Source organism: Hyphomonas sp. (assembly GCF_016125515.1).
Lineage (GTDB): Bacteria > Pseudomonadota > Alphaproteobacteria > Caulobacterales > Hyphomonadaceae > Hyphomonas.
This window is the reverse complement of the sequence record NZ_WGLO01000009.1, coordinates 1-108406: the sequence shown is the minus strand read 5'-3', so window position 1 is coordinate 108406 and position 108406 is coordinate 1. Positions and strand designations below refer to the sequence as shown.

The 108406-nt window shown below is 65.6% G+C and carries 120 protein-coding genes and 1 tRNA gene (1 of these 121 cut by a window edge); 48 read left to right on the top strand and 73 right to left on the bottom strand.

Going from position 1 to position 108406, the window contains the following annotated elements; translation table 11 throughout:
- Window positions 1-628, bottom strand: the 5' portion of a protein-coding gene (gene gloB, locus GC148_RS08625; RefSeq protein ID WP_291070269.1) for a hydroxyacylglutathione hydrolase. Its footprint begins 143 nt before the window's first position; 628 of the gene's 771 nt are visible here — the first part of the coding sequence; it begins with the start codon at window positions 626-628; the stop codon falls past the left edge of the window.
- 43 nt (window positions 629-671) lie between these two features.
- Between gloB and GC148_RS08620 the strand changes: the two genes are divergently transcribed.
- Window positions 672-1415 (top strand): methyltransferase domain-containing protein, encoded by a 744-nt coding sequence (locus GC148_RS08620; protein ID WP_291070268.1) that lies wholly within the window; start codon window positions 672-674, stop codon window positions 1413-1415.
- A 61-nt stretch (window positions 1416-1476) separates the two neighbouring features.
- A complete protein-coding gene (locus GC148_RS08615) occupies window positions 1477-1821 on the top strand; it encodes a P-II family nitrogen regulator (protein ID WP_291070267.1) in 345 nt (114 codons plus the stop codon).
- A 28-nt stretch (window positions 1822-1849) separates the two neighbouring features.
- Here GC148_RS08615 and GC148_RS08610 read toward each other — a convergent pair whose 3' ends face one another.
- Genes GC148_RS08610 through GC148_RS08595 form a run of 4 tightly spaced genes read right to left on the bottom strand, consistent with a single transcriptional unit; the run spans window position 1850 to window position 6558 of the window.
- Window positions 1850-2968 (bottom strand): M23 family metallopeptidase, encoded by a 1119-nt coding sequence (locus GC148_RS08610; RefSeq protein WP_291070266.1) that lies wholly within the window; start codon window positions 2966-2968, stop codon window positions 1850-1852.
- On the bottom strand, window positions 2968-3609 hold the full coding sequence (locus GC148_RS08605; protein WP_291070265.1) for a hypothetical protein: 642 nt from the start codon (window positions 3607-3609) through the stop codon (window positions 2968-2970). Before GC148_RS08605 ends, GC148_RS08610 begins: the two co-directional genes overlap by 1 nt.
- Complete coding sequence (locus tag GC148_RS08600) at window positions 3606-4244, bottom strand: hypothetical protein (RefSeq protein ID WP_291070264.1); 639 nt, start codon at window positions 4242-4244, stop codon at window positions 3606-3608. Before GC148_RS08600 ends, GC148_RS08605 begins: the two co-directional genes overlap by 4 nt.
- 1 nt (window position 4245) lies before the next feature.
- Complete coding sequence (locus GC148_RS08595) at window positions 4246-6558, bottom strand: S8 family peptidase (protein ID WP_291070263.1); 2313 nt, start codon at window positions 6556-6558, stop codon at window positions 4246-4248.
- 139 nt (window positions 6559-6697) lie between these two features.
- Between GC148_RS08595 and GC148_RS08590 the strand changes: the two genes are divergently transcribed.
- Together GC148_RS08590 and GC148_RS08585 are read left to right on the top strand one after the other, a co-directional pair.
- Window positions 6698-7480, top strand: coding sequence for an enoyl-CoA hydratase-related protein (locus GC148_RS08590; RefSeq protein ID WP_291070262.1), 783 nt, complete (start codon window positions 6698-6700; stop codon window positions 7478-7480).
- The gene (locus GC148_RS08585) at window positions 7477-8730 is read left to right on the top strand and encodes an acetyl-CoA hydrolase/transferase C-terminal domain-containing protein (RefSeq protein ID WP_291070261.1); all 1254 of its coding nucleotides are present in this window, start codon (window positions 7477-7479) and stop codon (window positions 8728-8730) included. Before GC148_RS08590 ends, GC148_RS08585 begins: the two co-directional genes overlap by 4 nt.
- Here GC148_RS08585 and GC148_RS08580 read toward each other — a convergent pair.
- The 3 genes from GC148_RS08580 to GC148_RS08570 all read right to left on the bottom strand — a co-directional run bounded on the left by GC148_RS08580 (window position 8727) and on the right by GC148_RS08570 (window position 12515).
- A complete protein-coding gene (locus GC148_RS08580) occupies window positions 8727-9812 on the bottom strand; it encodes a serine hydrolase domain-containing protein (RefSeq protein ID WP_291070260.1) in 1086 nt (361 codons plus the stop codon). The two genes, GC148_RS08585 and GC148_RS08580, sit on opposite strands and share 4 nt — an antisense overlap.
- Before the next feature lie 36 nt (window positions 9813-9848).
- Entirely contained in the window at window positions 9849-10670 is an 822-nt protein-coding gene (locus tag GC148_RS08575) for a TIGR00282 family metallophosphoesterase (RefSeq protein WP_291070259.1), read from the bottom strand.
- Window positions 10671-10760: 90 nt separating this feature from the next.
- On the bottom strand, window positions 10761-12515 hold the full coding sequence (locus GC148_RS08570) for a hypothetical protein (protein WP_291070258.1): 1755 nt from the start codon (window positions 12513-12515) through the stop codon (window positions 10761-10763).
- A 76-nt stretch (window positions 12516-12591) separates the two neighbouring features.
- On the opposite strand from GC148_RS08570, the gene GC148_RS08565 reads away from it, so the two are divergent.
- Window positions 12592-13287 (top strand): SprT family zinc-dependent metalloprotease, encoded by a 696-nt coding sequence (locus GC148_RS08565; protein WP_291070257.1) that lies wholly within the window; start codon window positions 12592-12594, stop codon window positions 13285-13287.
- A 110-nt stretch (window positions 13288-13397) separates the two neighbouring features.
- On the opposite strand, the gene GC148_RS08560 is transcribed toward GC148_RS08565, so the two are convergent.
- Both GC148_RS08560 and GC148_RS08555 read right to left on the bottom strand, forming a co-directional pair.
- A complete protein-coding gene (locus GC148_RS08560; protein ID WP_291070256.1) occupies window positions 13398-13934 on the bottom strand; it encodes a hypothetical protein in 537 nt (178 codons plus the stop codon).
- A gap of 72 nt (window positions 13935-14006) precedes the next feature.
- Window positions 14007-14864 (bottom strand): motility-associated protein, encoded by an 858-nt coding sequence (locus GC148_RS08555; RefSeq protein WP_291070255.1) that lies wholly within the window; start codon window positions 14862-14864, stop codon window positions 14007-14009.
- A gap of 121 nt (window positions 14865-14985) precedes the next feature.
- On the opposite strand from GC148_RS08555, the gene GC148_RS08550 reads away from it, so the two are divergent.
- Complete coding sequence (locus GC148_RS08550) at window positions 14986-16260, top strand: MFS transporter (RefSeq protein WP_291070254.1); 1275 nt, start codon at window positions 14986-14988, stop codon at window positions 16258-16260.
- Window positions 16261-16302: 42 nt separating this feature from the next.
- On the opposite strand, the gene GC148_RS08545 is transcribed toward GC148_RS08550, so the two are convergent.
- Together GC148_RS08545 and GC148_RS08540 are read right to left on the bottom strand one after the other, a co-directional pair.
- Window positions 16303-17073, bottom strand: coding sequence for a hypothetical protein (locus tag GC148_RS08545; RefSeq protein ID WP_291070253.1), 771 nt, complete (start codon window positions 17071-17073; stop codon window positions 16303-16305).
- A 150-nt stretch (window positions 17074-17223) separates the two neighbouring features.
- Window positions 17224-18387, bottom strand: coding sequence for a lytic murein transglycosylase (locus tag GC148_RS08540; protein WP_291070252.1), 1164 nt, complete (start codon window positions 18385-18387; stop codon window positions 17224-17226).
- A gap of 285 nt (window positions 18388-18672) precedes the next feature.
- Here GC148_RS08540 and ykgO point away from each other — a divergent pair, with 285 nt between their 5' ends.
- Genes ykgO through GC148_RS08500 form a run of 8 tightly spaced genes read left to right on the top strand, consistent with a single transcriptional unit; the run spans window position 18673 to window position 23228 of the window.
- Entirely contained in the window at window positions 18673-18798 is a 126-nt protein-coding gene (ykgO, locus tag GC148_RS08535; RefSeq protein WP_011648318.1) for a type B 50S ribosomal protein L36, read from the top strand.
- Between the two features lie 31 nt (window positions 18799-18829).
- Window positions 18830-19438, top strand: coding sequence for an HAD family phosphatase (locus GC148_RS08530; protein ID WP_291070251.1), 609 nt, complete (start codon window positions 18830-18832; stop codon window positions 19436-19438).
- A 52-nt stretch (window positions 19439-19490) separates the two neighbouring features.
- On the top strand, window positions 19491-20024 hold the full coding sequence (locus GC148_RS08525) for a tetratricopeptide repeat protein (protein WP_291070250.1): 534 nt from the start codon (window positions 19491-19493) through the stop codon (window positions 20022-20024).
- 5 nt (window positions 20025-20029) lie between these two features.
- On the top strand, window positions 20030-20971 hold the full coding sequence (locus tag GC148_RS08520; RefSeq protein ID WP_291070249.1) for an alpha/beta hydrolase: 942 nt from the start codon (window positions 20030-20032) through the stop codon (window positions 20969-20971).
- Between the two features lie 40 nt (window positions 20972-21011).
- Entirely contained in the window at window positions 21012-21275 is a 264-nt protein-coding gene (locus tag GC148_RS08515) for a DUF2312 domain-containing protein (protein ID WP_291070248.1), read from the top strand.
- A 7-nt stretch (window positions 21276-21282) separates the two neighbouring features.
- Window positions 21283-21819, top strand: a complete 537-nt coding sequence (locus GC148_RS08510; protein ID WP_291070247.1) for a DUF4269 domain-containing protein — start codon at window positions 21283-21285, stop codon at window positions 21817-21819.
- Window positions 21820-21828: 9 nt separating this feature from the next.
- Window positions 21829-22320 carry a hypothetical protein gene (locus GC148_RS08505; protein ID WP_291070246.1) on the top strand — a complete coding sequence of 164 codons (492 nt, stop codon included), beginning with the start codon at window positions 21829-21831 and terminating at the stop codon, window positions 22318-22320.
- 26 nt (window positions 22321-22346) lie between these two features.
- The gene (locus tag GC148_RS08500) at window positions 22347-23228 is read left to right on the top strand and encodes an SDR family NAD(P)-dependent oxidoreductase (RefSeq protein ID WP_291070245.1); all 882 of its coding nucleotides are present in this window, start codon (window positions 22347-22349) and stop codon (window positions 23226-23228) included.
- Here GC148_RS08500 and GC148_RS08495 read toward each other — a convergent pair whose 3' ends face one another.
- Window positions 23229-24854, bottom strand: a complete 1626-nt coding sequence (locus tag GC148_RS08495) for a DUF389 domain-containing protein (protein WP_291070244.1) — start codon at window positions 24852-24854, stop codon at window positions 23229-23231. It lies immediately after the preceding gene.
- Window positions 24855-25159: 305 nt separating this feature from the next.
- Between GC148_RS08495 and GC148_RS08490 the strand changes: the two genes are divergently transcribed.
- A complete protein-coding gene (locus GC148_RS08490) occupies window positions 25160-26041 on the top strand; it encodes an SDR family NAD(P)-dependent oxidoreductase (RefSeq protein ID WP_291070243.1) in 882 nt (293 codons plus the stop codon).
- On the opposite strand, the gene GC148_RS08485 is transcribed toward GC148_RS08490, so the two are convergent.
- Window positions 26032-26313 carry a hypothetical protein gene (locus GC148_RS08485; protein WP_291070242.1) on the bottom strand — a complete coding sequence of 94 codons (282 nt, stop codon included), beginning with the start codon at window positions 26311-26313 and terminating at the stop codon, window positions 26032-26034. The two genes, GC148_RS08490 and GC148_RS08485, sit on opposite strands and share 10 nt — an antisense overlap.
- Before the next feature lie 19 nt (window positions 26314-26332).
- On the opposite strand from GC148_RS08485, the gene GC148_RS08480 reads away from it, so the two are divergent.
- Both GC148_RS08480 and GC148_RS08475 read left to right on the top strand, forming a co-directional pair.
- Window positions 26333-27271, top strand: coding sequence for a DMT family transporter (locus GC148_RS08480; RefSeq protein ID WP_291070241.1), 939 nt, complete (start codon window positions 26333-26335; stop codon window positions 27269-27271).
- 101 nt (window positions 27272-27372) lie between these two features.
- Window positions 27373-28398, top strand: a complete 1026-nt coding sequence (locus GC148_RS08475; protein ID WP_291070240.1) for an aldehyde reductase — start codon at window positions 27373-27375, stop codon at window positions 28396-28398.
- Window positions 28399-28411: 13 nt separating this feature from the next.
- On the opposite strand, the gene GC148_RS08470 is transcribed toward GC148_RS08475, so the two are convergent.
- Window positions 28412-28630 (bottom strand): DUF1674 domain-containing protein, encoded by a 219-nt coding sequence (locus GC148_RS08470; RefSeq protein ID WP_291070239.1) that lies wholly within the window; start codon window positions 28628-28630, stop codon window positions 28412-28414.
- Between the two features lie 107 nt (window positions 28631-28737).
- Here GC148_RS08470 and htpX point away from each other — a divergent pair, with 107 nt between their 5' ends.
- From htpX to purH, 6 genes are all read left to right on the top strand, one after another.
- A complete protein-coding gene (htpX, locus tag GC148_RS08465; RefSeq protein ID WP_291070238.1) occupies window positions 28738-29652 on the top strand; it encodes a zinc metalloprotease HtpX in 915 nt (304 codons plus the stop codon).
- Window positions 29653-29683: 31 nt separating this feature from the next.
- Window positions 29684-30958, top strand: a complete 1275-nt coding sequence (locus GC148_RS08460) for a transcription antitermination factor NusB (RefSeq protein ID WP_291070237.1) — start codon at window positions 29684-29686, stop codon at window positions 30956-30958.
- 103 nt (window positions 30959-31061) lie between these two features.
- A complete protein-coding gene (locus GC148_RS08455) occupies window positions 31062-31568 on the top strand; it encodes a glycine zipper 2TM domain-containing protein (RefSeq protein ID WP_291070236.1) in 507 nt (168 codons plus the stop codon).
- Window positions 31569-31623: 55 nt separating this feature from the next.
- Window positions 31624-32292, top strand: a complete 669-nt coding sequence (rpe, locus tag GC148_RS08450) for a ribulose-phosphate 3-epimerase (protein ID WP_291070235.1) — start codon at window positions 31624-31626, stop codon at window positions 32290-32292.
- Window positions 32293-32319: 27 nt separating this feature from the next.
- On the top strand, window positions 32320-34038 hold the full coding sequence (locus GC148_RS08445) for a heparinase II/III family protein (RefSeq protein WP_291070234.1): 1719 nt from the start codon (window positions 32320-32322) through the stop codon (window positions 34036-34038).
- A 72-nt stretch (window positions 34039-34110) separates the two neighbouring features.
- On the top strand, window positions 34111-35694 hold the full coding sequence (purH, locus tag GC148_RS08440) for a bifunctional phosphoribosylaminoimidazolecarboxamide formyltransferase/IMP cyclohydrolase (RefSeq protein WP_291070233.1): 1584 nt from the start codon (window positions 34111-34113) through the stop codon (window positions 35692-35694).
- A gap of 191 nt (window positions 35695-35885) precedes the next feature.
- Here purH and GC148_RS08435 read toward each other — a convergent pair whose 3' ends face one another.
- The 13 genes from GC148_RS08435 to GC148_RS08375 all read right to left on the bottom strand — a co-directional run bounded on the left by GC148_RS08435 (window position 35886) and on the right by GC148_RS08375 (window position 47944).
- Window positions 35886-36254 carry a hypothetical protein gene (locus tag GC148_RS08435; RefSeq protein WP_291070232.1) on the bottom strand — a complete coding sequence of 123 codons (369 nt, stop codon included), beginning with the start codon at window positions 36252-36254 and terminating at the stop codon, window positions 35886-35888.
- 7 nt (window positions 36255-36261) lie between these two features.
- Window positions 36262-36861, bottom strand: a complete 600-nt coding sequence (locus GC148_RS08430) for a hypothetical protein (protein ID WP_291070231.1) — start codon at window positions 36859-36861, stop codon at window positions 36262-36264.
- 52 nt (window positions 36862-36913) lie between these two features.
- A complete protein-coding gene (gene ftsH / locus GC148_RS08425) occupies window positions 36914-38821 on the bottom strand; it encodes an ATP-dependent zinc metalloprotease FtsH (protein ID WP_291070230.1) in 1908 nt (635 codons plus the stop codon).
- The gene (tilS, locus tag GC148_RS08420) at window positions 38818-39969 is read right to left on the bottom strand and encodes a tRNA lysidine(34) synthetase TilS (protein ID WP_291070229.1); all 1152 of its coding nucleotides are present in this window, start codon (window positions 39967-39969) and stop codon (window positions 38818-38820) included. Before tilS ends, ftsH begins: the two co-directional genes overlap by 4 nt.
- Window positions 39957-40904, bottom strand: coding sequence for a tol-pal system protein YbgF (gene ybgF / locus GC148_RS08415; protein ID WP_291070228.1), 948 nt, complete (start codon window positions 40902-40904; stop codon window positions 39957-39959). Before ybgF ends, tilS begins: the two co-directional genes overlap by 13 nt.
- Window positions 40905-41018: 114 nt before the next feature.
- A complete protein-coding gene (gene pal, locus GC148_RS08410; protein ID WP_291070227.1) occupies window positions 41019-41561 on the bottom strand; it encodes a peptidoglycan-associated lipoprotein Pal in 543 nt (180 codons plus the stop codon).
- A gap of 210 nt (window positions 41562-41771) precedes the next feature.
- On the bottom strand, window positions 41772-43139 hold the full coding sequence (gene tolB / locus GC148_RS08405) for a Tol-Pal system beta propeller repeat protein TolB (RefSeq protein WP_291070226.1): 1368 nt from the start codon (window positions 43137-43139) through the stop codon (window positions 41772-41774).
- A 34-nt stretch (window positions 43140-43173) separates the two neighbouring features.
- The gene (locus tag GC148_RS08400) at window positions 43174-44085 is read right to left on the bottom strand and encodes a hypothetical protein (RefSeq protein ID WP_291070225.1); all 912 of its coding nucleotides are present in this window, start codon (window positions 44083-44085) and stop codon (window positions 43174-43176) included.
- Between the two features lie 24 nt (window positions 44086-44109).
- The gene (locus tag GC148_RS08395; protein ID WP_291070224.1) at window positions 44110-44547 is read right to left on the bottom strand and encodes an ExbD/TolR family protein; all 438 of its coding nucleotides are present in this window, start codon (window positions 44545-44547) and stop codon (window positions 44110-44112) included.
- A gap of 6 nt (window positions 44548-44553) precedes the next feature.
- Complete coding sequence (locus GC148_RS08390) at window positions 44554-45267, bottom strand: MotA/TolQ/ExbB proton channel family protein (RefSeq protein WP_291070223.1); 714 nt, start codon at window positions 45265-45267, stop codon at window positions 44554-44556.
- A gap of 308 nt (window positions 45268-45575) precedes the next feature.
- The gene (locus tag GC148_RS08385) at window positions 45576-46130 is read right to left on the bottom strand and encodes a PadR family transcriptional regulator (RefSeq protein WP_291070222.1); all 555 of its coding nucleotides are present in this window, start codon (window positions 46128-46130) and stop codon (window positions 45576-45578) included.
- Between the two features lie 216 nt (window positions 46131-46346).
- Entirely contained in the window at window positions 46347-46799 is a 453-nt protein-coding gene (locus tag GC148_RS08380; RefSeq protein ID WP_291070221.1) for a YbgC/FadM family acyl-CoA thioesterase, read from the bottom strand.
- Entirely contained in the window at window positions 46796-47944 is a 1149-nt protein-coding gene (locus GC148_RS08375) for a DUF3137 domain-containing protein (RefSeq protein WP_291070220.1), read from the bottom strand. The genes GC148_RS08380 and GC148_RS08375 overlap by 4 nt, the downstream gene beginning before the upstream one ends.
- A gap of 82 nt (window positions 47945-48026) precedes the next feature.
- Here GC148_RS08375 and GC148_RS08370 point away from each other — a divergent pair, with 82 nt between their 5' ends.
- Window positions 48027-48374 carry a DUF983 domain-containing protein gene (locus GC148_RS08370; protein ID WP_291070219.1) on the top strand — a complete coding sequence of 116 codons (348 nt, stop codon included), beginning with the start codon at window positions 48027-48029 and terminating at the stop codon, window positions 48372-48374.
- A gap of 56 nt (window positions 48375-48430) precedes the next feature.
- On the opposite strand, the gene ruvB is transcribed toward GC148_RS08370, so the two are convergent.
- The 8 genes from ruvB to GC148_RS08330 all read right to left on the bottom strand — a co-directional run bounded on the left by ruvB (window position 48431) and on the right by GC148_RS08330 (window position 54674).
- On the bottom strand, window positions 48431-49462 hold the full coding sequence (gene ruvB / locus GC148_RS08365; RefSeq protein ID WP_291070218.1) for a Holliday junction branch migration DNA helicase RuvB: 1032 nt from the start codon (window positions 49460-49462) through the stop codon (window positions 48431-48433).
- A complete protein-coding gene (gene ruvA / locus GC148_RS08360; RefSeq protein ID WP_291070217.1) occupies window positions 49459-50082 on the bottom strand; it encodes a Holliday junction branch migration protein RuvA in 624 nt (207 codons plus the stop codon). The genes ruvB and ruvA overlap by 4 nt, the downstream gene beginning before the upstream one ends.
- A complete protein-coding gene (ruvC, locus tag GC148_RS08355) occupies window positions 50079-50585 on the bottom strand; it encodes a crossover junction endodeoxyribonuclease RuvC (RefSeq protein WP_291070216.1) in 507 nt (168 codons plus the stop codon). The genes ruvA and ruvC overlap by 4 nt, the downstream gene beginning before the upstream one ends.
- 45 nt (window positions 50586-50630) lie before the next feature.
- The gene (locus GC148_RS08350; RefSeq protein WP_291070215.1) at window positions 50631-51269 is read right to left on the bottom strand and encodes a heme-binding protein; all 639 of its coding nucleotides are present in this window, start codon (window positions 51267-51269) and stop codon (window positions 50631-50633) included.
- A gap of 113 nt (window positions 51270-51382) precedes the next feature.
- Window positions 51383-51955 carry a fasciclin domain-containing protein gene (locus GC148_RS08345; protein WP_291070214.1) on the bottom strand — a complete coding sequence of 191 codons (573 nt, stop codon included), beginning with the start codon at window positions 51953-51955 and terminating at the stop codon, window positions 51383-51385.
- Between the two features lie 181 nt (window positions 51956-52136).
- Window positions 52137-52997 carry a hypothetical protein gene (locus tag GC148_RS08340; RefSeq protein ID WP_291070213.1) on the bottom strand — a complete coding sequence of 287 codons (861 nt, stop codon included), beginning with the start codon at window positions 52995-52997 and terminating at the stop codon, window positions 52137-52139.
- Window positions 52998-53009: 12 nt separating this feature from the next.
- Window positions 53010-54035, bottom strand: a complete 1026-nt coding sequence (locus tag GC148_RS08335; protein ID WP_291070371.1) for an aromatic ring-hydroxylating dioxygenase subunit alpha — start codon at window positions 54033-54035, stop codon at window positions 53010-53012.
- Window positions 54036-54116: 81 nt separating this feature from the next.
- Window positions 54117-54674, bottom strand: coding sequence for a protease inhibitor I42 family protein (locus tag GC148_RS08330; RefSeq protein ID WP_291070212.1), 558 nt, complete (start codon window positions 54672-54674; stop codon window positions 54117-54119).
- A gap of 117 nt (window positions 54675-54791) precedes the next feature.
- Between GC148_RS08330 and lepA the strand changes: the two genes are divergently transcribed.
- Complete coding sequence (lepA, locus tag GC148_RS08325; RefSeq protein ID WP_291070211.1) at window positions 54792-56597, top strand: translation elongation factor 4; 1806 nt, start codon at window positions 54792-54794, stop codon at window positions 56595-56597.
- Between the two features lie 290 nt (window positions 56598-56887).
- Here lepA and GC148_RS08320 read toward each other — a convergent pair whose 3' ends face one another.
- The 3 genes from GC148_RS08320 to GC148_RS08310 form a co-directional block, all read right to left on the bottom strand.
- Window positions 56888-57313, bottom strand: a complete 426-nt coding sequence (locus GC148_RS08320; RefSeq protein ID WP_291070210.1) for an MAPEG family protein — start codon at window positions 57311-57313, stop codon at window positions 56888-56890.
- A 64-nt stretch (window positions 57314-57377) separates the two neighbouring features.
- Window positions 57378-57962, bottom strand: a complete 585-nt coding sequence (locus GC148_RS08315) for a hypothetical protein (protein WP_291070209.1) — start codon at window positions 57960-57962, stop codon at window positions 57378-57380.
- Window positions 57959-58477, bottom strand: coding sequence for a sigma-70 family RNA polymerase sigma factor (locus GC148_RS08310; RefSeq protein WP_291070208.1), 519 nt, complete (start codon window positions 58475-58477; stop codon window positions 57959-57961). Before GC148_RS08310 ends, GC148_RS08315 begins: the two co-directional genes overlap by 4 nt.
- An 84-nt stretch (window positions 58478-58561) precedes the next feature.
- Between GC148_RS08310 and tsaD the strand changes: the two genes are divergently transcribed.
- Window positions 58562-59662: a tRNA (adenosine(37)-N6)-threonylcarbamoyltransferase complex transferase subunit TsaD gene (gene tsaD / locus GC148_RS08305; protein WP_366063456.1), complete on the top strand. Its 1101-nt coding sequence runs from the start codon at window positions 58562-58564 to the stop codon at window positions 59660-59662.
- A gap of 354 nt (window positions 59663-60016) precedes the next feature.
- Here tsaD and GC148_RS08300 read toward each other — a convergent pair whose 3' ends face one another.
- Window positions 60017-60712: a TetR/AcrR family transcriptional regulator gene (locus GC148_RS08300; protein WP_291070206.1), complete on the bottom strand. Its 696-nt coding sequence runs from the start codon at window positions 60710-60712 to the stop codon at window positions 60017-60019.
- Window positions 60713-60859: 147 nt separating this feature from the next.
- On the opposite strand from GC148_RS08300, the gene GC148_RS08295 reads away from it, so the two are divergent.
- Entirely contained in the window at window positions 60860-61156 is a 297-nt protein-coding gene (locus tag GC148_RS08295) for a YciI family protein (protein WP_291070205.1), read from the top strand.
- Window positions 61153-61827, top strand: a complete 675-nt coding sequence (locus tag GC148_RS08290; RefSeq protein ID WP_291070204.1) for a glutathione S-transferase — start codon at window positions 61153-61155, stop codon at window positions 61825-61827. Before GC148_RS08295 ends, GC148_RS08290 begins: the two co-directional genes overlap by 4 nt.
- Here the strand turns inward: GC148_RS08290 and GC148_RS08285 are convergent.
- The 7 genes from GC148_RS08285 to GC148_RS08255 form a co-directional block, all read right to left on the bottom strand.
- On the bottom strand, window positions 61817-62626 hold the full coding sequence (locus tag GC148_RS08285; RefSeq protein WP_291070203.1) for a sulfotransferase family protein: 810 nt from the start codon (window positions 62624-62626) through the stop codon (window positions 61817-61819). The genes GC148_RS08290 and GC148_RS08285 overlap by 11 nt on opposite strands.
- A gap of 36 nt (window positions 62627-62662) precedes the next feature.
- Window positions 62663-63202 carry a hypothetical protein gene (locus GC148_RS08280; RefSeq protein ID WP_291070202.1) on the bottom strand — a complete coding sequence of 180 codons (540 nt, stop codon included), beginning with the start codon at window positions 63200-63202 and terminating at the stop codon, window positions 62663-62665.
- 71 nt (window positions 63203-63273) lie between these two features.
- Window positions 63274-64194, bottom strand: coding sequence for a DUF2167 domain-containing protein (locus GC148_RS08275; protein WP_291070201.1), 921 nt, complete (start codon window positions 64192-64194; stop codon window positions 63274-63276).
- 122 nt (window positions 64195-64316) lie between these two features.
- A complete protein-coding gene (locus GC148_RS08270) occupies window positions 64317-66473 on the bottom strand; it encodes a PQQ-dependent dehydrogenase, methanol/ethanol family (RefSeq protein ID WP_291070200.1) in 2157 nt (718 codons plus the stop codon).
- Window positions 66474-66579: 106 nt separating this feature from the next.
- Window positions 66580-67461 carry an orotidine-5'-phosphate decarboxylase gene (gene pyrF, locus GC148_RS08265; RefSeq protein WP_291070199.1) on the bottom strand — a complete coding sequence of 294 codons (882 nt, stop codon included), beginning with the start codon at window positions 67459-67461 and terminating at the stop codon, window positions 66580-66582.
- On the bottom strand, window positions 67458-68285 hold the full coding sequence (locus GC148_RS08260; RefSeq protein ID WP_291070198.1) for a serine protease: 828 nt from the start codon (window positions 68283-68285) through the stop codon (window positions 67458-67460). The genes pyrF and GC148_RS08260 overlap by 4 nt, the downstream gene beginning before the upstream one ends.
- Window positions 68286-68292: 7 nt before the next feature.
- Entirely contained in the window at window positions 68293-68730 is a 438-nt protein-coding gene (locus GC148_RS08255) for a DUF350 domain-containing protein (RefSeq protein WP_291070197.1), read from the bottom strand.
- A gap of 106 nt (window positions 68731-68836) precedes the next feature.
- Between GC148_RS08255 and GC148_RS08250 the strand changes: the two genes are divergently transcribed.
- Window positions 68837-69619, top strand: a complete 783-nt coding sequence (locus GC148_RS08250) for a 3-hydroxybutyrate dehydrogenase (RefSeq protein WP_291070196.1) — start codon at window positions 68837-68839, stop codon at window positions 69617-69619.
- Between the two features lie 12 nt (window positions 69620-69631).
- Here GC148_RS08250 and msrB read toward each other — a convergent pair whose 3' ends face one another.
- From msrB to GC148_RS08235, 3 genes are all read right to left on the bottom strand, one after another.
- The gene (msrB, locus tag GC148_RS08245) at window positions 69632-70141 is read right to left on the bottom strand and encodes a peptide-methionine (R)-S-oxide reductase MsrB (protein ID WP_291070195.1); all 510 of its coding nucleotides are present in this window, start codon (window positions 70139-70141) and stop codon (window positions 69632-69634) included.
- A 66-nt stretch (window positions 70142-70207) separates the two neighbouring features.
- Window positions 70208-70519 (bottom strand): transcriptional regulator, encoded by a 312-nt coding sequence (locus GC148_RS08240; RefSeq protein ID WP_291070194.1) that lies wholly within the window; start codon window positions 70517-70519, stop codon window positions 70208-70210.
- Between the two features lie 10 nt (window positions 70520-70529).
- Window positions 70530-71153, bottom strand: a complete 624-nt coding sequence (locus GC148_RS08235) for a hypothetical protein (protein WP_291070193.1) — start codon at window positions 71151-71153, stop codon at window positions 70530-70532.
- A 151-nt stretch (window positions 71154-71304) separates the two neighbouring features.
- On the opposite strand from GC148_RS08235, the gene GC148_RS08230 reads away from it, so the two are divergent.
- The 7 genes from GC148_RS08230 to GC148_RS08200 all read left to right on the top strand — a co-directional run bounded on the left by GC148_RS08230 (window position 71305) and on the right by GC148_RS08200 (window position 78617).
- On the top strand, window positions 71305-72567 hold the full coding sequence (locus tag GC148_RS08230) for a cytochrome P450 (RefSeq protein WP_291070192.1): 1263 nt from the start codon (window positions 71305-71307) through the stop codon (window positions 72565-72567).
- 61 nt (window positions 72568-72628) lie between these two features.
- On the top strand, window positions 72629-73675 hold the full coding sequence (locus GC148_RS08225; protein ID WP_291070191.1) for a 3-oxoacyl-[acyl-carrier-protein] synthase III C-terminal domain-containing protein: 1047 nt from the start codon (window positions 72629-72631) through the stop codon (window positions 73673-73675).
- A 3-nt stretch (window positions 73676-73678) separates the two neighbouring features.
- Window positions 73679-74650 carry an NAD(P)-dependent oxidoreductase gene (locus tag GC148_RS08220; protein WP_291070190.1) on the top strand — a complete coding sequence of 324 codons (972 nt, stop codon included), beginning with the start codon at window positions 73679-73681 and terminating at the stop codon, window positions 74648-74650.
- On the top strand, window positions 74647-75426 hold the full coding sequence (locus GC148_RS08215; protein WP_291070189.1) for an MBL fold metallo-hydrolase: 780 nt from the start codon (window positions 74647-74649) through the stop codon (window positions 75424-75426). The genes GC148_RS08220 and GC148_RS08215 overlap by 4 nt, the downstream gene beginning before the upstream one ends.
- Entirely contained in the window at window positions 75423-76676 is a 1254-nt protein-coding gene (locus GC148_RS08210) for a F390 synthetase-related protein (RefSeq protein WP_291070188.1), read from the top strand. The genes GC148_RS08215 and GC148_RS08210 overlap by 4 nt, the downstream gene beginning before the upstream one ends.
- Window positions 76673-77527 (top strand): hypothetical protein, encoded by an 855-nt coding sequence (locus tag GC148_RS08205; protein ID WP_291070187.1) that lies wholly within the window; start codon window positions 76673-76675, stop codon window positions 77525-77527. The genes GC148_RS08210 and GC148_RS08205 overlap by 4 nt, the downstream gene beginning before the upstream one ends.
- Before the next feature lie 4 nt (window positions 77528-77531).
- Window positions 77532-78617: a DUF3419 family protein gene (locus tag GC148_RS08200; protein ID WP_291070186.1), complete on the top strand. Its 1086-nt coding sequence runs from the start codon at window positions 77532-77534 to the stop codon at window positions 78615-78617.
- A 6-nt stretch (window positions 78618-78623) separates the two neighbouring features.
- On the opposite strand, the gene GC148_RS08195 is transcribed toward GC148_RS08200, so the two are convergent.
- Window positions 78624-78700: transfer RNA gene (locus GC148_RS08195), tRNA-Arg, on the bottom strand.
- A 71-nt stretch (window positions 78701-78771) separates the two neighbouring features.
- Between GC148_RS08195 and GC148_RS08190 the strand changes: the two genes are divergently transcribed.
- Window positions 78772-79065: a hypothetical protein gene (locus GC148_RS08190; protein ID WP_291070185.1), complete on the top strand. Its 294-nt coding sequence runs from the start codon at window positions 78772-78774 to the stop codon at window positions 79063-79065.
- On the opposite strand, the gene GC148_RS08185 is transcribed toward GC148_RS08190, so the two are convergent.
- A complete protein-coding gene (locus GC148_RS08185; protein ID WP_291070184.1) occupies window positions 79049-79936 on the bottom strand; it encodes an RNA polymerase factor sigma-32 in 888 nt (295 codons plus the stop codon). The genes GC148_RS08190 and GC148_RS08185 overlap by 17 nt on opposite strands.
- Before the next feature lie 186 nt (window positions 79937-80122).
- Here GC148_RS08185 and GC148_RS08180 point away from each other — a divergent pair, with 186 nt between their 5' ends.
- A complete protein-coding gene (locus GC148_RS08180) occupies window positions 80123-80605 on the top strand; it encodes an MmcB family DNA repair protein (RefSeq protein ID WP_291070183.1) in 483 nt (160 codons plus the stop codon).
- Window positions 80602-81039, top strand: a complete 438-nt coding sequence (locus GC148_RS08175) for a hypothetical protein (RefSeq protein ID WP_291070182.1) — start codon at window positions 80602-80604, stop codon at window positions 81037-81039. The genes GC148_RS08180 and GC148_RS08175 overlap by 4 nt, the downstream gene beginning before the upstream one ends.
- Window positions 81040-81046: 7 nt before the next feature.
- Here the strand turns inward: GC148_RS08175 and GC148_RS08170 are convergent, their stop codons facing one another.
- The gene (locus GC148_RS08170; protein ID WP_291070181.1) at window positions 81047-82114 is read right to left on the bottom strand and encodes a citrate synthase/methylcitrate synthase; all 1068 of its coding nucleotides are present in this window, start codon (window positions 82112-82114) and stop codon (window positions 81047-81049) included.
- Window positions 82115-82189: 75 nt separating this feature from the next.
- On the opposite strand from GC148_RS08170, the gene GC148_RS08165 reads away from it, so the two are divergent.
- Entirely contained in the window at window positions 82190-83320 is a 1131-nt protein-coding gene (locus GC148_RS08165; protein WP_291070180.1) for a citrate synthase, read from the top strand.
- Here GC148_RS08165 and tkt read toward each other — a convergent pair.
- Window positions 83317-85371 (bottom strand): transketolase, encoded by a 2055-nt coding sequence (tkt, locus tag GC148_RS08160; RefSeq protein ID WP_291070179.1) that lies wholly within the window; start codon window positions 85369-85371, stop codon window positions 83317-83319. The two genes, GC148_RS08165 and tkt, sit on opposite strands and share 4 nt — an antisense overlap.
- Before the next feature lie 21 nt (window positions 85372-85392).
- Between tkt and GC148_RS08155 the strand changes: the two genes are divergently transcribed.
- The 4 genes from GC148_RS08155 (at window position 85393) to GC148_RS08140 (ending at window position 86851) form a co-directional block, all read left to right on the top strand.
- Window positions 85393-85665, top strand: a complete 273-nt coding sequence (locus tag GC148_RS08155; protein ID WP_291070178.1) for a DUF4164 family protein — start codon at window positions 85393-85395, stop codon at window positions 85663-85665.
- Complete coding sequence (locus GC148_RS08150) at window positions 85666-85974, top strand: cell division protein ZapA (RefSeq protein ID WP_291070177.1); 309 nt, start codon at window positions 85666-85668, stop codon at window positions 85972-85974.
- Between the two features lie 89 nt (window positions 85975-86063).
- On the top strand, window positions 86064-86276 hold the full coding sequence (locus GC148_RS08145) for a twin transmembrane helix small protein (RefSeq protein WP_291070176.1): 213 nt from the start codon (window positions 86064-86066) through the stop codon (window positions 86274-86276).
- Between the two features lie 2 nt (window positions 86277-86278).
- Complete coding sequence (locus GC148_RS08140) at window positions 86279-86851, top strand: cob(I)yrinic acid a,c-diamide adenosyltransferase (RefSeq protein ID WP_291070175.1); 573 nt, start codon at window positions 86279-86281, stop codon at window positions 86849-86851.
- On the opposite strand, the gene GC148_RS08135 is transcribed toward GC148_RS08140, so the two are convergent.
- Window positions 86848-87810: an MBL fold metallo-hydrolase gene (locus GC148_RS08135; RefSeq protein ID WP_291070174.1), complete on the bottom strand. Its 963-nt coding sequence runs from the start codon at window positions 87808-87810 to the stop codon at window positions 86848-86850. The genes GC148_RS08140 and GC148_RS08135 overlap by 4 nt on opposite strands.
- A 78-nt stretch (window positions 87811-87888) precedes the next feature.
- Window positions 87889-88857, bottom strand: coding sequence for an NAD(P)H-binding protein (locus GC148_RS08130; RefSeq protein ID WP_291070173.1), 969 nt, complete (start codon window positions 88855-88857; stop codon window positions 87889-87891).
- A 101-nt stretch (window positions 88858-88958) separates the two neighbouring features.
- Between GC148_RS08130 and GC148_RS08125 the strand changes: the two genes are divergently transcribed.
- Complete coding sequence (locus GC148_RS08125; RefSeq protein WP_291070172.1) at window positions 88959-89846, top strand: LysR family transcriptional regulator; 888 nt, start codon at window positions 88959-88961, stop codon at window positions 89844-89846.
- Here GC148_RS08125 and GC148_RS08120 read toward each other — a convergent pair.
- From GC148_RS08120 to argH, 5 genes are read right to left on the bottom strand one after another with little or no spacing between them, the layout of a single operon-like run.
- Entirely contained in the window at window positions 89843-92560 is a 2718-nt protein-coding gene (locus tag GC148_RS08120) for a DUF4175 family protein (protein ID WP_291070171.1), read from the bottom strand. The two genes, GC148_RS08125 and GC148_RS08120, sit on opposite strands and share 4 nt — an antisense overlap.
- Window positions 92539-93813: a diaminopimelate decarboxylase gene (lysA, locus tag GC148_RS08115; RefSeq protein ID WP_291070170.1), complete on the bottom strand. Its 1275-nt coding sequence runs from the start codon at window positions 93811-93813 to the stop codon at window positions 92539-92541. The genes GC148_RS08120 and lysA overlap by 22 nt, the downstream gene beginning before the upstream one ends.
- 15 nt (window positions 93814-93828) lie before the next feature.
- Window positions 93829-94086 (bottom strand): hypothetical protein, encoded by a 258-nt coding sequence (locus GC148_RS08110; RefSeq protein ID WP_291070169.1) that lies wholly within the window; start codon window positions 94084-94086, stop codon window positions 93829-93831.
- Window positions 94086-94319, bottom strand: coding sequence for a hypothetical protein (locus GC148_RS08105; RefSeq protein WP_291070168.1), 234 nt, complete (start codon window positions 94317-94319; stop codon window positions 94086-94088). Before GC148_RS08105 ends, GC148_RS08110 begins: the two co-directional genes overlap by 1 nt.
- Before the next feature lie 5 nt (window positions 94320-94324).
- Complete coding sequence (gene argH / locus GC148_RS08100) at window positions 94325-95722, bottom strand: argininosuccinate lyase (protein WP_291070167.1); 1398 nt, start codon at window positions 95720-95722, stop codon at window positions 94325-94327.
- A gap of 53 nt (window positions 95723-95775) precedes the next feature.
- Between argH and GC148_RS08095 the strand changes: the two genes are divergently transcribed.
- Window positions 95776-96372, top strand: coding sequence for a TlpA disulfide reductase family protein (locus GC148_RS08095; RefSeq protein ID WP_291070166.1), 597 nt, complete (start codon window positions 95776-95778; stop codon window positions 96370-96372).
- On the opposite strand, the gene GC148_RS08090 is transcribed toward GC148_RS08095, so the two are convergent.
- The 5 genes from GC148_RS08090 to GC148_RS08070 form a co-directional block, all read right to left on the bottom strand.
- Window positions 96349-97119 (bottom strand): hypothetical protein, encoded by a 771-nt coding sequence (locus tag GC148_RS08090; protein ID WP_291070165.1) that lies wholly within the window; start codon window positions 97117-97119, stop codon window positions 96349-96351. The two genes, GC148_RS08095 and GC148_RS08090, sit on opposite strands and share 24 nt — an antisense overlap.
- Before the next feature lie 71 nt (window positions 97120-97190).
- Window positions 97191-97679 (bottom strand): thermonuclease family protein, encoded by a 489-nt coding sequence (locus tag GC148_RS08085; protein ID WP_291070164.1) that lies wholly within the window; start codon window positions 97677-97679, stop codon window positions 97191-97193.
- Between the two features lie 74 nt (window positions 97680-97753).
- Window positions 97754-98632 (bottom strand): 3-hydroxybutyryl-CoA dehydrogenase, encoded by an 879-nt coding sequence (locus GC148_RS08080; RefSeq protein WP_291070163.1) that lies wholly within the window; start codon window positions 98630-98632, stop codon window positions 97754-97756.
- Between the two features lie 149 nt (window positions 98633-98781).
- Window positions 98782-99711: an electron transfer flavoprotein subunit alpha/FixB family protein gene (locus tag GC148_RS08075; RefSeq protein ID WP_291070162.1), complete on the bottom strand. Its 930-nt coding sequence runs from the start codon at window positions 99709-99711 to the stop codon at window positions 98782-98784.
- Entirely contained in the window at window positions 99711-100457 is a 747-nt protein-coding gene (locus GC148_RS08070) for an electron transfer flavoprotein subunit beta/FixA family protein (RefSeq protein ID WP_291070161.1), read from the bottom strand. Before GC148_RS08070 ends, GC148_RS08075 begins: the two co-directional genes overlap by 1 nt.
- Before the next feature lie 297 nt (window positions 100458-100754).
- On the opposite strand from GC148_RS08070, the gene GC148_RS08065 reads away from it, so the two are divergent.
- Window positions 100755-100922 carry a hypothetical protein gene (locus tag GC148_RS08065; RefSeq protein ID WP_291070160.1) on the top strand — a complete coding sequence of 56 codons (168 nt, stop codon included), beginning with the start codon at window positions 100755-100757 and terminating at the stop codon, window positions 100920-100922.
- A gap of 3 nt (window positions 100923-100925) precedes the next feature.
- Here the strand turns inward: GC148_RS08065 and GC148_RS08060 are convergent, their stop codons facing one another.
- Genes GC148_RS08060 through GC148_RS08030 form a run of 7 tightly spaced genes read right to left on the bottom strand, consistent with a single transcriptional unit; the run spans window position 100926 to window position 106546 of the window.
- The gene (locus GC148_RS08060) at window positions 100926-102179 is read right to left on the bottom strand and encodes a folylpolyglutamate synthase/dihydrofolate synthase family protein (protein WP_291070159.1); all 1254 of its coding nucleotides are present in this window, start codon (window positions 102177-102179) and stop codon (window positions 100926-100928) included.
- On the bottom strand, window positions 102176-103156 hold the full coding sequence (locus tag GC148_RS08055; protein ID WP_291070158.1) for an acetyl-CoA carboxylase carboxyltransferase subunit beta: 981 nt from the start codon (window positions 103154-103156) through the stop codon (window positions 102176-102178). Before GC148_RS08055 ends, GC148_RS08060 begins: the two co-directional genes overlap by 4 nt.
- Window positions 103157-103186: 30 nt before the next feature.
- Window positions 103187-104014 (bottom strand): tryptophan synthase subunit alpha, encoded by an 828-nt coding sequence (trpA, locus tag GC148_RS08050; RefSeq protein ID WP_291070157.1) that lies wholly within the window; start codon window positions 104012-104014, stop codon window positions 103187-103189.
- Entirely contained in the window at window positions 104015-104335 is a 321-nt protein-coding gene (cutA, locus tag GC148_RS08045) for a divalent-cation tolerance protein CutA (RefSeq protein ID WP_291070156.1), read from the bottom strand. It lies immediately after the preceding gene.
- Window positions 104332-104706 carry a hypothetical protein gene (locus GC148_RS08040; protein WP_291070155.1) on the bottom strand — a complete coding sequence of 125 codons (375 nt, stop codon included), beginning with the start codon at window positions 104704-104706 and terminating at the stop codon, window positions 104332-104334. Before GC148_RS08040 ends, cutA begins: the two co-directional genes overlap by 4 nt.
- Window positions 104703-105914, bottom strand: coding sequence for a tryptophan synthase subunit beta (trpB, locus tag GC148_RS08035; RefSeq protein ID WP_291070154.1), 1212 nt, complete (start codon window positions 105912-105914; stop codon window positions 104703-104705). The genes GC148_RS08040 and trpB overlap by 4 nt, the downstream gene beginning before the upstream one ends.
- 5 nt (window positions 105915-105919) lie before the next feature.
- On the bottom strand, window positions 105920-106546 hold the full coding sequence (locus GC148_RS08030; protein ID WP_291070153.1) for a phosphoribosylanthranilate isomerase: 627 nt from the start codon (window positions 106544-106546) through the stop codon (window positions 105920-105922).
- Between the two features lie 248 nt (window positions 106547-106794).
- Here GC148_RS08030 and GC148_RS08025 point away from each other — a divergent pair, with 248 nt between their 5' ends.
- Window positions 106795-108069 (top strand): O-antigen ligase family protein, encoded by a 1275-nt coding sequence (locus GC148_RS08025; protein WP_291070152.1) that lies wholly within the window; start codon window positions 106795-106797, stop codon window positions 108067-108069.
- The last annotated feature ends 337 nt before the right edge of the window (window positions 108070-108406 follow it).

Here is a 108406-nt window from a genome sequence, read left to right as displayed (position 1 = left end):
TCGGCAGGTCTTCGGCGCGGCGCTTCTCGATCCACGCGACATATTCCTTCAGCGCCTTGTTCTCCGGCTCGATGCTGACGGCGAACTTCGCGTTCGATGCGGTGTATTCATGCGCGCAATAGAGACGCGTCTCCTTCGGCAGCGCCTTGATACGATTCAGGCTGTTCCACATCATTTCCATCGTGCCTTCGAACACGCGGCCACAGCCGAGCGCGAAGACGGAGTCGCCCACAAAGGCCGCGTGCTGGTGGGGAAAGTGGAATGCCACATGTCCCAGCGTATGGCCGGGCACATCCAGAACATGGGCCTTCGCGCCCCCGAGCTCCAGCGTGTCGCCCTGTTTCACGGCAAGATCGAGACCCGGAATCTTCGCCGCTTCGCCCGCGGGACCGACGATGCGGCAACCCGTCGCTTCCTTGATGCGGAGGTTTCCGCCGGCATGATCGGGATGCCAGTGCGTGTTCCAGATCTCGTTGATCGTCCAGCCGCGCCCGGCGGCCTCGCCCAGATAGCGCTCGGCATCCGGCGTATCGACGGCCACCGTCTGCCCGGATGCCGGCTCGTGAACGAGATATCCGTAATTGTCGTTCAGGCAGGGAAACTGGTGTATGTCGAGGTGGATGTCCATGTACCTGTCTTCCGTGTTGCGGTCCGGGAACCGACTTTAGCCCATGCGTCAGGACGCCGTCACCCTCGAACGTTTCTACGCCTCGGCGCTCGGGCGCGCGGCAAGCCGTGTGCTGGCCGGCAAGATGACTGACCTGTGGGGCGACGCAGCCGGTCTCAGCCTGCTGGGCCTTGGCTATGCCCTGCCGGCGCTGGAAGCCTTCGGCAATGCGCCGAGCCGCATCATTGCCGCCGTGCCGTATGAGCATGGACCCGTCAGCTGGTCTGCTTCGGAGCGCGGGAATGCGGCGGTTGCGGTCGGCGATCCGCGCCTGCCCTTCCCGGACGGCCTGTTCGACCGCGTCATCGTGTTACATGGCCTCGAGGAGACCGGCGACCCGCGCGCCTACCTGCGCGAGATCTGGCGCGTGACGGCGCCCGAAGGCCGGATTGTGCTGGCGGCGGCGAACCGCGCGGGCCTCTGGTCGCGCGCGACCCAGACGCCGTTCGGACAGGGCCGGCCCTGGACCCGCAGCCAGTTGTCGAACCTCCTGTCGGGCGGCCTGTTCCAAGTCACCGCCTCGTCCAGCGCGCTCTACATGCCCCCCGTGGCGCACGGGCTGGTGACCTCCGCCGCCGAAGGCTGGGAGGCGATCGGACGTACATTCACGCCCGGACTCGGCGGTGTGGTGCTGATCGAAGCCGTGAAAAGATTGTACGCGCCGCCGAATGGCGGAGCCGCCGCCCCCGTGACCGAACGTATCCGACTGGCCCGTCCGGCACGCGCCACCCGGCGCGAAGAGCATTGACGCGCCCGATTGTAACATTACCTTCGCACCTGCAGCACACGCCCAACCCGAGGACCGCGCCATGAAAATCATCACCGCCGTATTCAAGCCGAGCCGCCTCGATGCCGTAATCGAAGCGATTTCCGAAGCGGGCGCCACCGGTCTGACGGTCACCGAAGTGCGCGGCTATGGCCGCCAGCAGGGCAAGACGGAAGTCTATCGCGGGGCGGAATACGAGGTCCGCCTCCTTCCGAAAGTGAAGGTCGAACTCGCCTGCGCGGATGATGATGCCGAGCGCATGATCGAAGCGATCACGCAGGCCGCCAATACCGGCACGATCGGCGACGGAAAGATCTTCGTCCACGACCTAGAAAGCATCATCCGCATCCGCACCGGCGAACGCGACGAGCAGGCGATCTCCGGCTGAGCCGGCCGGGCAGCTGCCCGGCCCCATCCTACTCGATGATTTCCATCCCCTCGGGGATGACGAACGCTTCCTCGACCGAGGCGACGCCGACCTGCGACTCCAGCAATTCGCCGGGTCCGTTCTCGCGTCGCTCATAGGCCGCGACCAGCGAGAGGTAGGGCGGCACATGCACCCAGCCATGTTCGGCCGTGTTCTGCAGGATCTCGAAGTGCAGGTGGATGGTCGTCGCCGTTCCGCCGAAATCGTTCGACACATAGCCGAGCAGGTCGCCCGCCTTCACCTGCTGCCCCGCCGTGACGGCCAGCCGGTTCATGTTCATGTGCATGTAATTGTAGATCCGACCATCGCCGCGCAGTTTGACCGTGTACGTACCGATTGACGAGATCACCCCGTCCTCGACCGCAACCACTTCATGCAGGCCGCGTTCGGCTGGCGACTGTCGGCGCAGCTCCTTGCAATCGTCAGCGGTGCCGACGCGGATGTCCTGGCCCTGGTGAATCTTGGCCACCGGGCAGAAGGGCGTCGTACGGTTGGCCGTGCGCGTTTCGCAGAAATTGTCCCGCCAGGCGGCGGCGAAGTTGCGCGCGTCACATTGGTCACCGCCGGCAACACCGCCGCCGAAGCTGAACACCTGGGACTGAAGGACGGTGGGGGCGGATTTGATCGGGAAGACCATATCCGGCGCATGCACGACCTGGTCGCTGAACCCGCCGCCGGATCCGGCCAGCAGCACACCCGGCGCGTAATAGCTGAATACCGGCTCAACCGGGACCGGATCGGTCGCAGGCGTGTCCGGCTCGGTCGTGTCGGGTGTCGTGTCCACCGGCGGCGTCGTATCGACAGGTACTTCGGCGGGCGGCGTGTCCGGATCGGTCGTTGCGTCGACCGGATCGGTGGTCGTTCCATCCGTAGACGGATCCGTTCCGGTATCGGCCGGCGTGTCGTCTTCCGGAGTTTCGACGGGCGTATCCAGTTCGGAATCATCGACATCCGGCGGCGGCGGACCTGGCGCGCCGGGCGGGATCGCCGGGCCGGCATCCGGTGTCTCGGGCGGCGGCCCACCATCGCCGGGGAAGCGTACGAAGTCGCAGGCCGCAAGGGTGGTCAGGAAAAGCGCGGCCGCCGCTGCGGTCAGTACGTGTCGCATCAGCGTGTTCCTGAGATCGCCAGGTCGCGTGCGAAGGCGACCGCTTCATCCTCGGTGATGCATTCAGGCATGCCGTTCACCAGTTCCTTGCACTCGAACTCGACGAGATAGTCCGCCCCGTAGCGCGAGAACGAAACCTGTGCGCCGGTCGTCGTCGGCGCGAAGATGAAATTCTCCGTGCGCGGCGCAACCGTCTGGCCCGGCTCGGTGATCACCACGTTCGTGCCGTTGACGATGATGTCGTAGGCATCGCCCGGGAACCAGGCGTAATAGCCATCATCGGTCGGCTGGAAACGGATCGCAACTTCGCCGGACTGGACCGCGACCGGTCCCGAAGGCAGGAAGACCGGCACGGGCGGTGCCACTTCGCCGGACTGGACCTGGAAGCTGCCCTCAAGATCGTCCGATGTGCGCGCGGCAAGATCTCGTCGCGCGGCCTCCCAGTCGATGGTTGCCCCGGCTGCGGCCGCTTCCGGGCGCACCGGCAGATCGGCGCTGGCGGGCGATACGGTATCTTCGCCTGACACCTCGTCCACGGCTGCAGTCTCGACCGGGTCGCCGGTCTTCTCGAACAGGCGCTCGCAGGCCGTCAGGCTGAGGGCGCCCGCAAGAGCGCCTGATATAATCAGGGAACGGATCATTGAACCGGGTCCTTTCCGGGATGGGCTACGTAATCTGGATCGGCGTAAGCAACGCCTTCGATCTTCAGGAGGCGGTCCTGAACCGCGCGGATGTCTTCCGGGGCGGCCGGCGCGCCTGGCGGCATCATGTAGGCGAGCTTGATCTCGCCGGAATAACTGGCACCGACGAGCGTGAAGTCGGCCAGGGCCGGCACGCGCGCGGTCAGGTCCTGCCAGGCTGTTTGCGCGGCGGCGGGGTCGCGTTTGAAATTGCGCGTGATCGTATCGATCTCGGGCGCGCCCTTCAGGCGCACAATGAACTGCACCTCGGTGCCTTCGGCGCGGGCGGGACGCTCCGACGCGGCAGGCGGATCGCCACCCGCCTGCGCGATCTCGACCACCGGAATCACCGCCTCCATGCCGGACATTCCGCCACCCAGTTCCGGATCCTGAAGGACCGGCCGGTCCGGCGAAGCGGGCGGTGACTGGATGTCGACTGTCAGTACCGGGCCCTGTTCGCTGCTGGCCTTCGCCGCAGGCCGCGCGGGATCGGAATTGATCGCCGCGACGGCCAGCGCCACCGCGCCACCCACGCATCCCAGCCCCAATGCGCCGAGGGGGCCTCCCAGATGCAAGGGCGCGCGGCTTTGACTCATGTCAGCGTCCTCCGCCGCCCGTCTGAAGGGCAGGTATGTTGGAAAGGTTCAAGAGACCGGCCCCGCACGGGCGGGCGCACATGTCGGGATTGTCAGGCAACGGCGTTGTTCCAGGATACTGGCTGCAGAGCCCCGAACATTGCAAGGCCTGCCTCGGATCGAGCGCGGATTGCAGCGTGGCGACCAGCTCGTCCCTGTTGGCTGTGGGCGAGCGTGCCTTGAGCAAGGCGAGCGCAGCCGAGACGTGCGGGGCGGCCATGCTGGTGCCCTGTTCGAAGGCATAGTAGCAGTTCTCCACGCTTTCTCCGGTGACCGGATCGTAGCAATTGGTCGCGGCTTTGGTGGACAGCACGCCGTCCGGCTTGCCGTCGCCATTGTCATCCCGGGTCAAGTCACCGCCGGGGGCCAGCAAGCTCACCTCCGGTCCGTAATTCGAATACGGTGTCAGCTGTCCGCGCGCATCACTCGCCGCCACGGTCACGACCCCCCGGCATCCGGCCGGCGCGTAGAGACTGGTCGACATCCGTGCATTGCCTGCCGCCGACACGACAATCGCGCCATGTTCCGTGGCGGAATCGATGGCGTCCTGCAGCGAGGCTGGGCAAGACCCCAGAAGGCCGATCGACAGGTTGATGACGTCGGCCGGGTTCTCGTTCCAGACTTCCGAATTGTCCGGGCCTTCAGCCGGAATGATGCCGGCGGCCCAGCGGATCGCATCGTTGATGTCCGACAAGCGCCCGCCGCATTTGCCGAGCGCGCGAACCGGGACGATGCGCACATTCCAGGCACCGCCCGCCACGCCGGCCCCATTGTTCGTGCCCGCCGCTCCGACCGTGCCGGCAACGTGAGTGCCATGGAAGCTGTCGGCGGCGTTCGGTTTGGTCGGGTCGCACATGTCGCCGGGATCGTTGGCGTCGCTGTCGCGGCCATCGCCGTCATTGCCCATCCGCGGATCGGAGACCATGTCCCAGCCGGGCATGATGTTCGGCGAACCGGCGATGTCGGGATGGCTCATCTGCAGCCCGGTATCGACCACGGCCACGACCACGCTGCGCGAGCCGGCCGTGCCCTGGCGCTTCCAGAACGTCTCGAACCCAGCCCCGCCGGCCGAGCGACCGTCGGAAGTGCCGCGGTCACGCAGGTCCCATTGCAGGGACCAGAGCGGATCGTTGGGATCGAAGCTGGCGGTCGTTGGCGTCGGCGTAGACGTTCCGCTGCCTGAACCGGTCGTTGCTGTGCCCGTTTCGGTTTTTGGCGGAGTCGTCTTCGGGCGGCGCACGAACTGGTTCTGGAAGATATAGTCCGGCTCGACATATTCGAACTGTCCGGAGGCGCGCAGGTCACGCACCACACAGGCGGTCGCCAGCGCCAGGTCGTCGCCGACCTGTTCGGGCTGCATGCTCTCCGGGCACTCCGCCTGATCGGCGCGCACGAGGAAATCCCCTGCCGCCGTGCCGGCGCCCCGGTACTGGGTCGGGCTCGCGCCATCAGCGCCAATCTGGATCACCATCTGGCCCTCACGCGAGAGCGCCACTTCGCCGCCTATCTTGTACTTCGACATCGTCTCCAGCATGACACCGTTGGCATCGAGCTGCTTTTTCACCGCCACGCGGTCCACGGGCGCCCGGCGCGCGAGCTTGCGGATCTCCGCCTTCTCCTCGACCGGCAGCGCCTTGAACTCTTCAGACGTCATCCGTTTGAGGCGCCGCGACAGAACCGGCTCCTCGGTCACCATCTTGTCAACGTCCTGCGTCGCCTGCGCGACGTCACGCTCGGTCTTCGACACGGCGCGCGGATCGATGGTGATTTTCGGCAGTACCTGTTCGGCGGTTACGACGCCGCCCGCAGGCGCGCGCGATTGGGCCTCCTCCGGCGCGGGCGCCGGCACAGATTCCAGCCCGTCTGTGGCGCCGGACTCCGGGGTTTCCTCGTAATAATATTCTTCCTCGAAGTATTCGAGTTCCTCGGGTGTCAGCTCGGTGTCGGAAACCGCGAGCGACTCCATCTCGGGAATGTCCTTCGGCTTGGCGATGATCGAGCCGATCGCAAACAGGGGCCGTTCCTCGTCGTCGATGGCGAATTCCACCATGACCGTGCCCGCCAGCGCGCGGTCTTCGACCGAGGCGACTTCCAGATTGTGCTGGCTCTCGTCCACCACGGTCTCGCCGCTGATCTGGCCCGCCGAAGTCTCAGCAATCTCCTTCGCGCGGTCGATCCGCTCGCCGATCTGGTCACATCCCGCAAGCAGGACTGTCCCAGCCAGGGCAGACAGGATAATCCGGCGAGCCGGCCGGTCTGTCAGTCGTTTCAACATGTTGGATATCCCCATGCGATTGCCAATGAACGCCCCAGCCCCATAGGTTAACGCTGTGATCAGATTATGACGAGGCGGCGCCCATGTCCAACCCTCTGATACGCCTGTCCGTAAAGGCGATTACCCTCAGGAGCACCGATTGAGCCAGACCATCCGCCTCGAAATCACGCCGCCGCTGGCCGAATTGATCCTGGACCAACCCCAGCGGCGCAATGCCCTGTCCCTCGACATGTGGGCCATGCTGCCGGGCCTGATCGCCGAGGCGAATGCCCATCCGGACGTGAAAGTCATCATTCTGCATGGCGGAGGCGGCGGGGTTTTTGCGGCCGGCGCCGATATTTCCGAGTTCCCGGTCATCTACGGCACCGAAGTCGCCGCCCGCCATTCGGGCGCCACCATCGCCCGCGCGCTGTCTGCGCTCGAAGACAGCCCCAAGCCCGTTATCGCGGCCATCGAGGGCGCCTGCGTCGGCGGCGGAGTCAGCCTTGCGGTCGCCTGTGACCTGCGTATGGCCAATGCGGCCGCCTCGTTCGGAATCACGCCCGCCAAGCTCGGCCTCGTTTATCCACCCGAAGACATGCAGCGCCTCGCCGACCTGGTCGGCGCCGCCACAGCCAAGCGCCTGCTCTATACCGGGCGCATCTTCTCCGCCGCCGACGCCCTCAACATGCGCCTCATCGACGAAGTGGTCGACGCGCCGTCCATCCTGACGGCGGCCCGGGAACTCGCTCGGGAGATCTGTTCGGTCTCGCAATGGTCGGTGCGCGCCACCAAAAAAATGCTGCGCGGTTTCCGCAATGGTGCCGGTGCAGGATCCAACGCCGCCGCGGAACTGTTCCTGGAAGGCTTCGCCAATCCGGACTTTGCCGAGGGCGTCGATGCCTTCCTGTCGAAACGCCGGCCGGACTGGAAGGTGAAATGACGCTCCTCTCCCCGGCCGAAGCGCTGCGCGCCTTCCGCAGCCGCCTGCCCGCACGCGCGCGCCTCTATGCCGGTGGCTGCAGCGGCGAGCCGCTCGGCTTCGTCGAAGCCTTCCGCGCAGAGCCCGAACTCGCCGCCGGCCTCACCTTTGTCGGCCAATGGGTGCCCGGCCTCAACCAGACCGACTGGGCGGGCCTGCATCCCGAAGCGGGAGCCGAGACGACCTTCCTGCCACCGGCCTGGCGCGCCAGCTTCGAAGCCGGCCGCACGCGCATCCTGCCGCTCAGCTATTCGCAGTCCTGGGACTGGCTCGCCCGCACGCCGCTCGACGGCGCGCTGATGCTGGTCTCGCCGCCGGACGAGGACGGCCAGGTCAGCCTAGGCGTCAGCCCGGATTTCGGGCCGCTGATCCTGTCGCGGCGGGACGTGCCTGTCCTTGCGCTGATCAATCCGATGATGCCCGCGCCGCCGCACAGCCCGAAAGCGCCGCTCTCGCGCTTCGCCCTTGTGGCCGAAGAGGCCCGCGCGCTCGTCAGCGTGCCGCCCGCGCCGCTTGCTCCGGCCTTCGCCGACATCGCGCGCCACATTGCGGCGCTCCTGCCGGACGGCGCGGCTTTGCAATTCGGCATCGGCAATGTGCAGCAGGCCATCCTCACCGAGCTTGCCGGACGCAAGGGCCTGTCGATCTATTCCGGCATCGTTTCCGATCCGGTGATCGGCCTGCTCGATGCCGATCCGGATCTTCAGGTGACGACGGGCGTCGCGGTGGGCACGGCAGCCCTCTATGACCGTCTCGCACGGGAACCGCGCGTCCGTTTCCGGCCGGTCAACGAAACCCACGCGCTCGCCCGCCTTGCGGCCCTGCCCCGCTTTGCGGCCATCAACTCCGTTCTTGAAGTGGACCTCCTCGGTCAGGCGAATGCCGAATTCATCCGGGGACGGCAGGTCTCCGGCACCGGCGGTCTCACCGACTTCCTGCGCGGTGCGCGCGCCTCCGAAGGCGGCCTCGGCATCACCGCGCTGGTGTCCACAGCTGCGGGTGGAACGGTCAGCCGTATCGTGCCGCGCTTGTCCGAAGGTGCCGTCACGGTCACCCGCGCCGACATGGACATCGTCATCACCGAACACGGCGCCGCTCGCCTGCGCGGCCTGGACGTCGACGCCCGCGCCGCCGCCCTGATCTCGATTGCCGATCCGGTCCATCGCCCCGCACTGAAGCAAGCATGGGAAGACATGCGCCAAACCCTCTAGTTTTCGGGCAAAGAAAAGTAGAATGCGGCAATTTCGTTCGCCAGCCCAGACACGGATCGGCCGTGAGGTTCCTCATACCCATTGGACAGAACAACGATGCCGAGGCGGTCGTCCGGAAAATAGCTGAAGGCGGTAGCGAACCCGACAGCCGAGCCGCTATGACCGACGCGCCGGTGTTTGTTATAGGGTGTTACACCAAAGCCAAGCGCATATGGCGTGACACCTTCGCGCACAGGATAGGTGATGAAAGCACTGTCCCAACTTTCCGCCGAAAGAAGATCGCGCCGCTCGATGGCGGAGATGTATTTGATCAGATCGCCGGTGGTCGACAGAACGGCGCCCGCACCAGCCTCGACTTCGAGTTCCATCGGCTCAGAATTGAGAAGACCATTTTCGGTCCAAAAGTATCCATCCGCCCGCTGAGGAATGATAGAAACGTAGTCGAGCATGCCGGTATGCGACATGCCCAGCGGCTCGAAAATCTCGGAGGAAAGCACCTCGCCCAGGCGCCGTTCAGTGACCTGTTCGATAACGACGCTGAGAAGCACGAAGTTTGTGTTCGTATATTCGAATCGCTCGCCCGGCTCGAAATTCAGCGGAAGACAGGCAGCCTCTTTTAGTGCGTCGCTGGACTTGTATGCTGCCGTCTGTTCATGGGCACAAGGATTGTCGATGAAGTCCGGAATACCGGAGACGTTCGACAAAAGCTGGCGAAGTGAGATGCCGCGCCAGGCGTCCGGCAAGTCCGCGACATAGGTCGATACTGGCTCATCCAACGCGACTAGGCCCTTTTCCTGTAGGCGCAGCACCGTGATGGCGGTCATCGACTTCGTGATTGAACCAATCGCATAAACCGTATCGTTGGTCGCGGGTGTACCTGTCTCAAGGTTCGCCATACCGTAAGATCGCTGGTCGACGATCACGCCGTTCTTCAACACCGCAAACGACAAGCCCGGAATGTGGCGCTCTGCCATCTGCGAGGTGATCAGGAGATCGGCTGCGTCCAGCGCCCCAGGCTGGGAAACATGCGCGCAAGCCCCCAGCACAACGCCACAGATTGCGAGAACGAGTGGCTTCAACATGGTTCCTCCAACGCCGTCACCTCCATCATCCTCGTATCAGGCAGGCACCTGCGTGCTCAGACGCCCGCCCATACGGATCGGCTCGATGCGGGTTGCAAGGCCGGTGCGGTCGTCGGTCTCGACATAGGTGCCGCAAAGCGTGCCTTCGCCAAGTGCGGGCTGGTAGCGCTCACCGGGCAGCTGCGACTGGAAGCGGTAGAGTGAGCCTTCCTTCTGCATGCCGATAACCGAGTCATAGTCCCCGCACATGCCGGCATCGGTCTGGTAGGCAGTGCCGCCTGTCAGGATCATCGTATCCGCCGTCGGCACATGCGTGTGGCTGCCGACCACAAGGCTTGCGCGGCCATCGCAATGATGTCCCATGGCCATCTTCTCGGACGTCGCCTCGCAATGCATGTCCACAATGATTGCATCGGCCACTGCGCCAAGCGGCATCTGGTCGAGCGCCTGATCCGCCGCTGCGAAGGGGCAGGTCAGCGACTGGCGCATGAACACATTGCCCTGCAGCTGGACGACGCCGATTCGGCGGCCATCGGCCAGTGTGAAAAGCTGGGCCCCCTTCCCCGGCGCGCGGGCATGGGCGGGATAGTTCAACGGGCGCAGCAGGCGCGGCTCGCGCTCGATATAGGTCAGCGCCTCGCGCTGGTCCCAGGCATGGTCGCCCAGCGTCAGGCAATCGGCACCGGCGGCGAAAAACTCCTCCGCAATCTGACTTGTGAGGCCGAATCCGCCCGCCGCGTTCTCGCCGTTGACCACGACGAAATCCAGCCGCAGGCGCGCCTTCAGGCCGGGCAGGTGCGACTGCACCGCGCTGCGGCCGGGCTTGCCAACGACATCTCCGAAAAAGGCGAGTTTCATGACGGAAAGCCTATGCCTGCACATTCATCCAAAGAAAAGGGCGCGGAAGCCGAAGCCGCCGCGCCCTTCAGGATCAACAGGCGCTAGGCCTTACTTGTTGCCAGCCGAGAAGCCGAGCGTCTCCTTGGTCAGCTTCTTCGACGGATCCTCGACGGCATCGACGAAGGTCTGGGCCTTGATCGGCTCCTTCGGCGACAGTGTGATGGTCAGCGTCTTCGGCTCGGTCACGAAGCTGGAAAGCGCGGTGGCAAGTTCGGTGATGACGACCGTGTCGATGCCGGTACCGGCGGCGAACATCGGGGCCATGGCGAACATGCCGGAGAGTTGCGAGCGCACAGCGGCCGGGTCTTCACCCGACTGGGCGGCGTAGGCGTTCAGGGCACGGTCGACCATGCCGTCATCGTCCAGGCCGATTTCCAGCTGGTGGATGACCAGGCTGTCCATCACGGCGTTCAGCATGGCTTCCGGATCGGCATTCTCGTCGAGCGACTGGACCTGGGCGGCGGCGATGGCTTTGGTGCCGGCATATTTGGCCGACAGGTCAAACTTGAAGCCGTCGTTCAGTTTCCAGAAGTTCTTGCCCTTCACGAGGGTCACAACGTCAGCCTCCGGATCATAGAGCGACTCGCCCTGGCCCGAGAAGGTCAGCGTTTCGTAGCCGAGGGTCGACAGGGCGCTGGCGAACTGTTCGCCATCCGGGTTGTCGCGCGCGGCGATGGTCAGCGAGAACGGATCGGTGACGACCTTCGTGGCCCGGCCGAGCTTGTCTCGGCTGACGGACGAAGTCAGCGACGGCATGTCGACGCTGGCGCCGACGATGTCGGCCTTGAACGCCTTGAGGCTCATCGCATCATAGCCGGGGTTGGCAGGGTCAGCCTGGATGGCCGAGGCCAGCGCGCCCGGATCAGCGTCCGGACCCGTGCTGTCTTCGAGCGCCTTGCTGAACAGGCCATAATTGATGCCCTTTACGCCGAAACCTTCGAGCGAAACTTTCACGTCTTCGCCGGTGGCTTCCGTGAAATCGAACTTGAGGTTCGACAGGCCGATCAGGCCGGCCTTCTCGATCTTGAGATCCGAGATGTGCATCGAGTCGACGGTGAAGGTACCGGTGCCGCTGGCATCGGAGACGTCGAAATTCACGCCGCTGACCATCCAGCGGTCAAACGACAGGGCCGAGCCTTCCGGGAAGGGGGCGGGCTCGCCCTTGCCGAGCAGGCTGGCAACCCAGGCGGCCGTTTCCGGCGACGGGTTCACAAGCTCGATCGACGCGATCTTGCCGGTGCTCTGCTCTTCGGAGCCTTCGGCCGGGGTGATCGTGATGTCCGACAGTTTCATCAGCGCGAAATTGGTCTGGCCGTCGAAGACGCCAAGGCCGTCGAATTCGAGCTTCGCCGCCTTGATGACGGGCGGGATCGCCGGCTCCTCGACAGTCTGCATCTGGGATTTGAGGGTCTCGATCGTGTCGCCCGTGCCGTCATCGGCCACGCCGTCGCCGTCCATGTCCATATAGGCCCACATGTCGGCGATCTCTTCATCCGACGGACCGGAAATGGTGGGGCCCGATGTGTCGGCCGGAAGGCTGAGGACCACGTCGTTGAAGACGGCCTTGTCGCCATCGACCTTGCTGCCCGCAAAGGTCAGGCGCCCGGCGCCGGACTCAGCCAGGGAGAGAGAGGCGAGGGCGGCGCCCGCCGTCGCTGGGTCCCCTTTATGGAGTGAGACCTCCGGAAGGTCGCTGGCGCTGAATACAACCGACGCGGGAGTCGCCCCGCCAGCCGCCTTGTCTTTCTGCCCACATCCCGTAAGCAAAGTGAGCGCGACAACGCCCGTGAGCAGATATTTCATATTTGGTCCCTCAGATTGTGTTGGCCGCGTACGACCCGACAGGTGTTTTAACATGCGTTTGAATGATGGCCACACCATGACACTGCGTGCCGCCGGCGGACACCGGATCAAGGTACGGCTCGAGGTGAACGCCAAGGCGCGCCGCCTCATCATTCGTCTCGACGAGCGCCGCCGAGAAGCCGTCGCTGTAGCACCGTCTTCGCGCCAAATCGAGGCCGCAGCCGCATTCGCGGCGGAACGGGTCGACTGGATTTCCACGCGGCTGCAGCATCTGCCGGAGATAACGCGATTCGAGGATGGGGAAATCTTCCAATACAAGGGAGAGGACTGCCAGATCTCCCTGGAAGGCGAAGGCCGGATTGCTCGTCTTTACCCTGGTGAGCCCCGTATTCTCTCGGTTCCCGGCGATCCGGAGACCACACAGGCGCGGGTGGTCCGCTTCCTCAAGAAACAGGCCAAGGCCGACCTGACCCGGGCCGTGACCCGGTACAGCGAGATCCTGAAAGTCGCCCCCAAGGGGATTTCGGTGAAGGATACCCGCTCGCGCTGGGGATCGTGCACGGCAGACGGCCAACTGGCCTTCTCCTGGCGCCTGGTCATGGCGCCGCCGGAGGTTCTTAACTACGTTGCGGCCCATGAATGCGCGCATCTGCGGGAAATGAACCATTCCGCGAGATTCTGGGCCCATGTGGCCAGATGCTGCCCGGATTGGCAGCGCCAGCGCGCCTGGCTACGCCTCCACGGGACCGAGCTCCAGGCCGCCGGCGAATAATCCGTGTCAAGACGATTTTTTTGCGCCAGCCGCAAAAATATTTTTCTCGCGCCCCACGCGAGTTCAAAGTCCGTACCCAGACTTTATCGAGGTGAGTTTTAAATCCAGCCTCAGGACTGTTCGAGCAGCGCAGGGCCGCTGGGTTCATTCATAAGACCGAACCCGATCGTCCGCGAACCGTATTCGCCCTCCCGGTAAGCGTCGATATTCTCCTGAAACCAGCTGAGGATGTACTGGTAGATATGGGCATAGAAGGGCCCGGAATCGGCGTCCTCGATCGGCAGGCGGAAGGTGTATTGGGCGCCGTCCTCGATCCCGACCACGAAATCCTCGCCGGTCTTGCGGCACTCGAACTTCAGACGCAGCCAATCGGCCTGTTTCGACACACGGAACGCCAGGCCGAATGAGACCGGCCCCAGCGGCCGGAAGCCGCGCGGCGGGATCGAAAAGGCGAGGTCGCCGTAGGGGCGCGGCTCGAAGGCGCCGACCGGGGGCACGAGGTGGACACAGATGCCATCCGGCGCCCCGATATAGTCGCACAGGCCGCCGCGCACTTCTTCGGCGAGGCGGCGGATACGGCTGTAATTCTCCTCGACCAGAACCTGATAGGTCTCGACGGTCTGGATCAACTCTTCGAAGCGGGACATCGCATGCGGGCCTTGCTGTTGCGGGACCTCGCAAGGCTAGACCGGATCGGCCGGGCCTTCAAACCGGCGGTGTTAGGCGGCGCGGTGCAGACGCACCGGTGCGGCCGCCGCCGGATCCGGCTGCAGGCGCGGCGGCACAGCAGTGCGGGCGAGTTCGACTGCCAGCGCCGGGGCGACGCCCTCGCCGAAATTGCGGATCACGCTGCGCACCGTATCGAGGAAGCCGGCTTCTTCCTCGACGATTTGTGCATAGCGCGCCGCAATCGGCCCCACGAGCCCATAGGACAGGAACACGCCGAGGAAGGTGCCCAGCAGGGCCGCGCCGATCATCACGCCCAGGATGGCGGGGTCCTGGTCGATGGCGCTCATGGTGCGGATGATACCCAGTACGGCCGCCACGATGCCGAGCGCCGGCAGCGCATCGGCCAGCGTGTTGAGCGCGCCAACCGCTTTGAGGCGCCGGTCGAGCTGCGCATGGATCGCCTGCTCCATCCGCGCATCCGCCCGGGCCGGGTCGGCAAGGTCCAGCGCCATCAGGCGGAAAGCGTCGCAGATCAGTGTGCGGGCAGACGCATCCTCCAGGATGCGCGGTGCGGCCTGGAAGAGTGGCGACTCGTCCGGGTGCTCGATATCGGCCTCGATGGCGACAAAGCCGCCGCGCTTGGCCTTGCGCATCAGGGCGCCGAGCAGCACGAACAGATCGGCATAGTCCGCCTTCTGCCAGCGCGCCCCGCGAAAGGCGCGGCCAAAACCGGCAAAGGCTTCGCGTGCCACATCCGGCGAATTGCCCAGCAGCACGGTGCCGAAGGCCGCCCCGCCGATCAGCGCGAGTTCGAACGGGAGCGCCTCGACGGCCGCCGGCCCGCCGGTGACGACGAGTCCGCCGCCCACCAGAATCAGGACGATCACAAGGCCGGCAATCTGCAGCACGTTCAAAACACTCCCCAAAGACGTCACCGCGCACTAGACCAGACGCATCTTAAGGCGGCGTTTCATCACTGCCTCTACGTCCAGTCTGGACATTTGGCGCGGCTGGCCGGAAGAGACACCCATGGCTGGTGAGACAGAGCGCCTTCCCGATCAACCGAGACCGGACCGGCGGAGCGCATTCATCCTTCTGTTCTTTGCGCTGATGGCGATCGGCGCCGGCAACACGATGCTGCTGGCAGCTGTGTTGCCCCAGCTCACACGCGAAATGGCAATGCCCGACTGGATGGCGGGGGCCGTGTTCTCGCTGTCGGCGCTGCTCTGGTCGATCACTTCGCCCTTCTGGGGCAAGCGTTCCAACATCTGGGGCCGGCGCCGCGTCGCCGCGATCGGCCTCGGCGGGTATGCCCTGTCGATGTTCCTGCTCTGGCTGACCGGCACGTTGGCAATGGCCGGCGTGATGACCAATATCGTTGCAATCTTCATCTGCCTCGCGCTCGCCCGTTCCCTGTTCGGCCTGATCGGTTCGGCGGCGAACCCCGCCGCACAGGCCTATGTCGCGGACCGCACCAGCAAGGCCGAGCGCCAGGGCGAGATCGCCTTCCTCTCCTCCGGCTTTAGCGTGGGCACGGTGATCGGCCCGGCCTTTGCGGCCGCGCTCGCCGCTTCGGCGGGCATCCTCTCCCCTGCCCTGTTCACGGCGGTCCTCGCCGGCATCATGGCGGCGCTGATCTGGTTCCGCCTGCCGGAAACCCGCGCGCCCGTCGCCGACGCGGTGCGCATCCAGGCCGAGTCCGCCGGCAAGGATCTCTGGCGCGCCGAACGGGTGCTGCCCTTCCTCATCTACGCGGTCGCCCTGTCGCTGGTCTCCGGCGTGCTGACGCAGGTGTTCGTCTTCGCGGTGATGGACAAGATGAACGTCTCGGGCCGCGAGGCCGCGGCCTATACCGGCCCGGCCTTCACGGTTGGCGCGGTGGCCGTGCTGCTGGCCCAGCTGGTGCTGATCCCGCGCCTGCACCTGCGCAACAAGACCCTGATGTGGGTCGGCTGCCTACCCCTGCTCGCCGGGGCACTGCTGATGATCATCGCCAACAATTACGCGACGCTTATCCTGTCGCAGTTCATGATCGGCCTTGGCCAGGGCCTTGCGCGGCCGGGCTTCTCCAGCGGCGCCTCGCTCGCCGTGCCGCCGCAATTGCAGGGTAACGTGGCCGGCCTCGTCATCTCGGCCAATGGCATGGGCTATATCGTGACGCCGCTGTTCGGATTGTTCGTGTACGAATATGTCAGCCCCCAGCTGCCTTTCGTGCTCTGTTCGCTGATGCTGCTGGGGATGTTCGTCTATTCCCGCTTCGGCATGAAAGACGGCATCGGCGAAATCCGCGAGGACGAGGATTAGACTGCGCATCAAAGGAAAGGACGGTCTTTTGGCCCGAAGCGCTCAGTCGATCCTGCGCGAAGTCCCGTCTTCAGAAGCGTGCTCCATGCCGAGTTCGGCATCCAAAACGTCATGCAGTGCCGCCAACTGGCGGCTGACCGGGAGAACGGCGCGGTGCGTGTAGACTTGGTACATGTATGCGTTTTCACTGAGCTCGTTCCGGAATGCCGCATCGGCGCGCATCGCCGCTGTATCGCAGTCGGGGTTCAGCCAGATCTCACCTTCGTGGATTCGCGATGCACCGACATGGTGGATGATCAGGCCAGGATAGGCTTTGCCCAGATCACGTCCCGCATCCGACATGACAGCAATCAGGTCGCGGGCGCGTGCGGCGTCCTGGATGTAAGCAAGGACTGCGGCCCGCACGGTCGGGGACGTCAATTGATCCAGGCGGCCTGTCGACAGAAGCTCCGTGACCGTCGGCAGGTCTGCGGGCGGTACCGTTGTATGCGCCGATCCTGCGATCGCGTCGCACTGCGACGGCGAAATCGCCGCGCCTTCCGCCGTTCCTGACAGGAGATCGACCGCATCAAGCAGCTGTCGCGAAAATGTGGTCCGTTCATAATCATACCGCGCACGCACATTTGCCAGCTGCACGACCTCATCATGCAAGCGGACCAGGCACTTCTGCTCGCTCTTTTGGCGTTCCCGTTCCACGGACCAGGCCTGCGCCTGGAAGCCGATGAACACACCCACGACGACAATGACAAAGTCGATGCCGACCGCAGTCCACTCCTGCTTGCGGACATGGTCGATCACTTTGCGCAGCAACATTTGGTAAAGCCCCCGAAGACCGTCGCTGTCGCATTTCGCCACAAGCTCCCCACGCAAGGACGCTAGTCCAAGGGCAAGGGCCTGTAAATTTGAGATTCTCCGGTTGGCGCGAACGACCCATGTCGGCGTTTCCCGCCGCGCGACCTCTCCTTAGTTCACGCCCGTCGAAGCGACGCCCGGCGAAGACTGCAGCAGGGCCAGAACCTCCTTGGTCGGATAACCGTCGGCGATCATGCCTTGCGTCTTCTGGAAGGCCGCAAGCGCGAGCTTGGTGCGGCGCCCGGCAATGCCGTCCACCGAGCCGGCATCGAAGCCGCGATCATTCAGCGCCTGTTGCAGCGCGCGGATCTCGGTGACGGTCAGCGGCACGAGCTCGGTCGGCCAGGGTGTCAGCGGCCCGCGCTTGCCCATGATCGCATCGCCCGACAAGCCAACGGCGAAGGCGTAGGAGTCCGCGCGGTTATAGGTCTTGAAGACGTTGAAGTTCTTGAACAGCAGGTATTTCGGGCCGAGGTGCCCGGCAGGCACCCACAGTTCAGCATACTCGGCGCCGCCGGTTTCGAACGGTCCGCCGATGATCGGCGTCAGGCCCGCGGCCATCCAGGTTTCCATCCGGCGCTCATTGCCGTCGGCCAGGCTGTAATCGAACGTGTCCGGCAGGCGCACCTCGATGCCCCAGGGCTGGCCCATCACATAGCCGGAGCGCGACAGGTAATTGGCGGCCGAGGCCAGCGCGTCGGCCTCGCTTTTCCAGACATCGCGCTTGCCGTCGCCGTCAAAATCGACCGCGTGGGCGATATAGGTCGACGGCATGAACTGGGTGTGGCCCATCGCGCCGGCCCAGCCGGAGCCGAGATCCTCGCGGCGGGCATAGCCCTTCTCCACGATGGTCATCAGGGCGTAGAGTTCGTCCTCGGCAAACTTCTGGCGGCGGCCTTCGACGGCCATGTTGGCCAGCGCATTGGCCGCGTCGTCATTGCCGATGAACCCGCCGAAACTGGTCTCCATGCCCCAGATGGCCAGCAGTACCTTACGGTCCACCCGGTATTTCGCCTCGATGGCATCCAGCGTCGGGTCGAGGGCGGTGAGCTTCGCCTGCCCGTTGGATATGCGGGATGTGCCCATCGGGACCTTGAGGTAATCCCAGATCGGCTTGGCAAATTCGGCCTGTTCGCTGGGCGCGGTCTGCGCCTGCACCTGCGAGCCAAGCCAGAGCGGCAGGGGGTAAATGCCCGATAACAAAGATTTCACGAGCGCCCGGTCGTGGCCGGCGCCCATGGCGCGGTTCGAGAAATCGTCGCGCCAGGCATCCATCTCGGCCAGGCCCGAGCTTTCATATTGGATGGGGCCCGTTTCGGGCGCAGGGGGTTGTTCTATTGGGGGTTTTGGCGAAGGCGTGGCTGGCGGGCCGCTGGCGCAAGAGGCCAGAAGTCCGCAAATGGCGGCCGTTGCCATCCATTTCGAGCGCGCCAATCCGGCGATTATCATGGCGGAGACCCCTTTTTGGGGCTGCAGGCTGCAGCCCTCGTCCTTGACTCGGCTATCCGGATTCATTACGCGCTCCGCTTTCCCAATTCCTAACCGTACCAGGCCAGACCCATGAAAGTCCGTTCGTCCCTCAAATCGCTGAAGTCGCGCCACCGCGACTGCAAGATCGTTCGCCGTAAAGGCCGGGTGTACGTCATCAACAAGACCGACCCCCGCTTCAAAGCAAAGCAAGGCTGAGCCTTTGATGAACAGGCAATAAGGCGCCAGAATGGCAGCCCGTATAGCCCTGTTTGATCTTGGCGGCGTGATCCTCGACTGGTCGCCCGCCCGCCTCTACAGCCGGATGTTCAGCGACGCCGCCGAGTGCGATCGCTTTCTCGCGACCGTCTGCACGATGGATTGGCACAATCACCACGATGCCGGTGTGAGCTTTGCCGACAACGCGGCCCCGCTGATCGCGAAATATCCCCAGTACGAAATCCAGATCCGCGCCTGGAGTGGCCGCTGGATGGAGATGTTCGACGGCTGTATCGACGGCGTTGAGCGCCTGGTCGAGAATCTTGCCGGCAGCGGCCGGCCGATGTTTGCCCTGTCCAACATGCCCGCTGAAGCTTGGCCGCAGGTGCGTGACGCCTTCCCGGTCCTCACCCGCTTCCGGCAGGTGATCGTCTCCGGCGAGGTGAAGCTGGTGAAGCCGGACGCGAAGATCTTTCACTATACCCTCGCCAAGATAGGCGGCCCCTCCCCCGACGAGGTGCTGTTCATCGATGACTCGCCGAAGAACATCGCCACCGCCGATGCACTGGGCTTCCGCACCCACCTGTTCAGGGGCGCGGCCGGACTTGAGCGGGCGCTGATACTAGAAGGTCTGCTGTAGGAACGGCGCCTTCTCATTGCCGCGCCCGGCCTGCCGCGCCATATTGCAGGCGATGCTGAAGCGTTTCTTCCTTGTTGCCCTGATCTGGCTCGCGCCGGCTGCCCATGCCGCGCCGACCGAGGAAATGTTCACCAAACTCAAGGCCGCCACCGAAGAGGCCGAAGCCGCCGACGTGGCCGCCGACATCTGGGCCACCTGGCTGGAATCGGGATCGGCCACGGTGGACCTGCTGATGGAGCGGGCCGTGATGGCGGACGCCGCCGGCGATACGGACACCGCGCGCGAGCTGCTGGACCGGGTCATCCTGCTGAAGCCGGACTATCCTGAAGCCTATCACCGCCGCGCCGGCCTGTTCCTGGAGACCGAGAATTATCCGGAAGCCCTTCGCGATCTCAACGAGACGCTCAAGCTGGAGCCGCGCCATTTCGGGGCCTGGCTCGGCATGGGCATGATGCTGGAAAGCCTCGGCGGCGAGCAGGAAGCGCTCGACAGCTACCGGGAAGCGCTGTCGATCTATCCGCTGATGCCGCAGGCACGCTTTGCCGCGGATCGGCTGGCCAAGAAGGCCGAAGGCCAGGAGCTTTGAAACGCATGATCACGGCAATGGCTGCGACGGTCTCCGCGCTGGGTCTGGGCGCGTGTGTGACGAGTATGGCCTATACCTCCAAGGTCGAGCGCAGCTTCCCGGCCAAAGGCGCAATGGTTCCGGTCGATGGGCGCGACGTGCACGTAATCCGTCAGGGCGAGACCGGCCCGGCGGTGCTGATGATCCACGGCGCCAGCGCCAATGCCCGGGAGTTTACCTGGACCCTGGCGCCGCGCCTCGAGACTGAAATGCGCGTGCTGATGGCCGACCGGCCCGGCCATGGCTATTCCGACCGGTTCGACGGCGCCGAGCAGCTGGGCGCGCAGGCCCGCCAGATGGCCGGCGTGCTGGACGCGCTGGCGCCCGGCGAGAAGGCCGTCATTGTCGGCCACTCCTTCGGCGGCGCGGTCGCGCTGCGCCTCGCCCTCGACCGGCCAGACCTTGTCTCCGGCCTCGTCCTGCTCGCACCAGTCACGAATGACTGGGGCTCCGGCGGCACGGCCTGGTACAACACACTGGCCGCCCCGCCCCTGCTGGGCACCGCGTTCAGCCAGCTGCTGCCCCTAGTCGGACCGTCACAGGTGCGCGGCGGCATCAGCAGCGTATTCGATCCGGCCCCTGCCCCGGACGGCTATTTCGAGAATTCCGCCATCGGCCTCCTGTTCCGCCCGCCGAACTTCCGCGCCAATGCGCGCGACGTGACATCGCTGCGCGAGGAACTGGCCGCGCAATCGGCCCGGTATCCTGATCTCGTCATGCCGATTGTCGTCTTCTCCGGCAGCCAGGACACCGTCATCTCACCGAATCTGCACGTCGGCCAATTGAAGCAACAGGTCACCGTCGATCTCGTGATCCTTCCGCATGAAGGCCACATGCCCCATCACGGCGAAGGCGAAGCGGTCGCGGACGCCATACGGCGTCTGGCGCTCGCCGCCGAGACCCGCTAAGAGGCTCCCCTTCGCCTGAAAATCCCGGAAAGGAACCGCCATGGCCGACAATGCCGAGATCACCAAGATCGACGAAACCACCCGGGAAAAACTCCGCCAGACCGTCGCCAAGATCGAGCGTCTGGAGGAGGAAAAGAAGGAAGTCGCCGAGCAGATCAAGGAAGTATACGGCGAAGCAAAAGCCATCGGCTTCGACACCAAGGCCCTGCGCCAGGTGATCCGCCTGCGGAAGATCGAGCGGGCCGAACGTGAGGAACAGGAAATGATCCTCGAAACCTATCTGATCGCCCTCGGCGAAGCATGATTACGCCATGCGGTCACGCGCGCAGATTGCCCGCCTGATCGACACTTCCGGCCTGATGCAGCGCCTCGCAGCCTTCGACCCGCACTGGGTCGGCTCGACGGCGCTGAACGTACACGACGAAGCACCTGACGTCGACCTGTGCTGCAGTTTCCTGCCCGGCCTCGAGGAGACGCGTGCGGCCGCGCGGGCCGCCGGCGAGAGCCTCGATGGCTTTGCGCTCACCGAGGAAACCTATGGCGGAAAGCCTTCGCGCATCCTCCGCTTCCGGCTGGACGGCCTGAAATTCGAGGCCTGGGGCCGGGCGCCCCCGGTCCTCGAGCACGAGTTCTGGAGATTTACACAGGTCGAGGCCCGGCTGCTGGCCTTGCACGGCGCGCCGCTGCGCCACTTCGTGCGCGCCCGCAAGGCGCTTGGCGCGGATACCGAAGGCGCCTTTGCGGCGGCCTTCGGTGTGCACACGGCCGTCCGCCCGACTTTGCTCGACTGGTTTGCACGCGATGATGCGTCACTCGCCCAATTGCAGTTTTCCGGCGGATCAGCATAGAGTGCCAGCATGCCGAGGGAGGTTGATGAGCGCAAGAAACGCGCCGCGCTGCGAAAGCTGCGCCGGGCCGCTGCGCTTGCCGAACAGGGCCTTGGCCCTCCGCTGACGGATTGGGAAATCGCATTTCTTGAAGAAGTGGAAGCGCGTGTCGAAAAGTTCGGCTCGGCCTTCGCCGATCCGATGAAGGGCGCCGAAGGCGAAGCGCTCTCGGGCCTCCAGCAGCTGAAGCTGAAACAGATCGACAAGAAAGCCCGCGGCAAGGAAACGCGGGGCTTCAAGACGAAGAAGCCGATGGGCCAGAAAAGGCCTGCGCCGCGCCAACCGCGCGAGCATGAAATGGACTCTGCCCCGCCCCCGCAGCCGGCTCCGCCTCCGGTCAAGTCACGCCCGGCCCTTGTCCCGACCAACGGCTCTTCCGGCGCCGGGAATGTCACCGCCCTGCGCCGCGCAAAGCCCAGCCTTACGGTGATCCAGGGCGGCGGAAAGAAAACAGAAAACTGATCGGCCATTTCAGCGTATAAAGACGCATGACCGAGACAAATGCCCCCGCCCTCGCCCGCTCTGTCCTTATCACCGGCGCTTCGACCGGGATCGGACGCGCCGCTGCCCATCATTTCGCCGCGAAAGGCTGGACGGTGTTCGCCGGCGTCCGCTCTGGCCAGGATGCCGCCGCGCTGGTTGATGGCGCATCCGGCGACCTTCGCCCTCTGATCTTTGACGTCACCAAACAGGACCAGGTGGATGCTGCGGTCGCGGCGGTTGGCGCGGCCCTCGGCAAGCGCCGCCTCACTGGCCTCCTCAACAATGCCGGCATTGCCAAGATGGGTCCGCTGGGCCTGCAGCCCCTCAAGGATTTCGAAGCGCATTTCGCCGTCAACGTGTTCGGCATGTTGCGCATGACGCAGGCCGCCCTTCCCCTGCTCGGATCGGACCCCGCACGCGAGGGCGCGCCGGGCCGGATCGTGACCATCACATCCGTCGGCGGACGGATCGCTGCGCCTTTCCTTGGCGCCTACACGGCGACCAAGCACGCCAACGAAGCGATGACCGACACACTGCGCCGGGAGCTCGCCATCTACGGCATAGACGCCATGGCTGTCGGCCCGGGATCCGTGCGCACACCGATCTGGGACAAGGCCGAAGCGGACAATTCGGGCGGCCCCTATGCGAACACGGACTGGGCGGACTCGCTGGAGATTTTTGAAAAGACGATGCTGGGCGGCGGCCGCACCGGACTGCTTCCGGAACAGATTGCCGCCGTGATCGAGCAGGCGCTGACCGATCCCAAGCCCAAGGCGCGCTATGCGCCGGTGCCGGACAAGTTGACGAACTTCACCATCCCAACGCTGCTACCAAAGCGCATCCTCGACCGCATCTTCATCTCGCGGTTCAAGCTGAACCGGCTCTGATCAGCTTTCAGGGCGCACCAGACCGGTCTGGAAGTGCTCAAGGCCCAGACGGCGTTCGTCGGCCGTCTGGCGTGTGCCCCGATAATCAGATGACGCCGTCACGGTGAACCCGGCCGCCTTCAACCGCGCGGCGATCGCTGCGCCGCGCCGCTCGGCCAGCGTGCGATTGAAGCGTTGGTCGCCATTACTGGACGCATGCCCCACGGCCTCTGCTGCGCCGGACTTCCAGCGCTGCAGCGCCCAGATACAATCCGACACAGCGGCCTCGCCTTCCGGTGCGATCTTGTCTGAACCCTCTTCGAAGGCGATGCGCGGCAGGTCGCCCTCCGGCGGCACGACTTCGATCTTCCAGTCGGGGAAATTCGCGGCGAGGGTCGCCTCCATGCTACGATAACCGGAAATTGCGATGCCGGCGCCGGGCGCAGCGATCAGCTTTGCGGTCATCGCCTCGGGGTCGATGTCGGCCGCCGTCACCGGAAACGGAATGGCGCGCCGAAGGTCCGACGCGGTCGCCTGCCTGGCACCGATGGCTTCCAGCTCGTGGATCTTCGCGCGCAGCGGCGCCGCCAGCGAGGCGTCCGCCATGCGCAGATAATCTTCCGCATCCTGACCTTTGTTCTCATCGATCAGCACCTGTGCAAGGCTGACGGAAACTGGCCGGCCGAGATAGTTCGACAGGTCCTTGGACAAGGTTGCTTCGGCATCCGGTACACGCTCATGCGTCAGGATGGTGGCGGCTACGCGGATATCGCCCTTGCGTGGCACCACAATGCCGACATCCGAGATGCGCGCTTCCTGACCTTCGAATGGCACAAGCAGCGTCGACTTCACCGTATTGATCGCCCGCGTCTCGTAGGCGATGTCGCGCAGGGCAAGGCCGAGCGGGATCGACAATGCCACGAACACGCCCACGATCAGCACGGTCTGCCAAGGTTGGTCATGCGTGCCGTGCGCGGTGCCGAAACCATAGATCTTGGACAGCACGGTCACCGACAGGGCGATGGCCAGAAGGTTTGTCATGAACAGAAAGAACGATCCGCCCGCGATCGCCATCGAGCCGACCGCGAGGCCAAAGCCGGTCACGGCGAGCGGCGGCATCAGTGCCGTGGCGATCGCCACGCCGACGATCGTCGCGCCCTGTCGCTGGATCACGGCATAGCCGCCCGCAAGGCCAGAGAAGATCGCCACCAGGAGGTCAAACAGGTTTGGCCGCGTGCGCGCGAGGATTTCCGGCGTCACTTCCGTCAGCGGCGAAAGCTTCACGATCAGGAACGAAATCGTCAGCGCCGCCAGCACGCCGCAGCCCATCGAGATAAACGCGCGGCGCATCGCCGGGATATCCAGGATCGTCAGCGAAAAGCCCATCAGCATGATCGGGCCCATCAGGGGCGAGATCAACATCGCGCCGATCACTACCGCCGGCGAGGACAGAAGCAGGCCGAGGATTGCGATGCCGCAGGACATCACCGCCATGAAGATGTAGCGGCCGGACAATTGCCCATCCGCGCGGACCTGTTCGATTACTTCTTCATGGCTCGTCTTGCGGGCGAGCAGGTACAGGAAAGCTTTGATCCGCTTTCGCGCGGCAGCCGTCCAGTCAGACAGCTTGCGTGTCTCTTCAGTCATGCGAAATCCTCAGGGCCTTCTGGCGCTGGGCCCCTTATACCCCCCCTTCTCTTCCATTTCATTAGCACGGCGCTCCTCAGGCGAATTCCGGCGCCGGCTTCATCGGGGTTTCGCCGCGCCCAGAGCGTCCAGATTGACCTCCAGTGTCGCCTGGAACTGGCGCGCACGAAGCATCTGAACGCTCGCGATCCGCTCCCATTCGTACCACAAGCATCCTGACGCCCCCGTCAACTTCGCTCTTGACGCCCCTCGCGGAAAGGCGGCGCATGTCGACCCGGAGCAAGCCACAAAATCGGGAGGATCAGATGGCAGATCTCAAAGGGAAGGTGGCCGTGATCACCGGCGCCGCAAGCGGCATCGGCCTCGCCGGCGTTGAAGTGTTCATTGCCGCCGGCGCGAAAGTCATCGCCGGAGACATCCAGGACGAAAAGGGCAAGGCGCTGGAAACGCGCTTCGGCCCGGACAAGCTGCGCTATGTCCATTGCGATGTAACCAACATGACCGAACTGGAAGCCATCATGGCCGCCGGCCCGAAATATTTCGGATCGCTCGACATCGTCTGGAACAATGCCGGCCATGGCGGCACGCCCACCACGGTGGAAGAACTGGACCTCGACGGCTACGACCACACGATGAACCTGCTCCTGAAGCAGGTCTTCGCCGGTACGAAGTTCGCCATTCCGCACATGAAGGAAAAAGGCGGCGCGATCATCAACACGTCTTCCATCAGCGCCGTCACGGCCGGCTATGCGCCGATCACCTATTCGGTCGCCAAGAAGGGCGTTGCGCACTTCTCCAAACTCGCCGCGGCCGAACTCTCGAAATACAAGATCCGCGTCAATGCGATCCTGCCGGGTTTCATCGCCACCTCGATCTTCGGCGCCTCGCTGGGACTGCCCCGCGAACAGGCCGACCAGATGGCTGAATTGCTGTCCCAGGCCGGCGGCAAGATGCAGCCCATCGGCCGCGTCGGCAAAGGGGCCGACATCGCTGAAATGGCCGCCTTCCTCGCTTCGGATGCGGCCGGCTTCATCACCGGCGGCGAATTCCTCGTCGATGGCGGCATGATGGTGGGCCCGCGTCACAGCTGGGACGAAACGGCTGCCAGCCCCCTGCTCGATTCGCTGGGCATCACACCCGAACAGGCTGAACAGATGCGCCTCGCGCAGGCCGCCGGTCAGGGCTGATCGGCAGCCCGGCGCGGCACGGCTTCGACCGCGAGCAACAGTTCGCCGAGCGACCCGGCTTCCCGAAACAGGTTGCCGCGGTCATCACTGAGGGCGTAGCCTGCCTCGGTCCGGGTGAGAGGGAAACGCCGCCAGTGCGTCAGTGTACGGAATATCCAGACAATCTCGGGCCGCTCGCCGGCCGCTGCCCATCCGGTCCACATATGGCTCGGCGGCAGGCTGCGCCACAGTCGGTCGATTTCGTCGATGTCATCAGGTGAAAAATCAGGCATGAGCAGCAACCGGCCCCCCTTGGCAGACCCATCAATACGGCGCCGGCCGCTGTCGGGCAATCTTCAGGGCGCGCTGTGGATGATCCTGTCCGGGGTTGGCTACACGCTGCACCTCGCCCTCGCCAAGGAGATCACGGCTGATATCCACCCGGTCTTCCTGGCCTTCTGGCGCAGTTTCCTGGCTTTCCTCTTCGCCGCGCCGCTGATCTGGTTCCTGCATGTCCGCATCCACACCGCCCGGTTCGGCGCTCTGGTCACCCGCAGCCTGATCGGCTCGGCGGGTTTCGTGTTCGGCCTGATCGCCATCTGGCCCAAATTCGGCCTGCCGCTGGCCGAGTTCAACGCCCTCAGTTTCACCCGCCCCCTGTTCGTCACGCTGCTCGCCATGTTCCTGCTGCACGAGAAGGTGGGCGTTCACCGCTCCACCGCGGTGATCGTCGGCTTCATCGGCGTGCTGGTGATGACCCTCCTGCCCGCCCTGATCGGCCAGGAGGGCGGCGCGCACTTCAATGCGGGCAGCGTCTTCGCCATCCTCTCCTCGCTCTGCTTTGCCTTCACCATCGTACTGGTGAAATCGCTGACCGGCGTGCACCAGCCCCTCGCCTTGCTGATCTGGGCAAACCTCCTTTCCTCGATCTTCATCCTGCCCGCCGCCCTCGCGGTCTGGGCCGTGCCCAGCAGCGGGGAATGGATTCAGATCGCCGGCATGGCCTTCTTCGGGGTCGTCGCGCAGTTTTGTTTCATCAAGGGCATGTCGGTCGGCGATGCGTCCTTCCTGTCGCCGATGGACTATCTGCGCCTGCCGATGGGCGCGACGGCTGACTGGTTCATGATCCGCGCCCTGCCCGGCATCTTCGTCTGGGCCGGCGCCGGCATCATCGTCGTCTCGACACTCTACATCACCTGGCGCGAGCACGTCCTGAACCGCGTGAAACCGCCCCAGCCCCCGAAGATCTGATACGGGAAAGGCGTCGCCAGGGGCCAGAACATGGCAGGCCCTTTCCGCTTGTGAACAACAAACAAATCGTTTATTGTTTACGAAACTCGGGGAGGGTTACAATGGCCAAAGTTCTCGTCACCGGCGCGACCGGCTTCATCGCCGGCCATGTCATACATCAGCTGGTGGAGGCCGGCCATGAGGTGACTGGAACGGCGCGTTCCGCCACCAAGGCCAACGCCCTCAACAAGACCTTGAGCGCCTATGCCGGCCACGACATCCGCGTCTCCATCCGCGCGGCGGACCTCTCAAGCGATGCCGGATGGGCCGAAGCCTGCGAGGGCATGGATTTTGTCCAGCACATCGCCTCCCCCATTCCGGCCAACCTGCCGAAGGATCCCGACGATCTGATCGTTCCGGCGCATGACGGCGCCCTGCGCGTCCTGAAGGCCGCGAAAGCTGCCGGCGTGAAGCGCGTCGTGATGACCTCCTCGATGGCCGCCGTCGCTTATGGCTGGGGTGACAAACGCCCCAAACTGCTGACCGAGGAACACTGGTCGGACTCGGGCAACCTCAAGGACAACACCGCCTATACGCGCTCCAAGACCATCGCGGAGCGCGCCGCCTGGGCCTATGTCAACGACGAAGGCAAAGGCCTTGAGCTGGTCACCATCAACCCCGCCGCCGTGCTCGGCCCAGTGATGAGCGGTGACTTCTCCGCCTCGGTCGAGATCCTCACCCAGCTGCTCTCCGGCAAGCTGCCCGGCACACCGCGCGTTGGCTTCGGCATTGTGGATGTCCGCGACGTTGCCTCAGCCCATGTGCTTGCGATGACCAACCCTGCCGCGGCCGGCGAGCGCTTCCTCGTCTGCGACAAGTTCATGTGGTTCTCGCAGGTCGCCGACACGCTGCGCGGCCAGCTGCCGCCCGCCTACGAGAAGAAACTGCCGAAGGGCGAGCTGCCGGGCTGGATGCTGAAACTGATGGCCAACATCAACCCCGCCGTGAAGCAGGTCATCCCGGAACTGAACCGCGAACGCAATGTCTCCAGCGAAAAGGCCAAACGCGTCCTCGGCTGGACCTGTCGCAGCGCCGAAGAAGCCATCATCTCGGGCGCCAAAAGCCTCATCGAACATAAGGCCGTCTAGCTCTTCGCAGCCTCTAAAAGTCGTACGTAATGCCCTTGCGCTCCCAGTCGCCGTAGCGTGTGGGCTCGACGCCCCTCGGGCCGCCTTTTTCGTCTATCGGCAGCGCAAGTTCGGCCCGTTTGCGGGCGTCGGCCTCTTCCAGCGCGCGGCGTGCGGCTTCCGGCAGTGCCGCCCGGCGGGCCGCCTCTTCGGCCGGCAGGCCTGCCGCGTTTGCCGCGTCGTCATCCGCCATTCGAGTCTTCCTGTTCCGTTTACGATTTCCCATATAGTCTGCGCGTAGCAGATTGTCCGCTGCGTCGTGTCGTCATTCCGCACCCAGACCAAGGAGACCGCTCACCCATGGGCACCGCCAAAACGTTCGTCCTTCTCGCCATCCTGACGGCCTTGTTCGTCGGAATAGGCTATCTGATTGGCGGCACGCTCGGCATGACCATCGCGTTTGCCGTCGCCGCGTGCATGAACATCTTCGCCTGGTGGAACTCCGACAAGATCGTGCTGCGCATGCAGGGCGCCCAGGAAGTGCCCGAAGGCACCTCAAACCCCATGCTGCGCGCCTTCCGCCAGGATGTGGCACGCCTCGCCGAGCGCGGCGGCCTGCCGGAGCCGAAGATCTATATCATCGACACGCCCCAGCCGAACGCCTTCGCCACCGGGCGCGATCCCCACCACGCTGCCGTCGTCGCCACCACGGGCCTGCTCAGCCTGCTCACCCGGGAGGAAGTCGCCGGCGTGATGGCGCACGAGCTCGCCCATGTGAAGAACCGCGACACCCTCACCATGACCGTCACCGCCACCCTCGCCGGCGCGATCGGCATGCTGGCAAACTTCGCCCTCTTCTTCGGCCCGCGCGATTCCGAGGGCCGCTCCAATCCCATCGCCGGGCTCGCGATCATGATCCTCGCCCCGCTGGCCGCCGGTCTCGTGCAGATGGCCATCAGCCGCTCACGCGAGTATGAGGCCGACGCGCACGGCGCCGAAATCTGCGGCAACCCGCTCTGGCTCGCCTCGGCGCTGGAGAAGATCGAGCGCGGCGCGCGCGCCCAGATCAATCCGTATGCAGAGCGCACGCCGGCCATGGCCCATATGTATATTTCCAATCCCCTGAACGGCCGGGGCGTCGACAATTTCTTCTCGACCCATCCGTCGACGGCCAACCGGGTCGAAGCCCTGCGCCGTCTTGCCGGCGAAATGGGCGTCACCGAGATGCGCAGCGCCGAACTCACCCCGCGCCGCACGGCTGGCCCATGGGGCTGATCCTGACGCCTGCCCGCATCGGCGCCGGCGCATGAGCGGCGCCGGATCGCGGCTGGCCGCCGCCGAGCTCCTGCATCTGACGATCGACAAGCGCCGCACGCTCGACGAAGCGATGACCCTGTCGGACACCTATAACGAACTGGAAGGCTCCGACCGTGGCTTCGCCCGCGCCATTGCGTCGGCGGGCCTGCGCCATCTCGGCTGGATCGACCGGACCGTGCAGCCGTTCCTGTCCCGCCCGCTTGCCGCCACCGGCGTCGAAATCCGCGCGCTGATCCGCGCCGGCGCCGCGCAGATCTGGTTCCTCGACGTTGCCCCCCACGCCGCCGTCAATGCCACGGTCGATGCCGCCCGCCTGTCGCGCGGCTCGCGCTCCGGCGGAAGCTTTCTCAACGCCGCCCTGCGCCGCGTCTCCGAAGCCGCCCCGCCCGCGACCGTTCTGGCACCCGAATCGATCTGGCCGGACTGGCTCAGCGCCGCCTTCGTCGACAGTCTGGGTACGGACGGCGCCCGCGCACTCGCCGAGGCCCAGCGCCAAGAGCCGGCGCTCCACCTGACCGCCAAAGGCTCACCCGAAGACCTCGCCGCCCTTGTTGCCGGCACCCGCCTGCCCTCCGGATCCGTCGAAGCGCCCGGCGGCGCGGTCGAGGACCTGCCCGGCTATGCCGACGGTCAATGGTGGGTGCAGGACCAGGCCGCCGCCCTTCCCGCGAAACTGCTTGCGGCGGCGCCCGGCGAGGCCGTGCTCGACCTCTGCGCCGCGCCCGGCGGCAAGACACTGCAGCTGGCCGCGACCGGCGCCCTCGTCACGGCGCTCGACCGGTCGGCGCCGCGTCTGGAACGGCTGAAGGAAAACCTCTCCCGCACAGGCCTTTCGGCGGAGGTCATTGTCGCCGATGCCGAAGCCTGGGATCCCGGCCGGACATTCCACAAGATCCTGCTCGACGCCCCCTGCTCAGCCCTCGGTACCCTGCGCCGCCACCCGGAAGGCGCCTGGATCAAGACCGAGGCCGATGTCGCGCGGTTTCCCGGCGTTCAGGCGCGGCTGCTCGCCGCAGCAGCCAACCTCCTCGCGCCCGGCGGCACGCTGGTCTACTGCGTCTGCTCGCCGATCGCGGCCGAAGGGCGCGACGTGGTCAATGCTGCGGTAACCAATGGCAAGCTTGTCAGGCGGCCCGTTCCGCCCGCCGAATGCCCAGGTTTCGAGGATTGCGTCACCCCGGACGGCGACGTGCAGACCCTGCCAGGCCCCTCACGGGATTGTGACGCCTTCTATATCGCCCGATTGGCCGCGTCCGGCGTTTAGCCGTCAAATGAACGCAATTCCCAGCGAGAATTCATGTCCTATTCAGGCGGTTACGGGCTATATGGCCCCATCGCAGGTATGCAATGCGAAAGGAAGACTTCGAATGATGATGCAGCTTTCTGCACACTCGGCCACGCGTAAAGCGATTGCTGGCGCCATGGCTGCCCTGACACTGGCCCTCGCCGGCTGTGCCAACTCCTACGGGACCGGCACCACGAGCTCGCGCTCGGTCGGCCAAGCCTCCACTGTTTACACCGGCGTCGTCACCTCGGCGCGCGAAGTGATCATCAAGCCGGATCGCTCGATCATCGGCGCCGCCACCGGTGCTGTGCTCGGCGGCCTCGCGGGCTCCGAGCTTGGCGGCGGCGACAAGGCCCAGACGGCCGGTGCCATCGGTGGCGCAGTACTCGGCGGCATGGCCGGCAACGAAGCCGGCAAGGCGGTCGGTACCCAGCGCGGCTATGCCTACATCGTTCGCTTCGACAATGGCGAAGTGAAAGAGATCGTCCAGGGCGCCGACATCTACATCCAGCCGGGCACCCCGGTCAGCGCCATCGCCGGCGCGGATGGCTGGAAGCTGATTCCCCGGTACATCCGGGCAAAGGCCTGACAATCGGACAGCCGGCTGCCTTGTGCAGCCGGCTGTTCCCTTTTAGGGATTGAGGATGAGCAAGGTCCTCATTTCCCCTTCGATTCTCTCCGCTGACTTCGCAAAGCTCGGCGAGGAAATCCGCGCCATCGACGCCGCCGGGGCCGACATGATCCACGTCGACGTGATGGACGGGCATTTCGTGCCCAACCTCACCTTCGGCCCGCCGGTGATCGAGAAGCTCCGCCCGCACACGAAAAAGCCGTTCGACGTACACCTGATGATCGCGCCGGTGGATCCCTTCATCGCCGCCTTCGCCAGGGCTGGCGCCGACATCCTCACGGTTCATCCGGAATCCGGCCCGCACCTGCATCGCACCCTCCAGGCCATCCGCGCCGCCGGCATGCGCCCGGGCGTCGCGCTCAATCCGGGCACACCGGCCAGCGTGATCGAACCCGTGATCGACGACATCGACCTCGTGCTGGTCATGTCGGTGAACCCCGGCTTTGGCGGCCAGAGCTTCATCACCAGCCAGCTGCGCAAGGTCGAACAATTGCGCCGCATGATCGACGCTACCGGGCGCGACATCCTCCTCGAAATCGATGGCGGCCTGAATGCCGAGACGACCCCGAAGGCGATCGCCGCCGGGGTGACGGCCGTGGTCGCCGGCTCCGCCGTTTTCCAGGGCGGCCCGTCTGCCTATGCCAGCAACATCGAGGCGCTGCGCCCCAAGGTTCGGGTTTGAGAGCCGCTTAAATTGGACGGCCAGGACTTGTCAGACATCGGCGAAGAGTTTCAGGCAGACCGGACACGGACGAGCAGCGATGACGCTGCCCTCTGGCGCCGCTTCCGCGGTGTCGCCGGGGAAGACGCCAAGGTCTCCACGCTGCAGAAGCTGAAGCTCACCGGATCGGCGCCCACCGCCTACAGCCTGCACCTGAAAAACCTTCTGCCCCCGGACGACCGGCGCGGCGAGGCCTTGCTGCGCGATATCTGGCGTATCGGCCAGCAGCGTATCGTGCTCCAGCCCGGCCAGTCGCCCTGGAGCGTCGAGATGCCCTCGCGCCATTTCGCCGACCGGGTGCACCGGTTCGGCTGGGCCTGCGACCTCGCGCAGGGCGAGGCCGGCAAGGCGCGCCTGATCGCGCTGACCGATGACTGGGTGTCGAAATTCGGCAAGTTCCACGGCTTTGCCTGGCGCCTCGAGCCCACCACCAGCCGCTGCTGGAACTGGCTGCGCTGCGGCCCGGACCTGCTGGAAGCGGGCGACGACGACGTCCGAACTGCACGCCTCGAAAGCCTGTCGCGCCAGCTGCGCTACATCCAGGAAACCCTCGGCGCGGCCAATGATCCGAAATCGCGCTGGCTCGGCGCCGTCGTCCTCGTTGCCGGCTCGCTCTGCCTGCGCGCCGGCTCGGGTCTCGGCGATGCGCTGGACCGGCTCGAAGCCGAATGCACCGCGCAGATCCTGCCCGATGGCGGCCATGTCACGCGCAGCCCCGCCCATGTCCTGACCGCGCTGATCCACCTGCAGACCCTGTCCGACGCCCTGCAGCGCGCCGGCCGCCCGGTGCCGGACTGGATGGACCGCTGGATCCCCCGCATCGGCGCCATGCTCGCCTTCTTCCAGGCCGGCGACGGCGCCCTCAACACGTTCCATGACGGCGACGAGTCGCGCCCCGAAGTAGTGAACGCCGCGCTCGACCGCCTGTCTGCACCGCCGCGCAAGTTCATGTTCGCGCCGAAGTCCGGCTTCCAGAAAGTCGAGAAGGGCGACCTGCGCCTCGTGCTCGATTGCGGCGAGGCCCCGCCCCGCCCCTTCGGCGACCATGCCCGCGCCGGGGCCCTCGGCTTCGAGCTGTCCGACGGCCCCGCCCGCATCGTCACCTCCTGCGGCTACTCGGCCGAAGTGAATGTCGACTGGCAGGCCGCCGTACGCCGCACCTCGGCTCACTCCACCCTCATCCTCGGCGGGCGCGATTCGGGCGTCTTCATCGTCAATGACGAAACCCGACTGCGGGCCCTGATCGGCCCGGAAGGCATCGCCGCCAAACGCCTTGAGGAGGCCGCCGAGATCTGGCTCGACGCCCAGCATGCCGGCTACAAGGCCGCTTACGGCCTGCTCCATCGCCGCCGCATCTTCATCTCCGGCGAGGGCGACCGGCTGACCGGCGAGGACTCCCTCGTCCGCCCCGTCGCCCAGACCCCCGCCGACGACAAGAAGCCGATCCCCTTCGAGATCCGCTTCCACCTCCACCCCACCGTCACCGCCATGATGGGCAAGGATGCCATCCGCCTGATGTGCGACACCGGCCATGTCTGGCGCTTCCGCACCAGCCACGAGGGCGCGCGCCTCGAAAAGACGGTCTACCTCGCCCGCGGCATCGTCGAGCAGCCCGAACAGATCGTGCTCGCCGGCTTTGCTGATCCGAACGGCGATGGCAGCCAGCCCCCCAACTGCATCCGCTGGGCCTTCGTCCGCGAGGCCTGAGCGGCATTCCGGCAGCTTGACCCCCGCGCCTTCCGTGCTAGGCCCCGCGCAAGCCGCCCACGGAGCCCCGCCATGTCCGCCCCCCTCAAGATCCGCCGCGCCCTGATCTCCGTGTCCGACAAGACCGGCCTGATCGACCAGGCCACCCGCCTTCGCAGCCACGGCGCGGACCTCATCTCCACCGGCGGCACCTCCAAGGCCCTCAAGGAGGCCGGCCTCCCGGTCATGGACGTCGCCGAGCTCACCGGCTTCCCGGAAATGATGGACGGCCGCGTTAAGACGCTCCATCCGATGGTGCACGGCGGCCTCCTCTTCCTGCGCGACAATGACCAGCACGTCGCCGACGCGCGCACCCACGGCATCGCTCCGATCGACCTGATCTACGTCAACCTCTACCCCTTCGAGGCCACCGTCGCCTCCGGCGCGGATTTCGAAACCTGTATCGAGAACATCGACATCGGCGGCCCCGCCATGCTGCGCGCCGCCGCCAAGAACTACGCCTTCGTCGCCGTCTGCACCGACACGTCCGATGTAGACGCCGTCCTCGCTGAGCTCGATGCGAACGGCGAAGTCTCCCCCGGCACGCTGCGCCGTCTCGCCGCCAAGACCTACGCGCGCACCGCCGCCTATGACGCCGCCATCTCCGGGTGGTACGCCCGCCAGATCGGCGAGGCCGCACCCGACTGGGCCGCCCTCGGCGGCCGCCTCCAGCAATCGCTCCGCTACGGCGAAAACCCCCACCAGAAGGCCGCCTTCTACGTCACGGGCGAGAAACGCCCGGGCGTCGCCACCGCGCGCCAGCTGCAGGGCAAGGAACTCTCCTACAACAACATCAACGACACCGACGCCGCCTATGAGCTGATCGGCGAGCTGGGCAGCGAAACCCCCGCCGTCGCCATCATCAAGCACGCCAATCCCTGCGGCGTCGCCCTCGGCAGCTCCATCATCGACGCCTACACTAAGGCGCTCGCCTGCGATCCCACCTCCGCCTTTGGCGGAATCGTCGCGCTGAACCGTCCGCTGGACGAGGCGACCGCGAAAGTGATCACCGACATCTTCACTGAAGTTGTCATCGCACCCGGCGCCGACGCCGCCGCTGAGGCGATCTTCGCCAAGAAGAAAAACCTCCGCCTGCTGATCACCGACGGCTTGCCCGACCCTGCCGCCCCCGGCATCTTCGCCAAGACGGTCGCCGGCGGCTTCCTGCTGCAGGACCGCGACGCGGGCCGCATCACCAAGGCAGACCTGAAGGTCGTCACCAAGCGCGCGCCGACCCCGCAGGAACTGGAAGATCTCCTCTTCGCCTGGCGCGTGGCCAAGCACGTCAAGTCGAACACGATTGTCTATGCGAAAGACGGCATCACTGCCGGCATCGGCGCCGGCCAGATGAGCCGCATCGATAGCGCCCGCATCGCCGCCCGCAAGGCCGAAGACGCTGCCGAAACGGCCGGCTGGGCCGAGCCGCGCACCAAGGGCTGCGTCGCGGCCTCAGACGCCTTCTTTCCGTTCCCGGACGGTCTCCTCCAGGCCGCCAGCGCCGGCGCCACCGCCGTCATCCAACCCGGCGGCTCCATCCGCGACGACGAAGTCATCGCCGCCGCCGACGAAGCGGGTCTCGCCATGGTGTTCACGGGGACGCGGCACTTCCGGCATTAAGGCATCTGCACTCCTCATCCACCCGAGGATGGGTGCAGTGGCGCGGCCTGGTCTCTTGGACCATGATCCTGCCCGCGCCTCTCCTTGCAGAGCTCAAGCGCCTTGCCGCGCAGAAGCACGACGGTTTGAAAGGCTTCGTGCTGGCGAACGGTGCGCTGGGGCAATCCTAGGAAGACTGCGAGGCGCAAGCCTCAGGCGAACGCTTCCGTCAGCTTGCGGACAATCTCCTGCCGCACCTTCCAGCTGAGCCAGGCCTTGTCCATGCGCGACAGCCAGTGCGAGTTCACCGCCGATTGCTCGGCGCCGAGCACCCTCGGCTTCGGCAAGACGCGCTGGCCCATCACTTCGGCCACATGGGCCATCTCTTCCGGGCTCGCGAAGTTGAGCTCATGGCCGCGATGTTCCAGCGTCCAGAGTGGATACCCCTTCCCCGCCACCGGCGCCGGAAAGGGCGGCTCGAACTGCGATGCGGTATGGAAGGGCCCGTCCAGCGGCCTGTGCACGAACCGGCTCACCGGCGTGCGCGGCGGCTCAGCCACATGCTCCAGCCGCAGGCGCATCGGCGGGTCAGTTCAGCGGCGGCCAGCCCCAGGGCGCGGGCGGCGGCGCCACGGGTCTGGTTGTGTCAAACTCGACGCGCAGGAAGCGCTCCGGCCGCTTCAGCTCATAGGCAAAAAAATTCGCAGATGGATCAATCTCCACCGCCCAGACATTCGCCTTCGATACCGGGATGCCCTCGGCATCGAACAGCGCCTTGGTTGCCTCGTCCGCCGGGAACTCCTGGCGCAGCGCGTCCGGCGGCGTGACGGCAAAACCGCCATACATCGTCAGCACGTCCGGCTCGCCGTCCTCGTGCCGGTGATCGTGGCGCAGCTCCCACGCCTCGCCCACCTGCATCAATACCCAGGTGCGCGAGCGGTTCTCGCCGACATGGAGGGGAATCTCGACAAGGCCGGGTTCACAGCCGCGCACATGCATCACCAGTCGCTCGGTGCGCCACAGGTCGTCCTGGCTGTCCGTGGTCACGATACGGCCTTCGAAGGCCTGCCCGCACAGGGGTTGCAATGCGGCTTCGAAGGCAGACACAGGCGAGGCGGCCGGCGCGCTCGCGCACGCGGTTACGGCAAGGGCGAAGGCGGGGGCAACAAGGGACAGTCTGAACAACATGAAGCCCAGCCTAGTAGGGCCGGGCTTCAAAGGAAAGGAGGTGGAAACCGGATCAGGCCGGGTTCGGCGAGGGATCGATGCCCGGGCGCTTGCGCTTGCCGATCACCGGCACGGCCGAGGACGGTCCGGAATCATCTTCCGAAGCGTCCGGCCGGGTCGGCGGAACGCCCTTGATGATGTTGGCGATCTCTTCGCCCGAAAGGGTCTCGTATTCGAGCAGCGCGGTCGCCACCGCTTCCCAGTCGGCGCGGGATTCGGTCATGATCCGACGGGCATCTTCCTTGCCCTGTTCGATCAGTTTGCGGACTTCTTCCTCGATCTTGCGCGAGGTGTCTTCCGAGATGTGCGAGGACTGCATCAGCTGCTGGCCGAGGAACACGTCGCCCTGGTCCGAGCCGTAATCGACCGGGCCGATCAGGTCCGAATAGCCCCAGCGGGTGATCATCGCACGGGCGAGGCGGGTCGCCTGCTGGATGTCGCTGGCGGCGCCGGCGGTCACATTGTCGAGGCCAAATTTCAGCTCCTCGGCAACCCGGCCGCCCATGATGATGGCGAGGCGCGAGGTCATCTCGACCTTGGACATCGACAGCTTGTCGTCTTCCGGCAGCTGCATGACCATGCCGAGCGCGCGGCCGCGGGGAATGATCGTTGCCTTGTGCACCGGGTCGGCCGCGGGAACCTTCATCGCCACGATGGCGTGGCCGGCTTCGTGCCAGGCGGTGAGTTCCTTCTCCTTCTCGGACATCACCATCGAGCGGCGCTCGGGGCCCATCAGGACCTTGTCCTTGGCGTCCTCGAACTCGGCCATGGCAACGACACGCTTGCCGCGGCGGGCGGCGAGAAGTGCAGCTTCGTTGACAAGGTTCGCAAGGTCCGCGCCGGAGAAGCCGGGCGTACCGCGCGCAATCGTCTTGGTCTCGACATCCTTGGCCAGCGGCACGTTGCGCATATGGACCTTGAGGATCTTCTCGCGGCCGATGATGTCCGGATTGCCCACCGTGACCTGACGGTCGAAGCGGCCCGGACGCAGGAGTGCGGGATCGAGCACGTCAGGGCGGTTGGTGGCCGCCATGATGATAATGCCTTCATTGGCCTCGAAGCCGTCCATTTCGACGAGCAGCTGGTTGAGCGTCTGTTCGCGTTCGTCATTGCCGCCGCCGAGGCCGGCGCCGCGCGAACGGCCGACCGCGTCGATCTCGTCGATGAAGATGATGCAGGGTGCGGAGCGTTTGGCCTGTTCGAACATGTCGCGCACGCGGCTCGCACCGACGCCGACGAACATTTCGACGAAATCCGAGCCAGAGATGGTGAAGAAGGGCACGCCAGCCTCCCCCGCGACGGCGCGGGCGAGCAGCGTTTTACCGGTGCCGGGCGGGCCGACCAGCAGCGCGCCTTTCGGGATCTTGCCGCCGAGGCGCTGGAACTTGGACGGATCCTGAAGGAACTCGACGATCTCCTGCAGCTCTTCCTTGGCTTCGTCGACGCCGGCGACGTCATCGAAGGTCACGCGGCCATGTTTCTCGGTGAGGAGACGTGCGCGCGACTTGCCGAAGCTCATCGCCCCCCGCGTACCGCCGCCCTGCATCTGGCGCATCATGAAGAACACGAAAGCGACGATCAGCACGATCGGCAACAGCGACAACAGGACCGAAGCCACATTGTTGCGGCCGACATCGGCTTCGACGTTGAAGGGCACGTTGTTGTCGCGCAGCACCTGTTCGGTCGTCATGTCGAGCGCGCGGATCTCGCTCTTCATCTTCTGGCCGTCGGAGGTTGTGACGACCAGCTGCGTGTCGCCGAGCGTGGCGTCGGCAAGCTTGCCTTGTTCGGCAAGGGTGTAGATGTCCGACAGGCGTACCGGCTTGGCACGGTCGATTTCCGGGTTGCCCCCCATCATCACGGCCATTCCGATGACCAGAAGCGCCAAAGCGCCCCAAACGGCAAGGTTACGAACGTTCATGGCAGGTCTCGCGAAAAGGAAACGGGTTCTGGAGAGAAGATAGGCGTCAAACCCTGCAAAAACGACTCCTTTCCTGTAACTCCGGTGAATTCTTGCGGAGAATTGAGGAAAAGCCTTCGAAAACAGTCAATCCGGGCTTCCAGAACTACTGGATCGGGCGTGTTTCCGGGGCTTCCGGGATCGGGTGAAAATGTCACGGCCCCGCGCGACGGGCGCAGCCGGACCCGGCCCAGCGTGGCGCCCCGGAAGCCGGCGGTGTCGAGAAGGCGCGCCGCAAGGCCGGCCAGGCTGGCGGACCTGGGGGGCGTTTCATGACCGCCGGCGCATTGGATCAGCACGCCGAGCCCGCGTGCGGCGCGCTCGGGCGGAAGGCCGTCGAACCGGGCGGCGATGTGCCCGGCGGGCGTGACACGGACCGCGCGGGCAAGCCAGCGGGCAAGCGCGGCATCTTCGAGATGGCGCAACAGCGCGAACTGCTGCTGGCAGGCGAGCACGCGCCGGGTGCGTTCCGGCGCACCGGTGAGCAGCGCGCGCACGCGGACCCGCTCGAAGGCAAGATTGGCGTTGGAGGGATCCTCCGCCCAAACTTCGCCCTGCCCTGTCAGCCACTGGCGCAGGTCCGCACGGAACGCGCCAAGCAGCGGGCGCACGATCCAGGCGCCCTGCCCTTCCGGCCAGACCGGGGACAGGGAAAGCGGCCGCATGCCCGCCAGACCATACCAGCCGGAGCCCTGGCGGGCGCGCATCAGGACGGTTTCAGCCTGGTCGTCAGCGGTGTGTCCGGTGAGGAGCAGCTGGCCGCCGAGGCGGCGCAGGGCCGATGCGAGCAAGGCGTGCCGGGCGCGGCGCGCGGCAGACTGACGGGGCGCAGGGTCGGTCCAAATGAGTGTCGTGTGCGACAGGCCGAGGCGGCGCGACGCGGCGGCTACCTGCCGGGCTTCGGCGGCCGAACCCTCGCGCAGGCGATGGTCGACGGTGAACACGTGGAGGGCGGCGCTGTGATCGGTGGCCCAGCGACGGGCGAGATGCAGCAGCGCGGTGGAATCGCTGCCGCCGGAAACAGCAAGGCCAACCGGCCCCGCGTGCACATCCGCCGGGACCGCATCAAGCGCGGCGGTGAATCGTGAGATCAGACCTAGTTCTTGCACCCGGACCGGGTCCGCTCGACGGCGGCGATATCGCGCACGACCTTGGTCGCATCCGGATAGCGCTTGGGCAGCGTATCGAGCGCGGTGCAGGCTTTCTCGGTTTCACCGAGGAAGCGCATGGCGCGGGCGAGGCGCACGAGGGCATCGGGCGCGCGCACATCGTCCGGGTACGACCGGATCATGGTCGTGTAGGCAGCGCCGCTGTCGGCATAGGCCTGCTGCTGGTGGAGGGCTTCGCCCAGCCAGAAATAGGCTTCGCCGGCTTGCGGGTCCTTGCCGAACTGGTCAATGAAGGCGCGGAAGGCTTCTTCGGCGCCGGCATAGTCGAGGCGTATCAGGCGGGCCTTGGCTTCGGCGAACAGGGCGCCGGCTTCGCCCGGAAGCTGGCTGGCGGGCAGCGTGCCGAGCGATCCTTCGGGCAGCGCGCTGCCGGTGGCGAGCTGGGCGGGGCCGGAACTGTCGATGCCGCGGCCGTTCGACTGGGGCTGGGCCAACGCGAAGCCTTGCGGGGCGCCCGTATCGCCGAGCGCCGAATAGGTCTCGATCGGCTCGGGCTCCGGCTCGATGCCGAGCATCATCTGCATCGCGGCGATGGCGCGGGCCTGCTTGTCGACCTGCTGGCGCAGGGCGGCCGCGTCGCGCGCCAGTGTTTCATTGTCCGTAAGCAGATCGTTGTTGGCATCGCGGGTGCGGCTAAGCTCGAACTCGAGCGCCTCGACGCGACCATTGACGTTGCTGAGCTGGGTTTCAAGACGGTTGACCTGGATCAGGAGATCAGCAGCGGCCTGGCGAGCCTGATCGACCTGGACGGAAAGGTCGCCGGTGGTGACGCCCTTGGTGATCGGCGCCCGGCTGGGCGTCATCACCACCTGGGCGGTGGACGGCACGACCAGCAGGCCGGCAAGGGCAAAACTCGTCAGGGCAGCTTTCATCATGGCGGGAGAACTCCGGGCGGTAAGCAACAGGTCAGCGAGCGTGGCACTAAAAGGAACAGCCGGGGCCAAATTATGGCGCCCGGCTGCCCGATTGTACTGCTTGAGCAGTCAGACTTAGCTGGTGGCGCCCGAAACGATCTGGGTCCAGCCGTTGCGGTTCAGGGCCCAGGACTGGTCGTCGGAACCGGCAACCACCGGACGTTCCTTGCCATAGGACACGGTGTCGATGCGCGAAGCGCTGACGCCGAGGCTGACCAGGTATTCCTTCACGGCGTTGGCGCGGCGCTCACCGAGGGCGAGGTTGTATTCGCGCGTGCCGCGCTCGTCGCAGTTGCCGGCGATGAGAACGCGGACGTTCGGGTAGGATGCCAGCCAGGCAGCCTGACGCTGCAGGATCGCCTGGTCGTCAGAGTCGAGCCGGTACTGGTCGAGGTCGAAATAGACGCGCTCGCCAACGTTGACGCGGAAATCTTCCAGCGAGCCCGCGGCGATCGAGGATTCGACGACCGGGTCTTCCTTGATCACGACAACTTCTTCAGCCGGAGGGGTGACCACTTCTTCGACCGGAGTCGTGTCTTCGACCGGTTTCGGCTTCGAGGCGCAGGCGCCCGTGGCAAGAAGCACGGCGGCAGCAGTAACTTTGAGGATTGTTTGCATGTTGTCGGGGCTCCTAAGGATTTGGTCGACGCGCTGGCTAGTTAGGAGAAAGAACTTTCTGTCCCCTCAACGACCCAACAATTAATTCCATAATCTGGCTGAATTGGGACGACAATGGAATGTCGCACGAAATTCGGCAGAATTATAGTGTCGGTCAACGGGTTAGCAGACTGCCGGCAGGCAGCCTGCTAAATTCGGAGTAATGTGCAGTTACTGCAACAGCGGCGACCAGGCCGGGTCGGACGCGTCTGTCTGGGTAACAAGGCGGCGTTCGTTGCGGCCTGAAAGGTCAACCGAATAGAGCTGCGGCGGAGCGCCGGGACGCCCTTCGCGGAAGTAAACAATCACACGCCCGTTGGGGGACCAGTCCGGACCTTCATCGAGGTAGGCCTCGGTCAGAAGGCGCTCGCCTTTGCCGTCCGTGCCGATGACGCCGATATAGAACTTGCCGCCTTCCTGCTTGGTGAAGGCGATCAGGTCGCCGCGGGGGGACCAGACAGGCGTGGAATAACGCCCCTTTCCGAAGGTGATCCGGCAGGCGACATCGCGGCCACCCGACGGGCAGGCGCGCTGCGAACCGTCCGTGTTCATGATGTAGAGCTGGGGCGAGCCGCCCCGGTCGGAGTTGAACACGACCGACTTGCCGTCCGGCGACATCGAGGGCGAGGTGTCGATCGCCGGATGGTCGGTCAGGCGGCTCGATTCCCGCGTGCGCAGGTTCATGATGTAAATGTCGGTATTTCCGCGCTGGGCCTGGCTGAGCAGGACTGACTGGCCATCACGCGAGAAGCGCGGGGCGAAGGTCATGCCGGGGAAATTGCCGAGCAGTTCCTGGCGGCCGGTCTCGATGTTGAAGAGATAGACGCGCGGCTTGCCACCTTCGAACGACATGTAGGTGATTTCCTGCGCCGAAGGGCTGAAACGCGGAGTCAACACGGTCGAGCGGCCGGAGGTCAGATATTGCTGGTTGGCGCCGTCGCTGTCCATGATCGCGAGGCGTTTGACGCGGTCGGTCTTGGGGCCGGTTTCGGCGATGTAGACGATGCGTGTGTCGAAATACGGATCTTCACCGGTCAGGCGGGTGTAGATCGAGTCCGCGATCTTGTGGGCGATGCGGCGCCAGTTCTCCGGCGTGGTGGTGAGACGGCGGCCCGGCTCGCCGTTGATACGCATCAGCTCGCCGCCATAGATGTCCCAGAGGCGGAAGGAGACGGCGACCTTGCCGTCCGGCAGGTCTTCGAAGGCGCCGACGACGAGGCCTTCGGTGCGGATGATCTTCCAGTCCGCGAAGCGCGGCTCGGCATTGATGGTCTGGTCCTTCTGGATGAAGGAGGCCGGGTTCTGCAGGTCGAACAGGCCGGTGGAGGCGAGATCGGAGCGGACGACTTCGACGATCTGCCGGGCGAGTTCGGAATTGGTGCCGGTGACCTGGAAGTCCGGAATGGCGATGGGGGTCGGTTTGAAGTTGCCCTCGTCGACGCGCACGCGCAGCTGCGCCGAGGCCGGCGCGGCAAGGCCGACCGCAATCAGCAAGACGGCGAGGAAGTGCCGGAGATAGTTCATGGCCCGGTGGTTCATTCCTTCAGACTCCTTTTCCTGTTCCGAACTGCGCTCAGCCCTGTTTCGGGCCAATCGTCACTTCGATTTCTTTCCATTGCTCATACGAATCTTCGGGGAGATTGTAAGGCGCGCATTTGCTGACCGCGCGGAAGGCGAGGTCATAGGCGAGGCCCGAGCGGCCGACGGGGCGTGAGCGGGGGCTGACCGGTTTGGCATTCTCCGAGAGCGAACCATCGCGCTCCAGTTTCATGCTGATGGTCACATCGATCTGGTCTTCCTTCGGAAGGTCTTCGATGCCGCGCCAGCAATATCCGATCTGACGGCGGAGCGAGGCCTGCAGCGAGGCCGTGTTGCCGGTCTTGTCGCCTACCCCTTCCCGGTCGCGGTCGGCATTGCCGAGGGCGGGACGGTCCGGCGTGTCGGTGGCCGTCTTGCGCGGCGTGGTCTGACGTTTGTCCTGCAGCGCCTTGTCGAAATCATCGAGGAAGGCGAGGTCGTCCTTCTTCGGCTCTTTCTTGGGCGGGTCTTTCTTGACCAGGGGCTCCGGTTTCCTTTCCGGTTCCTTCTTCGGTTCCGGCTTTTTCTCGGGCTCGGGCTTGGCCGTCGGATCGGGAACGGGCACGGCGTCTTCCGGCTCGGCGGCGGCTTCGGGCGGCGGGGTTTCGGGTTGGGTTTCCTCGACTTCCGGCTCGGGCGGAAGGGCCTCGTCCACGGGGTCGGGCGCCTTGCGCAGCTCGGTGACATTGGAGACGAGGCCGACATCCTCGAAGTCGATTGGCAGGTCAGCGGTGGCGGCGCATTGCGGCAGGGCGATCACGATCTCGATGGAACGGATGCCGGGATTCTCGCGGCGCAGGCGCTCGATGGCCTTGTCGCAGTCCGATTGCGACTGCGGCCACGACATCATCGCCATGGCCAGTACGCTGGCATGGACGAGTGTCGAGATGGCGACGCCGCGAAACATCAGGCGGTGGGGTTCCCTTCGGGACTATTTCTTCTGTTCGGTGATGAAGGACATGCGCGTGTAGCCGGCGCGGCGGATTTCGGCGGTGACTTCCATCACCCGGCCATAGGGCACGTCCTGATCCGCATAGAGATAGATCTGCTTGTCATAGCCTTCGCCGATGATGGCGGAGAGCTGTGTGGCGAGATTGGCCGTATCGACCTCCGTCTGCTGGACGAGGACCGTGCCATCGGCGCGCACCCAGAGCGTGAGCGGAGCGTCGTTGGCTTCGGATTTCAGCGGGGCGGAGGTGGTCTTCGGCAGGTTCACCTCCTCGCCGCGGATCAGGAGCGGCGCGGTGACCATGAACACGATGAGCAGCACGAGCATGACGTCCACGAAGGGCGTGACATTGATCTCGGCATTGAGCGCGCGCCGGCCGCGCCGCCCGCCTTTTCCGCCAGAACCGAGGATGAGACCCATGGCGCCCTAGTCCCGCGTTGCGTCGGAGGCCCGGCGCGAGAGGCGCACGAGGACATCCTGGGAGAAGGTGTCGAGCTGGTCGCCAAGCTTGGTCAGGTCGGAGGTGAACTTGTTGTAGAAGATGACCGCCGGGATGGCCGCGACCAGGCCAAGGCCGGTGGCGAAGAGGGCTTCGGCGATCGGGCCGGCGACGGTGCCGAGGCTGGTGTCCTGGGCTTCGGCGATGTTGAGGAAGGCGTTCATGATGCCCCAGACCGTGCCAAACAGGCCGATGAAGGGCGAGGCCGAACCGATGGTGGCGAGCACCGAGAGGCCGTTGCCGGCAAGGCTGAGCTCGCGGTCAACCGCGGCGCGCATGGAACGTTCGGCGCGCATGACGATGGCGGAGGCTTCGGCGGGCGTCGGCAGCGCGCGGCCTGCATCCTGCCATTCCCGGGCGCAGGAAACGAAAACGCGGCTGGCGGGATCCTTGCCCCCCTGCCCGGGGCGCAGGTCGAACTCGCCGGCGCGGCCGCTCCAGAAGGCTTCCTCGAAGGCGCGCGAGGCCTTTTTCAGGGCGCCCAGCGAAAACAGCTTCTCGCCGATCACAACCCAGGACCAGATCGAGGCGAGCAGCAGGATGCAAAGGACCAGCTTCACGACAATGTCGGCTTCGCCCAGCAAGGTGAACAGCGAAAACTCGCTGCTGCCGGTAACATTGCCGATGGATTCGGTTTCCATGAACGAGGTGTCTCCCAAACTTCATCCGGGCAGGGTGTGCCCGCGGGCGTGGCGGTATCAGGATTCGGTCCTGCGCACTGCGCAAGTGGCCGCATGTCTGCGACCCTCTTTCGAGTCCAAATCCGGCAGAAACACGGCGCGTTGCGCCCTTTACGCAGTCACCTCGACCTTAAAAGCCAAGGGTTAAGCTTTCGTGGCCGACTGTTAACCGTGACGGCCCCCGCCAGCGGGCGGAAACGTACGGCAGATACGAAAACGGGGCCCCTTCAGGGACCCCGCACGTTTGCCTTCGGGAGGCGGGTTTCGGATCAGTCGAGAGCGGCGATTTCATCGCGGGCGGCCGCCAGGATTTCCGCGATGCGGGTGAGGCGCGCTTCGCTGGCCGCGGGATCGCGCGCGGCGGTTATCACCGCATGGCGTAACCGGTGCATGGCGGTGCGCACATCGGCCGGATCGGCTTCGTCCTCGCCGCTCAGCAGACCGGCCAGGCGGGCCTGGATCGCGGCGATAGCGGCCGCTTCACGGACGAGTTCGGCCTGGCCCTCTTGCGTGATGTGGAAGGTTTTCTTGCCGTCATCGGTGCGCACGATGGCCCAGCCTAGATCCTGGATGATCTCGAGCGCGGGATAGATGACCCCGGGGCTCGGCTTGTAGGTGCCGCCGGTGCGGGCCTCGATTTCCTGGATCAGGTCATACCCGTGGCGCGGGCTTTCCGCGATCAGGCTGAGGATCAGGAGGCGCAGGTCGCCGTGCCCGAGCGGGCGCGGACCCCTGCCCCGGCCCATGCCGCGGCGGTGGGCGCCCATACGGTGCATTTTCATGTGCCAGCGTTCGCGGCGGTGGTGGTGGGAATGGTCGTGCATGAAGCCTCCTGCGTGGCGGCGCCGATGGCAGCCGGCCTCATCATTTTCGGGGGTTGAGCTGTTCATCGATACTCCATTTTTGATATATCGAATTTAGATATATCGAAACTCTAGATATTTTCCGATATATCTAAATTCAAGAGGCCGGCACAGAAAAACGGCGCACCCGATAACCGGGTACGCCGCGTTCCGTTCTGGATCTGCTGTACCTTGGGGCTATCCGCGCCAGCGATAGGCTTCGAGGTGTTCGCTGATTTCCTTGATCGGGCGGCGCAGGCGGCCGTCGGCGTGGATCATCACGGCGGTGATTTCGGCCTCGGCAATCAGCTCGTCGCCGCGCAGGCAGGCCTGCGAAAAGCGGATGCGGGGGCCGTCCATACCGAGATAGCGGGTTCGGATGTGCAGGAGGTCGTCGACCTTGCCGGGCTTGCGGTAGGTGACGTTGACGTTGGTCAGCGTGAAGGCGGCGGGGTCTTCGCGGGCCAGCAGCGACTGGTGGGAGACGCCGGCATCGCGCAGGTGGTCTGACCGGCCGCGTTCGAAGAAGCGCAGGTAGTTGGCGTGGTAGACCATCCCGGTGAAATCGGTGTCTTCGTAATAGACGCGTACCGGCAGCCAGTGCTGGCGCTCGGCATCAAAGTTCTGGGCATCAAGGGGCGGCAGGCTCATGGCCCGCCCGTATCAGACTTCCGCGCGAGCATGAAGGCATGGCCGAGCGTTTCGACGAGGGCGAGCGTTTCGGCCAGATCGACATGGGTCTGGAGGATGGTCTCGTCGGTCCATACGCCGGTGAGAAGATCGATCAGCTGGAAGCGGTTGGGGCCGCCGGCAAAGTCGAACACGAGATCGTTGCCCTGCGCGACCGCGCGGAACTTGCCGCCATGCGCAAGGGCGATGACGCGCTCGATCACGGCGGGGTTGAAGATGGCGCGGGCCTCGACCTGGTCCGAGGCGCGCAGGCGGTAGAGCGCGTCAAAGGCTTTCGGGCCGAGATCGACCTCCTGCAAAGCGCGGCCCTTGGGATCCTGCGGCCAGCTGGTCTTGCGGGCGCGCAGCTGGGTGACGCCGTGGAGCTGGAACGGCGCTTCGAGAACGATAACGAGATGCGACACATCGGGCGCGTCCTCGACCGACTCGATCCATTCGAACATCGACATCGCAAGGCCGGCATGTCGGCCTTCGAAGCCGTCCTCGATCCGGCGGTTGGCGGCGGCATACTCGGCATATTTCGTCTTCTGCTCCGGCGAGCCGACGACATAGACGTTCGCCTCCGTGAACAGGCCGCAATCGCGCACCGTCTCGACGGCCTTGTCCATGCCGCCGATCTGTTCGAGCGCTTCGGCGGCCTTGCGGAACTCGGGCGGCGCCCAGCTCTGCTTCGCCAGCCATTCGAGGCCCTTGGGCGCGCCGCCGGGTGCGGGGACATAGGTGAGCCCGAGGGGAGTGATGATCCGCGTGAGCGCTTCAGCCTTCGCGGCAAGGCGAGCCTGCGCCTCAACAAACAGCCGGAGCAGGCGTCCGCGAAGCAGGAACAGGGCGAGCCCGATATTCAGGAAGAACAGCACCGGGAACAGCATGAATTTGGCCAGTTCGCCCCAGCCGCCATCCGGAAGCAGCGTTTCGGAGATCATGAACATCACGATGAAAGACGCGAAGCCCCCGAAGAAATAGCGCATGAGCACCCGCTTCTCGCGGCCGGGATCCAGCGGGTCGGAGGGCGCTTTCTCGAGGATGGGGCGGATTTCGCGCTCCGCCACGCTGCGCCCGCCCGCAAAGCCCGGCTGCTGCTCGATCTGGTCCCAGTCCCAACTCATGGAATCGGAGTTAGCAGACGCAGGATGCGGCGTCATCCCACGGTCCAGCCGGGCGAGGGAGGCGCTAAGGTGCGCTATGGCCATGTCCCCTGCCCTCCGGTGTATCTCGCGCGGCCTGAGGGGGCGCTGCCCGGCCTGCGGCGAGGGGCGGATGTTCACGGCCTATCTCAAACAGGCCCCGGCCTGCACGCAGTGCGGCGCGCCAACGGGGCAGATCGCGGCGGATGACGGGCCGTCCTGGCTGACGGTCCTGATGCTGGGGCCGCTGCTGGCGACGCTGACCTTCATTGCCGCGCGGCATGAGGACTGGCCCCGCTGGATCACGCTGCCGGTGCTGGGCGTGTTTGCGATCGGCGCGGTGCTGTTCCTGCTGCCGCGCATCAAGGGCGGGCTGATCGGCGCGCTGTGGAACATGCGGAACCAGGAATAGGCGCAGGGAGCTGAAGAGCCCCACCATGACCCTCCCCGTTCCGGAGAGGGGACATGTCAGTCTTCGTCCGTGAACAGAGTGCTTTGCTGGCCGTTGGGGGGAGGCAGGCTGAGGCGTTCGTAGGCGAGTGGGGCGGCGACGCGACCGCGCGGGGTGCGGGCGACATAGCCTTTCTGCATCAGGTACGGCTCGATCACATCTTCGACGGCATCGCGCGCCTCGCTGAGCGCGGCGGCGAGCGTGTCGGCACCGACCGGGCCGCCGGCATAGGTGTTGACGAGGGCGTGGAGATAGCGCCGGTCGAGCGCGTCGAGACCGTCCGTGTCGATCTCGAGGCGTTTGAGCGCGCGGTCGGCGGCCGGCTTGTCGATGGGTTGGCCTTCGGCGTCGGCAAAGTCGCGCACGCGGCGCAGGAGGCGCAGCGCAATGCGGGGCGTACCGCGCGCGCGCGCGGCGATCTCGATGGCGCCTTCCTCCGTGATCGGAGCACCGAGCTTGCGGGCCGCCGCCATGACGATGCGGGCGAGCTCTTCGGGCTCGTAGAAATCGAGACGCAGCGGAATGCCAAACCGGTCGCGCAGGGGCGTCGCCAGGAGGCCCGCGCGGGTGGTGGCGCCAACGAGGGTAAAGGGCGACAGATCGAGCCGCACGGAGCGCGCGGCAGGCCCCTCCCCGATCACGATGTCGAGGGCGTAGTCTTCCATCGCGGGATAGAGGATTTCCTCGACGATGGCGGGGAGACGGTGGATCTCATCGATGAAGAGAACATCGTTCGGCTCAAGATTGGTAAGGATGGCGGCAAGGTCGCCGGGCTTGGCGATGACGGGACCGGAGGTGGCGCGGAAGCCGACGCCCATCTCGCGGGCGAGGATCTGCGCGAGGGTCGTCTTGCCGAGGCCGGGCGGGCCGAAGAGGAGGACGTGGTCAAGCGCTTCGGCGCGGCCGCGGGCGGCATCGACATAGACTTTCAGGTTCGCCTTCGCCTTGCGCTGGCCGACATAGTCCTCGAACGTCTGGGGCCGCAGCGCGCGGTCCAGCGCGTCGGGCGCCTGGGCGTTGGAATCGGCGAGGGAATCCTTACGGTTCATCGCGCAAGTTCCTTCAGCGCGCCCTTGACGAGGGCGGAGACGTCATCGGCGGCCCCGTCCTTGGCAGCGACGGCGACGGCGCGGGAGGCTTCGGACGGGGTGTAGCCGAGATTTGTCAGGGCACTGATAGCTTCGGCGCGCGGGCCGGTGGAGGCGGCGACGGGCTGGGAGGCGAGGCCAGCGATGGCAGCGGTTTCGAACTTGCCGAAACGTCCCATCGGCGGGGCCTTGCCGGCGAGTTCGGTGACGATGCGTTCACCGAGTTTCTTGCCGATGCCTTTGGCGCGGGTGAAAGCGCCGGCATCGCCGAGGGCGATGGCGTCCATGATTTCGGCCGGGGCGAGACCGTCGAGGATGGCGAGGGCGGACTTGCCGGCGACGCCTGGCACATCCTGCAGGCGCACGAACCAGGCGCGTTCTTCATCGGTGGCGAAAGCAAAGAGGGTGATCGAGCTTTCGGTGACGCGCGTTTCGACATGCACCGTGACCTTGTCGCCGCCGTGCAGGCGGGCGAGCAGCCGGGTGCCGGCGAGGGCGACATAGCCGACGCCGTTCACATCGATGAGGACATGGTCAAGCCCGAGGGCGGCAACCTCTCCGGTGAGACGGCCGATGATCATGCGGCGCCTTTCTTGCGGAAGGCGGCGGGCAGATGGTGGGCGGTGCAGATGGCGCAGGCGAGCGCGTCGGCGGCGTCGAGCTTCATCTCCCCTGCCCGGGGCAGCAGCCGCTGGACCATGAACTTCACCTGATCCTTGTCGGCGGTACCGGTGCCGACGATGGCGAGCTTGATCTGGCGGGGGGCGAATTCCGAGACGGGGATGCCGGCCATGGCGAGGGCGGCCATGGCCGCGCCGCGCGCCTGGCCGAGCTTCAGGGCGGAGCGCGGGTTGGCGTTGACGATGGTCTCCTCCACGCCGGCCGCATCCGGCGCGTGATGGCGGGCAAGTTCGCCGACGGCTTCGAAGATCTGGCCGAGGCGCTCGGCCATCGAGAGGTCCGTTTCGGCCTGGATGACGCCGTGGGCGACATGAGTGAGGCGCATGCCGGATTGTTCGATGACGCCCCAGCCAGTATGGCGCAGGCCGGGGTCGATGCCGAGGATGCGAATCGAAGCTGTCATGCCCGCCACCCTAGCAGGGGGAAGGGTTAAAGACAGCTTGAAGTTTCACTCTTTGTTCGCGGTGGGGAGCGGGATGATGATCTCGTAGCGGCGCAGGAAGAAGGGCACCATCGGGCTGTCATAACCGGCCCACTCTGCAGCGCCGGCACCGCGGAAGCCCTGTTGCGCAACGAATTCGCGCAGGTCAGCCTCGACCTTCTGTCGCCGGCTGGCCGTGTCGGGGCCGTTATAGCGCAGGGCCGCGACCGTGCGGGCCGGCATTTCCTTGAGGACAATCGCGGGATTCGACGGCGCAGGCAGCGTATCCAGCGTCCACTCGGGCGGCATCAGGAAGTGAACGACATAGTCACCGCCCGCGTCAGCGGGCGCGGCCGTGACGGGCGCAGTCATTGCAATTTTCTGGCCTTTGGGCGCGACCGTGACCGGGCTGGTCATCTCGATCTTCTGGCGCGGCGTGTTGGCGCCGAAGATGTAGTTTGCGAGCGGGCGGAAGCCCTCGCTGGCGGCTCCAGAGAGGGACCCGGCCTTGACGGTCACTTCGGCCACGATCTGAGGCGCATAGAGCCGGATTTCGGCCCGTCCGTCTTCAGCCAGGATGTCATAGGCGGGCATATCGGGTCCTTTCTCGGCGGCAGCGCCGAACGCGATCAACACGGCGGCGGCAATGGCGTACATGCGCTTCATGGCAACGGTCCTTATCTGCCGGCTATACGCACGCGGCGCAGATCAGGATCATCGGCGCATGAAAAAGCCGCGCCCGACAAACGGGCGCGGCCGAATTTCCATCAACGGAAGACCTATTCTTCCAGGCGCGGGAGGAGCACCGTGTCGATCACGTGGACTACACCGTTGGAAGCCGGGATGTCGGCCTGCGTAACCGTGGCCTGGTTGACCATGGCCTTGCCATCAGCGGTCGTACGGACCGAAAGGTCGAGGTTGTTGACCGAGGCCGTAGCGCCGGCATCAGCTTCAGCTGGAATATCGGCGGCCATCACCATGCCGGGGACGACATGGTAAGACAGGATACGAACCAGCTTGTCCTTGTTTTCCGGCAGGAGCAGCGCATCGAGCTCGCCGGCCGGCAGCGCGGCGAAGGCTTCGTTGGACGGCGCAAAGACCGTGAACGGACCTTCTCCGGACAGCGTTTCGGCAAGGCCCGCAGCCTGAATGGCGGTGACAAGGGTTGTCAGGTCGAGATTGGCGACGGCGATATCGACGATCGTGGTGGGCGCCGGAACGGGCGTTTCGACGACAGGCTCGGCCACGGGCTCTTCGACCGCAGGCGGCGTGACTGGCGCGGTTTCAGTGGGCGAACAGGCAGCGAGCGCAAGGGCGCTGACTGCGGCTGCAGCAAGCAGGAGTGATTTCATGGGAGATTTCCTTCTGTGACTGGGGGGCGCGCTTCGCGTCGCGCCCTGCAAAAGCTGGAACGAATGTCCCACCCGGCCAGATTTATGAATTACATTTCATGTAGGCTATTTTGGGGCAGCCAAATGCACGTGTGCAGAAATCTCAGCTCAACCACTTCAGCACGCGGGGCGGCGTCTGACGTCAGTCGTCGTCGCAATCGTGTTCGGCGGACGGTACGTCGATCATTCCGGCAAAGCGGATGGATGTCAGTTGTGCGCGGGGCGCGCGGCGCCCAAGTTCGGCTTCAAACCCGAAGGTGTGGGCGAGCCGAGCGTGGAAGCGCAGCGCAATCGTCTGCGGGAAGTCTGTACCGGCGATCTCGGCTTCGCTACGGCCGTCCATCGCCTTTCTCACCTCCTCTGCGGGCGCGCCGTTTAGACGGATTGTCAGATCGACGGACGGCTCGGTCAGTCGCGGATTAGCGGCCATCTTGAGCTGCTGGAATGCGCCGCGCGCTGCTGTTTGCAGCGCGACAGGACTCGGATCAGCGCCGCAGAAATCGAACCCGGCGAGGCTGGCGCGAAAGTCCGTGACTGGATAACCAGCAAGAAGGCCGCGATCCTTCGCGAGGCTCAGGCCAAGTTCAGCGCCGGCCAGAAGTTCAGCCGGGACGACACCTGCCGGCAGAGCGCTTTCGAAGACGAAACCGGACCCGGGCTCCAGCGGATAAAACCGAATCCGGATGTGTGTGAAAGGCTGCGCGGGCCCGGCGGGGTGCTGCTGAACGTGCTTGATCTCGACGGCGCGGGTGATCCGCTCCCTGTAGGCAATCGAGGGATAACCGGCCATCAGGCGGTCGCCAAACGCCGCCTTGAGAGTGGCGAGCACGGAAGTCAGCTCGGTTTCGCTGCGCAAGGATAGCAGGCCGCCCGGAACCTCTGCCAACTTTTCGAAGCGCACGTCTTTTTCGCCGATCAGATCGAGCAGGCGGGGGAGTTCAGTGGCGCTGAAGAGTTCGATGGCGAGCTCGATCGGGTAATAGTCCGCAGGCAGACCGATCATCCGCAGCGCGCCTCAGCTCATCCACTTCAGCACGCGGGGCTGGATGGGGTTCGCGAAGTCTCGGCCTTCGGTGCGGGCGGCGGTCCATTCGCGTTTGAGCTGCTGGTACCATTTGGCCTGCACGTCGATATCGTCGATCCAGAGCATCGCCTTCTGGTGCGCCATGCCCTGGTTCTGCAGGTCGACCATCGTGCCATCCTGCGAGAGGAATTTGGCGCCCATGCGTTTGGCGAGCGGCACCGCGAGCTGCAGCAGCGGCGCGCCCGTCCACCAGGTGAACTGGGTGATGCGGGTCTTCTTTGGCGCCTCTGGCGTCAGGCAGGTGAGCGTGAGGAGGCGCGCGGTATCGTTGGAGATGATTTCCCAGCGATAGCCCGGCAGCTGGAAGCGGATCTCGGTCTGCACGCTGCCGCCGAAGACCCAGCGGTAGAGTTTCGAATTCGACGAGGGCGCATGACGGTCGATGGCCCAGCCGCGCTCGGTGGGGATGAAGGGCTTTTCCTTGAGTTTCAGACCGGCAGACGGCGGGCGCCACCACCATTGGTTATGCACGAAGGGCACGTGGGCGGGATCCATCAGGCCGACGACGGCGTCGTCCATATGGGCGTTGAATTCGTCTTCGATGACGAAGCCGGGTTTGTCCGGGAGCGGACCAAAATCCGGCGGCGGTACGGCCGGCGGCGCGGCCGAGCGCGGATCGTGCGCGACATAAAGGTAGACCGCGCCGTTTGCCTCATGGACGGGGTAGCGGCGCACCTTGACCTTGGTCGGGTCGTAGGGGCTGTCGTCGGTCAGGCTGGGCATCAGCCGGCAGCCGCCGTCGGTGCCGAAGCGCCAGCCGTGATACGGGCATTGCAGCGTCCACTCGCCGTTCGTTTCAAGCTGCCGGCCCGCCGAGAGCGGCACGAGGCGGTGGGGGCAGATGTCGCGCAGGGCGAAGGCGTCACCGCCCGGCGTGCGGCCGACCACAACCGGTTCGCCGAGGATCATCAGGCGCTGCTGCTTGCCGGGCTTGAGGTGCGCCGAAGGCGCGGCCAGCTACCAGCAATCGGTGAGGTAGCCCTCTTCCGTGATTCCGGTCGTTGCGGGGATCGGCTGGCTGTCCGGCAAGGGGGCGCCCTACCCTTCCGGCGTGACGGTGACCGTCACCTCGAACCGGTCCATCGGCTCTTCATCGGTTTCCCAGGGGCGGCCCTCGGTCAGCTTGAAGGTGCCGGTGCCGGCGGCCTTGGGGGTGAAATCGAAGCTCAGGTAATGATTGCCGCCGGTATAGCCGGGGAGATTCTGGTAGGCCGGATCGGTCGGACGGGTGGATTCGCCGGCAGGCTGCATGAAGTCCGGCGTTTCGACCAGGTTCCAGACATAGCCGGCCGTGGGGATCGATTCGAGCTCGATGCGGAGGGTTTCGCCCATCTTCAAGGTGACGGTGGTGCCCTTCTTGTCGGCGCCGACATAGACCACGCCGGCCTCGGCCTTGTTCTGGGCCTCTTCGGCGGCGCGGGCGGCCTCTTCGGGCGTGGGCATCACAGGCTCCTCCCAGTCTGACGGTTCGGAGACAACCTCTTCGCCGGCGGGTCCCGGCGCGACATCGACCATTTCGGCCGTATCGGCAGCCTTGCTGAAGTAGCCGCAGGCGCCCAGTGCCAACAGGCTCATCGCCGCAATCCCCAGTCTCATCGGTGTCACTCCTCGCGTGTATGGCTTCTCTCATACGCGCCGGCGCAGGAAGGCGCCAGTGTGGCGACCCGTCCGGGCCTACTTCCCGCGCGGCGCAGGCCCCGCTATATGCCGCCCATGACCCCACGCGACAAAATCCGCAATTTCTCGATCATTGCCCATATCGACCATGGCAAATCGACCCTCGCCGACCGCCTTATTCAGGCCTGCGGGGGCCTTTCCGACCGTGAAATGAGCGAACAGGTGCTCGACTCGATGGATATCGAGAAGGAGCGCGGCATCACGATCAAGGCCCAGACCGTGCGCCTGAGCTACACGGCGAAGGACGGCGAGACCTATACGCTGAACCTGATGGACACGCCCGGGCACGTGGACTTCGCCTATGAGGTGAGCCGGTGCCTGGCGGCGTGCGAAGGTTCGCTGCTGGTCGTCGACGCCTCGCAGGGCGTGGAAGCCCAGACGCTCGCCAACGTCTATCAGGCGATCGACCAGAACCACGAGATCGTGCCGGTGCTGAACAAGGTGGACCTGCCGGCCGCCGATGTGGCGCGCGTGAAAGAGCAGATCGAGGAGATCATCGGCCTCGACACGGCCAACGCTGTCGAGATTTCGGCCAAGACCGGCCTTGGCATTCCGGACGTGCTGGAAGCCATCGTCACGCAGCTGCCCCCGCCGCGCAGCGGCGACGCCGATGCGCCCCTCAAGGCGGCGCTCGTGGACGCCTACTACGATCCCTATCTCGGCGTCGTGGTCATCGTGCGCGTGCATGACGGCGTGCTGAAGAAGAAGCAAACGATCCGGATGATGCGCACTGGCGGCGTCTACGAGATCGACAAGATCGGCACGTTCAATCCGAAGCTCACCGAGACCGACGCGCTAGGGCCCGGCGAGGTCGGCTATTTCGTCGCCTCGATCAAGGAAGTCGGCGACACGGCGATCGGCGACACGATCACCGAGGACAAGCGCCCGGCCGACAAGGCCCTGCCCGGCTACAAGGAGGTGCAGCCGGTCGTGTTCTGCGGCCTGTTCCCGATGGATGCGGGCGACTTCGACGACCTGCGCGCGGCGATGAGCAAGCTGCGCCTGAACGATGCGAGCTTCACCTGGGAGATGGAAACCTCCGCCGCGCTCGGCATGGGTTTCCGCTGCGGCTTCCTGGGTCTCCTGCACCTCGAGATCATCCAGGAACGTCTCAGCCGCGAGTTCGACCTCGACCTGATCGCGACCGCGCCGAGCGTGGTCTACCAGATGACGATGACGGACGGCAGCGAGATCGAGCTGCACAATCCGGCCGATATGCCGGACGTGGTGCGTATCCGCGAAATCCGCGAGCCCTGGATTTCGGCGACAATCTACACGCCGGACGAATATCTCGGCTCGATCCTGAAACTCTGCCAGGATCGGCGCGGCATCCAGAAGGAACTTTCATACGTAGGCGGACGAGCCTGCGTGAAATACGAACTACCGCTCAACGAAGTCGTGTTCGACTTCTATGACCGGCTGAAATCGATTTCGCGCGGCTATGCGAGCTTTGACTACAACCTGATCGGCCACCGCGCGGAAAACCTCGTCAAGCTGCAGATCCTGGTCAACGAAGAGCCCGTCGATGCGCTCGCCATGCTGGTGCACCGAGACCGCGCCGAAAGCCGCGGCCGGCAGATGTGCGAACGCCTGAAGGACCTTATCCCGCGGCAGATGTTCAAGATCCCGATCCAGGCCGCCATCGGCGGACGGGTCGTGGCGCGCGAGACGATCAGCGCGATGCGCAAGGACGTGACGGCGAAATGCTACGGCGGCGACGCGACCCGCAAGCGCAAGCTGCTGGACAAACAAGCCGCCGGCAAGAAACGCATGCGCCAGTTCGGCCAGGTCGAGATTCCGCAGGAAGCGTTCGTGGCGGCGCTGCGGATGGATGGGGATTAGAGCCCGTCGGTTCGCCAGCCGAACAGCCAGGCAATTGCCAGGACGATTGACGGGCCGGGTCCGGTTATCAGCATCCAGGCGCGAAACCCATGAGGCCAGTACCAAGGACCCCACATGTCATCGGTACGGCCGCCGGAAGGCGGACGTAGCAGCTTGTCACCTGAACCAGCAGGCTTCTTCTGCGCGGAGAGACGGCGCCGGAACTCAAGGATCTTGCGGGAGCGACTCATGCACCCTGAGCATTGTACCAAATCCCTGAGACAGCCTTTTTCAAACTCAGCGAATTTGTCTCAAGTGAGTAGGATACAAAACGCCCTTCCCGTCATCGGGAACAGCACGAGCGTGGACGCGATGAACAGATAGAACCGGATCATCACCACGTTGCGCGTGTTCTGCCACAGGGAGTGGACGATGCGCAGGCCGACATAGGCCCAAGCGAGACCGGCATCGAGGGCAGTCGCTTCGCCGCTCACCGCCAGCACCATGACGAGCGCGTAGAAGATCGTCGGCTGTTCCATCAGGTGGTTGTAATTGTCCGCCACCTGACGGACTTCGGAGGGCAACACGTCGTAGACGGCGCTTCGGGTATGCTTGGCCTTCTCCGGGTGGATCCGCGCCTTCTGCATTGCCGGGACCCGGGTGGCGAGCATCCAGACCCAGACGATGAGGGACCAGGCGACGAGCATGGCGGCGGGAAGCAGGATGGCAGCTGGCATCGGCAGGGCTCCGGCAGGGATTGCGCTCTGATCTGAGCCGCCTGCCCTGCCGGAAATCAAGCGATTACTTGACGCCCGCTTCGAGCGCCTTGATCTCCGCATCGAGCGTCCTCACCGCGCGCTGGTTCAGCCACCAGATAGCGGCGAAGACAGCCGCCATGAGGCCGAGGCTGGCTGCGAAGGTGGCGAGGCGGTCGGCGAGCGGCAGGCCGGTACCGGATGCCAACGTGACGCCGCCGACGAAGACAAGCATGCCGGGCACGAAGGGCGCGAGGTACCAGCGCCAGACAGTCGAAAGCGCGGCGCGTTGGCGCTGGAGTTCGGCGCGGTGGAAATCGATGACGCTTACGGCCGCGTCGCGTTCGGCTTTGGCCGAGACGCCGGCCAGCGCGTGCAGCTTCCAGCAGACATAGAGCGCGCCAAGAATGATCAGCAAGGCGCCGGCCTTGACCGTCAGCACCGGGATCAAAACCGCCATCCAGCCAAAGACGGCGATCACCAGCGCCGCAGCGGCATATTCGGTGATGTTCCGATTTCGGACGGTGGCGCGGAAGCGGGTGGCGCGCGCCTGGATATCGGCGAGGGTCATGGTGAAGGGCTCCTCTTTCTGGTTTGTCCAAAGGGTCTGGAAGGGATCGCGGTCTGTCATGGGCGGCCTCCTTGGAAGTCTTTCGTGAGCTGCGCCTTGAGGCGGGAAATGCGGGTGGCGACGGCGCCGGGGGTGAGGCCCGTGATTTCGGCGATGGCGGCGGCGTCGAGCTCTTCGAGATAGAGCGTCATCACCTGCCGGTCGGGCGACTTGAGGCGGCGGATCCAGGCCATCACGCGGGCGAGCGCGTCGCTCTGTTCGAGCTCGGCCGCGAGGCTTTGCGGCGCGGGCACGTCTCCGGCAGCGTCGAGGGAGACAGCGCCGGACGAACGGCGGCGCTCGCGGTCGACATGGCTGGCGGCGGTGTTGTGGGCGACGCGGTAGACCCAGGTCTTGAGGCTGCAACGGCCGTCAAAGGTTGCAAAGCTGCGCCAGAGCGCAACATGCATGTCCTGCAGGAGGTCGCGCCGGCGCTCGACATTCGCCTCGGTTGCCTGGGCGAGGCGCTGCAAGGCCGGACCGAACGCTCTGGCGGTCTGCAAGTAGAGTTCATCGGGACCGGAAACGCTGCTCATATCGTGTTAGTCTGACGTGCGCGGGCTTTCTTACAAGCAGAAGCGCAGATATCGCGGCTTCAATGCGAGCCCGGTCAAGGCTATATGCCGCGCATGACCCAGCCCCTGACGATCCTCGGCATCGAGACTTCCTGCGACGAGACCGCCGCTGCCGTGCTGCGGCTGGAGGATGGGCGCGCGACGCTGCTGTCGGATGTGATCCGTACGCAGCTGGAGGAGCATGCACCCTACCGGGGCGTGGTGCCCGAGATTGCGGCGCGGGCGCATGCGGAGCTGGCCGACGCGGTGGTGTCGAAGGCCATGCAGGATGCGGGGATCGGCTATGACGCGCTGGACGGCGTTGCAGCGACGGCCGGGCCGGGCCTGATCGGCGGCGTGCTGGTGGGCCTGATGACGGGCAAGGCCGTGGCGCAGGCCGCAGGCGTGCCATTCATCGCGGTCAACCACCTGGAAGGCCATGCCCTCTCCCCTCGCCTGTCGGCGGATTGTCCGTTCCCGTACCTTCTGCTGCTCGTCTCGGGCGGGCATTGCCAGTTCCTCGAAGTGCGCGGGCTGGGCGAATATGTGCGGCTCGGCTCCACGATCGACGACGCGGTGGGCGAGGCCTTCGACAAGGTGGCCAAGCTGATGGGCCTCGGCTTTCCGGGCGGGCCGGCCGTCGAACGGCTTGCGGCGGCTGGCAATCCGGACGCGCACGCGTTTCCGCGGCCCTTGCTGAACCGGCCGGGGCTGGAAATGAGTTTCGCCGGACTGAAATCCGCTGTGGCGCGCGTGGCGGCCGATGCGGTCACCGAGGCGGAGAAGGCCGATATCTGCGCGAGCTTCCAGGCGGCGATCTGCGATGTGCTGGCGGAAAAATCCCGCCGGGCGCTGGAAGGCTTTGATACGGGCGGCGCAGCGAAGCGCTTTGTCGTCGCCGGAGGCGTGGCCGCCAACAAGGCGATCCGCGCCGCACTGGAAACGGCAGCTGCGGACCATGGCGCGCACCTCGTTGCGCCGCCGCTTCGTCACTGCACGGACAATGCGGCGATGATCGCACTGGCCGGCGCCGAACGGATGGCGGCCGGCCTGGCAGGGCGCGAAGACGGGCTGGATGCCGGCTCGCGGCCGCGTTGGCCGCTGGACGAAGCCGCTGCCCTGGCCACGCCGGTCTATGGCGGCGGTCACAAGGGCGCGAAGGCCTGAACATCTGATCCGGAAATGAAAAACCGGGACCTGAGGGGAAGGGTTTCCTCAGGTCCCGGCAAGGGCCTGCAGGCGCGTCAGGGGATCGTCGCGGCGTGCAGGATTGGGAGGAATTGGCTGCGCGGGGGCGCGCTCCACGGTCAGGCGACGAACGTGGCGAGGCCGTAGGTTGCCCAGAGCGTGATCGCGGTTGCCGGAATGGCAGCAAGGATCGACAGCAGCGACTGGTGGGCTTCTTGGCGTGAAGTGGTCATGGCGAAGGCTCTTTTTGACGGGTGGACAGCAACCGCTGCCGTCCATGAGCCTTATATAGCGCAACCCTGAACGCTGGTCAATGAACGATTTCGTTTTTATTCACTGATCAATCTTTATAGAAGAACTGGGGAATGACACGCTTGAAGTCGGGCAGACTTCTTCCGTCGAAGGCGTCAGGCCGTCCCATGGGGCTGGAACAATGGCGCCGACCGACACGCCGGCCAGCAAAAGGTCCATCACGCCGTCCAGTTCACGCTGCAGCTGCGGCAGGGTCAGCTTCGAAAAGAGTTGCGGGAAACGGAACTTCATCAGCGCCGACTGCCACATTTCCGCGGCTTCATTGAGGTTGGCGAGCGGGCGGAACTCGCCGGCCTTGACCCCGGCTTCGAGGATCTGGACCAGGAAAACGCGTTCCTTGGCGAGCTTGTCATTCATGTAGAGCGGGCGCTCGCGGCCAAGAACTTCTGCCACTTCAAGGATCTTCGCCTCCTCCTCGATCGCCGAGAAGGTGCGGGCCAACTCATAGTGAAAGAGTTCGCGCAGCCGGTTGGCGGCCGATTCCGGGCGCGCCACGATCTTCGCGAAGGTGAGGTAGGATTCCTCATTGAACTTGTGGGCCATCGCCTCGGCGATATCGAGCTTGGACGCGAAGAACCGGTAGATGTTGCCGGCGGACATGTTGCAGTCCCGGGCGATCTCCGCCATCGTTGTCTTCGAGTAGCCGTAGTGGAGGATACGCTCCACGGCGGCGTGAAGGATCTGGAGGCGGGTATCGTCAGTCGGATTTGGGCTCATCTGACCAACATACACAAAATTGCTGAACAGTCAATATAGTATTCAGCGTACAATTGCCCTGAGGGCGGCGGCTGCTGACTTTTGCGGCCGGTATGGCCGGTGGCAGATGGCTGTGCCATAGCGTGGCCAACTCATCGGGAGGTCTGGATGCCGCTTTTCTGTCTTCACTGTCTGGATAACACGGTCGATGGCGCCGCGCGCCGCGCCGCCGCCCGTCCCGCCCATCTGGAATGGGCCGCAGGGCTCGGCGGTATGGTCCGAATGGCCGGCCCCCTGCTGAGCCCCGAAGGCCAGATGGTCGGCTCGGTCTTCCTGATCGAAGCGGCCGACCTCGCCGCAGCGGTGGCCCTTAATGCCGACGATCCCTACTCGAAGGCCGGTGTGTTCGGACAGGTGACGATCAACGAAACCCGCTGGGCCATCGGAGAAGGCAAGCCGCAATGAGGCAGTTCGTTTCCGGAAACCTGAACTATTCCAGCTGGTCGATCCGGCCGCTGCTGGTCGCCCGCAAGGTCGAATTGCCAGTCGAGGAGGTCATCGTCCCACTCGATTTCCCCGAAACAACAGCGCAGCTGAAAGCGATCAGCCCGACGGCCAAGGTGCCGCTGCTGCGTTGGGACGGCATCGAGATCTGGGAAAGCCTGTCGATTGTCGAATTCATCGCCGAATGGGCGCCGCCCGGCGCGGTCTGGCCTTCGGATCCGGCACGGCGCGCCCTCGCCCGTTCGGTCTGCAGCGAGATGCATGCCGGTTTCCAGGCGATCCGCAGTGCCTGCCCGATGGATATCCGCGCGCGCGAACCCGCCCCGGAAATGACCCCGGCGCTGGAGGCCGACATCAGACGCCTTCAGGCCATGTGGTCCGGCCTGCGGGCGGCGCACGGCGCCGGCGGGTCTTTCCTGTTTGGCGCCTGGTCGGCGGCCGACGCGTTCTACACGCCGGTTGTCACGCGCTTTCGCACCTTTGGCCTGCCTCTGACCGGCGCGGCTGCAGACTATGCGGCGGCAGTGCTGGAAGATCCGCTTTTCCGGACACTGGAAGAGCAGGCCAAGCTGGAGCCCTGGTGGATCAAGTACGGTTCGGACGGACGCTCGAGCGGCTATCTCAAGCCTTAGGCGGCGTCATGAAGTCGTAGCCGAGATCGTACTGGAAGAGTTCCCGGATCCGGCCTGCATAGATGTCCATCGCTTCGCCGGAGAACAGGTCTTCCAGCGATTGCTGCCGGTTCTGCAGCACATTGGGCTCGGCTTCGGGATCGACCTTGAGCGCCATCGCTTCCTTGGTGCCGGCTTCAACCGCGGCGGTGATCGCCTCCGGCTTCAGCGCAATCTTCCAATGGCGCGCAATCGCATCCAGCGTTCCGGCCGGATCGGCGCGCGTGCCTTCATACTGGACGCGCAGGATCGATGAGGGGAAGGCTTTCTCGATGTGGCCCCAACGGTTCCAGAAACGGGCGAGCCAGTAGAGGTCGCACCGGTAGCGTTTGCCATCCGGATCTCCGCGCAGGTATTCCAGCCAGTCGACCTGGATGTCGTATTCCCACTTGGCGTGGTGCGAGGCGAGGATGCTCATCGGATGGCGCACGCACAGCGCATAGGGCGGCAGGCCCGCCAGGCTGCGCGCCCAGCTCCAGTCTGCCAGCCGGTGCGGGATCGTGTGGCTGAAGGCGAGGCGCGGCAATTGCGGGAAGACCGGATCGTCCTTCGGCCAGCCGATATAGGGGCGCACAGCATTCTCGGAGAAGTATTCCGGTCGCGGGATGCCATACGTATCCGCCAGCGCGACAGCGAACATGTACTTCACCCAATGGGTGCCTGAATTCTTCGACGTGACGAGGAAACCGTCGAACGCGCCGTGCCGCAGCACGGAGAAGTTCATCCAGTTATCGTTCCAGACGCGGGCGGCATAAGTCATGGCCCGGCCTAAACCAGCGCCCGGAGCGGTGCAAGATCAGGTCTTCAAACCGGCAGTGTCGCGGTAGACCTGCAACAGCAGCAACTGGCTACGGGTGGGAAGGTCTTCGGCTTCCGAGACTGCCACCAGCATGGCGTCGAGATCGACCACTTCCTTCGGGCCGAGCTGCGGTGCGTTGACGATCATCCGGCTCAGCCGGGTCATCGTGTCCTTGGCGGGTGGGCAGGTCTGCGACACCCAAGCCGCATGCGCGGCGAGGTCTTCGGCTTCGCCCGGTGTGTAGTGGAAATGCTCGCGGATTTCCGCCTCGATCACATCGCTCTGCCGGGGCGTCAGCTTGCCGCCGCGTGCGAGAGCGACCTGCATCATCATGATCGCGGCAGCCTCTCGCGGATCCTCAATCAGGTCGAGACCGCCCTTCCCCGCCTTGTAGCGGAAAGCCATGCTGCGCGGCGCGTTGGCAACGGTGCGGGCAACGTCCGCCGCCACGTCCAGCCCCTGGCGCGCCATGCGCAGGCGCCAAGCCCAGACACCGATGGCTACAAGCAGGGTGAGAAGACCAAGAAGGATGTGCATCGATTGAAGATAGCGCCGAGCAGGCGCCGGCGCCATGAGATTCGATGCTGCACTGTCACATGCGCAGCCGGTCAGCTGCTGGCCTTGCCGCCAAACAAGCCGCGGATGACGCGCCACACGCCCGCGAGGAGGACCGGGATCAGGATGAAACCCTTCTTCAGGAACGCGAACAGGATCACGAGAAGGCCGGTCTTCTTGAGTACAGCGACCCCTGCGCCGCCCGCGATCAGCGCCGCGACGCCATAACCGGCCGTCTTGTCGCCCTTCACATAGTCCGCATAGGTCGCGCCGGGATTGAAACTGGCAAGCGCCAGAACGTCAGGCCCGGCCGAGCGTACATCTGAAAGCGCATCCATCGCGGCGACCATGTTGACCGACAGCACACCGTGCCGGCCGAGCAGGCGCATGTCATAGTTGAGCGTGTGGGTGCCGTCAGAACTGGCGAACAGGAGATCCTTGGCCCAGATGAGGCGATGGCTTTCAGCGTCATAGGACGGCGGAACAGCCCAGCCGACGAGTTGGACCTCCTCGAACCCCTGGCGGACGCGTGCCGCATTGGATTCGCGGGTCCCGGACTGCATGTCATTCAGCAGCTGCGCATAATCCGTCGAAGCCGCATCGTCGTCGGTGACATAACCGGTATCCTCATAGGTCAGCACCGCGCCCCAGCTGGCATCGACGGGAGAGAGGCCGGCAGGAAAGATCATGCCAAGGACGTTCGTGTCCTCCGGATTGCCCCAGAGATCCTCAAGGATCGTGCGGGATTCCGAGGCGCTGTAGAAATCGTAGTCGTCAGAGACAGACAAGGTGACGGGCGAGCGTTCCAGCGCGATGATGCCGTGATCCGGCGTGACGTCCGCGAGCACTTCTTCTGCATAAGCCCGATAGGCGGCTTCGGCCTCTTCAGGCGTAAGCGTTTCGTCCTCGCCCTGGGCCAGAACCGGCAGCGCGAGAACACAAAGCGCTGCCAGCGCCGTCACGAATTTTGACATGGAAACCCCTCCCACCTGAAGAGGAATTGGTAGTCGCGCTGTGTGACGTTAGCAAGCGCGGGCGCAAAGGCCGTACCGGTCGCAGCGCGGGCTGCAGCCGGTACGGCCTTTCACTCAGCCGATCACTGACCGCCGCTCTGGTTTCCGGCCGCGTATGCCTGGGCGAGGACATAGGCGCGGATGGCTTCAGCCTCATCCGGGGTCAGGTAGTCTGCGAAGGAAACCATGCCGTTGGCCGCAAGGTTTCCGTCGATGACAACGCCCTTCCAGGCGTCCTTGTTTCCGGCGATGGCCGACCAGCGCAGATCCGGCAGCACGCCCGACGAGACAGCCAGCGGACCATGGCAGACGGCGCAATTGCGGGCAAAATGCACCGACCCCTGCTCGATCAGCGCCGCGCTGCCGAAGGCTTCGCCTTTCGGCGTTTTCTCGATCGGCGTCAGACCGGAATCAGCAATCTCCTGCGTCCCGCCGATCTTGAAGGTGACAACCTTACCGACCGAAGAGGCGACCTTGTCATCGTAGCCGAACCCGGCGGCGAGCGCGAAGGCCGAGCCCCAGCCGGTGGTGATCGTGACGTATTGCTCGCCGTCGATCATGTAGGTGCCGGGGCCCGAGGCGCCGCCCGCTTTCAGCGGATGGCTCCAGAGCTTTTCGCCCGTCTCGGCATTGTAGGCCACGAAGTCGCCATTGAGCTTGCCCTGGAAGACCAGGCCGCCGGCCGTCGACAGCACGCCGCCATTCCACGCGTTCTCATGCTCGACACTCCAGCGGGCCGCGCGGGCCACCGGATCCCAGCCGATGAGCCGGCCCTTGAGGGTGGAGCGCAGCATCTTAGCCACTTCGGGCGGTGCAATCGGCGGCACGCCGGCCGAGAAGTCGATGCCGGTATTCCAGCCGGTGGGCCGGGATGTGAAACGCGGATCCTCGGCATAGGCCTGCGGGATTTCCTGCGCCGGGATATAGGCTAGGCCTGTGTCGGGGCTGAACGCCATCGGCTGCCAGTTGTGTGCGCCAAGCGGACCGGGCAGCTGCTGGAACGGGGCTTTGCCGTACCGGGCCTCCGGGTTCTCGATCGGGCGGCCGTTCTCGTCGAGGCCGGTGGCCCAGTTCATCGGGCCGAAGGCATCGCCGGACAGGAACTGGCCGGTCGCCGCATCCAGGACATAGAAGAAGCCGTTCTTCGGGGCCTGCATCGCGACGCGGCGAGCTGCGCCGTTTTCACCGAGCGGCAGGTCCGCAAGGATGATCGTCTGCGTGGCGGTGTAATCCCAGTTGTCGCCGGGCGTCGTCTGGAAGTGCCACTTGTAGGCGCCGGTGGTCGCGTCGACCGCAACGATGGACGAGAGGAACAGGTTGTCGCCGCCCGAGGGGTCGCGGAAGGTGCGGTTCCAAGGCGAACCGTTGCCGACGCCGAAAATGATCTGGTCGTTCACTTCGTCGTAGACGATCGAGTCCCAGACGGTGCCGCCGCCACCATCGGTGGTCCAGGCGCCTTCATCACCCCAGGTGACGTTGCCGACCTTGACGAAGGCATCGTCCGACGCCGCGCCGTCCGGCTGCTTCAGCGGGTTGGGCACGGTATAGAAGCGCCAGACGAGATCGCCCGAGCTGGAATCGTAGGCCGATAGATAACCGCGCACGCCGAGTTCGGCGCCGCCATTGCCGATCAGGATCTTGCCGTTCACGGCGCGCGGCGCACCGGTGATGGTGTAGGGTTTGGACTGGTCGACCGTGACGGTGCTCCAGACCTTTTCGCCGGTTTCGGCGTTGAGGGCCTCGAGGCGGCCATCGATGACGCCGACATAGACCTTGCCGTCATAGACGGCGACGCCGCGGTTCACGACATCGCAGCACGCTTTCACGCCGACTGCCTTGTCGACTTCCGGATCGTAGACCCACTTCTCGGCGCCGGTCTTGGCGTCGAGCGCATAGACAACCGACCAGGCCGACGTGACGTACATCGTGCCATCGACGACGATCGGGGTGGATTCAACGCCCCGATTGGTGGCGAGGTCATAAGTCCAGGCGACGCCAAGCTGATTGACGTTGTCCTTGTTGATCAGGGCCAGCTTCGAATGGCGCTGCTCATCGTACGTGCCGCCATAGGTGAGCCACTCATCACCGCCGCTGGCGGTGGAGATGCGGGCCGTGTCGACCGCTGCGAAACCTTCCGGCTCTGCGATCTGGGGCTGACGGTCGCCGCAGGCGGCCAGAAGCAGGGCCGAGCCTGCCAGTAACGCCGGAGCCGCCCAGCTGCGCCAAGTGCTGATGTTCATGTTGTGCCTCCCGAACCGGGCCCCTTGCTCACAATCGGCGGGGTCTCTCCGCGCGCAGACTAGCGGGTCAGGCGCCAAAGTCGAGGTGTGACGCCACGGGAGCAGGTCAGGCGACGGCAGCGGCGCGGAGTTCGTCGCGCGCCGCGAGCATCGCGCTTTCAATCGCGTCCTGCCAGGCCTCGATCGTGGTCGCGCCTGCAGCGGCCTTGGGGAAGTTCACTGACCGCGAGGCGCTGATCACGCCGCCTTCGACATGATTGCCGCGCGGCAGCAGGCCCGCCATCGCATCGCCGGGTGCGCCGCCCTGTGCACCATAACCCGGCACCAGGAAGAGGGCTTGAGGCGCGGCGGCCCGCACGCGGCGCGCTTCCTCCGGCGCAGTCGCGCCGACGACCATCATCAGGTTGGACCAGCCGCAAGGGCTCATCAGACGCTCGGTCAACGATTGGAGCGCTTCGGCGACGCGCATGAACAATGGCTTGCCGCCGGTATCGAGCATCTGGAAATCGGCCGCGCCGGGATTGGACGTGCGTACGAGCACCACGATCCCCTTCCCCGCCGCTTCCGCGCGCTTCGCGAATGGCTCCAGCGTGTCGAGGCCCATATAGGGGTTCACGGTGACAGCGTCCGCCTCGAAGAAGGCGCCGGGCGAGAGATAGGCCTCGGCATAGCCTTCTGCGGTGGAGCCTATATCGCCGCGCTTGGCATCCATGAGGACAATCAGGCCGGCCTCGCGGGCCGCGCGGGTGATTGCGGCGAGTGCAGCCAGGCCGCCTGGACCGAGCCGCTCGAAGAAGCCGACTTGCGGTTTGATCACGGCGACTTTTCCGGCCGCGACCTCAACGAGTGAACGGCCCCAATATTCAAGGCCGCGGGCCGTGTCGCCGCCGAACAAGACCGGGACCATGCCCGGATGGGGGTCAATGCCGACGCAGAGCGGTCCGAACTGGCGCACACCTTGGGTCAGTCGGCTCGCAAAGTCGCTCATCGCGTCACCTCACACGTCACTTTCACAACCTGTAACTTGCGCCGCGCATTATCGGAAGAGGCCCCATAGCCCGACATCTCGAACTGATCGGCCGGGCCGGGCTGTACCTCGACGCCGAGCTTGGTGAGGAAGGCATCAATGGACTGGGGCGCGGTCGTATAAATCCGCCCGCGCCGGGGACTCTCAGCGACAATCACGCCGCGCACCGAGCCCGACGCGTCGAAGATCGGGCCGCCCGATATGCCGCCGAGCGTACCTTTCAGGCCGTCTGTGCGTCCCACTTCCGCCCAGGCCAGGATCGGCGCCTCGGCCTCGCGGCGTCCGCGCGTCATCAGACGCGAGCGCGCCACAAGACGGGTGGCGAGTTCACCCGGCTGGCCCTGCGGGAAGCCGACGGCATACCCTTCATCCCCCACGCGCAGCGGCGCTTCCAGCGCCAGAGAGACCGGGAACGGGCTGCGGCCTGTCGACAGGAGCGCGAGGTCATGGTCCTCGTCGATCTCGATCCGGGCGACCGGAACATAGTTGCTGGGCGCGACTTCCAGGGTGACCTTGGCGCAGCCTTCCACCACATGGCGCGCGGTCAACCAGTCGCCCTTCTCATTGACGGCGAATGCGGTGCCGATTCCGTTCTGGGGCTCACCGACCTGGACAAGAACCAGCTCGTCCAGTGGCGACGGGTCCGGCAGGAGCGGTCCCATCTCGGCGGCAAAGTCTGCGGGAGCGGCCGGCTCGGGCGCATCCGCGCGCGGCGACAACGCAAACAGCGTCGCGAGCATCAGCCCGAGCGCGCCAATATAGATGAGCCAGTCGAAGGATCGCATTGGTGCTTTATAGCCGCTGGAGCACCGGGTCCCAGAGGCCTGCTGCAAGGATCACCGCCGCGCAAAGCTTGGCGGCAGCGAGCAATGTCGCCGCGCCAATCTCGTCCTTGGCGATGCGGCCCGGGATGTCGCGCAGGATCAGGTCGACCAACCGGTAGGCGATCAGCTGCATCAGCAGCGCAATGGCGCCCCAGATGCAGAGACCGGCAAGGGTCATCGAGGAGGCCAGTGTGGAGGCGATCGGAATGGCGAGGCCGACCAGGGCGCCGGAGAGTGCGATCCCCGCCGATGTGTTGCCGGCCCGGACGAGCGCCAATTCCTTCCACGGCGTCAGCAACACATAGATCGTTGCAGCGGCGATCAACATCATACCGGCCGCGCCGGTCGACATCAGAAACCGGGGAAAGGCCGCGTCAAAGGCGCTAATTTCTGCACTGATGGGCATCTTTCGGGAGTCCTCTGAAAATTCTGACAGGTATGCCGGCCCGGCCTTGCCAGAGGGGTCTGCCACCCCTACCCACTGGCTGAACGCGCCTCAAGGAGACATGCACATGCTCAAGGGAAAAACCGCCCTCGTAACCGGCTCGACCAGCGGAATCGGCAAAGCGATTGCCACCCGCCTCGCGGCCGAAGGCGCCAATGTGATGCTGAACGGTTTCGGCGACGCCAAGGAAATCGAAGCGCTTCGATCGGGTCTCGAAAGGGATCATAAAGTAAAGGTGGCCTTTTCCGGGGCTGACCTGACCAAGGTCGAGGCGATCACGCAGATGATGGACGAGGCCAAGGCTGCTTTTGGCGGTGTCGATATCCTCGTGAACAACGCCGGCGTCCAGCATGTGGCCCCTATTGACGAATTCCCGGTCGCCAAGTGGGACCTGATCATCGCGCTGAATCTTACCTCGGCCTTCCATACAACGCGCCTCGCGCTTCCGTTCATGAAATCGAGGAAATGGGGCCGGATCCTCAACATGGGCTCGGCCCATGCGAAGGTCGCCTCGCCTTACAAATCCGCCTACGTGTCGGCCAAGCATGGCCTTGCCGGCTTCACCAAGACGGCGGCTCTGGAAGGCGCCGAGCACGGCGTGCGGGTCAACCTGATCTGCCCGGGCTATGTGCACACGCCGCTCGTGGACGGCCAGATCGACGACACCGCCAAGGCGCGCGGCATGTCACGCGACGAGGTGGTGAAGAACGTGATTCTCGCGGCGCAGCCGACCAAGGAGTTCGTGACGGTCGAGCAGATTGCCGGCCTCGCCGTCTTCCTGTGCTCACCGTCTGCAGACTCAATCAACGGCACGGAGCTGTCGATCGATGGCGGCTGGACCGCGCAATAGCCTTGCGGGGCGTCAGGCGGGCTTGAACGTCAGCGCCACGCCGTTGTTGCAGTAGCGCAGGCCCGTCGGCGCGGGTCCATCCTCGAACACATGGCCCTGGTGCCCCAGGCAGCGGGCACAGTGATACTCCGTACGCGCATAAAACAGCTTCTTGTCGATCTTGGTGCCGACGGCGCCGGGCAGCACATCCCAGAAGCTTGGCCAGCCGGTGCCGCTGTCGAACTTGTTGTCCGACGAGAAGAGCGCAAGATCGCAGCCGGCACAGTGGAACACGCCGACGCGTTTCTCGGCATTCAGCGGCGAGGTGAAAGCGCGTTCGGTGTCCTCTTGGCGAAGGACCGCATAGGCGGCAGGTGAGAGCCGGGCTTTCCAGTCGGCATCGCTGAGCGCGCGCCATTCATCGTCGGAATAATCCGAGGGCGTAACGGCCCCGGCCTGCGTGGCGACGCCGGAGCAAGCGGCAAGCGCTGTAACGGCCGTGGAGAGGAGGAAGAGGCGGCGGGAGAAACGGTGATGTGTCATGGACCCAATACGCACGAGCGGCCCGGCCGGTTCAACTCAACTCGACGTGAACAGGCCCGGCGCGTCCTACTCGGCAGCCTTCATGATCGCTTCCATTCGCTGGATCCAGGCGATCCACGCCGCGCGCCCCTTCGGCGTCAAGTGAACGCGCGTCTGCGGTTTGCGTCCGACGAAGCGTTTCTCCTGTTCGACATAACCGGCCTCCTCAAGTTTCCTGAGATGGGCGGAGAGGTTTCCGTCCGTTGCGCCGACCTTGTCGCGCAGCTCGCCGAAGATCGCCGGGCTGACCACCGAGAGGTAGGCCATCACGCCGAGGCGCAGGCGGCCGTGGATGACATCATCGATGTCGTTGTGGTCGAAGGGATTGTCCTCGCTCACGGGGGCTCCTTCAGACGGTCGTGCCGGGCTCGTTGCGGAGCATCGCGAGGCCAGGAACACAGACGGCAATGAAGGCAACGCCCGCACCGACAAGCCACACATAGTCCGTGCCCGACAGCGCGCCCGCTACAGCTGCGCCGCACAGCGCCGCGGTACCGGCGAAGCGGAGGGCAGGCTGCCTGGCGATCAGGCCCGTGACGAACTGGCCGAGACCATAGAGGCCGATCACCATGGGAACGGACCAGTTGAAGCCTTCCCAACCATCCTTGAACAGCGCCACGCGGGCGATCACGCCCACGAAATAAGCAAAGAGCACGAAGCCGGCGCACGTCCAGAGTGTGGACTGGACCTGATTGCCGGCCGAGGAGGCGCCCGGTTTTGCCGGAATGCTGGCCTGCAGGAGGAACTGGCCCGCCAGACCGAGGCCAACCATGCCGGCCCACCAGATCCACAGCGTCTGCGGCCCGACGCCGAGCATGCCCGACGAAATCAAGAAATGGCCAACATAAGCGAGCGTCATCAGACCGCCCCACCAGGCCAGGAACCGGCCCCCGAGCAGGGGGGCGTTCTGGCCGGCTTCGGCGAGATCCCGGACATAGGCGAGATCGCTCGAGAGGGAATCTGTACGTGTCATTTGACGCTCCATAGAGAACTTTGATTTTTAAAGTACACTGCAGATTTCCCGGTGTCAATCGACTTCGCGCCAGCCTGCCGGACTTAGGGAAAACTTGCAGGCGAGCCCGGAACCCGGCATACACGCTGTAGTTGTTTTTTGGAGGTTTAAATTGTCAGAGTTGAGCGCCTGCCCCGAGACGGCTGCCCTGCCGAACGGTTTCGAGCTGACGGAACTGAGCCCGCACTTCCTGCAGGATCCCCATCCGATCCTTGACCGGCTCAGACAGGAAGCGCCCCGGCACATCCACGCCCATGCGCATTTCCCCCAAGCCCCGACGGGTCTGTACCTGACGCGGATTGAAGACGTGCGGGCGATCTTTTCGGACGCCACGTATCAACGCGATCCGCGCAAGACGCCGCTCGGATCGCTGGCCCGGTCGTTTGCGCCGCCGGCCATGCTGGACCCGGCGCCGCACGGCAACCTGCTCTACATGGACGGCGCCGAGCACCGGCGCGTGCGCAGTCTCGTGTCGCGTGCTTTCACGCCGAAATCCATTGCCACCAAACGCGGCGAGATCGAAGCGATCGCGGCGCGTCTTCTGGAAGAGGCAGCCGCAAAACCGGATTTCGATGCGATTGCCGAGTTTGCAGCGCCCTATCCGATCTACGTGATCGGCGACATGCTGGGCTTTTCGCGAGCCGACATGCCGCAATTCCGCGCCTGGTCGGAAGACCTGATCTTCGTGTTCAATCCGCTGCGTTCGCCGGATGAAGACCGCAGGCAGATGGCTGCCTTTGCGGGGCTCGACGCCTATTTCGCGGAACAGATCGCGCGCCGGCGCCGTCAGCCCTCGGAGGATCTGCTCTCCGCGATCATCCACACACAGGATGGCGGCGACACGCTGACCGATCCAGAAGTCTCCTCACTTCTCCTGCTGCTTCTGCTGGCCGGAAACCTCACGACTGCCGATGTGATCGGCAATGGCCTGCACGCGCTGATCACGCATCCGGACGAATGGGCCGCGCTGGTCGTCGATCCCGATCTTGCCGTGCCGGCGACCGAGGAGTTGTTGCGCTATGGCCCGCCCGTGGCGATTGCGGCGCGTTATGTGCCGGAGGACCGGGATATCCTGGGGTGCCCGGTGAAGAAGGGCGCGGCGGTCGTCGTCTCGTTGCTGGGCGCAAACCGGGATCCGGAAGCTTTCGAGGATCCACACGCCTTTCGCATCCGCCGTGGCCGGCGGGATCACGCGGCCTTCGGAGGCGGGGCGCATGCTTGCCTCGGTGCGCCGCTGGCGCGGCTGGAGATCGAGATCGCCTTGCGGCTGCTGGCCTCGCGCTATCCGCGCCTGCGCCTCGCTGCGCCCGCCGTGCGCGACCGACCGACCATCGGCTTTGTCGGATTCCGGAGCCTGCGCCTCTCCCTCACCTGACGCCCCAGCCTCCGGCAGAGGCCTGCTTGCAAGGGTTTCAAATCCGCAGTATAATACGTAAATGTTCACTCACATTGAGCGTTTGCGGCCAGCCGCCTTGCCTGCCACCAGCCCTTGCCTCGCTGGCTTCGGCGCTGCGCTGCCTGCAGAACTGAGACCATCGGCAGATATTGATCTGCAGCTAGGCAAGCCGTCCGGCTGGCTGGAAGCGGCTTGCGGCGTTGCCAGCCGACACGTCGCCGCTTCGCACGAGACGCAGGAAAGCCTCGCGGCGGAGGCGGCCCGCGCGGCGCTGTGCGATGCCGGTCTGGCGCTCGAAGATATCGGCCTGCTGCTGTTTGGCGCTTCCGTCGGCCGTCAGCCGATCCCGGCCACGGCGGCCCTCGTCAAGCGCGAGCTGGGCGGCGGTCAACTTGCGTTCCCCGCCTATGACGTGAACGCGACATGCCTCAGCACGATGGTCGCGCTGGACCTTGCCACGCTGCAGATCGCCGCCGGGAGGGTGAAACATGTGCTTGTCGTGACGTCGGAGATCGCGTCACGCGCGCTGCCCTGGAGCGATGCGCCCGAAACGGCCGGCCTGTTCGGCGATGGCGCAGCGGCTTTCGTAGTCAGCGCGCCTGGCGCTCCGTCCGGCGAGGGCGCGCGCTTCGGAGGCTTCCATATGGAGACCTACGCCGGCGGCTATGAAGCCTGCACTCTGGCGGCGGGCGGCACCGGGATTGACTTTCACCGCGATCCAGAAGCTTTCGCCCGCAACGCCTATTTCCGGATGGACGGCAAGGCGCTCTACCGCATCACGGCCGCCGCACTGCCCGGCTTTCTCGACCGGTTGCTCGCCAAGGCCGGCCTGCGCCGGGACGACATCGATCTGGTCGTGCCGCACCAGGCCAGCCCGCACGCGCTGACCCACATCATCCGCCGCGGCGGCTTTGCCCCCGACCGCGTCTTCGACCGGGTACGGACCATCGGCAACCAGGTGGCTGCATCGATACCCGTCGCGCTCTGCCTGGCGCGGGCTGAAGGACGCGTGCGGCCCGGCATGCGGATCCTTCTGGTCGGAACCTCAGCCGGCGTCTCCCTCGCCGGAGCGATCCTGGAGACCTGACCCGTGGCCGCAATCGCCATCACGGGCGCAACCGGATTTCTGGGCGGCGCGCTCTGCCGCCGATTGCTGGCCGCCGGCCAACCCGTGATCGCCCTCGGCCGCGACGCGGCCAAACTGGATGCGCTCGCAGCGCGGGGCGCGGCGACAGTTCGCAACGATCTCGCCCAGAGCGCGCCGCCCTTGCCGGAACAGCCGGTCAGCGCGGTCGTGCATTGTGCAGCCCTGTCGTCCGCCTGGGGGCCCAAGGCGGCTTTCCGTGCGGCGAACGTTGACGGAACAGCCCGCGCGCTCGCCTTCGCGCGGGACACCGGCGCGCGCCGCTTTGTGCATATCTCGACGCCGAGCCTCTACTTCTGTTTCCGCGACCAGCCGATGGTGCGCGAAGACGCCGTCCTGCCGCCGTCCGTCAACGCCTACGCGGCCACCAAGGGCGAGGCGGAACGGCTGGCGCTCTCGGCGGAGGATCTCGATGTCATCGTCTTGCGCCCGCGCGGCCTTTACGGCGCGGGGGACACAGCACTGCTGCCCAGACTGCTCCGCGCCGCGAGCGCCGGTCCACTGCCTCTGGTGCGGGACGGGCGCGCCGAGACCGATCTCACCTATATCGACGACGCGGTCGAGGCGGTGTGTGCCGCGCTCGCCGCGCCGGAGGGCCTGGCGCAGCGCGTGTTCAACATATCCGGCGGTGAGCCGTTGCCCGTCCGCCGAATTGCCGAAGCGGCGGGCGCCCGGGCCGGCTTGACCGTCCGCTGGCGGACGATGCCGTCCGGCTTGGTGTTGGGCGCTGCCCGCGCGCTGGAACTCGCCGCCCGTCTCCATCCCCGTCAGCCCGAACCACGAGTGACAGCCTATGGCGCGGGCCTCTTCACCTTTACCCAGACACTCGACCTGACAGCGGCACGCACGCATCTCGGTTGGACCCCGCGCATCGCCTTCGAGGATGGGCTGGCGCGGACGTTCGGGGCGACGGCATGATCACCGGGCTCAGCTTCCCCAACAGTGCGACGGTGCGCGTTCCGGAACGTCTTGTCCTGCGCGGCGGGCGCTGGACACAGATCGATCTGGCTGTCCGCTATGCGCAGTTCAGCCATTCGCGTGCAGGCACCTGCCTCATCGACACGGGTTACTCAGCCCGCGTGACGTCCGGGACCCGTTCGCTACCGCTCACGCTCTACGCCGCGATCCTCCGCCCCCGGCTGACGCCGCTTGCGCTTCCACCGGCCTGCCCGAAAGCTGATACGATCCTCCTGACACACCTGCACGCCGATCACATCTCGGCGCTGCGCGATTATCCGGAGGCGAAGCTGGTGGCAGACGCCGCGGCCGCCGCGCATTTTCTGGAGGCGGGCGACATTTCCCGCACCCGGCACGGCGTGTTCAAGGAACTCCTGCCGGATGATTTCCGTAAGCGGATCGTCGGCCTGAGCACACTGGCACAGATCGAAGCTCCCTTCGGCCTCGGGCCCGCGCGCGACGTGTTCGGCGACGGTGAAGTCCTGGCCGTTCCCCTGCCCGGTCACATGCGCGGCCACACGGGATACCTCTTCGCGAAGCAGCCCGTGCCTGTGCTTTATGCCGGAGATGCTGACTGGCTCGCCCGGGCCATCCGCGAAGACCGCTCACCCCGGGCGCCGGCACGGTGGATCCTTGATGATCCCGAAGCGGGCCGAGAAACCGCCGCACGTCTCAACGCGTTTGCGGCCGCCGGCGGACGGGTTGTCCTTTGCCATGATCCGGAACCCGCCGAATGAGCCCGGCGCTCATCTTGACGCTGACCGCCTTCTGGCGCACGAAGGCAAGGGCCCGGCGCCTGCGCACGCGCGCGGCCTTGCTCGACTGGCAGGGGGGCCGCCTAAATCATTTCCTAACCCGGCAAGCTCCGAAGGCCGCAGCCTTCGCTGACCTCGCCGGCCATCCGCTCACGGACTTCCCTGTGATGGACAAGACCGCTTTGATGGACCGCTTCGAAGCGTACAATATTGCGGGCATTGCCGCCGACCGCGCCTGGCAAGCCCTCGAGACAGCCGGGCGCATCGGGCGCTACTCGGTCGGCGCCAGCACGGGCACAAGCGGAAATCGAGGCCTGTATCTCGTCAGCGACCAGGAGCGATACCTCTGGCTCGGCACCCTGCTCGCAAAGGCGCTGCCCGATGTCCTGTCGGCGAGCTACCGCGTGGCCGTGATGCTGCCGCGCAGCAGCCGGCTGTACGACGCGGCAAACGAGTCGCGGCGCCTGGCGCTCAAATTTTTTGATTTGTCGAACGGCCTCGAGAACCAGTTCATGGATATGGCAGCGTTCCGACCGAATGTGATCGTGGCGCCGCCGCACGTCTTGGTCGCCCTGGCGCGGACCGGCTTGCCGCTTGACTTGCGCCATGTCTTCTCCGGCGCCGAGGTGTTGGATCCGGCGGATCGTTCAGAAATCGAATCCCGTTTTGGCTTGACCGTTCGGGAGATCTACATGGCGACCGAAGGCCTCTTCGCCGTCGCCTGCCCGCACGGCACGCTGCATCTCTGCGAAGACTGTGTCGCCTTCGAATGGGAAACAGAAGCCGGCCTGTCTTCGCCGCTGATCACCGACTTCACACGCCGCACGCAGATCATGGTCCGTTACTGGATGAATGATCTTCTCCACCTGTCGGACACGCCCTGCCCGTGCGGCTCGCCCCTGCAGGCGGTCTCAGAAATTACCGGACGCAGCGATGATGCCTTCCTGTTCGCGGGCGGCGTGACCGTGACGCCGGATGTCATCCGCAACGCGGTCGTCGGCGCGGACCGCATCATCACCGACTTCCGCGTCACCCAGACGCCAGACGGCGCCGTCATGCTGACACTGCCGCCGGACAGCGCACCAGCGCTGCCCGCCGCGCAGCAAGGTCTGGAGACCCTGTTCGCGCGTCTCGGCGCCGCCGCAACCGTGAAGGCCGCGACGGCCCCGCTCGCTGCGCCCACAGGCGGCAAGCTTCGCCGCGTGGTGCGCGAACGCAGGTCCGCAGCGTGATCGAGACCCACGCCCTTCCCGGCTGGTATCCGTTGATGCGGGCCAAGGACCTGCGCGAGCGCCCCTCGACGCGAACGCTTTGCGGCACAGAGGTGCACCTCTCGCGCGGGCCGGATGGATTGCCGGAAGCGAGGACGGCCGCAACCGCAGAGCGCCTGGCCGCCATAGCGCAGGACGGGTGGATCTTCGCCGCCCTGGGCGCGACGCCACCTCGGCCGCCCGAAGCCGGCGTCCTGATCCCCTCTCCCTTCCGCGCACTCCAGATCGAAGGTCACGTCAGGGCCGGCATCGGCGACGTCGGCGAGAATATCCTCGACACGACCCATACCAGCGTCGTGCACAGCGGCTATCTGCGCCGCCCCGGCGCGCGCCGCGCGATCGAGGCCCATGTGACGTCCGGCTCAGACTGGATCTCCGCGACCTATCCGCCCGGCGCCGCGCCCAGCGGCTGGGGCGCGCGGCTGCTCGGTGCGCATCGCTACACGATCACCGATGCGTTCCGCGCGCCTGGCGTCGCCGAAGTCTCGTACACGGAAGATGGAAAGCCGGTCTTCGCGGCCCGGTTCCGGCTGACGCCCGTTTCAACGCGCGAAACCTATGTCGCGGCAACATTTGCCGTACCGGGGCAAGGCGCGCTCGCCGCGCTCAAGCTCCTCGCCCTGAGACTGTTTTTTGTGCGCATCTTCGCGGAAGACCGCGCGATCCTGGAACTGATCGGCGAGAACCGGGCCACGCACACCGCACCGCCACTGGTTTACGCGCCGCAAGACCTGCTGCGCCCCGGCATCGACGCCGTTCTGGACGGACGGCGGCCCGTCGCCCCGCCGTCACGCATCCTGCTGAAAGTCTGAACTTGTGGCCGGCTTCGAACGTACCCTGAATTTCACCTCCGCCAACGAAGATGGCGCAACCGAGCTCGCGGCGCTGTCGCTGACCCCGGCCGATCATGTGCTCTGCCTGACCGCCAGCGGCGCACGCCCGCTCGACCTCCTGCTCGGCGCGCCGGCGAAGATCACCTCCATCGACATCAACCCGGCCCAGAACGAGCTCCTCCGGCTGAAAATCGCTGCCTATCGCGCTCTCGGTGACGAAGCGCTGCACGCTTATCTCGGTCTCGCGCCCACGCGCCACCGCCTGGATCTGCATCGCCAGGTCGAGGTGCACCTGGAGCCGCAATCGCGCGCCTTCTGGCACAAACGGCGCGGCGCCATCGCGGGCGGCGTCTGGCAGTCCGGTCGGTGGGAACGGGTGCTCCGCCTTGGGGCGGCCGGAACACGCCTGATCCGTGGGCGGCATATCTCAGATCTGTTCGGCGCGTCGACGCTGGAGGACCAGGCGGCGATCTGGCGCGCGCATTTCGACGACGCCGTCTGGCACGGCGCGGTGCGTCTCCTGTCCCAGCGCTGGTTCTGGACGCGGATCATCGGGGAGCCCGGCGGTGCCTTCCTGCCGCCGCCACCGGAAAGCGAGGCACGGCTCACCGGCCTGTTCCGGCGCGCGTCGGAGACCATCTTCTTCCGCGAATCCGACTTCGCCGCCCTTCTGTTCTTGGGCCGCCATGAGCCGGGCGGCGCCCTGCCCCTGCATATCCGGCCGGAAAACCTCGGCGCCGTGCGCGCGGCACTGGACCGGATCACGATTGCCGAAGCCGGGCTCGCCGGCCTCGGCGAAGCAGGTCTTGGCCGGTTCGACGCGTTCTCGCTGTCGGATTTTGGCTCCTATTGCGGGCAAGCGGCTTACGATGCCTGCTGGCGCGGCATCCTCGCCGCCGCCCGTCCGGACGCGCGCTTTTGCGAGCGCGTCTTCATGAACCCGGTCGCGCCCGGCCGCGATATCGCGCGGTCGATCCAGCCCGACACGGCCCGCAGCGCCGCGCTGTCACGCACCGACACAGCCATCATCTACGACATCCGCTGCGGAACCCTCACCCCCGAAACCTGAGGCGAATGGTGATCCCGGCGCGATTCGAACGCGCGGCCTACAGATTAGGAATCTGTCGCTCTATCCTGCTGAGCTACGGGATCGCCGAGCCTCCCTCTAGGGGAAATCGGGGCAGAATTGAAGGCCGGATTCGCCATACCTGCCGAGACTCAGCTTGCGCGGGCCAAGCCTGCCGGGCGGAAAAATTCGCTGGAACTGGCGGCGTGCCGCGTGGCGAAGGACCCGTGGGACGATCTCGCCATGGGCGAGCATCGCGCGCGTCGTGCGCGCGTACGACGGATATGCGCTGGTGCTGGAAATCCAAAAAAGCGCCGCCGAGCGCTGCCCGCTGCCGGACGGCACGCAAGTCCGCGCCCGCGGCTTCCTGCGCGACGGCCGCCTCGAGATCAGCCATCCGCTGAATGTCGAAAACCTCGGCGATGCGCGCCGGCTTACGTCTCCGGAATAAGGCCCGAGGCTTCCGGGTCACCGACGATGCGCTCCAGCGCCTTGCGCAGCTTGCTCAGCGCCTGATGCTCGATCTGGCGCACGCGCTCCTTGGAGACTCCGAGGTCTGCGCCAAGCGCTTCCAGCGTCATCGGCTCGTCGGAAAGGCGACGCCGCGTGATGATGTCCATCTCGCGCGGGTTCAGGGATTTCAGCGCTTCGGCGATCCACACCCGGCGTTTCTCGGCGTCGCGCCGCGCCATGACCGACTGTTCAGGGATCGCGGCTTCATCGGCGATCAGATCCTGCCATTCGGCGTCTCCGTCTGCAGACATCGGCGCATTGAGCGACCGGTCGGCGCCCGACAGGCGCGAAGCCATCGTCTCGACATCGCGCACCGGCACGCCGAGATGTGTCGCCACCCATTCCCGGTTCTCCGGCGTCATGATGCCGTCTCCCGTGTCGGCAATGCGCGCGCGCAGACGGCGCAGGTTGAAGAACAGGGATTTCTGCGCCGACGTTGTCCCGGTCCGGACGATCGACCAGTTGCGCAGCACATAGTCCTGGATCGCAGACCGGATCCACCAGCTGGCATAAGTGGAGAAGCGCACCTCGCGTTCCGGTTCGAACCGGGCGGCCGCCTGCATCAGGCCGACATTGCCTTCGGAGACCAGGTCCGCCATCGGCAGGCCGTAATGCCGGAACTTGGAGGCCATCGCGATCACCAGGCGCATATAGGCGGTCGTGAGCTCGTGGAGGGCCGCCTCGTCATCCTGCTCGCGCCAGCGCCGGGCCAGGTCTGCCTCATGCGCGGGCTCAAGCAGCGCAACTTTCATTGCAGTGCGCAGATACTGGCGATCTGCAGGCGTATGGGACTCGTATGCGCTGGCCATTCGGTGTCCTCCCGGCGAAACGACCCGGTTTGATCTATGGCCTGTCTACGCAGCGGCGGAAGAATTGGATCAGTCCGGGCTTGATTCCAGCGGCCGACGGACTAGTTCGCCGCCCGCCTTGACGCCGCTGCGCCCAAAGGCCTAACTCGCGCTCCGGAACACAACCAGAACGACCGGACTGACCCCATGAGCCCCGCCCCCGAAGACCTCCTCCCCCGCCGCTCCGCCGAAATCTGCCGGGGCACGCTGCGCCTGCTCGGGCATCTCGGCTATTACGGGCTCACGGAAATGACGCTGGCCAACAACCGGCGGGCCGACATTGCGGCTATCGGGCCGGGCGGCGACATCTGGATGATCGAGATCAAGTCCAGCATCGCAGACTTCAAGTCGGACCATAAATGGCGCGAATACATGGATTTCTGCGACCGGCTCACCTTCGCGGTCGGGGATGACTTTCCGCAGGAGCTGATCCCGCCCGAAGCCGGCCTGATCGTTGCGGACGCTTTCTACGGCGCGGTGATCCGAGACGCGCCGGAAGCGAAGCTCGTGCCGGCGCGCCGCAAGGCGGTGACGCTGCGTTTTGCGCGCCTCGCCGCAGCCAGGCTGACAGGCGTTGCCGATACGGGCTGGACGCCGGCCGATGACGGGCTTACGTCGCCGCTGACATGAGTCTCGCTTATCCCATTGCCCGCAGCCTCGACGAGGCGACCCGGCCCGGCGTGAAAACCGCCCGGACGCTGCGCGAAGCTGCGGCCAGTTCGCCCGGCGCACGGGTCGTGGGGCTCGAGACGAGCTGGCTCCACCTGACGGAAGAGGAAGCGGCCGCCCTCGTGGCCGCGCAGGGCCTTGAGGGTCCGGCCGGCTACCTGCAGCGTTACGAAGACACATCGGGTCATGTCGTCGTTGCGGTCACCTGGTGGAAACTTGCGGACCCGAATGCGCCCAAGGCCGCGCCGCCGCCTCCTGCCGCGCCGCCCGAAGCGCCGGCCTCAGCCGACCATACGGACGATCTCTACTTCCGCCGGGGCCGCACCAAACCGCGCCGCAAGCGGCCGATCGATCCCAACCAGCTGGACCTGTTCGACGTCGGCTCTGGCTCCTGAGCCGGCCTCAGGCCGGCACAGGCACCGGGCCTCGATAGACCGAGCGCGGCCGCACGAGCCGCCCTTCCCCGATCTGCTCGCGCGCATGCGCCGTCCAGCCCAGCACACGGCCACAGGCGAATACCGGCGTAAACGCATCGCGCGCCAGGCCGAGAGCTTCCAGCAGCAATGCAGTGTAGAACTCCACATTCGTCTCGAGCTTGCGCTGCGGGTATTTCTTCGCGAGCCGTCCGAGCACCGCGCGTTCGATATGTTCCGCAAACCGGATGCGGCCTGATGTGCCCGGCAGGCGTGCGACGGCCGCCTTGAGCGCGTCGGCGCGCGGATCGCGCACGCGGTAGACGCGGTGACCGAACCCCATCAGCCGCTCGCCCCGTCCCAGCGCCCCGTCGATCCAGGCTTCGGCATTTTCCGGCGCACCGATGTCATCGATCATGTCGAGCACCGGCCCGGGGGCGCCGCCATGCAGCGGCCCCTTGAGGGCCGACAGGCCCGCAACCGCAGCCGAGACCAGGCCGGCCCGCGTCGAGGCCACCACGCGCGCTGCAAAGGTCGAGGCGTTCAGGCCATGGTCGCACACCGTGACAAGATAGGCGTCGAGCGCCCGGGCTTCGGCCTGATCGGGCACCCGTCCGGTCAGCATACGGAGAAAGTCGGCTGCGTGTGACAGATCCGGATCGGGCGCAATCGGCGCTTCGCCTCTTGCCCGGCGGATGGCGGCTGCGGTGAACACGGCGCCTGCAGCCGAAAGTCGGATCGCCGCGTCAAGGCTTTCGTCGTCCGGCAGCATGGCCCAGCCCACCCGCAGGAAGGAAATCACATCCAGACCGTCCGGAATCTCGGCCACATGCGCGAACACGTCCGCCCGCGCCGCGCCGATACGGGCGCCCAGCGCACGAACATCCGGCAGCGTATCGAACATGCCCTGCCACAAGAGGTGCGCCCCATCCTCGAACGCCATCGACGCGGCTAGCATTTCTACCGGCCAGCCACGGATCACAAGACGTCCATTCTGTCCGTCTACGTCCGAAAGGACCGTTTCTGCAGCAACGACATTTTCAAGCCCGGTATCCATGTTCGGTCTCCTTTTCTTGAGCCGTATGTCGCGCAGGGGCTGGTCAACGTCAATCTTGATCAATATAATCAATATATGATGTGGATCGGACGCTCAGAGGCATTGGAAGAACTGGGCGTGAAACCCCAGACACTGTACGCCTATGTCAGCCGGGGCCTGATCGCCTCGAAGCCGGACGCGGACGATCCGCGCGCCAGCCTCTATGCCGCTGCGGATATTGCTGCCCTTGTCAAACGCCGCCGCAGCGGGCGCGGGAGGCAGGCGATTGCCCGCGCTGCCATCGCCTGGGGCGAACCGGTGATGGAAACAGCCATAACCACGGTGCAGGGCGGAAAGCTGATCTATCGCGGCAAGGATGCGGTACGTCTCGCCGCCGATGCCACACTCGAAGAGGCTGCCGCCCTTCTCTGGAATGCCCGCGCGCTGCCCCCGCCGCGTGCCGTGTCCAGCGTGCCGGATGGCGACTCCGGCAAGATGCGTGCACTCGCCTACCTCGCCTCACACGCCGCTTCCGATGCGCCGAGCTTTGCGCGGGGCGCTGCAGCCCTCGCCGCCGAAGGCAGCGACCTCCTGGCCGGCTTCGGCGCAGCGATTACGGGTGCCGGAGGGCGCGGCTTCTTCCACCAGCGTCTCGGCCGCCATTGGGGCCTCACGCCGGGCGGCACGGATCTGGTGCGCCGGGCTTTGGTGCTCGTGGCCGACCATGAACTAAACCCGTCCACCTTCGCCGCGCGGGTCGCGGCCTCCACCGGCGCGCCGCTCGCGGCCTGCGCGCTCGCCGGCTGCGCCACGCTGACTGGCCCGTTGCACGGTGAGGCCTCCGCCCGCGCGCTAACTTACCTTCGCGCCGCAATGGACGATGACCCGGCCGCCGCCCTCGCCCGCATCGCCGCACGCGGCGAGCGCATTCCCGCCATCGGACACACGCTGTATCCGGCCGGCGATCCGCGCGCCGCCGCGCTCCTGCGCTGGATGAAGCCGGCCGCAGACCTCAAGCGCGCCGTACGCGCTGCAGAGGAAGCCTCAGGCGAAGCGGCGAACATCGACATGGCGCTCGCCGCGCTCAGCGTGCAGCTTTCCCTTCCGGACGACGCGCCATTCCTGATCTTTGCCAGCGGACGCATGGCCGGCTGGATCGCACACGCCATGGAGCAACGCGCCAGCGCGCGCCCCATCCGTCCGCGTGCGAACTATGTCGGCGTCTAGATCCGCGCCTTGAGGCTCTCGGCGACGGCTTCCGCCGTGATGCCGAAATGCTTGTAGAGCTGCTGGTAAGGCGCGCTCGCGCCGAAGCTGCCCATGCCGACAAAACCGCCCTCGGCACCGATCCAGCGATCCCATCCAAACCGGACACCGGCTTCGACGGCAACCTTGGGTAAGCCCTTGCCCAGCGTCGTCTGCTGGTAGGCCGCATCCTGCTGGCCGAACAGTTCCATCGACGGCATCGACACGACGCGCACGCCGATCCCTTCTGCTGCCAGCAGCGCCTGTGCCTTCAGCGCGATCTCAACTTCCGAGCCCGTCGCGATCAGCACGCCGCGCTCCTTGCCCTTTGCCGGTGAGAGGACATAGGCTCCCTTGGCGGAGAGGTTTTCGTCCGTATGCGTCTTGCGGGCCGGCGTCACATTCTGGCGGGTCAGCGCCATCGTGGATGGCCCCTCCTGACGCGCCAGCGCCAGTTCCCAGCACTCGGCCGTCTCCACACCATCGGCGGGGCGGAACACCAGCATGTCCGGCATCGCGCGCAGCGACGCGATCTGTTCCACCGGCTGGTGGGTTGGCCCGTCTTCGCCCAGCCCGATCGAGTCGTGGGTCATCACGTGCACCACACGCAGACCCATCAGCGCGCCGAGCCGGATCGCAGCGCGGCTGTAATCGGCGAACACGAGGAACGTGCCCGAATACGGAATGATGCCGCCATGCAGCGCCATGCCGTTCATCGCCGCCGCCATCGCATGCTCGCGCACGCCGTAATGGATATAGCGCCCGTCCCAGCTCTTCGGCGTCATCGGCGCCGTGGAGCTGGTCTTGGTATTGTTCGAACCTGACAGGTCGGCCGAACCGCCAACCATTTCCGGCACCAGGTGCGTGATCACTTCAAGCGCTTCGCCGCTCCACACGCGCGTAGCCTTGGAGGCGCCGCCTTCAACGACGGCCTTCTTGTGCTTGGCCACGGCCTTGGCGAGATTCTTCGGCAGGCGGCCGGCAATCGCGGCATTGAACTCGCCCTTGTGCGGGCTGGCGGCCAGGCGTTTCTTCCAGGCCGCGTGGTCCTCGCGGCTGCGCTCGCCCGCCTTCTCCCAGGCTTTCTCGATGGCCTCGGGCACTTCGAACGGCGCGTGAGGCCAACCGAGCGTCTCACGAATGCCGGCAATCTCCTCGGCGCCATACGGGCCGCCATGGGCCTTGCCGGTCCCGGCCAGTTTCGGCGCTCCGAAACCGATGATCGTTTTCACCGCCAGGAAAACCGGCTTCTTCTGCTTCGTCGCCCATTTAAGCGCGTCGGCCACGTCTTTCTCGTCATGTCCGCTCACACGGCGCGTCACCCAGCCTGAAGCCTCGAAGCGCATGCATTGATCGGTCGAATCGGACAGGTCGGTCGACCCGTCGATGGTCACCGCATTGTCGTCGAACAGCACGATCAGTTTGTTCAGCTTCAGGTGCCCGGCCAGCGTGATCGCCTCCTGGCTCACGCCTTCCATCAGGCAGCCATCGCCCGCGATTACCCAGGTGCGGTGATCGACCAGATCGTCGCCGAACCGTGCATTGAGGTGGCGCTCGGCCATCGCCATGCCAACGGCCGTGGCAATGCCCTGCCCCAGCGGCCCGGTCGTCGTCTCGACACCGGCGGTCACGAAATTCTCGGGATGCCCCGGCGTCTTTGCGCCCAGCTGGCGGAAATTGCGGATATCGTCGCGCGAGACCGATTTGTAGCCGGTCAGGTGCAGCAACGAATAGATCAGCATCGACCCGTGACCCGCCGACAGCACGAAACGGTCTCGGTCCGGCCAGGCCGGATCTTTCGGATCGAACTTCAGGAATTTGCGGAACAGCACCGTTGCGGCGTCCGCCATGCCCAGAGGCAGGCCGACATGGCCCGATTTTGCAGCTTCGACGGCGTCCATGGACAGCGCCCGCACGGCATTTGCCATGTCGCGATTAGTGACAGCCATTCTGCTGGTCTCCCGGAGTTTTTCGCGCTTCGTGCTAGGCCAGACTCTCGCCGCACCGTCAAGGCGCTTGGCGCCGGGCAGCATTGCCGTTAGTCCAAGAAAGACATGTCAGACCTCGACCCGGCCGCCGCCCGACTCGATGCCGCCCTCCAGCGCCTGGAGGCTGCGCTGGAATCGCATTTGCTGCGATCCGGCAATCCGGTGGCCCTACGGGCCGAGATCGCCGCCCTTGTGACCGACCGGGCCCGGCTCGCCGAGGAGCTCGATCAATCCTTGGCACGCGAAAAAGAGCTCCAGTCACTCGCCGATGAGGCGAGTATGGCCCTCGGCTCCGCCATTGCGGAAGTTCGCGCGGCCCTCGGCAGCGAGGGCGAGTAGATGGCCAAGGCCGACATCACCCTCCGCGGCCGCACCTTCTCGATTGCCTGCGCGCCCGGGCAGGAAATGCGGGTCCAGCGCCTCGCCGAACAGCTCGACACCAGGGTCCGCCAGATTTCCGATGCCGTGGGCGATATCGGCGACGAGCGCCTGTTGCTGATCACCGCCCTCGCCCTGATGGACGAACTCGACAGCGTCCGGCGCGGCGTCTCTGCCCGTCCGGACACCGAAGCCCGCGCAGTCGAGCTGCTGATCCAGATGGCCGGAAAGGTCGAAGCCCTCGCCGCCCGGCTCGAGAATGACAATTAGACGCGTTCACCGCGACGGCATGCAGCAGCGCCGCGCCGGCCCGCCCGGTCTATGTTAGTCTGAACCTGAACGCGAAAAGGCAAACCTCCATGCAAAACATCCTGGGCATCGGCCTCTACGTCGTGATGGGGGGCCTCGTCGTGGTTCTGGCGCTCGGCATCATCAACCTTGTGCGCCAGGATGAAAACCAGCCCAGCCGGTCCAACAAGCTGATGCGCCTGCGCGTCATCTTCCAGGCTGTCGCGATCCTGCTGCTCGTCGTCATCGGCATCGCGGCCGGCGCCGTCAAGTTCGGCGGGTAGGCATGGTCAAGCTCGACAAAATCTACACCCGCACGGGCGACAAGGGCGAAACCCGCCTCTCCACCGGCGAGACCGTGCCCAAATGGCACCCCCGCGTCGCCGCCTATGGCACGGTGGATGAACTGAACGCGGCGCTCGGCGTCGCGGCGCTGGAAGCGAAAGGCGACATGCTGACCGCCCTCCGCCGCATCCAGAATGATCTGTTTGACCTCGGCGCAGACCTGGCCACGCCCGACCGCGGACGGGTGCTCGAATGGACCCCGCTGCGGATCGTCGAGGCGCAGGTGACGCGCCTTGAAACCGAGATCGACACGATGAATGCGGTCATCCCGCCGCTCGACAGTTTCATCCTGCCCGGCGGCTCACCGCTGTCCGCACACCTGCATGTCGCCCGCACCCTCTGCCGGCGAGCCGAGCGGCAGATGGCCGAACTCGCCGCAATACCGGAAGAGCCGGTCGGTGCGCCCGCCCTCGCCTTCATCAACCGCCTGTCAGACTGGCTGTTCGTGGCCGGCCGCGCCGCCAACAAGGACGGCGCCGACGACATCAAATGGGTGCCGGGCGCGAACCGCTAGCGCCGCAGCGCGTCGCGCAGCTCCGCCATCAGGCCGAACAGCTCGATCACCGGCGTCACCTTGCCGTCGCCGCGATACTCCCGGTACAGACTGTCGACGTTGACGGCGATCCGTTCGGCGTCGCCCCAGCTGGCATAATCGCCCAGCGCAATGTCCAGCGCCGCCTCACGCACCGGCAGGCCCGCATCAAAGCGCTTGCGCGCCTCGCGGTCGACAAAGGCGAGATAGTCGGCCACACGCTGCACGCCCGCCTTGTCCGTGATCGGACCATGCCCGGGCACGATCACGTCCACATCCATGGCGATGATCTTTTCGCAGGCGCCGATCCAGTTGCGCACTGGCCCCGCCCACATCAGCGGCGTGCCGTCGATGAACAGGATGTCGCCCGTGAACACCGCCCGGTCGCCCGGCACATGCACCAGCACATCCCCGCCGGTATGCGCGGGCCCGACCTCGATCAACTGCACCGCCTTGTCGCCCACCTTAAGGTCCAGCGTGCCGGAGAAGGTGCGCGTCGGCATGCGCTCATCGACATCCTCGAAATCGAAAGGCGCGAAAATGTCGGCAAAATAGGCGCCCGCCGGGCCGAGCTTCGCACCGGCCGCCTTGAACATGGCCAGCGTAGCAGGCGGCACTTCGGCCATCTCTTTGGCGCTGGCCTCGCTGGCAATGATCTCCGCCTGCGGACAACATCCGTTGCCATGGCAGTGGTCGCCATTGGCATGTGTGTTGACGATCGTGCCGATCCGGTTTGCCGGAATACCGGAGGCATCTTCCATTGCTACCAGCATGTCGCGCGTCAGGCCCATGTCGAACAAGGTGTCGACAAGCAGCGACGCCTCGCCGTCGCGGATCAGCCCGGCATTCGACCAGCCCCATCCGCCATCCGGCTGCAGCCAGGCGTATAGTCCGTTGCCGATATCCTTGAGGCCCTTCGAGTAGTCCCAGCGCTGCGCCATATTGGCTCCTCCCGATGTTTTGCAGCATCAAGGCAGGCTCCAGCCCAGCTTGCAAGCGGGCGCGCCGCGATCACGCGGTCAAGACGTCGCCACCGCCGCCGGATCCGCCGACGCTTCGGGCACATCAACGTGCATCGCATCGGCCAGCGCGGCGAGCAGCGGCGTCGGGCGATAGTCCGGCAGCAATGCCCGCAGCTTGCGGCCATCAATGGCGTGCGGCACGGTCCAGAGGTAGCGCATTTCCATCACCTCCCGAATATCCGGCGCAAACAGCCCAGCCACGCGCATGGCACCCCAGGGCATCGAACCGACCTTCAGCGCTCGCCCGGCAACCCGCTCCATCGCGGTTACAAGCTCGTGGCCTGTCAGGTTGAACCCCTCGAAACCGAAGCCGGCGAACGGGCCGATCTGCGCCCGCTTTTCCGCGAGGCCCACCATCGCCCGGGCCATGTCCGGCAGGTAGGCCCAGGCATGCACCCGGTCCAGCGGCCCGGGATAGGTCACCCGCCCCTGCCCGGCCTTGGCGGCGATATAGGTGTCGAACCAGTTGCCGGTCTTCTCGCGCTCGATGAAATCGCCGCCCCGCAGGATGAGCGTCTGCACGCCTTCATCCGCCGCTTCGGCATAGAGGTTCTCCATCGCTTCGCGCAGTTTGCCCTTACGCGTCGTCGGTTGCGGCAGGGTCATCTCGTCCAGCACCGGCGGCATGCCCGACCCGTAATTGTAGACATTGCCGGGCAGCAGCACGCTCGCGCCGGTCGCTTTGGCGGCGGCAAGTGTCGAGGCGGCGAGGCGGGGCAGGTCCCGCGCCCAATTGCTGTAGGCCGGGTTCAGCGCATTGACGATCACGTCCGCGCCGGCGGCTGCCGCGCTCACCGCATCGGCATCGAACGCATCGGCGGTCACGCGCTCTATGCGCGGATCGATCCGACCGGAATCCCAATCCCGCGCCAGGCCGCGCACCCGCCAGCCCGCCGCAAGGAAGGCCTGCGCGGCCGCCCGGCCGAACCGTCCCTTTGCGCCGAGAATAATCACGTCCTTTGCCATGTTGGCCTCCGTCCTGGGTTGACGGTCTCAAGATATGTATCCACTATTGGAACAGCACTTGCACATTTTCGTATATCGACATCCATTTTTGGATATCCGTTATGACGCAGCTCGACTGGGCCCTGCTCCAGAGCTTCGCCGCTGTTGGCGAACACGGCTCGCTGTCCGCAGCCGCCCGGGCCACCGGCACCAGCCAGCCGACGATGAGCCGGCATGTGTCGGACCTTGAAACCAGGATCGGCGCCCGCTTGTTCGAGCGCACCTCCACCGGGATCGAGCTGACCCCCGCCGGCGCCCGCCTGATGGCCCATGCCCGCGAAATGTCGTCCGCCGCCGAACGCCTCTCGCTCACTGCGGCCGGACAGGACGACCGGCTCGCCGGATCGGTCCGGATCACCGCCAGCAACATCGTCGCCACCTATGTCTTGCCCGACATCCTCACAGCCTTGCGCATCGCCGAGCCGGACATCGAAATCGAACTCGTCTCTTCCGACCGGAGCGAGAACCTGCTCCGCCGCGAAGCCGATATTGCCGTGCGCATGTACCGCCCGGAGCAACCCGATGTGATCGCGAAGAAGCTCGGCGACCTGCCGATCGGCATGTTCGCGGCCCGGTCCTACATCGACCGGCGCGGCATGCCGCAAACCATTGAGGATATCCTCGGCCATGACGTGGTCGGCTATGACCGCTCGACCCTCGTAATCGACGGCTTCGCGCGCGGCGGCCTGAAGGTCGACCGCGAGTTCTTCGCCTTCCGCAGCGATGACCAGGTCGTCTGTTGGCAGATGGTTGTGGCCGGATACGGCATCGGCTTCAACCAGGTCAGCATCGGCGAGGCTGATCCCCGCGTCGTGCGCATTCCGCTCGCCGGCGAACTCGGAAGCCTGCCCGTCTGGCTGGTCGCGCATGCCGAACTGAAAGCCACGCCGCGCATCCGCCGCGTCTACGATTTCCTCGCTGAACAGCTCACCGCCACCTACCGCGATTAGAACCGGTCCAGCAGCCGCTTGAGATATTCCTTCTCATCCTCGTCTTCCGCTTCGTTATAGCGGCGGCGCAATTCGTCGAGGATGTCCTTGGCGCGCTGCCGCTCGGCCTTCTCGGGAATCTCGACATTTTCCCCGTCATTGCCGGCGCCCATCAACGAACGGCCCATCGGGTCCTGCCCGCCGCCCCGTTCACCGAGACGCGCCGCCTGCAGGCTGTCCAGCGCCGACGCCATCCCGCGCGACAGTTCGGACATCAGCTGCGTCGCCCGTTCCTGCTCCGCGATGGCGCGGCCTTCATTACCGTTCTCCAGCGCCCGTTCGGCCCGGCGCTGCGCTTCGCGGATCGCGGACAAGGCGTCCGGATCGATCTTCGCGCCCTCGCCGCCGGCGCCCTCACCTTCGCCTTCGCCGCTACGCTTGGCGAACTCCTCGACCAGCCGGCCGAGTTCGGCCTGACGCTCCGCCAGCGTACCACCGCGATCGAAGCCGCCGCCCTGATCGCCGTCCTGCGGCTCGCCCTGATCGCCCGCACCGGTGCCGGTTTCGCCGGCCTGTTCGCCGCGGCCCATGCCGCTGCCTTCCTGTTGTCCGCCGGCGCCTTCGTCGGCGCCCTCACCGTCGGGCGAGCCAAAGGGCGGCGGCGTGCCGCCCTGGCCTTGCGGCTGCTCCCCGCGTTGCTGGGCCAGCGTATCGTCGTTCAGCTGGCGCTGCTCGCGCAGCAACTCCGACAGGCGCCGCATCGCATCGGTCAGCTCCTGCTCCTCGGGCGGCAGGTCGCCCTGCTCCCCATCCGCCTGCTGTCCCGGCAGGCCCTGGCCCTGCTGGCCTTCGCCGCCTTTCTGGAATTCCAGATTCTCCAGCATGTTGGTGATATCGGAGAGCAGCTGGCGCGCCTGATCCGTCGCGCCGGTATCGGTCAGGTCCTGCAGCGCGTTCAGCATGTCCTCGAAGTCGCTGCCGCCGAGCCCCTGCCCGCCCGCCTGCGCCTGGCCATCCTCATCGGAAGGCGGCGAGTCGAGCCCATTGGCAATCGCCTCGGCCATCTTCGCGGCGAGGTATTCGTTGGCCGCATCGCGGAACGCTTCCATCAGCCTGCGGATCTCTTCCTCCGGCGCGCCGTCGCGCAGCGCCCGTTCCAGCGCCGCCCGCGCCGCTTCCAGCCGCCGGGCCGCATCCGCCGCGCTGCCATACTCCAGCTTCAGGGCCATCGCCCAGAGCAGCGGATCCACCGCGTCGGCCTCGGCCTTCGAATCGGCGGCCACCAGTGTGCTCTCAGCCATCTTGAAGCCCATGAAGATGCCGAGATCGTCAAAGAACATCTCGCCCTTGTAGGTCACCGAGCCCAGCAGCGCCGCCGCCTGACGCACCCCGTCCGGCGCCCGCGCGAGCCGTCCCGTAGCCGTGAGGTTCAGTGCGCCATCGGTCAGCGCCTCTTCATTCTTTCCGGCCTCGGCATAGCCGCGCGGCTCGCGCAGAACCGTCACGCGCACTTCCTGCGCCACCTGCGCCAGCGGGTCGAGGAACAGTTTCTCCGGCAGGATATAAGGCACAGTCTCGCTGCGCCCTTCCTGCCCGGACCCATCGGTTGCAATCAGTTGCAGCTCCACGGGCAGTCCCGCCCACGCATGCCGCGTCAGGTCGAGCTCCACGGACGCGTTCGCTTCCTTCGCGCCCGCGGCGCCGGGCATCGGCACCGGCACACGGTCTTCTGCATCAGGCGCCGTCGGGTGCGGCTCCTGCAACCGGATCGCCAGATCCACGCTGACCACTCCGTAATCGTCCTGCGCTTTCCAGGCAAACTTCACCCGGTCCTGCGCGCCGGGCTCCGGCGCGCTGACAAACTCGATCGCCGGGATTGCATCCGGAAGGACGGTAAAACTGTAGCGCGCCCGCTCGCCCCACCACCGGACGCTGATCCGCGTGTCACCGTTGATCGTCGCCTTGGCTTCCCAGGCGCCGTCCGGCGTGGAAACAAACCTTGCCGCCTTGTCGCGCGCGCCCTTCATCACAAGGCGCGGCGCCGTGCGCGCTTCGGTGCGCAGCGTCACTTCTGAACCCTTCGGAACACGGACATCTTCGCTGCCCGGCTTCAGGAAGATCGGCGGCCTGCCTGTATGTTCCGGCGGCGTCACCCAGGCCTCGACGACCATCTTGTCGGCGCCAACGAGCGCGCCATAGTCCGGGAACAGGGCGCGCCAGACCCGGCCGGGGCCATCCCCGCCCGCCAGTACAGCAAACGCGATCACTGCCGCCGGCAGGACCGCGCGCAGCATGTAAGGGTCAAGCGCCCGCCATTCGGCGTTCAGCGTCGGCAGGCGCAGGTTCTTCAATTCGGCAAGCAGCCGCTCGCGGTGCACCGCCCAAAGGCCTGCCGCCTCTGCGGACGGATAAGCGGGCCGGTCCTTCAGCGACGACAACGGCCGCAGCTCCGAGGAGGCTTCCAGCATGTCGGACGCCTCACCGTCGTCCGGCGGTGCATAGCGCTGGTGGCCGCGCCAGACCAGCAAGGCCGTGGCCGCCAGCAGGATCGGCGTCAGTAGCGCGGCGGTGATCTTGTCCAGGCGGTCAAAACTGCCGGACAAGGCCGCCGACAGGAACAGCGTAACCAGCACGAAGACCGGCCAGTAAGCATGCCCCAGCGCCAGCAGCGTGAGCCGGCGCTTCGTTGCGGCGACCTTTGCCGCAATCTGGGTCAGGCCTCCATCGTAAGCCACTCGGGCACGTGCTCCAATCCGGTCATCTCTTCAAAAGTCGGCCGTCTGCGGATGATATCGTAACGGTCCCCGTTCACCAGCACTTCCGGCACCAGCGGCCGCGCGTTGTAGGCCGAAGACAGCACCGCCCCATAGGCGCCGGCGGACATGAAAGCGAGCCGGTCACCAGGCGCCACTTCCGGCAGCTCGCGCTCCGAGGCGAACTTGTCCGTCGACTCGCATATCGGGCCGACCACGTCATACGTCTTGCGTGCATGCCCCGCGTCCGGCTCGGCCAGCGGCAGGATATCGTGATGCGCGCCGTAAAGGGCGGGCCGGATCAGGTCGTTCATTCCGGCATCGATGATCAGGAAGGTGCGGTCCGGCGCCTGCTTTTCGTAGAGCGCCGTCGTCAAAAGAACGCCGGCATTGCCCGCGATCACGCGCCCCGGCTCCAGTATCACTTCGAACCCGTGCCCGGCGGTCACCTCGGCGATCATCGCCGCATAGGCGGTCGGGGGCGGCGGTGCATCACCGTCCTTATACGGAATACCTAGCCCGCCACCCACATCGATCCGGCGGATATCATGCCCCTGCCCGCGCAGCCGCAGGGCGAGCGTAACCACCTTCTCGAAGGCCGCGCGCATCGGCGTCAGGTCGCCGATCTGGCTGCCGATATGAACATCCACACCGACCGTTCGGATGCCCGGCAGACGAGCCGCTTCAGCATACAGCGCTTCGGCTTCGCCCCAGGGCACGCCGAACTTGTCGCCGGACTTGCCAGTCGAGATGTTGGGATGTCCGCCGGCGGCCACATCGGGGTTCACGCGCAGCGCAATCGGCGCGTCGCGGCCGACCTTCACAGCGACTTCGGACAGAAGGCGCAGTTCGCCCGCGCTCTCCACATTGAACTGGTGGATGCCCTGCTCCAGCGCGAGCGCCATTTCCGCGGCGGTCTTGCCGACGCCGGAGAAGACGATCTTCGAGGCCGGAATGCCCGCCTTGCGGGCCCGCATCAGCTCGCCGCCGCTGACGACGTCCGCGCCGCACCCCTGCGCGGCGAGGGTGGCCAGCACGGCCAGGTTGCCATTGGCTTTCACAGAATAGGCGATCAGCACGCTCTGCCCACGGAAGGCTTCGGCGATCACATTCGCATGGCGCACCAGCGTGGCGGAGGAATAGACATAACAGGGCGTGCCGACGTCGCCCGCCACCGTCTCAAGGCTCACCCCCTCGCAATGAAGGTGGCCCCCGGAATAGTTGAAATGGTGCATCCGTGCTCCGGGGCTTTAGTCGAGGTCGCCGAGGCCGCCGTCATCGACATCGCCGGCGGGCTTCGATTGTGGCACTTCCCCGCCCCAGTCATTTTCGGTCAGGCCTTCGGCCGGATTGTCGCTGATGGCCACCGCCACGTCGAGCGGAGCGCCGGCCTCCGGCACGGAGGTCAGCGAAGCCGCGAGCGTGATCACCGGCTCAGCCGGCGGCGCGGTCTGGCATCCGGCCAGGATCAGCCCGGCGCCCGCCGCAAGAAGCCACCGCGCGCGCATCAGTTCGTCGGGCCACCGAGGAGTTCATCCTCGGTGTCCTCCTCCGGCGTCGCCTCAGGGCGCTCCGGCAGGGGCGGCAGGCTCGTATTGTCCGGATCGGGCAAGTCTGCCGGGTCCAGGTTGTCCGGATTGCCCACCAGCGGTCCGGGGCGTTTCAGGTCGCCCGTCAGCCCGCAGGCCGACACACCGCCAAGAAGAACCAGCGCCGCGGCGGCGCCAAGAAGCCGTTTCATGTTCGTCACTCCAGTCGAAGTCTCTGTGTCCACTGTGCCACTTGTTCCTGAACCCGAACAGGGCTTGTGCCGCCATAAGATGTCCGGGATGAGGCAGACGCCTCCACCGTCAGCACATTGAAAACATCTTTGGTGATTGCGGAATGCACCTTCTGCATGTCGGCGAGGGAAAGTTCCGCCAGCTGGACGCCTTTTTCCTCGGCCAGGGCAACGATCCGCCCGGTCACATGGTGGGCGTCGCGGAAAGGCAGGCCGAGCTCGCGCACCAGCCAGTCAGCAAGGTCGGTGGCCGTTGAAAAGCCCTTCCCGGCCGCCTCCAGCATGTTGTCCGGCTTGAACCGGATCGTCTCGACCATGCCGGCCATGGCCCGCGCACAAAGGCCGAAGGTGTCAAAGGCTTCGAAGGTCAGCCGCTTGTCGTCCTGCAAGTCCTTGGCATAGGCCAGCGGCAGGGCCTTCACGGCGCCCTGCAGCGCCGCGAACAGGCCGGTGATCAGCGACGCTTTCGCCCGCACCAGCTCGGCCGCATCCGGGTTGCGCTTCTGCGGCATGATCGAAGAGCCCGTCGACCACTCGTCCGGCAGCGCTGCGAAGGCGAATTGGGGGCTCGTCCACAGCACGATCTCCTCGGCGAGGCGCGAAAGATGCGTCGCCGCGATCGACAGGCTGGCCAGGGCTTCCAGCGCGAAATCGCGCGCCGAGACCGCGTCCAGCGAGTTCGCCATCGGCCGCGCAAAGCCCAGCGCTTCGGCCGTCATGTCGCGGTCGATCGCAAAGCCTGTCCCGGCCAGCGCCGCCGCGCCCAGCGGGCACTCGTTCAGCCGCACGGCACAATCGAGAAGGCGCGTTCGGTCGCGCTCCAGCATCTCGACATAGGCCAGCAGATGGTGGCCAAGGGTCACCGGCTGGGCAGTCTGAAGATGGGTAAAGCCCGGCATGAACGTCGCGGCATGCTCCCCGGCCCGGCGCACCAACGCGGCCTGCAGGGCAATGATCAGGTGCGTCGTGTCGTTCAGCGCCCGGCGCGTCCAGAGGCGGAAATCCGTGACCACCTGGTCATTGCGCGAGCGCGCCGTATGCAGGCGCCCAGCGGGTTCGCCGATCAGCTCCTTCAGGCGCGCTTCGACATTCATGTGAATGTCTTCCAGCTCGCGCCGGAAGGGGAAGGTGCCATTGCGCAGCTCGGCTGAAACAAGGTCCAGCCCGGTCTGGATCGCCTCATTGTCGGCGGCTGTCAGAATTCCCATTTCGGCCAACATGTCGGCATGGGCGCGGCTGCCGGCCACGTCCTCTTCGGCCATCCGCCGGTCGACATCGAGCGAGGCATTGATCTCGTTCATGATCGCCGAAGGCGTTGCGGCAAAACGGCCGCCCCACATTGACTGGCCTTTACCCGAATTCATCGCCATATCCTTCGTCATTGCCTCACGGAGCCCCAAGGAACCTGGAACCCCGCATGACCCGCTACGCTTTTGCAGGCCTCTTCTTGGTCGCCCTCGCGGCCATTGTCTATGTGCTGATCAGCGCAGCAGGCGGCAAGGCGCCGCAATATGCGCTTGAACGCTACGCGGTCGGCACCCTCGAAAAGGTCGACTTTTCCGGCGCGGGCCAACATGTTCCCACCGGCTCGTTCAACGGCCCCGACGGCACCGAAGCCGATCTCGACAGCTTCAAGGGCAAGACGATCCTTGTGAACTACTGGGCCACCTGGTGTTCGCCCTGCGAACGCGAAATGCCCTCCCTCGGCGCCCTGCAGGCCGCCCGCGGCGGCGACGCTTTCGAAGTCGTCGCGATCAGCATCGATTCCGATGAGGATGTCGACTATGCTCGCGGCCGGCTCGGTGAACTCGGCGCGTCCAATATCGCCTTCCGCCATGCCCCGCTCGACCGGGGCGACATCGTTTACGGCGCCAATGTCCAGGGCTTCCCCACCTCGATCCTCTACGGGCCCGATGGCCTCGAGCTGGCGCGCCTCTCAGGCGAAGCCGACTGGTCGGCTCCCGAAGCGGTCCAGTTCATCGATGCCGCGCTAAGGCAGGCTCGCAAGGGCTAGCTTCACGCGCGCCAGTTGCTCCGCCATCTGGAATTCCGGCGGCGGCAGCGACGTAGACAACGGCCCCTTGCCCGGCCACATCAGCACGAGCAGGTCGAGTTCCAGCCGCAGCGCCCCGAACATCGCCGGATCCTGCGCCGCCGCAATGTCGCGCGCCACGAGCGCATAGCCATAGGCATCCTGATAGTCGCCGAGATTGACGATGACGCTGTTGTCGACACCGGAATCATATTCGGTCGCGAGGTTCTTCATCAGGAACTCGACCAGCGCCTTCGGATTTCCGCCCGCCGCGCGGCGCATCTCGGCCAGATTGGTTTCCGCCTCAACCAGCAGCGGCTCGATTTCGACCGCCTGTTTGCCGGCTTCGAGTTCGGTCGAGATCTGGTTGAAGAGTTCAGGTTTGAAACCCAGCGCGTCGAACCCGGCGACTTCGTCGGCCTTCGCGCCCGCGCCGAGATGCATCAGGTGATGCGCCGCTTCATTCGCCGCACCTGCCCGGTAGAGGGCCAGTCCGGAGGCCGCATGGCCCGACATCAGCGCCAGACGCTGGTCGACCGACAGGCTCTGCATCTGCAGCCCCGGAATGGTCGGCGTCGACACATCCGGAACATGGCCGGATTGCGCGGGCACGGCGCCTGCAACCTCGACCGCGTCGGGCGTTCCGCCGCCGCAGGCCGCAAGACTTGCCGCGCCCAGCAGCATCAGGCCGAAGCCTCGCCCTTTCCATTGCTTCAGGACACGATCCATGCCCGATCTCCCTTTGGCCCGGGCGATACCTTAATCCCCCGGCCGGACGTCTTCCAAGCCAAAGTTCCGGGTCAGCTGGCCGCGCCGGCGCACCAGTCGGGCTTTTTCTGGTGTCCGTCATAGTCCCAGGTCCGGTGCGTGCCGCCGGCGACGAGCAGGCTGGCCACATCCTTGCCGTCAAGGTCGAGGCTGAGCACGGTCCGCTCGTACCGGTCCTTGCCGCGGGTTTCACGGACGCGGACGGTTCTGCCGCGCGTCAGTTCGAGGGCCGCCTCCTTGGCTTCGAAGCCGAGGTCGCGTTCGGCTTCGCATTTCGCTCCGCCCCGCTGTTTCATCGAGCCGGTCTCCGGCGAGTCGATGCCGTGCAGGCGGAATTTGGTACCATCCGAAAGGCGCCCGGAATCGCCATCCGACCAGTAAACCGTCAGCGCCGCGCTTTGCATCTCCGTTGCGGCGCTTGCCGGGGAGGAGGACGAGGACGCGTAGACCGCCCCGCCTGCCACGATCGACAACAATATGGCCGCTCCGGCCAGATAGGTCAGCGGTGTACGGACCGACATGGCGTGCTCCTGCAGCTTCGTTTCCGAAGCCAGAGGAACCCGCGGGAGGTTACCGGAAGGTTAACTTCCGGCCGCTAGCGCGTCGCGACCGGATGGTCACCGGAATAGTCGTAGAAGCCCTTGCCAACTTTCTTGCCGAGCCAGCCCGCCTCCACATATTTCACAAGCAACGGGCACGGACGATATTTGGAATCGCCCAGTCCGTCATACAGGACCTGCATGATCGACAGGATCGTATCGAGGCCGATGAAGTCTGCCAGTTGCAGCGGGCCCATCGGATGGTTCGCCCCGAGACGCATGGCGGTATCGATGCTCTCGACGTTTCCGACGCCCTCATACAGCGTGTAGACCGCCTCGTTGATCATCGGCACCAGGATGCGGTTGACGATGAAGGCCGGATAGTCGCCGGCATTGGTCGTGGTCTTGTCGATGCGGCCGGCAAAGGTGATGGCCGTGTCATAGGTATCCTGGCTGGTGGCAAGACCCCGGATCACTTCGACCAGTTTCATCAGCGGCACTGGGTTCATGAAGTGCAGACCGATGAACTTCTCCGGACGGTCCGTAACCGAAGCGAGACCGGTGATCGTGATCGAGGACGTGTTGGTCGCAAGATACGTATGCGCTGGAAGCACTTCGCACAGGCCGCGGAAGATCTGTTCCTTCACCGCGCGTTTCTCGGTGGCCGCCTCGATCACCAGATCGGCCTCGGCATGGACCTTGGTCTCCGTGCTCGTCCGTATACGTTTCAAGGCGGTTGTCATCTGGTCCGGCGTGATCAGCGAACGCGCGACCTGGCGGCCCATATTGTGGTCGATCGCCTGCAGCCCCTTCTCCAGCGCAGCGGGCGAAACATCGGTGAGGACGACGTCGTAGCCGGCGAGCGCGGAAACGTGCGCGATGCCATTGCCCATCTGCCCGGCGCCAATGACGCCCACGGTCTTGATCTCTGCCATGGCGACTCTCCTTGAACGCCTGTTGAAGGGGCCCGTTATAGCGTCTTGTGCAGCGCAGCAAAGCCCGGCGCTGCGCCGCCGGTTGAACCCAACTGAAAAGCCCGGCGCCGCAGGGGCACCGGGCTTTGATTCATTTGGATTTCCAGACCTTAGAGGGCGCTGGTCAGTTCCGGAACAGCGACGAAGAGATCCGCCACGAGGCCGTAATCGGCAACCTGGAAGATCGGGGCTTCCTCGTCCTTGTTGATCGCGACGATGATCTTGGAATCCTTCATGCCGGCGAGGTGCTGGATGGCGCCCGAGATACCGACGGCGATGTAGAGTTCCGGCGCGACGATCTTGCCGGTCTGGCCGACCTGGTAGTCGTTCGGGGCGTAGCCCGCGTCGACAGCGGCGCGCGAAGCACCGACGGCGGCGCCGAGCTTGTCCGCCAGCGGCACGATCACTTCGTTGAACTTCTCCGCCGAGCCGAGCGCGCGGCCGCCGGAGACGACGATCTTCGCGGCGGTGAGTTCCGGACGATCCGACTTCACCATCTCTTCCGAAATGAATTCCGACTTGAAGCCGCCCGACGGAGGCGCGACGTCCTCGACCGAAGCCGAGCCGCCTTCGGCCGCTGCCGGGAACGCCGTGCCGCGTACGGTGATGACTTTCTTCGCGTCCGACGATTTAACCGTCATGATCGCGTTGCCGGCATAGATCGGGCGCACGAAGGTCGACGTATCGACGACTTCGACGATTTCCGAAAGCTGCATCACATCGAGCTTGGCCGCGATGCGCGGGGCAATGTTCTTGCCCGTGGTGGTGGCCGCGATGAACACCGCATCATAGCCCGCCATCAGTGGCACCACGAGGGCTTCCATGGCTTCGGCGGTCTGCTTGCGCAGGCTTTCGCCTTCCGCTTTCAGCACTTTGCGGACGCCGGAGATCTTCGCAGCGGCCGGGGCAACCGAACCGGCGTTTTCACCGGCGACGAGCACGTCGACATCGCCGCCGAATTTCAACGCGGCGGTCACCACCTTGTGCGTCGCATCGGACAGCGCGCCGTGGGCATGTTCAGCAATGACGAGGACAGCCATCAGATCGCTCCTGCAGTTTTGAGTTTCGAGACCAGCGTGGCCACATCTTCAACCTTGATGCCGGCGCTGCGCACGGCCGGCTCGGTGACTTTCACCACCGAAAGGCGCGGCGAGATGTCGACGCCATAATCTTCCGGCGACTTCTCGGCGATTTCTTTCTTCTTGGCCTTCATGATGTTCGGCAGCGAAGCATAGCGCGGCTCGTTGAGGCGCAGGTCGACCGTGACGATGGCCGGCAGCGTGAGCTTCACGGTCTGCAGGCCGCCATCGACTTCGCGGGTGACTTTCAGCGCGTCGCCGTCTTTCTCGATCTTGTAGGCGAAGGTGCCTTGCGGCCAGTCCAGCAGCGCGGCCAGCATCTGGCCGGTCTGGTTGGAATCGTCGTCGATGGCCTGCTTGCCGAGGAGCACGAGGTCCGGCTTCTCGTCGGCGACGACCTTGGCCAGAAGCTTGGCGACCGCGAGCGGCTCAGCGGCGGCGTCGGTCTTGATGAGGATGCCGCGATCGGCGCCCATGGCGAGCGCGGTGCGGATGGTTTCCTGCGCCTGTTGCGGGCCGATGGAGACCGCGATCACTTCGGTCGCCGTGCCGGCTTCCTTCATGCGTACCGCCTCTTCGACCGAAATCTCGTCGAAGGGGTTCATCGACATCTTGACGTTGGCGAGATCGACTCCGGTCTGGTCCGGTTTCACACGGACTTTGACGTTGTAATCGATGACGCGCTTGACGGGCACGAGAACCTTCATGCGGGCGCTCCCAGGCTGGTTTATGGTTGTGGAACTTCAAAAGTGCGCCGTCCCTACCGTTGCGGGGCCTCGCGCGCAAGGCTTGACGCTTACGTCAGGGTCAATTTGGCGCGTATTTTGGAATGGGTTTTCCAATTTCCGGACCGAGTGAGCCCTCCAGGAAAGCCCGAACCTTTACATCCAGCAAAACTGTAGTAGTCGGATTCTATCCGAACCCGCCGCAGCTCAGCGGCCCGAAGCCCGGAAAGGAGACCGTCATGCCCCTGCCCCGTCTCCACATCCAGCTTCAAGGTTCACATGAACATGATTTCTCGACTGGCGCGCGCCGCCAGACGGGTTTGGCGCTTTCCCGCCCGTAAAAGCGCCGCCAAGGACATCGCCGACCACACCCGCCGCGCCAAGGCGCAGCTACGCACCCGTATTCCGCCGCACCTGCTGAAGGATGTGGGGGTTGAGGACGGGTGAGGCCTACTCCGGCGCCTCATTGTTTTCGCGGAGGACGAGGCCGGCGAGGTAGAGGGAGCCGCAGATGAGGATGCGATCGGCGCCGCTTGCGGCGGCGGCGCGCAGGGCGCCGGCGAGGCTGTCGCAGGCGGTGGCGGTGAGGCCGGCGGTCAGCGCGGCATCGGCGAGCTGGATCGGCTCGGCGCCAAGATGGCCGGGCGCGTTCGGCAGGGTGAAGACCGGTGGCTTCAGGTGGCGGAACGGCATGAAGAAGCCGACCGAATCCTTGCTGGCGAGCATGGCGGTGACGAGCGCGGTCTTGCCGCCGAGCTGTTTCAGGTGGCGCGCAATCGCACGGGCCGCATGCGGATTGTGACCGCCGTCAAGCCAGACTTCGCAGCCTTCTGCCATGGCGGTGACCGGGCCGGGCTTCAGCCGCTGCATACGCGCGGGCCAGACCGCCGTGCGCGCGCCCTGGAAGATGGCATCCTGCGGTATACGGACGGAATTGCCGAACAGCTGCATCGCCATGGCCGCGAGCGCCGCGTTCGCGCGCTGGTGTTCGCCGATCAGCGACAGGTCAGGCGGCATCGCGTCGATGAAATGGGCCTTCAGCCGGTAGAGCGGCGCGCCCTCGGTGCCAGCCTTTTTCGCGATCACCTCGTCGCACACCTTGCGCTGGATGGCGGTCAGCGCCGGGCGGCCCGGCTTGATGATGCCGGCTTTCTCGCCCGCGATGGAGCGCAGGTCCGACCCGAGGAAGGCCTTGTGGTCGAAATCCACCGGCGTGATCACCGACAGGGCCGGCGCCTCGATCACATTGGTCGCATCATAGCGCCCGCCGAGACCCACTTCGAGGATCAGCACATCGGCCGGCACTTCGGAGAAGGCGAGAAAGGCGGCTGCGGTGGTCGCCTCGAAATGCGTGATCTCCCCGTCGCCGATGGCCTCGAACGTGCGGTCGAGCCAGGCGATGAGGCGCGCATCGTCGACCAGCTTGCCCGCAAGCCGGATCCGTTCGTTGAAACGGACGAGATGGGGCGAGGTGAAAACGTGCACGGACAGGCCGGCCGCTTCGGCCATGGCGCGCATGAATGCGGAGGTAGAGCCCTTGCCGTTCGTGCCGGCGACGTGGATCACCGGCGGCAAATTGAGATGCGGATTGCCGAGGCGTTCGAGCGCACGCAGGATGCGCCCGAGCGACAGCTCGATGACGTCTGGATAAAGACCCTCGAAGCGCTTCAGCGCCGCATCGAGCGCCGGACTGTTACCGTTCAATCAGCAGCGCCCCTCGGCTGGGGCGGCTTCTCGGCATGCGTTTTCGGCGCCGTGAGCGTGACGCTGGAACGATCATCCCGGCGGCGCGACATCGGCAGGAGGTGAGAAAGGACACGCGACAGCGTTGCCTTCAGTTTCCTCCGGTCACAGACGATATCGACCTGGCCCTTCTCGCGCAGGAATTCCGAACGCTGGAAGCCTTTGGGCAGGCTCTCCCGGATGGTCTGCTCGATCACGCGCGGCCCCGAGAAGGCGATCATTGCGCCCGGCTCGGCAATGTGCACGTCGCCAAGCATGGCGTAGGAGGCCGACACGCCGCCCGAGGTCGGGTCTGTCAGGACGACGACATAGGGAAGCTTGGCATCGGCAAGGTCGTTGATCGCCAGCGTGGTGCGCGGCATCTGCATCAGGCTGAGCGTGCCTTCCTGCATGCGCGCGCCGCCGGACGCGGTGCAGACCACGAAAGCCGACTTGCGGGCGAGCGCCAGTTGCGCCGCCGTGATGAAGGCCTCTCCGGCCGCCATGCCGAGCGAGCCGCCCATGAAATCGAAATCCTGAACCAGGATCACGGCGGGCACGCCGCCGATCTTGCCATAGGCGGCGACCATGCAGTCTTCCTGCAGGAGCGGCGCCCCGCCCTCTTCGGTTTCCTTGAGGTCGCGGGCCGCGACCTTGGACCGAGCGGCCTTGAGGCGCGCGGGATAGGGCTTGTCGTCCTTGAACTTCAGCGGGTCCATCACGACCGGCGGCAGGGCGATCGGCTCCCAGCGCTCATCATCGAACAGGAGGCGGAAACGGGTGCGCGGCGAGATGCGCAGGTGCGCCCCGGCCGGCGTGACATTCCAGGTCGCTTCCAGGTCGCTCTTGTAGATCAGCTCGCCGGAGGCCGGACACTTTACCCAGAGGTCATCCGGGGTGTCCTTCTTCTGCATCATGGTCTTGAGACCGGGCGGGGTGACCTTGTTGATCCAGTTCATGGGACGAACTCTCCTGAAATCGCAGTCAAATCAGCTTTTGCGGACCGAGGCGATTGCACCCTGCAGTTCCCGCGCAAGGCTGCCCATTGCCGGGGGTGCGTCGCCGAACCTGCCACTTGCCTGTGCATCGCCCGCCTTTTCCACAAAAGCCGAACCAACGACCACCCCGTCTGCGATTTTAGCCATTTCCGCAGCCTGTGCACCACTTTTTACACCGAATCCGACACAAACCGGCAATCCGGACACTTTTTTTACCATGGCCACTTTCCCTGCAATCGCCGCAGGATCCGCGCTTCCAGCGCCTGTAACGCCGGTTACCGCGACGAAATAGATGAATCCCGAGGCTCCTTCGGCCACCTTGGCGGCGCGGGACTCGTCGGTCGTCGGCGTGGCCAGCCGGATCACGGACAGGCCGTGCCGGGCATAGACTTCGCGCAAGGGCGCATCTTCCTCGGGCGGCAGGTCGACGATGATGGAGCCGTCGATTCCGGCGGCGGCGGCCTTTTGGGCGAATACGTCATAGCCCATGGAATGGACCGGGTTGGCATAGCCCATCAGGATCAGCGGCGTGGTCTGGTCGTCCTGCCGGAACCGGGCGGCCAGCGCGATCACGTCCGACAGTTTCGTGCCCGCCGCCAGCGAGCGCAGGCCCGCCTTCTGGATCGCTGCGCCATCGGCCATCGGGTCGGTGAAGGGCGCGCCCAGCTCGATCAGGTCCGCGCCATTGTCGCGCAGCGCGCACAGCGCCTGATAGCTCGTCTCAAGGTCGGGGTCGCCAGCCATCAGGTAGGTGACCAGCACGGCGCGATGTTCGCCGCGCGCCTTCGCAAAGGCGGCTTCAATCCGTGTACGGCCCATCTAGCTTTCCGTGTTCTGAGCGGCCCAGGCGGCGTAGTCGTCGGTGACATGCGTCAGCGGCATGGCGACAATCGCGGGCACGTCATAGGGGTGATGCTTGCGCACCAACGTTTCGAGTTTGCTCCAGTTCGCCTCCGGCGCCTTGAGCCAGAGGATGAACTCGAACGACTGCTCGATCACGCCCTTCCAGCGATAGGACGAGGTGACCGGGCCTTCGATATTGGCGCAGGCCGCAAGGCGCGTCTCGATGGACGTGTCGGCGATATCCTCCGCCACGCGGCGGGAGGGACAGGTGATGCGAAGCAGAAGAAGTTTGGTCATTGCGTCAACGCCTCCGGATCGCAGGTTCCCAGCTTGAATGCCGCCATCGGCACAACCGAAGTGGAGCGGCCCGCATACGGAATGCCGATACCGGCCAGCGCGTCCCAGCCATAGCATTCCATACCGTCATCGCCGCCTACCGGCGCACGCGCCTGGCCGCAGATTCCGGTCTCGGTCCATTCCGCATCACGCACCAGCGCCGTGCGGCCATCGGCAAAGCAGAGCGCCGTTGATTGCGCGACCAGAGGAATGGCGTCGCCCTTGCGGGCAGCGTCGAAATTCTCGCGCGTCACCGGCGCATACGCGTATTTCGTCGTCGGCACGCAGCCCGCGAGCGCGGTCAACAGGAGGGGCGCAGCGAAGCCTCTCACATCTCCACTCCCAGCGCCTTGGCCACGGAGAAGACGTCCTTGTCGCCCCGGCCGCACATGTTGAGGATCATCAGACCCTTGGGCCCGAGTTCCTTGGCCACTTCGCCGACGCGTGCCAGCGCATGCGCTGGTTCCAGCGCCGGGATGATGCCTTCGAGGCGCGTACAGAGCTGGAAGGCGGCGAGCGCCTCATCGTCCGTGCACGACAGGTATTCGGCCCGGCCCATGTCGCGCAGGAAGGCGTGCTCCGGACCGATGCCGGGATAGTCGAGCCCCGCCGAAATAGAGTGGGCATCGATGATCTGGCCGTCATCGGTCTGCAGGAGATAGGTTCGGTTGCCATGCAGGATGCCGGGCTTGCCGCCGTTCAGCGCCGCCGCATGCAGGCCGGTCTCGATACCGTGTCCGGCCGCTTCGACCCCGATCAGGCGCACGGTTTCGTCGTCAATGAAGGGGTGGAACAGGCCTATGGCGTTGGACCCGCCGCCGATGCAGGCCATCACAGCGTCCGGCAGGCGCCCTTCCCGCTCGAGAATCTGCGCGCGCGCTTCCGTGCCGATGACCGATTGGAAGTCGCGCACGATTTCCGGGTACGGATGAGGGCCCGCCGCCGTGCCGATACAGTAGAAGGTCGTCTCGACATTGGTCACCCAATCCCGCAGCGCCTCGTTCATCGCGTCCTTCAGCGTGCCCGTGCCGGAAGAGACCGGAATGATCTTCGCGCCGAGCAGGCGCATGCGGAACACGTTCGGCTTCTGTCGCTCGACATCGGTCTCACCCATGAAGACGACGCATTCGAGGCCGAAGCGGGCGCAAATCGTCGCCGTCGCCACGCCGTGCTGGCCGGCGCCGGTTTCCGCAATGATGCGCTTCTTGCCCATCCGCCGCGCCAGCAGAACCTGGCCGAGGCAATTGTTGATCTTGTGCGCGCCGGTGTGATTGAGCTCGTCGCGTTTGAAATAGATCTTCGCCCCGCCGAAATGTTCGGTCAGGCGCTCGGCAAAATAGAGCGGCGAGGGCCGGCCGACATAATGGGTCCACAGGTCCTGCATCTCGGCGGCGAAAGCGGGGTCTTGCTTCGCCTTGCGGTATTCCGCTTCCAACTCCAGCACGAGGGGCATCAGCGTTTCGGCGACATAGCGTCCACCAAACTCGCCGAACCGGCCGTTTGCGTCCGGCCATTTGTCCCAGGTATTACGCAGATCCATTGGAATTACTGTCCTTTTGCCGCGTGCAGGAAGGCCCGGACGAGGTCCTTGTCCTTTAGCCCCCGGCTTCGCTCAACACCAGAGGACACATCTACGGCGCCGGCGCCGGTTTCAAGGAGGGCCGCTGCGACATTTTCAGGGGTGAGGCCGCCGGCCAGCAGCCAGGGCCGGGGCGGGGTCCAGCCCTTCAGGAGCGTCCAATCGAAGGCGGCGCCATGCCCGCCGGCAATTGCCGTGCCTTCCGGCGGTTTAGCGTCGATGAGCAAGCGGTCGGCCCCCGTGAACCGGGCCGCATGGGCAAGGTCGGCGGCCTCGCGCACCCCGACCGCCTTCCACACGTCAGCCCCGGTCAGCGCTTTCAGCTCGGCCACCCGGCCGGGCGTTTCGGTGCCATGCAGCTGCAGCACCCGGATGCCGAGGCCGGTCACGGCGCGCGCTTCGTCATCCGACGGGTTCACCATCACGCCCACCGGCACCGCGCTGCCGACCGACAGGAGCAGTGTCGCAGCGGCCGCCAGCGTCACTTCCCGCGGGCTCGGCGTGAACATGAAGCCGATCCAGTCCGCACCGCTTCGGGCGGCAAACGCCACCATGTCCGGATCCCGGAGGCCGCAGATCTTCACCATAACCATGCCGGCGGGCCTACCCGAAATGACGCGGCAGCGGAATAGGCGTAAACCAACAGGGTGCCCGGATTTGCGCGGCCGTCGCGCCAAGACCTGCCCCCGGCGCTTGTCCCAATATCGGCCGCGGCCTATCCTTGCCCTTAACCATCGCCGGGTTAGGCTGCCCCCGTCCCGTCATCCTGGCCTGGCCGTGCCCGTCCGGGCATAGAGCTTGCAAGCCCGGGCGAGGCCGCCGGAGTTCAGAAATCGTGTCAGTGTCCCATCCAGGTCTGTTTTCCACGCCGCGCGTGATCCCGGTGAACGTGTACGAAGACGCGCGCAAAGCGCCGCTGTGGGAACAGGCGCTGTACACGATCTGGCTGTTCTCCATTTTCCTGCCAATCGATGCCTTCCAGCCGATCCGCTATCTCTGCATCATGGGCATCCTGTCGGTGATGTTGATCTACCGCAGCGAAACCCTGCCGCTGATCGCGCGGGCCTGGCCGCTTTTCCCGCTGCCGATCATCGCCGCCTTCTCGATCTTCTGGACGCCCTATCCCGGCGACGCGCCGAAATCGGTGGCGCTGATGATGCTGACGCCGACGATGCTGATCGTGATGGCCTCGCGCCTGCGCGCGTCCGAATTCCTGCGCCTCACCATGTTCGCTGGCTGGATGGGCGTGCTCTATTCGGTCCCTTATTTCGGCACTTATGCCGAAGGCGGACCGTATGCGCAGAAGAACATCTTCGCCTTCCACATGATGCTGGTGATCCTGCTCTCGCTCGGCGCCTTCCTGAACGAGGAAGAACACATCATCACCCGGCTGATCGCCATCCTGTTCGTGCCGATCGCCTTCGTCTTCCAGCTGCTCGCCGAATCGGCCACCTCGCTTGTCTTCGCCGTCGTCGGCTCGGCGGTGTTGATCGGCGTCAAGCTCGTCTGGGGCAGCGCCTCGAAAGTGCGCCACATGCGATCGGTCGCACTGGCCCTGATCATTGCCATGGTGCTGGTTGTTCTCTTGGTCATCCTGTCGATGCCCGGAAGCTCGCTCGTGGACGACTTCTTCGCCCTCGTGGGCAAAGATTCCACCTTCACCGGCCGGACCGCGATCTGGAACGCCGCCGAGCGGGTCTCGGCCGAGCATCCCTGGTTCGGGGTCGGCATCGACGGCTTCTGGAACCCGATGACGGGTCTCGCGCAGACGCTGAACGAGAACGATTCCAAACCCTTCGGCACGAAGCTATCCTTCCACAGCGCCTTCTGGGAAATCCGCGTCCACTACGGCTTCGTCGGCCTCGCTGCCTTCCTCTGGGCGATGACCTGGTCGGGCCTGCGCACGTCGCTGCTCTGGCTGAAGGAAGGCAACCTCACGAACTCGACGCTGCTGCTGCTCTACCTCGTGATTCTGACCTCCTGCTTCACCGAATCCTACACCACCGGATCGGCGAACATGATGGTCTACTTCCTCTATTTCGGCGGCCTCGCCGCCTTCCGCGTCGGCGAACGCAAACTGCTCGGCGTCGCCCGCCTCGTCGAACGCCCGGCCTGATTTTGCGAAACAAGACCCAAGGCGCAGCCTGGCGGTGGTGTCAGCCAAACTCGAACCAGTCTCCGTTTTTCGCGGACAAGCAGGTGTCAGGCGGCGAGAAGCTCGCACCATTCGAGAAGAGCGGCGTCACCTAGCGATTTGTGTTCCCCGTCAGCGACCATGAGACAGATCGGCCAAATTGCTTAAGGAGGATTTCTGGCTGTTGATTTCTGCTGAGAACTGACCCGGGGTTTCCATCGAGAACTGACCCGCCTTTAGACTATCTTTCGAGTTTCATTTGCGGGTCAAGACGATGCCTTCTCCTTTTTCGATTTCGGCTTCTGCGCCGAGCTATTCT

Bases quoted from the DNA above. Each gene is read 5' to 3' on its own strand.
- GC148_RS08575 (WP_291070259.1), bottom strand. From the start codon at position 10,670: ATGAAACTCGCCTTTTTCGGAGATGTCGTTGGCAAGCCCGGCCGCAGC.
- GC148_RS08505 (WP_291070246.1), top strand. From the start codon at position 21,829: ATGCCGAGGGAGGTTGATGAGCGCAAGAAACGCGCCGCGCTGCGAAAG.
- GC148_RS08485 (WP_291070242.1), bottom strand. From the start codon at position 26,313: ATGCCTGATTTTTCACCTGATGACATCGACGAAATCGACCGACTGTGG.
- GC148_RS08260 (WP_291070198.1), bottom strand. From the start codon at position 68,285: ATGCGATCCTTCGACTGGCTCATCTATATTGGCGCGCTCGGGCTGATG.
- GC148_RS08080 (WP_291070163.1), bottom strand. From the start codon at position 98,632: ATGGCAGAGATCAAGACCGTGGGCGTCATTGGCGCCGGGCAGATGGGC.
- GC148_RS08460 (WP_291070237.1), top strand. From the start codon at position 29,684: ATGAGCGGCGCCGGATCGCGGCTGGCCGCCGCCGAGCTCCTGCATCTG.
- GC148_RS08285 (WP_291070203.1), bottom strand. From the start codon at position 62,626: ATGACTTATGCCGCCCGCGTCTGGAACGATAACTGGATGAACTTCTCC.
- GC148_RS08320 (WP_291070210.1), bottom strand. From the start codon at position 57,313: ATGCCAGCTGCCATCCTGCTTCCCGCCGCCATGCTCGTCGCCTGGTCC.
- GC148_RS08550 (WP_291070254.1), top strand. From the start codon at position 14,986: ATGGCTGGTGAGACAGAGCGCCTTCCCGATCAACCGAGACCGGACCGG.
- GC148_RS08525 (WP_291070250.1), top strand. From the start codon at position 19,491: ATGCTGAAGCGTTTCTTCCTTGTTGCCCTGATCTGGCTCGCGCCGGCT.
- rpe (WP_291070235.1), top strand. From the start codon at position 31,624: ATGAGCAAGGTCCTCATTTCCCCTTCGATTCTCTCCGCTGACTTCGCA.
- GC148_RS08170 (WP_291070181.1), bottom strand. From the start codon at position 82,114: ATGGATACCGGGCTTGAAAATGTCGTTGCTGCAGAAACGGTCCTTTCG.
- cutA (WP_291070156.1), bottom strand. From the start codon at position 104,335: ATGACCAAACTTCTTCTGCTTCGCATCACCTGTCCCTCCCGCCGCGTG.
- GC148_RS08620 (WP_291070268.1), top strand. From the start codon at position 672: ATGCGTCAGGACGCCGTCACCCTCGAACGTTTCTACGCCTCGGCGCTC.
- GC148_RS08105 (WP_291070168.1), bottom strand. From the start codon at position 94,319: ATGAAACGGCTTCTTGGCGCCGCCGCGGCGCTGGTTCTTCTTGGCGGT.
- GC148_RS08270 (WP_291070200.1), bottom strand. From the start codon at position 66,473: ATGAACATCAGCACTTGGCGCAGCTGGGCGGCTCCGGCGTTACTGGCA.
- lepA (WP_291070211.1), top strand. From the start codon at position 54,792: ATGACCCCACGCGACAAAATCCGCAATTTCTCGATCATTGCCCATATC.
- GC148_RS08540 (WP_291070252.1), bottom strand. From the start codon at position 18,387: ATGGATGCCTGGCGCGACGATTTCTCGAACCGCGCCATGGGCGCCGGC.
- tolB (WP_291070226.1), bottom strand. From the start codon at position 43,139: ATGAACCACCGGGCCATGAACTATCTCCGGCACTTCCTCGCCGTCTTG.
- GC148_RS08595 (WP_291070263.1), bottom strand. From the start codon at position 6,558: ATGTTGAAACGACTGACAGACCGGCCGGCTCGCCGGATTATCCTGTCT.
- GC148_RS08215 (WP_291070189.1), top strand. From the start codon at position 74,647: ATGATCACCGGGCTCAGCTTCCCCAACAGTGCGACGGTGCGCGTTCCG.
- GC148_RS08165 (WP_291070180.1), top strand. From the start codon at position 82,190: ATGATGTGGATCGGACGCTCAGAGGCATTGGAAGAACTGGGCGTGAAA.
- trpB (WP_291070154.1), bottom strand. From the start codon at position 105,914: ATGGATCTGCGTAATACCTGGGACAAATGGCCGGACGCAAACGGCCGG.
- GC148_RS08275 (WP_291070201.1), bottom strand. From the start codon at position 64,194: ATGTCAAAATTCGTGACGGCGCTGGCAGCGCTTTGTGTTCTCGCGCTG.
- GC148_RS08390 (WP_291070223.1), bottom strand. From the start codon at position 45,267: ATGGAAACCGAATCCATCGGCAATGTTACCGGCAGCAGCGAGTTTTCG.
- GC148_RS08570 (WP_291070258.1), bottom strand. From the start codon at position 12,515: ATGAAATATCTGCTCACGGGCGTTGTCGCGCTCACTTTGCTTACGGGA.
- GC148_RS08500 (WP_291070245.1), top strand. From the start codon at position 22,347: ATGACCGAGACAAATGCCCCCGCCCTCGCCCGCTCTGTCCTTATCACC.
- GC148_RS08185 (WP_291070184.1), bottom strand. From the start codon at position 79,936: ATGGCCAGCGCATACGAGTCCCATACGCCTGCAGATCGCCAGTATCTG.
- GC148_RS08255 (WP_291070197.1), bottom strand. From the start codon at position 68,730: ATGCCCATCAGTGCAGAAATTAGCGCCTTTGACGCGGCCTTTCCCCGG.
- GC148_RS08090 (WP_291070165.1), bottom strand. From the start codon at position 97,119: ATGGATCGTGTCCTGAAGCAATGGAAAGGGCGAGGCTTCGGCCTGATG.
- tkt (WP_291070179.1), bottom strand. From the start codon at position 85,371: ATGCTGCCCGGCGCCAAGCGCCTTGACGGTGCGGCGAGAGTCTGGCCT.
- GC148_RS08345 (WP_291070214.1), bottom strand. From the start codon at position 51,955: ATGAAATCACTCCTGCTTGCTGCAGCCGCAGTCAGCGCCCTTGCGCTC.
- GC148_RS08615 (WP_291070267.1), top strand. From the start codon at position 1,477: ATGAAAATCATCACCGCCGTATTCAAGCCGAGCCGCCTCGATGCCGTA.
- pal (WP_291070227.1), bottom strand. From the start codon at position 41,561: ATGCAAACAATCCTCAAAGTTACTGCTGCCGCCGTGCTTCTTGCCACG.
- GC148_RS08070 (WP_291070161.1), bottom strand. From the start codon at position 100,457: ATGAAGGTTCTCGTGCCCGTCAAGCGCGTCATCGATTACAACGTCAAA.
- GC148_RS08175 (WP_291070182.1), top strand. From the start codon at position 80,602: ATGAGTCTCGCTTATCCCATTGCCCGCAGCCTCGACGAGGCGACCCGG.
- GC148_RS08310 (WP_291070208.1), bottom strand. From the start codon at position 58,477: ATGAGCAGCGTTTCCGGTCCCGATGAACTCTACTTGCAGACCGCCAGA.
- GC148_RS08125 (WP_291070172.1), top strand. From the start codon at position 88,959: ATGACGCAGCTCGACTGGGCCCTGCTCCAGAGCTTCGCCGCTGTTGGC.
- GC148_RS08430 (WP_291070231.1), bottom strand. From the start codon at position 36,861: ATGTTGTTCAGACTGTCCCTTGTTGCCCCCGCCTTCGCCCTTGCCGTA.
- GC148_RS08580 (WP_291070260.1), bottom strand. From the start codon at position 9,812: ATGTTGAAGCCACTCGTTCTCGCAATCTGTGGCGTTGTGCTGGGGGCT.
- GC148_RS08510 (WP_291070247.1), top strand. From the start codon at position 21,283: ATGCGGTCACGCGCGCAGATTGCCCGCCTGATCGACACTTCCGGCCTG.
- GC148_RS08395 (WP_291070224.1), bottom strand. From the start codon at position 44,547: ATGGGTCTCATCCTCGGTTCTGGCGGAAAAGGCGGGCGGCGCGGCCGG.
- GC148_RS08520 (WP_291070249.1), top strand. From the start codon at position 20,030: ATGATCACGGCAATGGCTGCGACGGTCTCCGCGCTGGGTCTGGGCGCG.
- GC148_RS08055 (WP_291070158.1), bottom strand. From the start codon at position 103,156: ATGAACTGGATCAACAAGGTCACCCCGCCCGGTCTCAAGACCATGATG.
- GC148_RS08110 (WP_291070169.1), bottom strand. From the start codon at position 94,086: ATGCGCGCGCGGTGGCTTCTTGCGGCGGGCGCCGGGCTGATCCTGGCC.
- GC148_RS08250 (WP_291070196.1), top strand. From the start codon at position 68,837: ATGCTCAAGGGAAAAACCGCCCTCGTAACCGGCTCGACCAGCGGAATC.
- GC148_RS08495 (WP_291070244.1), bottom strand. From the start codon at position 24,854: ATGACTGAAGAGACACGCAAGCTGTCTGACTGGACGGCTGCCGCGCGA.
- GC148_RS08370 (WP_291070219.1), top strand. From the start codon at position 48,027: ATGTCCCCTGCCCTCCGGTGTATCTCGCGCGGCCTGAGGGGGCGCTGC.
- GC148_RS08560 (WP_291070256.1), bottom strand. From the start codon at position 13,934: ATGTCCCGCTTCGAAGAGTTGATCCAGACCGTCGAGACCTATCAGGTT.
- GC148_RS08225 (WP_291070191.1), top strand. From the start codon at position 72,629: ATGTTCACTCACATTGAGCGTTTGCGGCCAGCCGCCTTGCCTGCCACC.
- msrB (WP_291070195.1), bottom strand. From the start codon at position 70,141: ATGACACATCACCGTTTCTCCCGCCGCCTCTTCCTCCTCTCCACGGCC.
- GC148_RS08385 (WP_291070222.1), bottom strand. From the start codon at position 46,130: ATGCACGACCATTCCCACCACCACCGCCGCGAACGCTGGCACATGAAA.
- GC148_RS08475 (WP_291070240.1), top strand. From the start codon at position 27,373: ATGGCCAAAGTTCTCGTCACCGGCGCGACCGGCTTCATCGCCGGCCAT.
- GC148_RS08130 (WP_291070173.1), bottom strand. From the start codon at position 88,857: ATGGCAAAGGACGTGATTATTCTCGGCGCAAAGGGACGGTTCGGCCGG.
- GC148_RS08180 (WP_291070183.1), top strand. From the start codon at position 80,123: ATGAGCCCCGCCCCCGAAGACCTCCTCCCCCGCCGCTCCGCCGAAATC.
- GC148_RS08585 (WP_291070261.1), top strand. From the start codon at position 7,477: ATGACGCTCCTCTCCCCGGCCGAAGCGCTGCGCGCCTTCCGCAGCCGC.
- GC148_RS08315 (WP_291070209.1), bottom strand. From the start codon at position 57,962: ATGACAGACCGCGATCCCTTCCAGACCCTTTGGACAAACCAGAAAGAG.
- GC148_RS08545 (WP_291070253.1), bottom strand. From the start codon at position 17,073: ATGTTGCTGCGCAAAGTGATCGACCATGTCCGCAAGCAGGAGTGGACT.
- purH (WP_291070233.1), top strand. From the start codon at position 34,111: ATGTCCGCCCCCCTCAAGATCCGCCGCGCCCTGATCTCCGTGTCCGAC.
- GC148_RS08280 (WP_291070202.1), bottom strand. From the start codon at position 63,202: ATGCACATCCTTCTTGGTCTTCTCACCCTGCTTGTAGCCATCGGTGTC.
- GC148_RS08605 (WP_291070265.1), bottom strand. From the start codon at position 3,609: ATGATCCGTTCCCTGATTATATCAGGCGCTCTTGCGGGCGCCCTCAGC.
- GC148_RS08290 (WP_291070204.1), top strand. From the start codon at position 61,153: ATGAGGCAGTTCGTTTCCGGAAACCTGAACTATTCCAGCTGGTCGATC.
- GC148_RS08515 (WP_291070248.1), top strand. From the start codon at position 21,012: ATGGCCGACAATGCCGAGATCACCAAGATCGACGAAACCACCCGGGAA.
- ruvA (WP_291070217.1), bottom strand. From the start codon at position 50,082: ATGATCATCGGCCGTCTCACCGGAGAGGTTGCCGCCCTCGGGCTTGAC.
- GC148_RS08140 (WP_291070175.1), top strand. From the start codon at position 86,279: ATGGTCAAGCTCGACAAAATCTACACCCGCACGGGCGACAAGGGCGAA.
- GC148_RS08400 (WP_291070225.1), bottom strand. From the start codon at position 44,085: ATGTTTCGCGGCGTCGCCATCTCGACACTCGTCCATGCCAGCGTACTG.
- GC148_RS08375 (WP_291070220.1), bottom strand. From the start codon at position 47,944: ATGAGTTGGGACTGGGACCAGATCGAGCAGCAGCCGGGCTTTGCGGGC.
- ybgF (WP_291070228.1), bottom strand. From the start codon at position 40,904: ATGATGAAAGCTGCCCTGACGAGTTTTGCCCTTGCCGGCCTGCTGGTC.
- htpX (WP_291070238.1), top strand. From the start codon at position 28,738: ATGGGCACCGCCAAAACGTTCGTCCTTCTCGCCATCCTGACGGCCTTG.
- GC148_RS08210 (WP_291070188.1), top strand. From the start codon at position 75,423: ATGAGCCCGGCGCTCATCTTGACGCTGACCGCCTTCTGGCGCACGAAG.
- GC148_RS08565 (WP_291070257.1), top strand. From the start codon at position 12,592: ATGACACTGCGTGCCGCCGGCGGACACCGGATCAAGGTACGGCTCGAG.
- GC148_RS08145 (WP_291070176.1), top strand. From the start codon at position 86,064: ATGCAAAACATCCTGGGCATCGGCCTCTACGTCGTGATGGGGGGCCTC.
- GC148_RS08300 (WP_291070206.1), bottom strand. From the start codon at position 60,712: ATGAGCCCAAATCCGACTGACGATACCCGCCTCCAGATCCTTCACGCC.
- GC148_RS08470 (WP_291070239.1), bottom strand. From the start codon at position 28,630: ATGGCGGATGACGACGCGGCAAACGCGGCAGGCCTGCCGGCCGAAGAG.
- GC148_RS08350 (WP_291070215.1), bottom strand. From the start codon at position 51,269: ATGAAGCGCATGTACGCCATTGCCGCCGCCGTGTTGATCGCGTTCGGC.
- GC148_RS08455 (WP_291070236.1), top strand. From the start codon at position 31,062: ATGATGATGCAGCTTTCTGCACACTCGGCCACGCGTAAAGCGATTGCT.
- GC148_RS08530 (WP_291070251.1), top strand. From the start codon at position 18,830: ATGGCAGCCCGTATAGCCCTGTTTGATCTTGGCGGCGTGATCCTCGAC.
- GC148_RS08095 (WP_291070166.1), top strand. From the start codon at position 95,776: ATGACCCGCTACGCTTTTGCAGGCCTCTTCTTGGTCGCCCTCGCGGCC.
- GC148_RS08340 (WP_291070213.1), bottom strand. From the start codon at position 52,997: ATGATCGGTCTGCCTGCGGACTATTACCCGATCGAGCTCGCCATCGAA.
- ftsH (WP_291070230.1), bottom strand. From the start codon at position 38,821: ATGAACGTTCGTAACCTTGCCGTTTGGGGCGCTTTGGCGCTTCTGGTC.
- GC148_RS08435 (WP_291070232.1), bottom strand. From the start codon at position 36,254: ATGCGCCTGCGGCTGGAGCATGTGGCTGAGCCGCCGCGCACGCCGGTG.
- lysA (WP_291070170.1), bottom strand. From the start codon at position 93,813: ATGCACCATTTCAACTATTCCGGGGGCCACCTTCATTGCGAGGGGGTG.
- GC148_RS08155 (WP_291070178.1), top strand. From the start codon at position 85,393: ATGTCAGACCTCGACCCGGCCGCCGCCCGACTCGATGCCGCCCTCCAG.
- GC148_RS08610 (WP_291070266.1), bottom strand. From the start codon at position 2,968: ATGCGACACGTACTGACCGCAGCGGCGGCCGCGCTTTTCCTGACCACC.
- ykgO (WP_011648318.1), top strand. From the start codon at position 18,673: ATGAAAGTCCGTTCGTCCCTCAAATCGCTGAAGTCGCGCCACCGCGAC.
- pyrF (WP_291070199.1), bottom strand. From the start codon at position 67,461: ATGAGCGACTTTGCGAGCCGACTGACCCAAGGTGTGCGCCAGTTCGGA.
- ruvB (WP_291070218.1), bottom strand. From the start codon at position 49,462: ATGAACCGTAAGGATTCCCTCGCCGATTCCAACGCCCAGGCGCCCGAC.
- GC148_RS08295 (WP_291070205.1), top strand. From the start codon at position 60,860: ATGCCGCTTTTCTGTCTTCACTGTCTGGATAACACGGTCGATGGCGCC.
- trpA (WP_291070157.1), bottom strand. From the start codon at position 104,014: ATGGGCCGTACACGGATTGAAGCCGCCTTTGCGAAGGCGCGCGGCGAA.
- GC148_RS08600 (WP_291070264.1), bottom strand. From the start codon at position 4,244: ATGAGTCAAAGCCGCGCGCCCTTGCATCTGGGAGGCCCCCTCGGCGCA.
- GC148_RS08490 (WP_291070243.1), top strand. From the start codon at position 25,160: ATGGCAGATCTCAAAGGGAAGGTGGCCGTGATCACCGGCGCCGCAAGC.
- GC148_RS08380 (WP_291070221.1), bottom strand. From the start codon at position 46,799: ATGAGCCTGCCGCCCCTTGATGCCCAGAACTTTGATGCCGAGCGCCAG.
- argH (WP_291070167.1), bottom strand. From the start codon at position 95,722: ATGAATTCGGGTAAAGGCCAGTCAATGTGGGGCGGCCGTTTTGCCGCA.
- ruvC (WP_291070216.1), bottom strand. From the start codon at position 50,585: ATGACAGCTTCGATTCGCATCCTCGGCATCGACCCCGGCCTGCGCCAT.
- GC148_RS08030 (WP_291070153.1), bottom strand. From the start codon at position 106,546: ATGGTTATGGTGAAGATCTGCGGCCTCCGGGATCCGGACATGGTGGCG.
- GC148_RS08150 (WP_291070177.1), top strand. From the start codon at position 85,666: ATGGCCAAGGCCGACATCACCCTCCGCGGCCGCACCTTCTCGATTGCC.
- GC148_RS08235 (WP_291070193.1), bottom strand. From the start codon at position 71,153: ATGACACGTACAGATTCCCTCTCGAGCGATCTCGCCTATGTCCGGGAT.
- tsaD (WP_366063456.1), top strand. From the start codon at position 58,562: ATGCCGCGCATGACCCAGCCCCTGACGATCCTCGGCATCGAGACTTCC.
- GC148_RS08330 (WP_291070212.1), bottom strand. From the start codon at position 54,674: ATGAGACTGGGGATTGCGGCGATGAGCCTGTTGGCACTGGGCGCCTGC.
- GC148_RS08065 (WP_291070160.1), top strand. From the start codon at position 100,755: ATGAACATGATTTCTCGACTGGCGCGCGCCGCCAGACGGGTTTGGCGC.
- GC148_RS08085 (WP_291070164.1), bottom strand. From the start codon at position 97,679: ATGTCGGTCCGTACACCGCTGACCTATCTGGCCGGAGCGGCCATATTG.
- GC148_RS08075 (WP_291070162.1), bottom strand. From the start codon at position 99,711: ATGGCTGTCCTCGTCATTGCTGAACATGCCCACGGCGCGCTGTCCGAT.
- GC148_RS08135 (WP_291070174.1), bottom strand. From the start codon at position 87,810: ATGGCGCAGCGCTGGGACTACTCGAAGGGCCTCAAGGATATCGGCAAC.